Annotated in this window: 95 protein-coding genes and 1 other RNA gene (1 of these 96 only partly in view); 46 read left to right on the forward strand and 50 right to left on the reverse strand. The window is 44.5% G+C overall.

Annotated elements, in window-relative coordinates:
- Together AACV32_RS15480 and AACV32_RS15485 are read left to right on the forward strand one after the other, a co-directional pair.
- Positions 1 to 91, forward strand: the 3' portion of a protein-coding gene (locus AACV32_RS15480) for a peptidoglycan binding protein CsiV (protein WP_047687968.1). The gene continues 680 nt to the left of window position 1, outside the view; only the last 91 of its 771 coding nucleotides appear in the window; its start codon lies beyond the left edge, outside the window; it ends in the stop codon at positions 89 to 91.
- Positions 92 to 500: 409 nt separating this feature from the next.
- Positions 501 to 2570 carry a beta-prism lectin domain-containing protein gene (locus tag AACV32_RS15485; protein ID WP_017045172.1) on the forward strand — a complete coding sequence of 690 codons (2070 nt, stop codon included), beginning with the start codon at positions 501 to 503 and terminating at the stop codon, positions 2568 to 2570.
- A 113-nt stretch (positions 2571 to 2683) separates the two neighbouring features.
- On the opposite strand, the gene AACV32_RS15490 is transcribed toward AACV32_RS15485, so the two are convergent.
- The 7 genes from AACV32_RS15490 to hinT all read right to left on the reverse strand — a co-directional run bounded on the left by AACV32_RS15490 (position 2684) and on the right by hinT (position 8667).
- Positions 2684 to 3973 carry an NAD(P)/FAD-dependent oxidoreductase gene (locus AACV32_RS15490; protein ID WP_026028144.1) on the reverse strand — a complete coding sequence of 430 codons (1290 nt, stop codon included), beginning with the start codon at positions 3971 to 3973 and terminating at the stop codon, positions 2684 to 2686.
- A 353-nt stretch (positions 3974 to 4326) separates the two neighbouring features.
- Positions 4327 to 4869 carry an alpha/beta hydrolase YcfP gene (ycfP, locus tag AACV32_RS15495; RefSeq protein ID WP_013856523.1) on the reverse strand — a complete coding sequence of 181 codons (543 nt, stop codon included), beginning with the start codon at positions 4867 to 4869 and terminating at the stop codon, positions 4327 to 4329.
- Positions 4870 to 4969: 100 nt separating this feature from the next.
- Positions 4970 to 5821 carry a phosphotransferase gene (locus tag AACV32_RS15500; protein WP_038172104.1) on the reverse strand — a complete coding sequence of 284 codons (852 nt, stop codon included), beginning with the start codon at positions 5819 to 5821 and terminating at the stop codon, positions 4970 to 4972.
- Positions 5822 to 5855: 34 nt separating this feature from the next.
- Entirely contained in the window at positions 5856 to 6446 is a 591-nt protein-coding gene (lpoB, locus tag AACV32_RS15505) for a penicillin-binding protein activator LpoB (protein WP_013856521.1), read from the reverse strand.
- Between the two features lie 22 nt (positions 6447 to 6468).
- Positions 6469 to 6858 carry a YcfL family protein gene (locus AACV32_RS15510; RefSeq protein WP_013856520.1) on the reverse strand — a complete coding sequence of 130 codons (390 nt, stop codon included), beginning with the start codon at positions 6856 to 6858 and terminating at the stop codon, positions 6469 to 6471.
- A complete protein-coding gene (locus tag AACV32_RS15515; RefSeq protein ID WP_170895406.1) occupies positions 6858 to 8249 on the reverse strand; it encodes a COG3014 family protein in 1392 nt (463 codons plus the stop codon). The genes AACV32_RS15510 and AACV32_RS15515 overlap by 1 nt, the downstream gene beginning before the upstream one ends.
- Before the next feature lie 67 nt (positions 8250 to 8316).
- Positions 8317 to 8667: a purine nucleoside phosphoramidase gene (gene hinT, locus AACV32_RS15520; protein ID WP_026027183.1), complete on the reverse strand. Its 351-nt coding sequence runs from the start codon at positions 8665 to 8667 to the stop codon at positions 8317 to 8319.
- A 355-nt stretch (positions 8668 to 9022) separates the two neighbouring features.
- Here hinT and AACV32_RS15525 point away from each other — a divergent pair, with 355 nt between their 5' ends.
- Positions 9023 to 11014: a methyl-accepting chemotaxis protein gene (locus AACV32_RS15525; protein ID WP_026027184.1), complete on the forward strand. Its 1992-nt coding sequence runs from the start codon at positions 9023 to 9025 to the stop codon at positions 11012 to 11014.
- A 176-nt stretch (positions 11015 to 11190) separates the two neighbouring features.
- Entirely contained in the window at positions 11191 to 12351 is a 1161-nt protein-coding gene (locus tag AACV32_RS15530) for a DUF1887 family protein (protein WP_170895405.1), read from the forward strand.
- A 52-nt stretch (positions 12352 to 12403) separates the two neighbouring features.
- Here AACV32_RS15530 and fadR read toward each other — a convergent pair whose 3' ends face one another.
- Entirely contained in the window at positions 12404 to 13243 is an 840-nt protein-coding gene (fadR, locus tag AACV32_RS15535; RefSeq protein ID WP_010319711.1) for a fatty acid metabolism transcriptional regulator FadR, read from the reverse strand.
- 655 nt (positions 13244 to 13898) lie between these two features.
- On the opposite strand from fadR, the gene nhaB reads away from it, so the two are divergent.
- Together nhaB and dsbB are read left to right on the forward strand one after the other, a co-directional pair.
- Positions 13899 to 15488, forward strand: coding sequence for a Na(+)/H(+) antiporter NhaB (gene nhaB, locus AACV32_RS15540; RefSeq protein WP_013856514.1), 1590 nt, complete (start codon positions 13899 to 13901; stop codon positions 15486 to 15488).
- A 75-nt stretch (positions 15489 to 15563) separates the two neighbouring features.
- Complete coding sequence (dsbB, locus tag AACV32_RS15545) at positions 15564 to 16103, forward strand: disulfide bond formation protein DsbB (protein ID WP_212752746.1); 540 nt, start codon at positions 15564 to 15566, stop codon at positions 16101 to 16103.
- A 61-nt stretch (positions 16104 to 16164) separates the two neighbouring features.
- Here the strand turns inward: dsbB and bioD are convergent, their stop codons facing one another.
- The 4 genes from bioD to bioB are packed head-to-tail and all read right to left on the reverse strand — an operon-like array spanning position 16165 to position 19841.
- On the reverse strand, positions 16165 to 16851 hold the full coding sequence (gene bioD, locus AACV32_RS15550; protein ID WP_038148451.1) for a dethiobiotin synthase: 687 nt from the start codon (positions 16849 to 16851) through the stop codon (positions 16165 to 16167).
- Positions 16848 to 17651, reverse strand: coding sequence for a malonyl-ACP O-methyltransferase BioC (bioC, locus tag AACV32_RS15555; RefSeq protein ID WP_170895403.1), 804 nt, complete (start codon positions 17649 to 17651; stop codon positions 16848 to 16850). Before bioC ends, bioD begins: the two co-directional genes overlap by 4 nt.
- Before the next feature lie 2 nt (positions 17652 to 17653).
- Entirely contained in the window at positions 17654 to 18817 is a 1164-nt protein-coding gene (bioF, locus tag AACV32_RS15560) for an 8-amino-7-oxononanoate synthase (protein WP_170895402.1), read from the reverse strand.
- The gene (gene bioB, locus AACV32_RS15565; protein ID WP_170895401.1) at positions 18789 to 19841 is read right to left on the reverse strand and encodes a biotin synthase BioB; all 1053 of its coding nucleotides are present in this window, start codon (positions 19839 to 19841) and stop codon (positions 18789 to 18791) included. Before bioB ends, bioF begins: the two co-directional genes overlap by 29 nt.
- Before the next feature lie 134 nt (positions 19842 to 19975).
- Here bioB and bioA point away from each other — a divergent pair, with 134 nt between their 5' ends.
- Positions 19976 to 21265 carry an adenosylmethionine--8-amino-7-oxononanoate transaminase gene (bioA, locus tag AACV32_RS15570; protein ID WP_170895400.1) on the forward strand — a complete coding sequence of 430 codons (1290 nt, stop codon included), beginning with the start codon at positions 19976 to 19978 and terminating at the stop codon, positions 21263 to 21265.
- 79 nt (positions 21266 to 21344) lie between these two features.
- Here bioA and serS read toward each other — a convergent pair whose 3' ends face one another.
- The 4 genes from serS to AACV32_RS15590 form a co-directional block, all read right to left on the reverse strand.
- Positions 21345 to 22652 carry a serine--tRNA ligase gene (serS, locus tag AACV32_RS15575; RefSeq protein ID WP_013856507.1) on the reverse strand — a complete coding sequence of 436 codons (1308 nt, stop codon included), beginning with the start codon at positions 22650 to 22652 and terminating at the stop codon, positions 21345 to 21347.
- A gap of 102 nt (positions 22653 to 22754) precedes the next feature.
- Positions 22755 to 24104: a replication-associated recombination protein A gene (locus tag AACV32_RS15580; protein WP_170895438.1), complete on the reverse strand. Its 1350-nt coding sequence runs from the start codon at positions 24102 to 24104 to the stop codon at positions 22755 to 22757.
- Between the two features lie 30 nt (positions 24105 to 24134).
- Positions 24135 to 24737, reverse strand: coding sequence for an outer membrane lipoprotein chaperone LolA (gene lolA / locus AACV32_RS15585; RefSeq protein WP_170895399.1), 603 nt, complete (start codon positions 24735 to 24737; stop codon positions 24135 to 24137).
- 190 nt (positions 24738 to 24927) lie between these two features.
- Positions 24928 to 25584 (reverse strand): YecA family protein, encoded by a 657-nt coding sequence (locus AACV32_RS15590; RefSeq protein WP_170895398.1) that lies wholly within the window; start codon positions 25582 to 25584, stop codon positions 24928 to 24930.
- A 62-nt stretch (positions 25585 to 25646) separates the two neighbouring features.
- Between AACV32_RS15590 and dusC the strand changes: the two genes are divergently transcribed.
- The gene (dusC, locus tag AACV32_RS15595) at positions 25647 to 26603 is read left to right on the forward strand and encodes a tRNA dihydrouridine(16) synthase DusC (protein ID WP_212752747.1); all 957 of its coding nucleotides are present in this window, start codon (positions 25647 to 25649) and stop codon (positions 26601 to 26603) included.
- Between the two features lie 101 nt (positions 26604 to 26704).
- On the opposite strand, the gene AACV32_RS15600 is transcribed toward dusC, so the two are convergent.
- The 4 genes from AACV32_RS15600 to yfbV form a co-directional block, all read right to left on the reverse strand.
- Complete coding sequence (locus AACV32_RS15600; RefSeq protein ID WP_010319725.1) at positions 26705 to 27499, reverse strand: ABC transporter ATP-binding protein; 795 nt, start codon at positions 27497 to 27499, stop codon at positions 26705 to 26707.
- A complete protein-coding gene (locus tag AACV32_RS15605) occupies positions 27496 to 28440 on the reverse strand; it encodes an ABC transporter permease (RefSeq protein ID WP_017050406.1) in 945 nt (314 codons plus the stop codon). The genes AACV32_RS15600 and AACV32_RS15605 overlap by 4 nt, the downstream gene beginning before the upstream one ends.
- Positions 28441 to 28499: 59 nt before the next feature.
- Positions 28500 to 29465, reverse strand: coding sequence for an ABC transporter substrate-binding protein (locus AACV32_RS15610; RefSeq protein ID WP_013856501.1), 966 nt, complete (start codon positions 29463 to 29465; stop codon positions 28500 to 28502).
- A 358-nt stretch (positions 29466 to 29823) separates the two neighbouring features.
- Positions 29824 to 30276 (reverse strand): terminus macrodomain insulation protein YfbV, encoded by a 453-nt coding sequence (yfbV, locus tag AACV32_RS15615; RefSeq protein ID WP_017045157.1) that lies wholly within the window; start codon positions 30274 to 30276, stop codon positions 29824 to 29826.
- A gap of 348 nt (positions 30277 to 30624) precedes the next feature.
- On the opposite strand from yfbV, the gene AACV32_RS15620 reads away from it, so the two are divergent.
- The gene (locus AACV32_RS15620; protein ID WP_013856499.1) at positions 30625 to 31821 is read left to right on the forward strand and encodes an acetate kinase; all 1197 of its coding nucleotides are present in this window, start codon (positions 30625 to 30627) and stop codon (positions 31819 to 31821) included.
- Between the two features lie 172 nt (positions 31822 to 31993).
- A complete protein-coding gene (gene pta / locus AACV32_RS15625; RefSeq protein WP_013856498.1) occupies positions 31994 to 34138 on the forward strand; it encodes a phosphate acetyltransferase in 2145 nt (714 codons plus the stop codon).
- A gap of 79 nt (positions 34139 to 34217) precedes the next feature.
- Here the strand turns inward: pta and AACV32_RS15630 are convergent, their stop codons facing one another.
- The 10 genes from AACV32_RS15630 to AACV32_RS15675 form a co-directional block, all read right to left on the reverse strand.
- Entirely contained in the window at positions 34218 to 35168 is a 951-nt protein-coding gene (locus tag AACV32_RS15630) for a glutathione S-transferase family protein (protein ID WP_026028686.1), read from the reverse strand.
- A 180-nt stretch (positions 35169 to 35348) separates the two neighbouring features.
- Entirely contained in the window at positions 35349 to 36341 is a 993-nt protein-coding gene (gene oppF / locus AACV32_RS15635; RefSeq protein ID WP_010319732.1) for a murein tripeptide/oligopeptide ABC transporter ATP binding protein OppF, read from the reverse strand.
- Positions 36338 to 37309 (reverse strand): ABC transporter ATP-binding protein, encoded by a 972-nt coding sequence (locus AACV32_RS15640; protein ID WP_010319733.1) that lies wholly within the window; start codon positions 37307 to 37309, stop codon positions 36338 to 36340. Before AACV32_RS15640 ends, oppF begins: the two co-directional genes overlap by 4 nt.
- A 22-nt stretch (positions 37310 to 37331) precedes the next feature.
- On the reverse strand, positions 37332 to 38234 hold the full coding sequence (gene oppC / locus AACV32_RS15645) for an oligopeptide ABC transporter permease OppC (protein ID WP_026028150.1): 903 nt from the start codon (positions 38232 to 38234) through the stop codon (positions 37332 to 37334).
- Positions 38235 to 38249: 15 nt separating this feature from the next.
- Entirely contained in the window at positions 38250 to 39170 is a 921-nt protein-coding gene (gene oppB / locus AACV32_RS15650) for an oligopeptide ABC transporter permease OppB (protein ID WP_013856495.1), read from the reverse strand.
- Positions 39171 to 39288: 118 nt separating this feature from the next.
- A complete protein-coding gene (locus AACV32_RS15655) occupies positions 39289 to 40920 on the reverse strand; it encodes an ABC transporter substrate-binding protein (protein WP_026028687.1) in 1632 nt (543 codons plus the stop codon).
- 522 nt (positions 40921 to 41442) lie between these two features.
- Positions 41443 to 43221 carry an EAL domain-containing protein gene (locus AACV32_RS15660; protein WP_017048098.1) on the reverse strand — a complete coding sequence of 593 codons (1779 nt, stop codon included), beginning with the start codon at positions 43219 to 43221 and terminating at the stop codon, positions 41443 to 41445.
- Entirely contained in the window at positions 43218 to 46784 is a 3567-nt protein-coding gene (locus AACV32_RS15665; protein ID WP_170895437.1) for an ATP-binding protein, read from the reverse strand. Before AACV32_RS15665 ends, AACV32_RS15660 begins: the two co-directional genes overlap by 4 nt.
- A 206-nt stretch (positions 46785 to 46990) precedes the next feature.
- Entirely contained in the window at positions 46991 to 48235 is a 1245-nt protein-coding gene (locus AACV32_RS15670) for an NAD(P)/FAD-dependent oxidoreductase (RefSeq protein ID WP_170895396.1), read from the reverse strand.
- A 23-nt stretch (positions 48236 to 48258) separates the two neighbouring features.
- Positions 48259 to 49365, reverse strand: a complete 1107-nt coding sequence (locus tag AACV32_RS15675) for a class I SAM-dependent methyltransferase (protein ID WP_017045151.1) — start codon at positions 49363 to 49365, stop codon at positions 48259 to 48261.
- A gap of 115 nt (positions 49366 to 49480) precedes the next feature.
- On the opposite strand from AACV32_RS15675, the gene AACV32_RS15680 reads away from it, so the two are divergent.
- The 20 genes from AACV32_RS15680 (at position 49481) to AACV32_RS15775 (ending at position 68644) form a co-directional block, all read left to right on the forward strand.
- Positions 49481 to 50218, forward strand: coding sequence for a beta-ketoacyl synthase chain length factor (locus AACV32_RS15680; protein WP_081244995.1), 738 nt, complete (start codon positions 49481 to 49483; stop codon positions 50216 to 50218).
- Positions 50212 to 50985, forward strand: a complete 774-nt coding sequence (locus AACV32_RS15685) for a lysophospholipid acyltransferase family protein (protein WP_026028155.1) — start codon at positions 50212 to 50214, stop codon at positions 50983 to 50985. The genes AACV32_RS15680 and AACV32_RS15685 overlap by 7 nt, the downstream gene beginning before the upstream one ends.
- Positions 50986 to 51175: 190 nt before the next feature.
- Positions 51176 to 51436 (forward strand): phosphopantetheine-binding protein, encoded by a 261-nt coding sequence (locus AACV32_RS15690; protein WP_013856487.1) that lies wholly within the window; start codon positions 51176 to 51178, stop codon positions 51434 to 51436.
- A gap of 15 nt (positions 51437 to 51451) precedes the next feature.
- Positions 51452 to 51709: an acyl carrier protein gene (locus AACV32_RS15695; RefSeq protein ID WP_013856486.1), complete on the forward strand. Its 258-nt coding sequence runs from the start codon at positions 51452 to 51454 to the stop codon at positions 51707 to 51709.
- Positions 51709 to 52266, forward strand: a complete 558-nt coding sequence (locus AACV32_RS15700) for a septation protein IspZ (protein ID WP_017050412.1) — start codon at positions 51709 to 51711, stop codon at positions 52264 to 52266. The genes AACV32_RS15695 and AACV32_RS15700 overlap by 1 nt, the downstream gene beginning before the upstream one ends.
- 7 nt (positions 52267 to 52273) lie before the next feature.
- Complete coding sequence (locus AACV32_RS15705) at positions 52274 to 53659, forward strand: AMP-binding protein (protein ID WP_170895395.1); 1386 nt, start codon at positions 52274 to 52276, stop codon at positions 53657 to 53659.
- 22 nt (positions 53660 to 53681) lie between these two features.
- Positions 53682 to 54050, forward strand: a complete 369-nt coding sequence (locus AACV32_RS15710) for an ApeI family dehydratase (protein ID WP_017045145.1) — start codon at positions 53682 to 53684, stop codon at positions 54048 to 54050.
- Positions 54034 to 55764 carry a glycosyltransferase family 2 protein gene (locus tag AACV32_RS15715; protein ID WP_170895394.1) on the forward strand — a complete coding sequence of 577 codons (1731 nt, stop codon included), beginning with the start codon at positions 54034 to 54036 and terminating at the stop codon, positions 55762 to 55764. The genes AACV32_RS15710 and AACV32_RS15715 overlap by 17 nt, the downstream gene beginning before the upstream one ends.
- Positions 55745 to 57289 carry an HAL/PAL/TAL family ammonia-lyase gene (locus AACV32_RS15720; protein WP_170895393.1) on the forward strand — a complete coding sequence of 515 codons (1545 nt, stop codon included), beginning with the start codon at positions 55745 to 55747 and terminating at the stop codon, positions 57287 to 57289. The genes AACV32_RS15715 and AACV32_RS15720 overlap by 20 nt, the downstream gene beginning before the upstream one ends.
- A gap of 8 nt (positions 57290 to 57297) precedes the next feature.
- Positions 57298 to 57738 (forward strand): acyl-CoA thioesterase, encoded by a 441-nt coding sequence (locus AACV32_RS15725; protein ID WP_017050416.1) that lies wholly within the window; start codon positions 57298 to 57300, stop codon positions 57736 to 57738.
- Positions 57735 to 58346, forward strand: coding sequence for a LolA family protein (locus AACV32_RS15730; protein WP_017045141.1), 612 nt, complete (start codon positions 57735 to 57737; stop codon positions 58344 to 58346). Before AACV32_RS15725 ends, AACV32_RS15730 begins: the two co-directional genes overlap by 4 nt.
- Complete coding sequence (locus tag AACV32_RS15735; protein WP_170895392.1) at positions 58318 to 60666, forward strand: MMPL family transporter; 2349 nt, start codon at positions 58318 to 58320, stop codon at positions 60664 to 60666. The genes AACV32_RS15730 and AACV32_RS15735 overlap by 29 nt, the downstream gene beginning before the upstream one ends.
- Complete coding sequence (locus AACV32_RS15740) at positions 60663 to 61283, forward strand: DUF3261 domain-containing protein (RefSeq protein WP_170895391.1); 621 nt, start codon at positions 60663 to 60665, stop codon at positions 61281 to 61283. The genes AACV32_RS15735 and AACV32_RS15740 overlap by 4 nt, the downstream gene beginning before the upstream one ends.
- Positions 61284 to 61292: 9 nt before the next feature.
- Positions 61293 to 62528 (forward strand): beta-ketoacyl-[acyl-carrier-protein] synthase family protein, encoded by a 1236-nt coding sequence (locus AACV32_RS15745; RefSeq protein WP_170895390.1) that lies wholly within the window; start codon positions 61293 to 61295, stop codon positions 62526 to 62528.
- Positions 62506 to 62970 (forward strand): hotdog family protein, encoded by a 465-nt coding sequence (locus tag AACV32_RS15750; protein ID WP_013856475.1) that lies wholly within the window; start codon positions 62506 to 62508, stop codon positions 62968 to 62970. Before AACV32_RS15745 ends, AACV32_RS15750 begins: the two co-directional genes overlap by 23 nt.
- The gene (locus AACV32_RS15755) at positions 62967 to 63692 is read left to right on the forward strand and encodes a 3-ketoacyl-ACP reductase FabG2 (RefSeq protein WP_017045136.1); all 726 of its coding nucleotides are present in this window, start codon (positions 62967 to 62969) and stop codon (positions 63690 to 63692) included. The genes AACV32_RS15750 and AACV32_RS15755 overlap by 4 nt, the downstream gene beginning before the upstream one ends.
- Positions 63689 to 64918: a beta-ketoacyl-ACP synthase gene (locus tag AACV32_RS15760; RefSeq protein ID WP_170895389.1), complete on the forward strand. Its 1230-nt coding sequence runs from the start codon at positions 63689 to 63691 to the stop codon at positions 64916 to 64918. Before AACV32_RS15755 ends, AACV32_RS15760 begins: the two co-directional genes overlap by 4 nt.
- A 263-nt stretch (positions 64919 to 65181) precedes the next feature.
- A complete protein-coding gene (ompV, locus tag AACV32_RS15765) occupies positions 65182 to 65955 on the forward strand; it encodes an outer membrane protein OmpV (RefSeq protein WP_013856472.1) in 774 nt (257 codons plus the stop codon).
- 378 nt (positions 65956 to 66333) lie between these two features.
- Positions 66334 to 66564, forward strand: coding sequence for a hypothetical protein (locus AACV32_RS15770; RefSeq protein ID WP_170895388.1), 231 nt, complete (start codon positions 66334 to 66336; stop codon positions 66562 to 66564).
- Between the two features lie 469 nt (positions 66565 to 67033).
- On the forward strand, positions 67034 to 68644 hold the full coding sequence (locus AACV32_RS15775; RefSeq protein ID WP_170895387.1) for an AAA family ATPase: 1611 nt from the start codon (positions 67034 to 67036) through the stop codon (positions 68642 to 68644).
- A gap of 385 nt (positions 68645 to 69029) precedes the next feature.
- Here AACV32_RS15775 and AACV32_RS15780 read toward each other — a convergent pair whose 3' ends face one another.
- The 3 genes from AACV32_RS15780 to AACV32_RS15790 form a co-directional block, all read right to left on the reverse strand.
- Entirely contained in the window at positions 69030 to 69893 is an 864-nt protein-coding gene (locus AACV32_RS15780) for a DMT family transporter (RefSeq protein ID WP_170895386.1), read from the reverse strand.
- A 159-nt stretch (positions 69894 to 70052) separates the two neighbouring features.
- Complete coding sequence (locus tag AACV32_RS15785; protein ID WP_170895385.1) at positions 70053 to 70661, reverse strand: bifunctional 4-hydroxy-2-oxoglutarate aldolase/2-dehydro-3-deoxy-phosphogluconate aldolase; 609 nt, start codon at positions 70659 to 70661, stop codon at positions 70053 to 70055.
- A 26-nt stretch (positions 70662 to 70687) separates the two neighbouring features.
- Positions 70688 to 72064, reverse strand: coding sequence for a GntP family permease (locus AACV32_RS15790; protein ID WP_170895384.1), 1377 nt, complete (start codon positions 72062 to 72064; stop codon positions 70688 to 70690).
- A 160-nt stretch (positions 72065 to 72224) separates the two neighbouring features.
- Between AACV32_RS15790 and AACV32_RS15795 the strand changes: the two genes are divergently transcribed.
- A complete protein-coding gene (locus AACV32_RS15795; RefSeq protein ID WP_170895383.1) occupies positions 72225 to 72758 on the forward strand; it encodes a gluconokinase in 534 nt (177 codons plus the stop codon).
- On the forward strand, positions 72755 to 74566 hold the full coding sequence (gene edd, locus AACV32_RS15800; protein ID WP_170895382.1) for a phosphogluconate dehydratase: 1812 nt from the start codon (positions 72755 to 72757) through the stop codon (positions 74564 to 74566). Before AACV32_RS15795 ends, edd begins: the two co-directional genes overlap by 4 nt.
- 70 nt (positions 74567 to 74636) lie before the next feature.
- Here the strand turns inward: edd and AACV32_RS15805 are convergent, their stop codons facing one another.
- Positions 74637 to 75644, reverse strand: coding sequence for a substrate-binding domain-containing protein (locus tag AACV32_RS15805; RefSeq protein WP_026027817.1), 1008 nt, complete (start codon positions 75642 to 75644; stop codon positions 74637 to 74639).
- 321 nt (positions 75645 to 75965) lie between these two features.
- Here AACV32_RS15805 and AACV32_RS15810 point away from each other — a divergent pair, with 321 nt between their 5' ends.
- Positions 75966 to 76454 (forward strand): hypothetical protein, encoded by a 489-nt coding sequence (locus tag AACV32_RS15810; RefSeq protein WP_167372382.1) that lies wholly within the window; start codon positions 75966 to 75968, stop codon positions 76452 to 76454.
- Between the two features lie 69 nt (positions 76455 to 76523).
- Here the strand turns inward: AACV32_RS15810 and AACV32_RS15815 are convergent, their stop codons facing one another.
- On the reverse strand, positions 76524 to 77090 hold the full coding sequence (locus tag AACV32_RS15815) for a phosphoribosyl-AMP cyclohydrolase (protein ID WP_094128911.1): 567 nt from the start codon (positions 77088 to 77090) through the stop codon (positions 76524 to 76526).
- Between the two features lie 176 nt (positions 77091 to 77266).
- Here AACV32_RS15815 and AACV32_RS15820 point away from each other — a divergent pair, with 176 nt between their 5' ends.
- From AACV32_RS15820 to AACV32_RS15840, 5 genes are all read left to right on the forward strand, one after another.
- Positions 77267 to 78862: a sensor histidine kinase gene (locus AACV32_RS15820; RefSeq protein WP_170895381.1), complete on the forward strand. Its 1596-nt coding sequence runs from the start codon at positions 77267 to 77269 to the stop codon at positions 78860 to 78862.
- On the forward strand, positions 78859 to 79542 hold the full coding sequence (locus tag AACV32_RS15825; protein ID WP_170895380.1) for a response regulator transcription factor: 684 nt from the start codon (positions 78859 to 78861) through the stop codon (positions 79540 to 79542). Before AACV32_RS15820 ends, AACV32_RS15825 begins: the two co-directional genes overlap by 4 nt.
- A gap of 358 nt (positions 79543 to 79900) precedes the next feature.
- Positions 79901 to 83722 carry a PAS domain-containing hybrid sensor histidine kinase/response regulator gene (locus tag AACV32_RS15830; RefSeq protein ID WP_170895379.1) on the forward strand — a complete coding sequence of 1274 codons (3822 nt, stop codon included), beginning with the start codon at positions 79901 to 79903 and terminating at the stop codon, positions 83720 to 83722.
- On the forward strand, positions 83712 to 84656 hold the full coding sequence (locus tag AACV32_RS15835) for a diguanylate cyclase domain-containing protein (RefSeq protein ID WP_170895378.1): 945 nt from the start codon (positions 83712 to 83714) through the stop codon (positions 84654 to 84656). Before AACV32_RS15830 ends, AACV32_RS15835 begins: the two co-directional genes overlap by 11 nt.
- Before the next feature lie 347 nt (positions 84657 to 85003).
- Positions 85004 to 86662, forward strand: coding sequence for a putative transporter (locus tag AACV32_RS15840; RefSeq protein WP_026027818.1), 1659 nt, complete (start codon positions 85004 to 85006; stop codon positions 86660 to 86662).
- Positions 86663 to 86769: 107 nt separating this feature from the next.
- On the opposite strand, the gene AACV32_RS15845 is transcribed toward AACV32_RS15840, so the two are convergent.
- Positions 86770 to 87354 (reverse strand): LysE family translocator, encoded by a 585-nt coding sequence (locus AACV32_RS15845; RefSeq protein WP_013856459.1) that lies wholly within the window; start codon positions 87352 to 87354, stop codon positions 86770 to 86772.
- Positions 87355 to 87459: 105 nt separating this feature from the next.
- Between AACV32_RS15845 and AACV32_RS15850 the strand changes: the two genes are divergently transcribed.
- Both AACV32_RS15850 and AACV32_RS15855 read left to right on the forward strand, forming a co-directional pair.
- On the forward strand, positions 87460 to 87903 hold the full coding sequence (locus AACV32_RS15850) for an Lrp/AsnC family transcriptional regulator (RefSeq protein ID WP_017050939.1): 444 nt from the start codon (positions 87460 to 87462) through the stop codon (positions 87901 to 87903).
- 163 nt (positions 87904 to 88066) lie between these two features.
- The gene (locus AACV32_RS15855; protein WP_170895377.1) at positions 88067 to 89704 is read left to right on the forward strand and encodes a phosphoethanolamine transferase; all 1638 of its coding nucleotides are present in this window, start codon (positions 88067 to 88069) and stop codon (positions 89702 to 89704) included.
- 29 nt (positions 89705 to 89733) lie between these two features.
- On the opposite strand, the gene AACV32_RS15860 is transcribed toward AACV32_RS15855, so the two are convergent.
- From AACV32_RS15860 to AACV32_RS15890, 7 genes are read right to left on the reverse strand one after another with little or no spacing between them, the layout of a single operon-like run.
- The gene (locus AACV32_RS15860; protein ID WP_017047058.1) at positions 89734 to 91146 is read right to left on the reverse strand and encodes an ATP-binding protein; all 1413 of its coding nucleotides are present in this window, start codon (positions 91144 to 91146) and stop codon (positions 89734 to 89736) included.
- Positions 91136 to 91792: a response regulator gene (locus AACV32_RS15865; RefSeq protein ID WP_013856454.1), complete on the reverse strand. Its 657-nt coding sequence runs from the start codon at positions 91790 to 91792 to the stop codon at positions 91136 to 91138. Before AACV32_RS15865 ends, AACV32_RS15860 begins: the two co-directional genes overlap by 11 nt.
- A 3-nt stretch (positions 91793 to 91795) precedes the next feature.
- A complete protein-coding gene (locus tag AACV32_RS15870) occupies positions 91796 to 92425 on the reverse strand; it encodes a tetratricopeptide repeat protein (RefSeq protein WP_170895376.1) in 630 nt (209 codons plus the stop codon).
- A 27-nt stretch (positions 92426 to 92452) separates the two neighbouring features.
- A complete protein-coding gene (locus AACV32_RS15875) occupies positions 92453 to 93250 on the reverse strand; it encodes an SDR family oxidoreductase (protein WP_170895375.1) in 798 nt (265 codons plus the stop codon).
- Complete coding sequence (locus AACV32_RS15880; RefSeq protein WP_017047062.1) at positions 93240 to 93974, reverse strand: TenA family transcriptional regulator; 735 nt, start codon at positions 93972 to 93974, stop codon at positions 93240 to 93242. Before AACV32_RS15880 ends, AACV32_RS15875 begins: the two co-directional genes overlap by 11 nt.
- A gap of 1 nt (position 93975) precedes the next feature.
- Complete coding sequence (locus AACV32_RS15885; protein ID WP_170895374.1) at positions 93976 to 95475, reverse strand: AMP-binding protein; 1500 nt, start codon at positions 95473 to 95475, stop codon at positions 93976 to 93978.
- 10 nt (positions 95476 to 95485) lie between these two features.
- On the reverse strand, positions 95486 to 96094 hold the full coding sequence (locus AACV32_RS15890) for a thermostable hemolysin (RefSeq protein ID WP_371319555.1): 609 nt from the start codon (positions 96092 to 96094) through the stop codon (positions 95486 to 95488).
- A gap of 377 nt (positions 96095 to 96471) precedes the next feature.
- Here AACV32_RS15890 and AACV32_RS15895 point away from each other — a divergent pair, with 377 nt between their 5' ends.
- Positions 96472 to 96957 (forward strand): VOC family protein, encoded by a 486-nt coding sequence (locus AACV32_RS15895; RefSeq protein WP_170895372.1) that lies wholly within the window; start codon positions 96472 to 96474, stop codon positions 96955 to 96957.
- A gap of 127 nt (positions 96958 to 97084) precedes the next feature.
- On the opposite strand, the gene AACV32_RS15900 is transcribed toward AACV32_RS15895, so the two are convergent.
- The 4 genes from AACV32_RS15900 to AACV32_RS15915 form a co-directional block, all read right to left on the reverse strand.
- Positions 97085 to 97984, reverse strand: coding sequence for a LysR family transcriptional regulator (locus AACV32_RS15900; RefSeq protein ID WP_017045111.1), 900 nt, complete (start codon positions 97982 to 97984; stop codon positions 97085 to 97087).
- A gap of 177 nt (positions 97985 to 98161) precedes the next feature.
- Positions 98162 to 98258: signal recognition particle sRNA small type (gene ffs / locus AACV32_RS15905), an RNA gene on the reverse strand.
- Positions 98259 to 98431: 173 nt separating this feature from the next.
- The gene (locus tag AACV32_RS15910; RefSeq protein ID WP_170895371.1) at positions 98432 to 100498 is read right to left on the reverse strand and encodes a GGDEF domain-containing protein; all 2067 of its coding nucleotides are present in this window, start codon (positions 100496 to 100498) and stop codon (positions 98432 to 98434) included.
- Between the two features lie 83 nt (positions 100499 to 100581).
- Positions 100582 to 101325, reverse strand: coding sequence for a hypothetical protein (locus AACV32_RS15915; protein ID WP_017049084.1), 744 nt, complete (start codon positions 101323 to 101325; stop codon positions 100582 to 100584).
- 69 nt (positions 101326 to 101394) lie between these two features.
- On the opposite strand from AACV32_RS15915, the gene AACV32_RS15920 reads away from it, so the two are divergent.
- Positions 101395 to 101697, forward strand: a complete 303-nt coding sequence (locus tag AACV32_RS15920) for an MGMT family protein (protein ID WP_010319991.1) — start codon at positions 101395 to 101397, stop codon at positions 101695 to 101697.
- A 115-nt stretch (positions 101698 to 101812) separates the two neighbouring features.
- On the opposite strand, the gene AACV32_RS15925 is transcribed toward AACV32_RS15920, so the two are convergent.
- The gene (locus AACV32_RS15925) at positions 101813 to 102244 is read right to left on the reverse strand and encodes a YbaY family lipoprotein (protein WP_026028389.1); all 432 of its coding nucleotides are present in this window, start codon (positions 102242 to 102244) and stop codon (positions 101813 to 101815) included.
- Positions 102245 to 102390: 146 nt separating this feature from the next.
- Between AACV32_RS15925 and tesB the strand changes: the two genes are divergently transcribed.
- Complete coding sequence (tesB, locus tag AACV32_RS15930; protein ID WP_017045284.1) at positions 102391 to 103251, forward strand: acyl-CoA thioesterase II; 861 nt, start codon at positions 102391 to 102393, stop codon at positions 103249 to 103251.
- A 19-nt stretch (positions 103252 to 103270) separates the two neighbouring features.
- Here tesB and AACV32_RS15935 read toward each other — a convergent pair whose 3' ends face one another.
- On the reverse strand, positions 103271 to 103732 hold the full coding sequence (locus AACV32_RS15935; protein WP_170895370.1) for an Lrp/AsnC family transcriptional regulator: 462 nt from the start codon (positions 103730 to 103732) through the stop codon (positions 103271 to 103273).
- A gap of 119 nt (positions 103733 to 103851) precedes the next feature.
- On the opposite strand from AACV32_RS15935, the gene AACV32_RS15940 reads away from it, so the two are divergent.
- The gene (locus tag AACV32_RS15940; protein WP_013856440.1) at positions 103852 to 104919 is read left to right on the forward strand and encodes a PLP-dependent cysteine synthase family protein; all 1068 of its coding nucleotides are present in this window, start codon (positions 103852 to 103854) and stop codon (positions 104917 to 104919) included.
- 57 nt (positions 104920 to 104976) lie between these two features.
- Here the strand turns inward: AACV32_RS15940 and AACV32_RS15945 are convergent, their stop codons facing one another.
- Complete coding sequence (locus tag AACV32_RS15945) at positions 104977 to 105846, reverse strand: Tim44 domain-containing protein (protein ID WP_013856439.1); 870 nt, start codon at positions 105844 to 105846, stop codon at positions 104977 to 104979.
- Between the two features lie 178 nt (positions 105847 to 106024).
- Here AACV32_RS15945 and AACV32_RS15950 point away from each other — a divergent pair, with 178 nt between their 5' ends.
- Both AACV32_RS15950 and AACV32_RS15955 read left to right on the forward strand, forming a co-directional pair.
- Positions 106025 to 106621, forward strand: coding sequence for a TetR/AcrR family transcriptional regulator (locus AACV32_RS15950; RefSeq protein ID WP_013856438.1), 597 nt, complete (start codon positions 106025 to 106027; stop codon positions 106619 to 106621).
- A gap of 9 nt (positions 106622 to 106630) precedes the next feature.
- Positions 106631 to 108502 (forward strand): MFS transporter, encoded by a 1872-nt coding sequence (locus AACV32_RS15955; RefSeq protein ID WP_017049086.1) that lies wholly within the window; start codon positions 106631 to 106633, stop codon positions 108500 to 108502.
- Positions 108503 to 108866 lie beyond the last annotated feature (364 nt).

A 108866-nucleotide genomic window follows, 5' to 3' on the forward strand; every position in this document is an offset into this window, starting at 1 on the left:
CCAAAAACGCCGTATGCGCAGCAACGAAACCCACTATCTAGACCATCCATTAATGGGAATGATCATTCAAGTTCGCCGCGTTGCAGAATAAAGCCTAACAAAGCGCCCTGTCTGGGCGTTTTTTCTTTTATTCATCTCTCATACAGTTTAGCTCACTGATTTAATATCCTTACCGGTTAGAGCTATTCTGTTGTTAACTATTCTTATTAAAACCAATAACACAACCCTCCTACAGACCGTTCCAATGGTTTGGGTACGTGATCTTCTAAAAGTTAAACTGACAATGTATTTCATTAGTGAGTGTTTCATTTTTAAGACCTCTCATTTATGAGAGCCATGTAAGATTGAATCCCTCTTATTAAGTCTTGATAATCTCCCCATCTCGTGTTGTGCCATGTTCGACTCATTTACCGTAATACCTATCGTTGAAGTAGAGCACAGGTTAACAACATCAATTTAAATCGGAATTTACACAAACATACTGAGAGAGATGTTACCTAATGACTTCTAAATTTTCGTTATGTGCGGTCGGGCTACTGTCAATAGGCAGTATCACAGCAAGTAACATTGCAATCGCATCAAGCCCTAGTGAGATAAACACCCAATTAAAATGGTCTTGGCAAGGCAGTTCATTTAAACCTGAGTCTAACCAAGTGATGGCGGCACCTATCGTTGCTCAGTTAAATGATGATAATGGTGATGGAAAAATCGACGAGAATGATATCGCTGATATTATCGTTATTACTTTTGAAGGTAATAAATATACGCAAGGTGGATTAGTTAGGGCGCTAAGTGGTATCGATGGTTCTGAGCTTTGGTCGTATGATAATGGTGGCATTATAGCCGATGCTCGCTATTCTCCTGCAGTTGCAGATCTTGATGGTAATGGTGTAGTTGAAATTGTGACAACGAGCACAATCAGCCCTTACATCAATATATTAGATAATGAAGGTCAGATAAAAAAACAAATCCTGAAGAGTGCTTCAGGATGGCGCTCGGTTGGCGCAATTTCACTATCTGATTTAAACAATGATGGTTCAATTGATATTCTCTCTGCCGATGGTGTTTATAATTACGATACTGGTTTGCTATTTAGTTTAGAGTGGGCTCCATCACCGATCAGTTTTGATGCGGATGGCGATGGTATCCAAGAAGTATTTTCAAACGGCGCTCTTTATAAAAGCGATGGCTCATTTACTTGGCAATATCAAGCGAATGATACGGTTTGGTTTTCTTCCGTTGCCAACTTAGATAGCGACAATAAACCAGAAATTGTGGTATCAGTTCCGGCCTCGAAAGGCTCTGCACAAAATAGTAGCTTTGCCGTATTAGAGCATGACGGCTCAGTAAAATGGGAGGTTAATAACCTTGAAAACCCAGGCGGTGGTGTACAAGCTATCTCTAATTTCCTTGGTAATGCAGCAACTAACTCTACCAATGAAATAGCTAAGTCCCCTGTTTATGGATATACCCATTTACATCACAGCCATCCAGTTAAAATAGCAGATGACAACCAACTTAAAATCCGCTCAGGAGATCTGATTGACGCTATTGGATCAACAGCAAGTAATATGGTGGGTGGTCAAGGCGGTTCACTGCATACTATTGATGCAAGCAAAGTCCGCTCTGTCGATGTAACCTACGGCAAATATAAAACGTGGTGGACATATGGCGTACTCGAGATGGAATTCACTCTCAATGATGGTTCGAAAATAACGTTAGGTTCAAAAGACTCAGCCTTTAAATACCCAGCATTAGAGTGGCGAACCAAAGAAGTTCCATATCTTGGATTGGAGTGGAGAACAAAACAAGTTTCTTACTGGTTCTTTGGCTGGCATACCAAAACAGTTTCTTACCTAGCTCCTGTTTGGAAAACTAAAACGATTCCTTATGCTGTTCCTGTCATGAAGAGCAAAGCAACCACTGAACGATACACAGTCCCAAGCAATACCCAACTGGTAGGCTTAAATGTTTGGAGCAAACCAAAACCTATCTTTACCTTCAAAAAACACGTTAATGCAGTTCAGTTTGTTGTTGGGGAAAGCATTAATGATAATTACCTAAACACTGGTATTGTCTATGCAGGTTATCATGCTGTTGATATGTATAATGCACAAGGTAGCAAAGTTTGGTCTGTAGCAAATGATGACTATAACAGCGGTAAAATTGGTGTCTCGGCTTACGATTTCACTGGTGATGGCATTGATGAAGTTATCGTACAAGATCTTCTGAGAGTCCGTATTCTTGATGGGCGCACAGGAGCAGTATTAGCAACGATTGCTAACTCGTCGAACACCTTGTGGGAATATCCTGTTGTGGCGGATCTCGAAGGCAACAACAATGCATCGCTTATTGTGGTCGCAAATGATTATGCAAAAGAAAGCGCAATCAACCACGGCGTCTACGTTTATGAATCAGCCGATGCTGATAAACCATGGGAAAATGCAACGAGAATTTGGAACCAACATTCGTTCCATTTCTCAAACATTAACCAAGATGGCTCAGTACCAACCAATGCTCAGCCTAGTTGGCTAACACATAACACTTATCGCTCAAGTACCATTAAATAACTTGAATTTGATATAACCACCACTATCGCCCAAGGCGGTGGTGGTGGGATGACAAAAAAAGCCTCGCCTTTTAACAAAGGCGAGGCTTTTTTATGGCCAGTACGCTGGGAATATTAGTGAAGCTTTAAGTTTGGACGCAACACACGATTAATACGGCCAACTAACATCATCAACCCTGTTTTGAACATACCGTGCAGCGCCATTTGGTGCATGCGATACAAAGAAATGTACACGACTCGCGCAATACGACCTTCAACCATCATCGAGCCTTTGGTTAAATTACCCATTAAGCTACCAACGGTAGAAAAACGACTTAATGAAACCAACGAACCGTGATCTTTATAAACATACGGTTTGAGCTCACGCCCGTTAAGCTTAGCAACAATATTCTTGAACGCTTGGCTTGCCATTTGGTGCGCTGCTTGTGCACGAGGTGGCACAAATGAACCATCGGCTTGTGTACATTGTGCTAAATCACCGATCACAAAAATATCGTCATCTCTTGTGGTTTGTAAGGTGTTTTTTACCACTAACTGATTAATGCGGTTTGTTTCCAAACCAGCAATCTCTTTCATAAAATCCGGTGCTTTGATGCCAGCAGCCCACACCATGATCTGAGCGGGAATCTTTTCGCCATCTTTAGTTGTTAGGCCATCCTTATCCGCTCGCGTGACCATAGTCGCAGTACGAACGTTGACACCTAATTTCGTTAATTCGCTATGCGCAGCACTAGAAATGCGAGGTGGAAGAGCGGGTAGAATACGCTCACCCGCTTCCACAAGGTTGACATTCAGTTTGCTTGAATCAAGATCGCCAAAACCATAAGTCCGCAGCTCTTTTACTGCATTATGTAGCTCTGCAGATAATTCAACACCCGTTGCACCTGCGCCAACAATCGCAATATCAACTGTACCGTTACCATTTTTCGCATGAAGTTTTAGAAACTCATTATTCATTTCAGTACGAAAACGATTTGCCTGTTCAGGGCTATCAAGGAAGATACAATGCTCACGAACTCCTGGAGTATTGAAGTCGTTAGACGTTGAACCGATTGCCAACACCAAAATGTCATATTCAAGCTCACGACTTGGCATTAACAATTCACCATGCTCATCTTGCAATTCACTAAGAACAATCACTTTGCGTTCACGATCGATATCAGCAAGACTACCCATTTGGAAATCAAAACGATGATTTTTTGCGTGAGCGCGATAGCTTAGCGCATCCACTCCTTCATCTAATGAACCCGTTGCCACTTCATGCAATAACGGTTTCCATAAGTGGCTTGCTTTACGATCTACTAATGTGATTTCTGCGCGATTTTTACGGCCAAGAGTGCGACCAAGTTTAGTCGCGAGCTCTAAACCACCCGCGCCACCACCGACTACGATAATTCGTGTCACAACAATAATCCTCAAAAAGAAATAAACATGATTCAGCGTGAAATCTCACACTGAAGGAATTCTCAGTAATGCGCTTGCTTCAGATAAATCTTGTTCAGCAAATGAAGCTATCTTCGCAGCACGTTTCATTAGGATAAATGCATGTAACTACACACAAATTAGGCAAATTTAAGACTTGCTCTCAATTTTTTTTGATATTTATCAAAATATTTATAATTTAATCATTATATAGAGCAAAACTCATGGTGCAACCAAAGAATTCCTCTATTTCACTACGAGATATAGGGGGGTGGGCCATAAAAAAACGACTCACAATTGTGAGTCGTTCAGTCGAAACTATGATGCACGGATGCTTAATTTGATTCTTTAAATGCCTTCATCGCTTGCAAATGCTGTGAGATTTTCTTGAACTTATGGTTCTGGGTTTCATCCCAAATGATATCGTAGTAGTTTTCGAGCTCTGCTGCTGTTTTGCTGTTGTCATGAATTTCATCTTCTTTAGATAAAATCACTAAACAGCGTCCTTTATTTTTTACCCTGTATTGCTCAACACACTTAGTCGCAATATCTTCATACTCTTCAGGGCGATCGATGCGTCCAGTCATGTTTGTCTCCGGATGCAAGTTAGGATTAAACACCACTTGCTTAATTCCGCATAAAAATCCAATCCGCTCAGACCAGAAGCCGCCGAGGCCTACGCCACAAATAATCGGATGTGGGTCATCAGACAGCTCAATCACTTTATGCACTTCTTTTAGAAGATGCTGCATATCGTGTTTTGGGTGCTGTGTACTGTAGTTAATAAAACGGACATCGCTGTCAATAAATTGCAATTGCAGTACTTTTTCATGGTTTCCTGGGCTTGTTGAATCAAAACCGTGCAGATAAATAATCATAATAACTCCCCACTCCTTGAGGTTTTTAATCTACCACGAAGATTATGGTTTCAAAGACTTTAACCTTAATTTACTGCAACAAAACGACGAAACAGTGATCCTAGCTACATAATGTGCGTTTTAGATGTTCGGCTTGTTGACGATAATAGTCATCACCCCATAATTGATGTGCTAACAAATACCATAACATGGCCATCATTGTTGCTCTTGGATGCCAAGCCACCACTCCTTCGACCCAATCATCGACCCCCACAATCTCACGCAATTGACAATAACGGTAGACCGCCTCTAATGGTTTTTCTTCTGCAACATCAATGCTTAAAGCCAGGTCGAGTCGGGGGTCGGCAATTGAGGCGTATTCCCAATCAATCACGCGGTTACCTTCATCGGTTTTAACCATATTGTAGCCAGCCAAATCAAAGTGACACAAAGTCTGACCAACATCAGCAAGGTTAGGTGCGGTGCGCCAACGTTGATATAAAGCCGACAAGTCCTCACTTTTATACTCAGCTTTGAGCTGTAGCCAATAATGATCAACCCGAGCGATAAAACTGAAAGGGGCAACTGGGATGCGTGCTGTACTGAGATTATGGATCTTTATCTGTGTTTTTAATAGAGAATCGAAAGGTAAACCACCAGTAAGGGATTGGCCATCAATCCATTCAACCAATAATCCTTGATCATTAATGGAAAGTGGCTTGGGGCCTAAGTGAGAAGATTCGATAGCAGAGAGAATTTGATATTCTTGAAAACGCGAAATGGAAAAGGCTTGAGTGATCGGCGTATTAGGCCGCCAAACAAAGCTGCGTTCCTCCGTGACAATTTTCCAACATCGGTTTGTTAACCCCCCTGTCAGCGTTTGTGCGTAATCAGGGGGAGCAGAGAAGAATCCTTCTAGCGACGTTAAGGTACGATCAAGCTGACAAGCTTCACGCCAAGACATTCTCGCCATAAGGACCTCTTCTCTCAATTACTCGATTTTGTGATTAAAAACCGAGTAAACTTTTTGACTGCTGTTTACGAATTTCGGTTTCATCTGCCCATTCAATAAGGCCGCTTTGAAGATCCATTAAACGCATCGTCATTTTGTAATATACATCTTTATCACTGCTTGCGTTTTTCACAATACTCGACAAGTTGCCATACAGCATATATTGTGCGCCAACCATTTTGCCAAACTGAATGGCGGTACTTTGGTTGACCAACTCATCATTATTTTGGAAATTGAGCTGTTCGCGCACGGCTTCAACACGATCCATGTCGACGAAGCGGAACTTACCTGAATTCAACATCTTAGTACTGATGGTGTCAGTGATAGATTCAGTATCAATGTGCTCACTGGTTTTATTTTTGATTCGCTCAACAAACACGATAGGACGAGAATCACGGGTAATCGCTGCTACCGAACCTGACATCATCATGCTATCAACCATTTCCCCCGCGATTTTTTGTAAATCTGTTGAACCAAAATCAACTGTCGTCGTTTCAACGGATTGTGCATCTCCGTAGCTGACTTTATTTGAACAGCCGCCCAAAATGACAGCGAGCCCTAGCAATGCGATAATACTTTTGTTCATATTGGTTCCTTACTTTCCCAATTTAATTATTTGACCCACGGATCTGTACGCGAAACTGTTTTCCATTTGGATTGACAGAAATCTCCGACAACGACACCGTCTCCATCCCACTGATGATCTTTTGTTTCCAAGGACTTTGTCTGTTATTGACTTCAAGCCCATCATCGTCATACCAAGAAAAACGGTACTCGATAATTTGGTCACCTTGGTAATGACTCACTAAACGCACAAGTCCCCTCGTATGACCATCCACTTGGTTAGTTGCAATGTCTTCAACAACCAAGCGATTACCTAATACATTGTCGCCAAATAGCACTTTTTGCGAAGCGCCATCAACTCTTAATCCTGCGGTATTTTCAGCACATCCAATCAATGAGAATGTGACTAACAGTCCCAATATCCACTTTTTCATTACAATCTTCCTAGTTGTTTATGCCAGATGGTTGAATGACGTCCCTGACGAGAAACCCACACCAAAGTGGTGCCTTTTTCCGGTACAGAAAACTGATATTCTTGCTCTCCCACCCTTATCTGTTGCTCGCCTGCATTGACTTGCAGACTGGCCGTTTGCACCAGCCCTGGCAGCGTTAGCCAACTGCGCGTATCGGGCTGCTCTGTCAGCAGATTCCAAACGTTGAAGACTAAATTACCAACATTGTCATCTTTGGCCGCTTCTTTGCGCAATTGATCTTTCGCCAGCACTCTCAACACTTGCCTTATTACTATAGAGGGCATTTTCTCAGACAAGTTTCGACTTGCCATTAAATTCACATCCGTCAGAAAATGAGAAGTGAGTACTTTGTCATTCATCTTCAGTGATGAAAATGATTCAACGGGTGTATTAGGGTAATAAGGTAAGGCGAGAGAATACAATGCACCATTTCCTCTGCTGTCATACAAGGGTAAAGATTGACGCCAGCTATCTAAGGCTTTCACCACACTCTGCTCTTCTATTATAAGCACACGACCTTGAGAAGCAGTCAGTGAATGAGATTTCCCGTAGCGTTTCTCTAATTGGATTAGGTCTTCTCTCATCCCTAATCGTTTCGCAACGCGTAATGTCCCCTCTATAACCTCAATATTATCGGGAGTGACTGCCAAAGCGCGTCGATAGTCGACATAGGCACTGTTAACATCACCAGAGGCTTCATAAAGCAAAGCAGAAAGGTAAAAAAGGTAACCATTCTGCACCGCCTGCAAAGCTTTTCCTGCATCAGGGTAGTTTGCTAGTACGCTGCCTAAGTTTGGTGTCACACCTTGTGATTTTAGCTCTTTTTGCGCCTTTTCAAGTTCCGCTTCTCTAGCCTGCCTTGCTTGCTCTTGTACCTGATTCGCTCGCCGAACTTCAACCAGAGCTCCATCCAAATCATTCTGTTGTAAATAATTCAAACCGAGATAAAGATGTAAAAAACCAAGTTCATAATCCGCAGGAACGTATTCCATCAAGTTATCATTCACAGCCAACGCACCGACACTTGTCGCCGTATCACTTAGTGAAATCAATGCCTTATCTTGTTGAATTTTAACCGCAGAATCACTCAATTCGAAACTACGCTTACTGTCTACATAATTCTGGTTAAGAAAATGGACTCGCCCTTTTTCCAGATTGTCTAGAATGTCACCCGCGACAAATTCCGCAAGTTCATTCTCCGCATCTTGATACTGCCCAGATTTAACTGACTGATAGACAGCGCCATTTTGAGCGCTGTAATGACTAAACAAGTTCCCCGCAGAAAAATTAGCACAGGCATTGAGAAAAAAAGGCGATAAAAAAACCGTAATATGTCGCACGTAACGCTTCACTCAATACTCCATATTTAACTCTAATCGTATCAATCGAGCGCCCAATAGTGGCTGAGCGACCCATGCATTAGCTCATCAAAAGCGGACCCAACGGACGACCGCCAACCAAGTGCATATGAATGTGGTAAACCTCTTGGCCACCATGAGCGTTACAATTCACTATCAAGCGATAGCCATCTTGTGCAATACCTTCTTGTTGAGCGATTTTTTTTGCCACTGTAAACATACGTCCCATAGCCGCTTCATGCTCAGGTTCAACATCGTTGGTCGTCGGAATAAACGCATTGGGAATGATAAGAATATGGCTAGGCGCTCTAGGGTTAATGTCCCGAAAGGCGGTAACTAAATCATCTTGATAGAGGATATCTGCAGGAATTTCTTTACGGATAATTTTGCTAAAAATGGTTTCTTCAGCCATGAAATACTCCACTAGTAAATAGGCCTACGCAGTCACATCAAAGTACATTAGATCGAGATAAGTGGTTCAAGGCTAATACCTAAGTGGCCCACGACAACCGATAGAACCGATAGAACCGACACTAATTTGACCTTAATGCTACTGAATATAATAGGTGTGTAGTTGGATTTGAGTATGCGTGAACCCTGTCAAAAGCTCAATAAAAAACACCGTACGCGTAGCATAAATGACAGAACACTAATATAAAAAATGCGTTTTGCCAGGCCCGTCATAAAATGTACGTCTCACATTCAATACAATACTCATTATTTTGTTATTTTTTAAAACAAAACACTATTTTTCTAGGGAGAGGATTATGAAGGGTTCAGTGATTAGGCGAATGTACGCTGGTTTCACACTGATCATCATCATGTTTGCAGTAACGACCGCCATTATGATGGGAGGAATGAATCAAATTCATTCTAATTTCGAAAGTGTATCAACCACCGCCTTACCGCTCGTTTCTTTGTCAAACAAAACAAGTGTTCAACTGCTTTCTGCCGATAAATCTTTTAAGGACTTTTTGACGACACAAAACCAAGATCGCATGAATGTGATGCGTTCAGAATTTGCTAAAGCAAAACAAGATTTTGCTGACGTGCTAAACCAGCTCCAACAAGCAAGTGCAATGAACCCCTCTCTTGAAGAGCGGATAAGCCAACTTAAACAGATGGAACTCCGCTACTTTTCAGAAGCAGAACAAGCCATGAATAATTATCAGGCGATGTTTGAGGCGCAAGCTCAAGTGCAAAAATCAACTCGTGAATTTCAAAGACTTCATGCCGATTTAAGCACAGGAATGAAAGATTTTGTCGATGGGCAAAATAGTATTTCAGTTAAAGTCATGGCGAAAAGTTATTTCATTAAATTGAAAGATGCGGAATTAATCACTTCAGACGCTTTGGCCAGTTCGGATGTCGCCTTTGTTGACAAGGCCGTCACCATGAATAAAAAAGCGGTCACGCACCTCAACTACGCTTACCGAGGCTTATCGACCCAATTACCTGAACTGAAAAAAACCTTTGACGATCTCGTCCAAAAATTCTCTCAAGATATTGGGCAAAAGGGTGGTGTGCTTGATCAACACAATAGTTACTTACTAGCGAAAACAGCCCTTTATGAAAACATTGCGAATTTGGCTATCGAGGTCGATAAAGCAATGACGATTTTAGACTCTTTTAACGATACTGCGACCGACGGTTTAAATGCCTCTCTGCGAGAAGCCGGGGAAGTCTATAAGCAAGGAGTTATTAAAGCGATCGTGATTGGTATTGCGGTTGTGCTAGTGGCTACGGGTATTGGTTACCACATTGCGCAAAGTGTTCGTGAGCCGTTAAATCGTATACTCAAAACGCTAGAAGGGCTGACAAAAGGAGATATGACACAACGCATTGAAATTCGTTACAACAACGAGTTTAGTCGCTTAAGTGGCCACATCAATTCGCTAGCAGATAATTTGCACCATATTTTGGTGCAGTTGAATGATGCTTCTGAAAATTTAACCAACACAGCTAACCATAACCAAACCACCTCTTCAAAAGCACAGTCACAGCTCAGCACCCAACGTGAGCAAACCGCGAGCGTGGCAACCGCAATGACAGAAATGGCTCATTCAGTACAAGAAGTAGCGCAAAGTGCTCAAAGTTCGCTAGAGATGGTGCAGAAAGTTGAATCGGCTTCTGAATCGGGCCGTAAAATTATGAGTGACAATATCACTACTATTAATCAATTGGAGACTCGCTTAAATCAATCGGTTGATGCTGTCGGTGAACTGCAAAAAATGAGCAGCCAAATTGGTTCTATCTTGGATGTGATTCGTAATATTGCAGAACAAACTAACTTATTGGCGCTCAATGCCGCGATTGAAGCTGCTCGTGCTGGAGAGCAAGGGCGCGGGTTTGCAGTCGTAGCTGACGAAGTTCGTGTTTTGGCAAAACGCACAACGGATTCGACGTCTGAAATTGAAAGTATGATCAGCAACTTGCAATCCAGCTCATCTTCTGCCAGTACTGTTATTGAAAGCTGCATGACTGATATGGAACTTTCTGTCGAACAAGCATCAACGGCGAATAGCGCAATGGAAGAGATCCAAGCGTTAATTCTAGAAATCAGTCAGATGAGTACTCATATTACACAGGCGGCCGCCGAGCAAAGTGAAACAACTGGTGACATTGCACGCAGTATCGAGGATATTAATTTAATCGCAGATGGTAGCTATCAAGCCATGTCTCAAATTGCACAGGCAAGCGCCAACCTAACTCAGCTTGCTAATCAGCAGAATGAATTAGTCCATCGTTTTACATTATGAGTGACCGTTAACAAACCCAACCCCATTTGTAAGTTGCATGTAAATTATGTCTCAAGGGCGGCTTTTAATCTAAAGTCGCCCTTGTTTTTTTGATGCCACATCGTTATATGATAACTATCGGCTTGCGCATTATTATCTACCTCCTACTCTTTGCAAGCCAAACATGAGGATGATCTATGGCTGTTCATGTTGGCATTATCGACCAAGACCCTATTCGCTTGGTTACTCCCCTGCTTGATAATCGAACGGTAAGTTCGCACATTGTCTTCATCGGTGATCAAGACCAAAAATCAATGTATTTACGTTTACACTCGGTATTGAGTCAGCGCGACATCACTTCTGAGTTTTTTGAAATCCCATCGGGTTCCAATACCTCAGCAATCAAACAAGCTATTCAGTTTTTAGCGGAAGATTTGAAAACCAGATACGACGAAGTCAAGCTGAACGCAAGTTGTGGTTTGAGACATCGTTTATTATCCGTTTATGAGGTGTTCCGTAGCTATCAATGGCCTATTTTTGTCGTCGAACCGAACAGTGATCAGTTGTGTTGGCTTTATCCCGATGGTCAAAATAATACCCAAGTGCAAGACCACATTACCATTTCAGACTACTTAACCATTTTTGGCGCACGGGGTGAATTTAGTGAGCATCATATTCCGCCACAACTTGACCAAAAACTTTACGAACTCGGCGAGCGCTGGGCAAGTAATGCATTAGAACTTGGTCCTGGTTTAGCCACATTAAACTATTTAGCGACGACGTGCCGCAAAGAGCAGCGGCTAGATGTTGCACTTTCAGAAAAACAACAAGGCTATCGTGAACTTCATATTCTGTTGACCGATCTGGTCGAAGCACAAATCGCCACCTATCAAAATGGCATTTTAACCTTCGCCAACGAAGATGCGCGCCGATTTTCCAATGGAGAATGGTTAGAAACATTAGTGCACAGTACAATAAGGCAGATCCAAGATGATATGCCAACCATTCAAGATCGCTCTTTGAATGTTCAAGTCTACCGTCAATTAGGTGAGCGAGAAGTCAGAAATGAACTCGATGTCGCTACAGTGGTGAATAACAAACTGCATATTATTGAATGTAAAACGAAAGGTATGCGTGATGACGGCGATGATACGCTTTATAAGCTAGAATCATTACGTGATTTGCTTGGTGGCCTACAAGCTCGCGCTATGCTCGTGAGCTTTCGCCCACTCCGCCATAATGACATTACTCGTGCAGAAGATTTAGGGTTGGCCTTAATCGGCCCAGATGAACTGAAAGATTTAAAATTACATTTAGCCGCTTGGTTTAAAGATGCGGGTGGTAACGAAGATATCTAACCTACAAAAAAGCCCGTTTCATACGGGCTTTTTTTACAGTAAAACGAATTTTCTAATGATCATCTTCTGTAAAATTTGTCGGTAACGTTGTTTTCATTTGATTCCATATGTGAGCGCTGTCAATACCGTAATGACGGATCACAATCGGCAACTGCTCACGATTGCCACTTTCACATACTGCTAATAATTCACGGTAAAACTGCAAGGCTAACTCGCGTGCTTCTGGATTAGAGAAATAATAGCTGCCAACTCGGTCATATAATTTCTTTAGCCCATTAAAAATCAAACCATAAATTTGGTTTCCTGAGTGAAACGCTAAACGCTGAAATAACATGTAATCGTAAAAGTTAAAGGTTTTCGCAATCAATATTTGCTGACGTTTATATTCGTCTTTTTCACCATCATCTTTAATATGCTGCTGGATTTTCTGTGCATAAGGAGATAACTCCATAAAAGAATCCCAAGATTTAGCACTTAATAGTGCTTCACAGCTTTCGATAACATTAGTAATAGTGCGTTCGGCAGGCTCTTTGTTCACTTTAAATGCATAACGCATAAATATGGGGCTAATATTTGTCCGAGCCGCAAGTAAGTCTTCCACAATACTGGTGGCATTTTCAGCATCGAGCGTCATTAATGTATCTAATATGTGTAAACCGGAAGTTTCCATAAATTGGTTTACTTTTGTTGGCTTACCATGCTGTATAGTCAACCAACCATCACGGGCTAAGCGTTGTAATACTTCTCGAAGCGTTGTACGTGTTACACCAATTAATTCTGAAAGTTCGCGCTCTGCAGGTAAGATAGAACCCGGTGCAAAGCGACCATTCCAAATGCTCTCAATTATGTATTTTTCAGCAAAACCTGCTGGGCTTTTTGCCTTAATGACCATTAAGTACTTATCCAGTTTTCTATTTATTTGGGTCGAATGGGACTCATCATACCACTAGTTGAACGTTATCGGAAACAAACCATCCGCGAAGTTATCACAAACAAAATAGAGCTTAAACTCTAATTTATTCATCTCGTTTATGAACAATACCGAGTCAATGAAATAGTATTTTTTAGCAGTTCTTCAAAAGGAAGAACACATAAGAGTAGAAAAAATAAAGAGATATAACTCACATTAATAAACTTAAAATAATCAATTTAAGCTTGCAAAATTCGCTCTTTTTAGTCATTTAGATGCCTATTACCTTAACTCCACTTCAAAATACGGCTCGGCGTGAATTTTTCACAACTCTTATGCTATGCTTACCCAACTTTGATCGCGTTTTTGACCAAAATATCGGTAAGTGTTTTATCAATAACCTGATTATTATTGACTAAAAAAGCTTGCGGAGTAGAGTGACGGTCGAAGTAAGGATTGCTTGTCTCACTCAAGGAGTGTCTTGGTAAAACCATAATCCCTAAACGGTTTGTTGTTTCACTAGAACATTGCCGATAGATACTGTTTTCGTGTTTAACACGTTCTATTTGGCCACTTCACATAATGAATTAAAGATAAGCTGACAGCGTCTATCATCTCAACAGTAAGAGAACTACCCATGCCGATGTCCCTCGGAAGCGCTTTTCTCAAGAACTTTCTTGGTAAAGCCCCTGACTGGTACAAAGTTGCCATTATTGCTTTTCTCATTATCAACCCGATTGTTTTCTTTTTGGTCGACCCATTTATTGCTGGTTGGCTACTTGTGGTTGAATTCATTTTCACCCTAGCGATGGCGCTTAAATGCTATCCCCTGCAACCTGGTGGATTACTGGCTATCGAAGCTATCGCCATTGGGATGACCAGTGCAGAGCAAGTAAAACATGAGCTTGTGAATAACATCGAAGTTCTGCTGCTACTGGTGTTTATGGTGGCTGGTATCTATTTCATGAAACAGCTATTGCTGTTCATCTTCACCAAAATACTACTTGGTATTCGTTCAAAAGCGATGCTTTCGGTCGCCTTTTGCATTACAGCTGCTTTCCTGTCTGCATTTTTGGATGCTTTAACAGTTATTGCCGTGGTCATCAGTGTCGCCGTTGGGTTTTACTCGATTTATCACAAAGTGGCATCGGGACAAGGGACAAGCTCCGCTCATGACCATACTCAAGATGAGCATATCTCAGAACTAACACGTGATGACCTAGAAAACTATCGTGCGTTTTTGCGCTCACTACTGATGCATGCTGGCGTAGGTACCGCTTTAGGCGGGGTGATGACCATGGTTGGTGAACCACAAAACTTGATCATCGCCGATCAAGCAGGTTGGTTTTTTGGCGAGTTTATCATCCGTATGTCTCCGGTAACCGTACCTGTTTTTCTCTGTGGTATTTTGACCTGTGTATTGGTTGAAAAGCTGAAGCTATTTGGTTACGGCGCAGAATTACCCGCTAACGTTCGTCAAATTCTGGTCGATTTTGACACGGCTGAGCGCAAAAATCGAACCAATCAAGACGTCGCAAAACTTTGGATCCAAGGCGCTATTGCTGTCTGGCTGATTGTTGGATTGGCACTGCACTTAGCGGCAGTGGGATTGATTGGTCTTTCAGTTATTATTTTGGCGACAGCATTTACTGGTGTGATAGAAGAACATTCGCTAGGCAAAGCATTTGAAGAAGCCCTACCCTTTACGGCGCTGCTGGCGGTATTCTTCTCCATCGTAGCCGTAATTATCGATCAACAACTCTTTAAACCAGTTATCGATGCTGTGTTGAATGTTGAAGATAAAGGGGCTCAGCTTGCTCTCTTCTATGTGGCTAACGGGCTTTTGTCGATGGTTTCGGATAACGTTTTCGTTGGCACTGTCTATATTAATGAAGTCAAAACAGCGCTACTAGAAGGTGTTATCACGCGTGACCAATTCGATTTATTGGCTGTCGCGATTAACACAGGTACGAACTTACCTTCAGTAGCAACACCAAACGGTCAAGCCGCTTTCTTATTCTTATTAACATCAGCACTTGCACCATTGATCCGCCTTTCTTATGGCAAAATGGTCATCATGGCTCTGCCCTACACGATTGTATTGGCATTAGTTGGCCTGTTTGGCATTGTCTTCTTAGTTGAACCCATGACTGCGCATTTTTATGACTTAGGGTGGATTACGCACCATTCAGCCAAAGCAGTTCAAGCCATCTCTGCCGGGCACTAAAATATTCGGTTGATAATGAAACTTATCTAAGTTAAAAAGCTCTGAACTATCAGGGCTTTTTATTCTTTACAGGTATTGAATGTGACTTTTTTTTCTACTCTGAAACTGTTCTCTCAATCGAGAAAATCTTGGTTTTTATTACTTCTTTTTGTGGTTTTTTTTGAGGCTTGTGCGCTTTTTTTTCAGCACATCATGATGCTCGCACCGTGTGTGATGTGCATTTATGAACGTGTGGCGATGCTAGGAATTGGCGGAGCAGCTCTGCTTGGCTTAATCGCACCCAATAATCCGATTGTTCGTTGGATTGGACTCGTTGCTTGGGGAGCCAGTGCTTATAAAGGTTTGACCTTAGCTCTGCAACATGTGGATTACCAATTCAACCCTTCTCCTTTTGCCACTTGTGATTTATTTGTCACTTTCCCCAGCTGGGCACCACTCAATCAATGGGCACCTTGGATGTTCGAAGCTTACGGTGACTGTTCGAAAGTGGTATGGCAATTTTTAACGCTTTCCATGCCACAGTGGCTAGTGGTCATCTATGCTGCTAGCTTGCTGGTGCTCGCTTTTGTTGTTTTAGCTCAGTTCGCGAAAACCCCCGTCAATAAGCTGCGGTAATAACCTGCTTGATCAAAAAAGGCATCTCGCTAAGAGATGCCTTTTGGCTGATTCACATCGCTTACTCTGACGCAAGCAGCGGATCAACATTAATATACTTACCAATTTGTTGCCGTTTTACCGTTGGCACATAGGGTATTTCACCAAGCTTAGGCGCTGGAATGCGCGATTCCAACATTGCAATAATTTCAGCGTAATGCTCAGTTCCTGGGTTCACTCGGTTGGCTACCCAGCCAACAATCTTCAACCCGTCGGCAATAATACTTTCCGCTGTTAAAATTGCATGGCTTAAGCAACCTAGTTTAATTCCTACCACTAAGACCACTGGTAGTTGTTCTTGTTTAACCCAAGTAGACAAGCAGTCCGTATCGGAGATCGGAACGCGCCAACCACCAGCACCTTCGATCAACACAATGTCAGCATTCGCTTTATGCTTAGCTAATTTGCTACTGAGCACGCCATAATCAATCTCGACATGTTCATGTTTTGCGGCGATATGTGGTGATGTAGGGAGCGCTAAAGAATATGGATTCACATCACCATAGGGCATCTCTTTGGTTGCCGCTTTCATCAGATGTAATGCATCTGAGTTGCGTAAGCCAAATTCCGTTTTTTCGCTACCAGCGGCAACGGGTTTGTAGCCAATAGTCACCAAATCCTTGGCGGCTAATGCTTGTAGAATCGCTTTTGAAGCGACCGTTTTTCCAACGTCGGTGTCCGTACCCGCAATAAAAAATGCATCAATCATCGATGTATAACCCCTAAACAAACCTGATAAGTTGCAGGTAGAAGACCTTGATGGTTTTGAAATGCTTGGTATGCCTGCTCAACTTGCAGTAGAGCCTTGCGGCTTGTTAACCCGTGTGAGCGTCCACTTACGTGATTTGCACCAATCCCTTTAAGATCTCTCATCAAGGAAAAGGCTTTGTCATACCAAACTGTGATCGAAGGCAAGTCTAGTTGATGGTGGTAACAGTGAGATTGCGCTAACGCAATTTTTACCTGATTGAGTGTGATGAAATCATTGACGTGTTGATGTGTATCAATTTTTGTCCACGCTTGTTTCAGTTCAAACAGCGAACCGTCCAATAATGTCGAAAAATAAGCCATCCCTTGTGGTTTCAATACACGGTGAATTTGTCGCAGTGGTAGAACAAGGTCATCACACCACTGCAGCGCTAAGCTAGAAAAAACGTAATCAAAAGAGGCGTTGGCGAAAGGAAGCGCCTCAGCATCGGCTTGATAATAGGTGACGCCAACATCACCACAACGTATTTTAGCTTGTACTAGCATCTCACTAGAGAGGTCAGCACATACCACATACGCCCCTCTACGCCGCAGTTGCTCTGAAAAATAGCCCGTACCACAACCAAGATCGAGCACTCTTTTCCCTACTAGATTGCGCGGCATTTTGTCCAATAAACGTTGCCCTACGTCACGTTGAAAAGCGGCATGTACATCATAATGCTTTGCCGCGCGGCTAAAAGAGTGGGCAATGGCGGCTTTGTCATGCAGCGTATTTATCTCTATGGCATGAGTTTGTGACATATTCAGCCCTCCTCTAGCGCACGTTGCAGTTGTGTGGTTAGTTGCTCTATGTCAGCAATAGTGTGGTTGGCGGTTAGAGTGATACGCAATCGGGCACGGCCTTGAGCCACCGTTGGTGGGCGAATCGCGGTCAACCAACACCCGCTATGTCGCAATTGATCGGCGATATTCAATGCTGTTTGCGCCTCACCAACAAGGTAGGGTTTGATTGGCGTTAGCGTTTCAACATAGCCATCAAAACCTTGCATGGATTCAGCGTAATAAGCTTGCAGTTCAGTCAGTTTTTCTCTGCGCCACGGCTGCTGAGTGACCATTGAAATAGCATGAGTTACTGCATAAGCTTGCGCTGGCGGCATGGCTGTAGAATAGACGTGGTGACGAGCAAACTGCGTAAGAAAGTCACCCACCTCTTGATTGCATAAGATAGCTGCACCCGATAACCCTAAGGCTTTGCCAAAGGTCACCACCAAGAGCTGTGGTTTTATTCCTGCCGCACTGCAACTGCCGGCCCCACCCTCGCCCAAAACACCTATGCCGTGTGCATCATCGACTGCCAACCACGCTTCACCTTGCACTGCATCCGTGATTTCGCACAGCGGTGCACAATCACCATCCATGCTAAAGACCCCTTCAGTCACCACTAATGTATGACTATCGCTGTTAAGCTGTTGCTTAAGATGAGTGACATCGTTGTGCCGAAAACGCTTCATACTGGCTGCGCAAAGCATTCCTGCTTCCATCAAAGAGGCGTGGTTAAGTTTATCTTGCAGTAGCAAATCGTCTTTATTGAGCAGGCTAAACAACAGTGCCTGATTGGCACTAAAACCCGAGCCAAACAAAATAGCTCGCTCATAACCTAGCCACTCACACAAGTTAGCTTCAAGGTTGCGATGGGCTGAGCTAAAGCCTGTGACCAAAGGAGATGCACCACTACCGCAACCATACATACTCAGCCCTTGCTGCCAAGCGGCAATCAATTCTGAGTCGTGCGCAAGGCCAAGGTAATCGTTACTGGAAAAGTTAAGATACTGGCGGCCATCTTTGCACAATCGAACCTGGTTGCCCCCCTCAAGCTCGATAAGAGAGCGAGAAAGCCCAAGATCGCGACGAGCACTGAGCGCCGCTGAAATACGTGAATTAAACGCTGGCATCGTAGAAAAGATCATCTTTATTAGGACGAGCTGCCACCCGTTTTACGACACGCTCAAGCAGCTCACTTTCTGCAATTTCATCCGGTTTTTGGCTCACTTGTTGGCTATTGATACCCAGTTTTTTAAACAACTGCATATCGCTATCTTCATCAGGATTAGGAGTCGTTAGCAGCTTGCAACCGTAGAAAATGGAGTTTGCACCTGCCATAAAGCACAGCGCTTGCATCTGCTCATTCATATTTTCACGTCCAGCCGATAAACGCACCGCCGATTGTGGCATCATGATCCGAGCAACGGCAATCAGACGAATAAAATCAAACGCTTCGACATCTTCGGCTTGCTCTAACGGTGTGCCTTTCACTTTGACCAGCATATTAATCGGTACACTTTCAGGATGGGTTGGTAAGTTCGCTAATTCCACCAACAGGCCAGCGCGGTCATTAGCGCTCTCTCCCATACCGATAATTCCCCCAGAGCAGATCTTCATTCCTGCATCGCGCACGTGCGATAAGGTATCAAGGCGATCTTGATAGGTTCGGGTGGTGATAATGTTGCCATAGTATTCAGGTGAGGTATCTAAGTTGTGGTTGTAGTAATCAAGCCCTGCACTGGCCAACTCGCTTGCTTGATCAGGCGTTAGCATGCCCAACGTCATACACGTTTCCAAGCCCATCTCTTTCACGCCACTGATCATCTCTTTCAAGAGAGGCATATCACGCGCTTTCGGGTTTTTCCACGCCGCTCCCATACAAAAGCGGGTCGAGCCAGAGCGCTTCGCTTTTTGCGCCGCGTCTAACACCCGCTCGACTTCCATCAACCGTTCTTTATCAACATCAGTCCGGTAATGCGCACTCTGCGGGCAATATTTACAATCTTCAGGACACGCCCCCGTCTTAATAGAAAGTAACGTACTGACCTGAACATAATTTTTGGGATGGTATTGACGATGTACTTGCTGCGCTTCAAACAGTAGATCCATAAACGGCTTTTCGACCAGTGCGTTCACCTCAGCAACGGTCCAGTTATGACGAACTTCCACATCTCTTCCTTATTCAGTTTTATTATTTTGTTGCTTGGCTAGTCTACTGACAAGCGATAAACTGTCAACAAACAAAGAAAACATAAGTTTACGTTTGATTGATCTTTAAACAAACCCAGCAATATGGACTGATCATGGATTTACTCTTCGACCGCCAACATATCTGGCATCCCTACACTTCAACGCTGACGCCATTGACTTGTTATCCCGTCACTCACGCTCAAGGTGTCCATCTTTATTTGGAAGATGGGCGACGCTTGATTGATGGAATGTCCTCTTGGTGGGCAACTATTCATGGTTATAACCATCCACACCTTAATTACGCTGCGCATCAGCAAATTGATAAAATGTCACACGTGATGTTTGGCGGTATCACACATCAACCCGCCATTACGCTTTGTAAAAAATTACTGGCATTAGCGCCAAGCAATCTTGAGCACGTATTTTTAGCCGATTCTGGCTCTGTCGCCGTGGAGGTCAGCTTAAAAATGGCGCTGCAATACTGGCATGCAAAAGGTCAACCACGAGCGAAATTTCTCACCTTACGTCATGGCTATCACGGCGATACGTTTGCCGCAATGTCAGTCACTGACCCAGATAACTCGATGCATTCGCTCTACAAAGGTTTTTTGCCGCAGCATATTTTTGCCGATTCGCCAACTTGCGGTTTTTGGGATGAGTGGGATGAACGCGATCTCGATGATTTTCGAGATAAAATAATGCACGATCATCAAGAGCTTGCGGCGGTGATTTTAGAACCAATTGTGCAGGGTGCTGGCGGTATGCGTATCTATCATCCTCTGTTTTTAAAAGGCGTGCGTGCACTTTGCGATCAATATGGTTTGCTACTGATTGCCGATGAGATTGCAACTGGGTTTGGCCGTACTGGAAAGCTCTTCGCCTGCGAGCACGCTAATATCGCGCCTGATATTTTATGTGTCGGCAAGGCCTTAACGGGTGGCTATATGACGCTTTCAGCCACACTGGCGACCAAGCAAGTCGCCGATACGGTTTGTGCTGGCGAAGCGGGCTGCTTTATGCATGGGCCAACCTTTATGGCTAACCCATTGGCGTGCGCTGTCGCCTGCGCCAGCTTAGAGCTCATCGAACAGGGCGATTGGCAACAGCAAACCCAGCGTATTGAAGCGCAATTTGCTCATTTACTGCCCATGCTTAACCGTTTTGAGATGGTAAAAGAGACGCGCTGGCTGGGCGCTATCGGCGTGATTGAAACGCATCGCCCTGTCAATATGGAAGTCATTCAAGCGCTATTTGTTGAGCAAGGGGTCTGGATCCGTCCTTTTGGCTGTTTAATCTATGTGATGCCACCGTTTATTAGCCAAGTAGATGACATTGAAAAACTGATCAACGCTGTAGTGGTGGCATTGCAAAATTCGCAATGCTTTCAAATCGATGGGGCTTAAATAGAACCGACACATACTATTGATGCATAAAAAAACCGACTCGCAAGTCGGTTTTTTTACTGTGTTTAACGCATGATGATTAACCGATGTGCGTTGCGCCACCCATGTATGGTTGCAGTACGCTAGGAACGGCAATACGGCCATCAGCTTGTTGGTTGTTTTCCAAAATGGCTACCATAGTACGGCCCACAGCAAGGCCTGAACCGTTCAGCGTATGCACAAGCTCAGGTTTATTACCGCCTTTGCGACGGAAACGGGCTTGCATACGACGCGCTTGGAAATCCCACATGTTTGAGCAAGAGGAGATCTCACGGTATGTGCCTTGCGCAGGAACCCACACTTCTAGATCGTAAGTTTTGCGAGAGCCAAAGCCCATGTCACCTGCACACAACACGACTTTACGGTACGGCAATTCAAGCAATTTCAGCACTTTTTCCGCATGACCGGTTAACTCTTCCAGCGCCGCCATTGAATCTTCTGGGCGCGTAATCTGAACCAATTCGACTTTATCAAATTGGTGCATACGGATAAGACCACGTGTATCGCGACCATACGATCCCGCCTCAGAACGGAAACAAGGTGTATGAGCCGTCATTTTCAGTGGCAGATCGGCTTCGTCAGAAATGGTGTCACGCACCAAGTTCGTTACCGGTACTTCAGCCGTTGGGATAAGAGACAGTTTACGTGGCTCTTCATCATTCACTTTTTCAGTTAGTGGCTCAGTATGGAATAGGTCTTGACCAAATTTAGGTAGCTGACCGGTACCAAACAGGCTGTCAGCGTTGACAAGATAAGGGACATACATTTCTGTATAACCATGTTCTTGTGTGTGCAAGTCCAGCATGAACTGAGCAATCGCACGGTGCAGACGAGCAAATTGGCCTTTCATCACGATAAAGCGAGCGCCAGTAATTTTAGTCGCACTAGCAAAATCTAAACCACCGGCCATTTCACCAAGATCAACGTGATCTCTGAGCTCAAAATCGTAAGTTTTGGGTTCGCCCCAACGAGAAACTTCTACGTTGTCATTTTCATCTTTACCATCAGGAACCGATTCATCTGGTACGTTGGGTACAGACATAGTAATCGCATCCAATTGTGCTTGGATGTCATTCAACTGCGCTTTTTTCGCGTCTAAGTCACTGCCTAGAGAGCCGATTTGTAGCTTGACTGCTTCTGCGCCCGCTTTGTCGCCGGCGGCCATTTTTTGGCCAATTTCTTTGGAGATGGAGTTGCGCGAGGATTGTAAATTTTCAACTTCTACTTGAATGGACTTACGTTGTTCTTCAAGTTGACGAATTGTCTCAACGTCGAGTTTGAAACCGCGACGCGCTAATTTTGCAGCTGTTTCATCCAGCTCAGTGCGAAGTAATTTAGAATCCAGCATTGCTAATCCTATGCTTTTAGTTATGAAAAACGCGCCTGCATCCCTTTCTAATAAGAGCGACGCGTAGAGAAAATTGAACCCGACAAAGATAACGAAAAGAGACTATTTTTCATAGCGCTTTTGTGGGCTTTTTGCATCTAAACTAGCCAAGTAATCTAACTTTTCACCAATTTTGGTTTCTAAACCTCGATTTGTTGGCTGGTAGTAGCGTGTATCGCTCATTTCAGGCGGCAAATAACTTTCGCCAGCCGCGTAAGCTCCCGGTTCATCGTGGGCATAGCGATATTGTGCTCCATAACCAAGATCTTTCATCAAACTGGTTGGTGCATTACGCAAATGAGGCGGCACCTCATACTCTGGCAAATTATGCGCATCAGCTAAGGCTTGCTTCCACGCGCTATACACGGCATTACTTTTGGGCGCGCACGCTAAATAGACAATCGCTTGTGCAATAGCACGTTCACCTTCCGCAGGACCAACGCGGGTAAAACAGTCCCAAGCGGCGAGCGCCACCTGCATGCCTCTTGGGTCGGCGTTGCCGACATCTTCCGAAGCTATCGCCAATAAACGGCGAGCGATATAAAGTGGATCGCAGCCTGCTGCGATCATTCTGGCCGACCAATACAGCGCCGCATCGGGATTGGAACCTCGAATCGATTTATGCACCGCAGAGATAAGGTCGTACCAAATATCGCCTTTATTATCAAAGCGCGACACTTTTTCGCCTGCCACTTCAGCCAACAGTTTGAGCGTAATGAGCTTTTCACCTTGCGCATTTTCTTCGGCCATGTCGTACAGCAGCTCAAGATAATTGAGTGACATGCGCGCATCACCATTGACCAATTCAGCCAAACGTTCGAGCACGTTATCCATAAACTGCGCTGCGACTTTACCTAAACCGCGATCGGCATCGTTGATTGCTTGATTGAGCGCCAGCAAAATTTCATCGCTAGCCAGCGAGGTTAATTTGTACACCCGAGCACGAGATAGCAAAGCGTTGTTGAGTTCAAAAGAGGGATTCTCTGTCGTGGCACCCATGAAAGTCACAGTGCCATCTTCAATGTGTGGCAAAAAGGCATCTTGTTGAGATTTATTAAAACGATGCACTTCGTCTACAAACAAAATAGTACGTCGACCCGCCATTTTATTTTCGCGCGCTTTTTCAATGGCAGCACGGATCTCTTTAACGCCAGAAGTCACCGCAGAAACACGTTCAACCTCTGCATTGGCGTAATTCGCCGCCACTTCAGCCAAGGTCGTTTTACCCGTACCGGGCGGCCCCCACAAGATCATCGAATGAATATGACCAGCCTCTAATGCACGCCGCAAGGGTTTACCCACACCTAAAATGTGCTGCTGGCCAATATACTGCTCAACCGTCTGAGGGCGCATTCTCGCGGCCAACGGACGGAAATCTTCATCACCCGAAAAATCTAAGCTGTAGTTACCCACACTATAGTTACTCACGCCTTAGTCCCTATCTCAATTACGTTGATCATCAACCTCGACACCTTGCGGGATCTGGAACGTGAAACGCGCTTTAGCGGCCGGTGTTAGTTGTACATCGCTAAACGTAAACAGACTCTTCTGCCCATCTTGTTCAATCACGTTAAAACCTTTCACGATCCCTTTCTCATCAATCGCTATCTGAAACTGCCCTTGGTTTGAATCTACCGCGGTTGGCGTTAGGGTGAAATCATCACCGTTTTGTGCAACCTTGTAGTGATCCCAATCACTGGTGCGATTACGAGTCAGCAACACAAAAGGAGTTTGTTCCGTCGCTTGTTCTTGATTATAAATACTCACTTGTTCGATAAATGGACTGTAATACCACAAGGTTTTACCATCAGACACCAGTAAGTTTTCATCAGGAGCGGTCGTTTGCCAACGGAAAAGGCTTGGCCGAACAATATCAACTTTCCCCTGACCTTCCATCACAATATCACCTTCAGGGCTGATCACTTGCTGGGCAAAGGTAGCGCTAAAACCAGCGTTCAGCGCGAGGCGTTGGCTCAACTCGTCTTTTGGCGCAGCCAAAACAGCGACAGAAAAACTACACAGCAACAGGGCTAACACTCTTTTCATGATTACCACACTCCATGGATAACAATTTTTTGTCTATAACGTTTTCTATAACGTTTATTGATAAGGCCCTCTTCTCTTAAGAAGCATTCACTTATCAGAACAACTTATTTATCAGAATAACTCGTTTATAAGGGCTTATTTGCTTGGGTTTGTCAGCGTTTTGTTGAGATTAAACCTCAGGCGGCGTACTTTACTGGCCACAGCACTGTTTGAATTTTTTGCCACTGGCGCACGGACAAGGATCATTGCGTCCAATTTCTTTAAATGGGTTAACCCGCTGCGTTTTCATGCCGAGCATTAATTCATCAGCCATTAACGCCACTTCAGTGATCATGACATCCAACTGCTCAGCAAAATCACTCAAACTGGGTGGTGTTGCAAAACCCGCTTCGCTCATCTGCTGCTGTGTTTGTGTTTCATCGATGGCTAACATGAAGGTGGTCAACAAAGCTTGCAGCATGCGCAGGCTGCCATCACCAATTGGAGTCTCTAACCATTGCGGTTCAACGACTGGCCAGACGCTCATAAACCCTTCAGCAAAATCAGCCCACTGAGTCGCATTATCTAGCAAGGCTAACGCCGAATATTCGCTACGTTTGAGCAAGTTATATTGCAGATTAATTTGCGCCATCACCGCTGGTTCAAGTGCTTTGACTTGCTCCCCCACTAAAGGTTCTAACCAAGTTGTGGGTTCTAACGGCTTAGTGGCGAAATTGGATGCCAAAATAGCCCCTTCAAAAAAATGAGCGGATTGAGGAGCTGATTGAGGAAGAGAGAGCAATAAGTAGGTCATGAAAATCTGTACAGTTAAAATGGTTGACCAGGGATTATATACCAACTCTTGCATTTAGTGACTTTTGATTCGGTAACCACTACAATCTCGCCTCGAATTTTTAAGGCGAAATGATGATGCGTGTAATTTTGGGCCCAATGGAGGGTGTGCTAGACCACTTGATGCGTGAACTGCTCACCCAGATGAATGATTACGATCTGTGCGTGACTGAATTTGTGCGTGTCGTTGACCAATTATTGCCTGACCACGTTTTTTATCGCCTTTGTCCTGAACTGAAAACAGGCTCAAAAACACAAGCAGGTGTTCCCGTGCACGTTCAACTGCTCGGCCAAGAGCCACATTGGATGGCAGAAAATGCCGCACGAGTTGCTGAATTAGGCGCGCACGGCATTGACTTGAATTTTGGTTGCCCAGCGAAAACGGTCAACAAACACAAAGGCGGTGCGGCGCTGTTACAACATCCGGAATTGATTTATCAAGTGGTAAAATCATGCCGAGATGCGGTACCGAAAGCGATCTCTGTTTCGGCTAAAATCCGCTTAGGTTGGGAAGACCCTAACGACTGCTTTGAAATTGTCGATGCGATTGAACAAGCTGGAGCAAACGATCTCACAGTTCATGCCCGAACAAAAGCGGGCGGTTATCGCGCCAGTGAAATTAAGTGGGATTACATTAATCAGATACGCCAGAAGACGTCTCTGCCTCTGATCGCTAATGGCGAAATTTGGAACTATGACGATGGTCAAGCCTGTATTAAAGCAACGGGCGTAGAGTCATTGATGGTTTGTCGAGGCGCATTCAACGTTCCCAATTTAGGCAATGTGGTGAAACATAACCATAAAGTGATGCCTTGGCATGAAGTGGTTGATCTGCTCCTGCGCTATTCGCAATTTGAAATTAGAGGCGATAAAGGCTTTTACTATCCCAACCGAGTCAAGCAATGGTTTACCTACTTGCGTCAAGAATATCCTCAAGCTAACGAGCTATTTCGCGAAATCAGGACCTTCACCAAATCGGAACCTATCGTGGAGCACATTCAGCGTTACCGTGATCGGTTACAAAACACGTTGTGATGCGTTTTCTTCAGGCTTTCTCAACCTCACGCCGAGAAAGCCTGTTGCTGCTTAGTCAACCACTGTGTTAACTAACCCTCTGTGGTAACGAAGTAAAACAATTAACTGAGTAGAAGGCTATCATCTGCCAGCTCTTCGCCTCGAACTTTCGAAAACATTTCTAGTAGATCAGGCACTTTCATATTGGCACGCTGCTCACCAGACACATCAAGAACAATTTCACCTTGGTGAAGCATCACAGTGCGATCACCACACGCTAAGGCATCTTTCATCGAGTGCGTTACCATCATCACCGTCAAGTTAAATTCTTTGACGATTGTTTTGGTCAAATCAATGATAAAGGCCGCCATTCTAGGGTCCAGAGCCGCAGTGTGCTCATCAAGCAGTAACAATTTACTGTCAGATAAAGTTGCCATCACTAAGCTAACCGCTTGACGCTGCCCACCAGACAGTAGGCCGATGTTATCGCCTAAGCGATCTTCTAATCCCAAACCAAGGATAGCGATTCGCTCTTGAAACAACTTGCGACGTGATGAAGAAAGTGACAGCCCCCACCCTCGGCGCTTGCCGCGCATGTAGGCTAAAGCCATATTCTCTTCAATGGTTAAATCGCCACATGTACCGGCAAGTGGGTCTTGGAACACGCGAGCGCATAAACGTGCACGCTGATCCACGCTCTGGCGCGTGACATCGACTTCATCGATGAGCACTTTGCCTGCCATCATGGGCGTTTCGCCCGTTACAGCGCCTAATAAGGTCGATTTCCCTGCACCATTTGAGCCAATCACAGTTAAAAATTGATGTTCAGGTACTTCGAGGTGAACACCTCTTAACGCTCTATTTTCTAAAATTGTGCCAGGGTTAAACGTGACTTGAATATCTTCTAAACGAATCATAATGTTTCTCCTGACGCTTTATCCTGCTTAGCAACAACCGACTTCTGAGCAGGAGAATTACCCTTTTTTGCTTTGAAGTTCCTTTTCATTTTTGGCGCAATCAGTGCAATGGCCACCAGCACAGCAGTAACTAAGTTGAGATCAGACGCCTGCAAACCGAACATGCCCGAGCTCAAAGCAAAGGCGACCGCTAAACGGTACAGCACTGAACCGACGATGACCGCCAGCACTGCAACCCAGATCCGGCGACCAGGGATCAACGTCTGCCCCAAGATCACAGCAGCAAGGCCAACGACAATCGTCCCTACGCCCGAAGTTACATCAGCAAAACTGTTGGTTTGCGCAAACAGTGCCCCAGCAAAACCGACAAAACCATTCGATAACGCAAGAGCAAAATAGGTATAAAACGAGGTGCTTCCGCCTTGTGCTCTCACCATGCGGGCATTAACGCCCGTAGCACGCAGTCCAAGTCCAAAGTCACTGTTTAATAATCGCACCACAAACCAGGCCGACATCAAGACTAATACACCCACGACCAGCGGGCGAATGTAAACCGAGTCACCCATGGCTTCAAAGGGCGTAAGAATGGTCTCCTCCCCAAGCAGAGCAATATTGGGGCGTCCCATAATACGAATATTGATGGAGAAGGCGGCAATCATGGTGAGAATCGACGCCAATAGATGCAAAATACCGCAGCGAACCGCAAGAAATGCAGTCACCCAACCGGTAAAGGCACCCGCAAGTATTGCCATTCCTGTAGCGACCCAAGGGTTAATACCTGCCACAATCGCCGTTGCGGCCACCGCAGCGCCCATCGGGAAGCTGCCGTCAACGCTTAAATCGGGGAAATCAAGGACACGGAAAGTGAGGTAAACACCCAATGCCACTAATCCGTACAGCAGCCCTATCTCTAGAGCGCCAAAAAAAGCAAAAGCAGACATAACAACTCCTTTCTCTGCTTAAACAGAGCTAAAACCTTCGCTCTAGCTCTGAATGGTCTTTATTTTACGCTCGTAGCACGATCAAGTACTGACTGAGGAATCGTTACGCCCAGTTTTTCCGCTGCGGTTTTGTTGATCATTAAATCAGACCCTTTGGCCACTTTAACATCCAGTTTACCCGGTGCTTGGCCTTCCAAGATAGCGACAACATAGTCCGCGGTTTGTACGCCAATTTGGTAATAATCAAAGCCAAGGCTAGCAATCGCTCCGCGTTCAACATAAGAGGTTGCTGCACCAAATACTGGGGTCTTAGCTTGGTTTGCCGAAACAATCATCCCTTCAATCGCACTGGCGACGGTATTATCAATCAAGGCATAGATAATGTCTGATTTTGAGGCAATCGCCTGTGTCGCAGTTTGTACGTCTGCGCTTTTTAAGGCTGTCGCTTCAATAAGTTTAATGCCATGTTTTTGAGTGCTCGATTTAAGCAGTTCCATCAAGCTCACTGCATTAGCCTCACCGGGGTTATACACTACGCCGATAGATTTCACGTTTGGCATGATCTCTTTGATCAGCTCAACGTGCTGTTCAACTGGCGATAGATCAGAAAGCCCGGTCACGTTCTTACCCGGTTGCTCAAGTTTTTTCACCAATTTAGCACCGACAGGATCGGTCACCGCCGTGAACACGACAGGAATAGTTTTGGTTGCAGAGACGAGCGCTTGCGCCGTGGGGGTTGCGATGCCGACTAACACATCAGGATTTTCCCCGACAAATTGGCGCGCAATTTGAACAGCAATCGCTGGGTTGCCTTGCGCGGTTTTAAAATCAAAATCTAGATTTTTGCCTTGTTCATAACCTTTTGCTTTTAAACCATCAAGTAAACCTTGTCTGGTTGCGTCTAAAGCTGGGTGCTCAACAATTTGCGATACGGCGACTTTCGCTGTTTTGGCCATGATGCTTGTGGAAGAGAGTAATACTGCTCCTGCAAAAACGGCGGTAACAATGGCTTTGCCTGCTTTCATCTTAACTCCTTGATTTAAGCATTATACCCTTCCTACTTAAAGCGGTAGCAGTGCTAGCAAATGCGCTCATCCCGTTAAACACAGTTAACCTGTGCCACATTAGGATTCATCCCATTGCAGATTGCTTACAACTTCATATTGTTTGGGTATACATGTTGGATGTTGTGTTTTTAATATTTTTATGTACGCGCACTGAGCGTCGCTGACAACATTATTACCAGTAACTCAGGCTAAAGGGAAGTGAGGTTTAACAGTAAAGTAACAAAAAGAGAGATAAGAATAAGGCGAAAGTTGAATAACAAAGAGGAGTTCACTGCGGAAGCCCTCTTTGCCTTTTATTCACATGATAATTGGGTGACTAGAACCAGCGTTCTAACGCGGCTTCATCTAACTGCCGGAATGCTCGGTTGAGGATAGCAGCCAGCTCTTTGTATCTCGGCTTCGCTTTGATTGGCTCTAAAGCAAAACCAGTATCGACAATCTTCTGGTACAGCTCTCGGTACCACCCAGCAAGCGAAGGTGGAAGTTGGGTATTGGCGCGATTTCCCAGCCACCACATACCTTGTAGCGGTAAGCTTATGGCAAAAAGTGCCACTACCACTGCTTGGGGCATCGCCTGTGTATTTTCAAAAACCATCTGTGTCAATACACTGATTGCGGCGATAGCTGGCATAGCCTTCACGCCAAAACGCGTGGCTTTAATGATCCGTTGCTCAGGAAAAATGAGGCCTAGCTCTTTGCGCACAGGCCAAACATCCATATATTTCTGACCATCTTTCAGGCTGTGAACGATTCCAACTTTGTTATTCATAGCGCGCCCTCACTCTCGATGCTGCCCATTTAACTAAAAAATAGTTTAATGATTCAACTAATCTAGTAAAAAATTGATAGAAGTTAATATTATTTCAATTTTTTTTTGTTATATTGGCCCATTATCGCTATTCTTTGCGAGCCCTCAATCTCATTGTTGCCGTTATTTACAATTTAGGCAACTCCGAGATGAAATCTGCAAGGAATGCATCGACGACTTTACGTTAAAAGCCCCGTCTCATTATACGGAAATTCAAGTTTTATTGACCAAGATTAGTAGCGCTCCACAACGGTTCTACTATTCTTGTGAATGATTTTTATCCTAACCGATTATTACAGGTAGTCACACATGTCTAAGCTAGTTTTAGTTTTAAACTGCGGTAGTTCTTCTCTTAAATTTGCTGTTGTCGATGCAGAAACAGGTGCTGAGCACCTATCAGGTCTTGCTGAATGTCTTCACCTTCCTGAAGCACGCATCAAGTGGAAACTTGACGGTAAACACGAAGCGCAACTAGGCGAAGGTGCAGCGCACGAAGAAGCACTCGCGTTTATGGTTGAAACTATTCTTGCTTCTAAGCCAGAGCTTAAAGCTAACCTTGGCGCTATCGGTCACCGTATCGTACACGGTGGTGAGCAGTTCACTCAATCTGCACTTATCTCTGATGATGTACTGAAAGGTATTCAAGACGCTGCAACCTTTGCACCGCTTCATAACCCAGCACACATCATCGGTATCGAAGCCGCTAAGAAAAACTTCCCTGAGCTTCAAAACGTAGCTGTGTTTGATACTGCGTTCCATCAAACTATGCCTGAAGAGTCTTTCCTATACGCTCTTCCCTACAATCTATACAAAGAGCATGGTATCCGTCGTTATGGCATGCATGGTACTTCACACTTATTCATCACTCGTGAAGTTGCAGGCCTACTCAACAAGCCAGTTGAAGAAGTTAACATCATCAACTGTCACCTAGGCAATGGTGCTTCTGTTTGTGCGATCAAAAACGGCCAATCAGTTGATACTTCAATGGGCCTAACGCCGCTTGAAGGTTTGGTGATGGGCACACGTTGTGGTGACATCGACCCTGCAATCATCTTCCACCTGCACGATGCACTGGGTTACTCTGTTGATCAAATCAACACTATGCTAACCAAAGAGTCTGGCCTACAAGGCTTAACTCAAGTGACTTCGGATTGCCGTTTTGTTGAAGATAACTACGGTGAGAAAGAAGAAGCGACTCGTGCAATGGACGTGTTCTGCCACCGCCTAGCAAAATACGTGGCTGGCTACACAGCAAGCCTTGACGGTCGCCTAGACGCTATCGTCTTCACTGGTGGTATCGGTGAGAACTCAGGCCCTATCCGTGAAATGGTACTAAACCGTTTGGCTATCTTCGGTATCGAAGTCGACAGCGCAGCAAACCTAAAAGCACGTTTTGGCGGCGAAGGTGTGATCACAACGGCAAACAGCCGTATTCCAGCTATGGTTATCTCGACCAATGAAGAGCTAGTGATTGCTGAAGATACTGCTCGTCTGGCAGGTCTTTAATTGACTTTCTGGCTAACTCTCTGAGTTAGCCAGTTTTTTACCGGGGCTCAACCCTTAGTTTCTAGCGATTTAGGTCAGCAGGCTTATTTCCGAAGAAGGTCATGTTGGGCTTTGTTCCTTTTTCAATCTAGTTTCGGTTAGATTGATTTCAATAGTTTGAGGTACTCTACTCATGTCCCGTACTATTATGCTTATCCCTATCAGCGCTGGTGTTGGTCTTACCAGCGTGAGCATGGGTGTCCTTCGCGCCATGGAGCGTAAAGGTGTTAGCGTTTCTTTTTATAAGCCTATTGCACAACCTCGCTCGGGTGGCGATCAACCTGATCTCACTTCAACGATTATCGGTCGCAACAGCGACATCAGCATTGCAGAACCGATGATGATGTCAGCGGCAGAAACGTTGATCGGTAGCGAAAAGATGGATGTGTTGCTTGAAACCGTCGTTGAGCGTTACAACCACATCAATAAAGATTCTGAAGTAACGCTGATTGAAGGCCTTGTGCCAACACGCAAACACCCATTCGCGAACCAAGTGAACGCAGAAATTGCCAAAACACTGGGCGCAGAAATTGTGTTTGTCGCGACACCGGGAACAGACAACCCAACTCAGTTGAAAGAGCGTATTGAAGTTGCGTGCTCAAACTTTGGTGGAACAAAAAATAAAAACATTTCAGGTGTTATTATCAACAAGCTTAATGCCCCTGTTGATGAAGCAGGCCGCACTCGCCCTGACTTATCAGAAATTTTTGATGATGCAGATAGCGCGAAACAAGCCAATTTAGAAGTGATGCAGATCTTCAACACCAGCCCAATTCGTGTGTTAGGTTGTGTGCCTTGGAGTATCGACCTTATCGCGACTCGTGCTATTGATATGGCCAAACACCTGAAAGCTGAAATCATTAATGAAGGTGAAATTAAGTCTCGCCGTATTAAGAGCATCACTTTCTGTGCGCGTTCTTTGCCACACATGATTGAGCACTTTAAGCCAGGGTCACTCTTAGTGACATCGGCCGATCGTCCTGACGTGATTGTTGCCGCCTCTCTGGCCGCAATGAATGGCGTTGAAATTGGTGCGGTACTGCTGACTGGCGGTTACGATATGCCACAAGAGATTGTGAACCTATGTAAACCAGCCTTTGAAAGCGGACTGCCTATTTTTAAAGCGCAAGGTAACACTTGGCAAACGTCACTCAACCTGCAAAGCTTTAGCCTAGAAGTTCCAGCTGACGATAAAGAACGTATCGAGTTCATCAGCGATCATGTTGCTAGCCACATCGATGGCCCTTGGATTAATTCGCTCACTGAGGGCACGCAAGGTATTCGTCGCCTTAGCCCGCCAGCATTCCGTTACCAGTTAACTGAGTATGCTCGTCGTGCAGGTAAACGTATTGTGCTTCCTGAAGGGGATGAACCACGCACAGTGAAAGCGGCCTCTATTTGTGCTGAGCGCGGTATTGCGACTTGTGTTCTACTTGGTAACCCTGATGAAATCCGCCGCGTTGCTGCGCAGCAAGGTGTTGAGTTAGGTGCTGGCGTTGAAATTATCGATGCTGACTCAGTGCGCGAAAACTACGTTGCTCGCTTGGTTGAGCTGCGTGGTTCAAAAGGCATGACAGAAGTTGTGGCTCGTGAAAAACTGCAAGATTCAGTATTCCTTGGCACAATGATGCTTGAAGCGGATGAAGTTGACGGTTTGGTTTCTGGTGCGGTTCATACCACAGCCAACACCATTGTTCCTCCATTCCAAATCATTAAGACCGCGCCAAATGCCTCGATTGTATCCTCTATCTTCTTCATGCTATTGCCTGATCAAGTGTTGGTATACGGCGACTGCGCCATCAACCCAGATCCAAATGCTGAACAGCTTGCTGAAATTGCGATTCAATCGGCCGATTCTGCGGCGGCATTCGGCATTGACCCGCGCGTGGCGATGATTTCCTACTCGACGGGTGAATCAGGTAAAGGTGCTGATGTAGATAAAGTGCGTGAAGCGACGCGCATTGCTCAAGAGAAACGTCCAGATCTTATTATCGACGGTCCTCTACAATACGATGCTGCAATCATGGAAAACGTGGCGGCTTCTAAAGCACCAAACTCTCCAGTCGCTGGTAAAGCAACGGTATTTGTCTTCCCTGACCTAAACACAGGTAATACAACTTACAAAGCGGTACAACGCTCAGCAGACCTTGTTTCTATCGGTCCAATGCTGCAAGGCATGCGTAAACCAGTAAACGATTTGTCTCGCGGTGCGTTGGTTGACGATATTGTTTACACAATCGCGTTGACGGCGATTCAAGCAAGCCAAGAAACAAAATAAAATTCTTAGCTTAACTTGCTGATTAAAAGGCTCTTATGTATCACATAAGAGCCTTTTTTATAGCACACTTCCACCCTCGTTATAACCCAATAAAGCCGCGCTCATGGGGCGTATCAAGATCAAGATCCGGCCCCTTAGGTACCACTTGCGTTGGGTTAATGCCGATATGGCTGAAATAATAGTGGCGTTTGATGTGGTAAAAATCGGTCGTTTCTTTGATTCCGTCAATTTGGTACAGCTCTTTTAAGTAACCGCTTAAGTTCTCATAATCGGCGATCCGCTGTTTATTGCATTTAAAATGCCCGACGTAAACAGCGTCAAAACGGATAAGTGTAGTGAATAAACGCCAATCCGCCTCGGTGATCTGGTTACCGATCAAGTAACGATGCGTTGCTAGATGGTTGTTGACCTTATCTAACGCAGTGAAAAGTGCATCATAAGCATCGTCATAGGCCTCTTGCGTGGTCGCAAACCCACATCGATAGACGCCATTATTAATATTGGGGTAGATATACGCATTCCATTCATCGATAGCTTTGCTGAGTGCTTGCGGATAGTAGTCTTGCTGGTTACCCGTTAACTCATTAAATGCACTGTTAAACATGCGAATAATCTCAGAAGATTCATTGCTAACAATAGTATTGGTCTTCTTATCCCACAGCACAGGTACAGTTACTCGCCCTGAATAATCTACCTTTGCTTTGGTGTAGATTTGGTGGAGTTTGGTATAGCCGAACAGAGGTTCAGGAATACCAAAAGACCAGCCTTCACTTAGCATGTCAGGACAAACGACCGTAACATCAATGTGTTCGGTGAGTGATTTGAGTTGGCGAAAAATCAATGTACGGTGAGCCCAAGGGCATGCCAAAGAGACATACAAATGATAACGGCCCGATTCTGGTTGAAATCGTGCATCTGGCTGGCTGTCGACCCAGTGTCTGAATCCTGCGTCTTCGCGTACAAAATGCCCAGCGCTGCTTTTGGTGTCATACCAAACATCGTGCCAGACGCCTTCAACTAATTTTCCCATGATCTCCACTCCTCATTCCGATGACTTTTTTATTATAAGTAGGATAGAAAATGGTAAAACCGGAGGAAGTTGTCCTTGTTATTCAGAAATGTTGAACAGTGCGATTTACCCCGCTAAGCGCACAGATAAAAAAAGCGCGACCCAGAAATTCGTCGCGCTTAAGCCTGTCACAGGCTAAATTTAGAGCTCGACATGCAAACAAGACACAGCATGTTCATCACTACCTTTAATCTGCGGTTTTTGCTGTGCGCAAATTTCCGTCGCTTGAGGACAGCGGGTACGGAAAACACATCCAGAAGGCGGGTTGATTGGCGAGGGTAAATCCCCTTCTAGCATCTGAATTTTCTTAGCACGCTCCAGTTTTGGATCTGGAATTGGCACAGCCGACATCAAAGCTTTGGTGTAAGGGTGTGATGGATTCGCAAACAACGCCTCCGAGGTGCCAAGCTCGACCGCATTGCCTAAATACATCACGAGTACACGATCAGAGATGTGTTTCACTACCGATAAATCATGGGCAATAAAAACCAAACTTAAACCAAGCTCATTTTGCAGCTCTTTGAGCAGGTTAACCACCTGCGCTTGGATTGAAACATCCAAAGCAGAAACTGGCTCATCACAGATGATCATTTTCGGTTTTAAAATGAGCGCACGGGCAATACCAATACGTTGACACTGACCACCAGAGAATTCATGGGGATAGCGGTTAATGACGTTCGGCAATAAACCGACTTTTGTCATCATCTCTTTTACACGGTCCTTTACTTCTTGCTTCGAAAGTTCTGGATAAAAGGTTTGAAGTGGCTCTGCAATAATATCGCCAACCGACATTCTTGGGTTCAATGACGCCAGTGGGTCTTGGAAAATCATCTGAATTTGCTTACGGGTTTTGCGACGCTCAACCTCATGCATTTTCGTCAAATCATTTCCTAGCCACACCACTTCACCCTCGGTGGCTTCGACTAAACCAATGATCGCTCGCGCAAAAGTAGACTTTCCGCAACCTGATTCGCCTACTACACCGAGAGTTTCACCCTCATATAGGCGCACATTAACGCCATCTACGGCTTTTAGGTTGGATGGTTTAGACCACGGCCACGCGGATTTAGAGGCAATGTTGAAGTGAACTTTGAGGTTCTTTACATCCAGTAATAATGGTTTTTGTTCGCTCATTTAACCCAAGCCTCCCAATCAGAAAAACAGGCACGTTGGCGACCATCGGCAAATGGCAATAAAATAGGTGCTTCACGTTTACAGCGTTCTGTCACTCGGTGGCAGCGCTCTTGATAAGGGCAACCCGGTGGCAATCGTAGCAAGTTAGGTGGGTTTCCAGGAATTGTTGGTAATATTTCACCTTCCGTATCCAAACGAGGAATGGCTTTTAATAAACCTTCAGCGTAAGGGTGACTCGGGTTGTAGAAAATTTCATCCACAGAGCCATATTCCATCGTACGCCCAGCATACATTACCAATACTTTGTCACATGAACCCGCAACCACACCCAGATCATGGGTGATCATGATAATAGCGGTATTGAATTCGCTTTTGAGTTCATTCAACAAATCCATAATTTGGGCTTGCACCGTTACGTCCAATGCGGTGGTGGGCTCATCGGCAATCAGTAACTTAGGCCGGCATAACAACGCCATTGCAATCATAACGCGTTGACGCATACCGCCAGAAAACTCATGCGGATACATGGTAATTCGCTTACGCGCTTCGGGGATTTTAACCGCCTCTAGCATACGTACCGACTCTTCAAATGCAGCCGACTTGCTCATTCCTTTGTGCAGCATCAGCACTTCCATCAACTGCTCGCTGACCTTCATATAAGGATTCAGTGACGTCATTGGATCTTGGAAGATCATCGCAATTTGTTCAGCGCGCACTTTGTTCAAGGCTTTTTCTGGCAAATTGAGGATCTCTTTCCCTTCAAATTTTGCGCTACCCGTGATAATACCATTTTTGGCAAGTAGGCCCATAATAGCGAACACGGTTTGCGATTTACCAGAGCCAGACTCCCCTACGATACCGAGGGTTTCGCCTTGCTCCAGTGAAAAAGTTAAATCGTTGACAGCGGTAACAATACCATCTTGAGTGGTAAATTCGACCCGCAGATCTTTGACATCTAATAAGCTCATTATTGCTTCCTTAATCTTTTAATTATCGGTCTTTAGGATCAAGCGCATCGCGCAGACCATCACCGACATAGTTAAAGCAAAACAGGGTGACCACCATGAACGCGGCTGGGAAAGCAAGTTGCCAAATAGCGACTTCCATTGTTTGTGAACCTTCTTGTAGAAGTGCTCCCCAGCTTGTCATCGGCTCTTGAACACCAAGACCAAGGAAAGATAAAAATGACTCTGTCAAAATCATACTTGGGATCAACAGCGTCGAATAGACCGCTACAATACCCAACACGTTTGGCACAATATGACGTGTAATAATTTTCCAGTTGCTGACGCCACACACATGCGCCGCTTCAATAAACTCTTTGCTGCGTAGGCTCAAGGTTTGGCCACGCACAATTCGCGCCATATCAAGCCATGCAATTGCACCGATAGCGACGAAGATAAGTACGATATTGCGGCCAAAAAACGTGACCAACACAATAACAAGGAACATGAAAGGAACAGCGTATAGAATCTCCAAAATACGCATCATAATGCGGTCTACTTTACCGCCAATGAAGCCCGACGCCGCACCATAAAGTGTGCCGATCAGAACAGCAACCAACGCGCCCATTACGCCAACCATCAGCGAAATTCGCCCACCAACTAAGGTACGCACATACAAATCACGCCCAAGGCTATCGGTGCCGAACCAATGATCCGCATTGGGCCCAACGTGCATTGAATACCAGTCCGTATTGTCATAGGTATACGGGGCCATCATCGGTAGTACGATCACCGCAAGGGTCATCATCGTCAAAATACACAAACTGACCATTGCCGCTCTGTTACGCATAAAGCGAATTCGCGCATCTTGCCATAAGCTGCGGCCAGCTATTTCTAAGTTTTCAGAAAACTTCTCAACCGCGGCTAGGTTTTCTCTTTTCGTTAACATAACCATACGTCCCTGTTAGTAGCGAATTTTCGGGTCAATGACCGCAAGCAAAATATCAACAATGGCGTTGAAAAGAATAAATAGGAAACCAATTAAAATGGTTACACCCATCACCAATGAGTAATCGCGGTTAAATGCAGCGTTAACAAACAGCTTACCGATACCCGGTAGACCGAAAATCGTTTCAATCACCACAGACCCCGTAATAATACCGACAAACGCAGGCCCCATGTACGATACAACAGGCAGTAAAGCAGGCTTCAAAGCATGGTTAACAACGATATAGGGATAACTCAATCCTTTCGCGCGTGCCGTGCGAATAAAGTTACTGTTGAGTGTTTCTATCATTGAGCCACGGGTGATACGGGCAAAGGTGGCAATATAGAGCATCGACATACCCAGCACTGGCAGTACTAAATATTGGAAACTTCCATCTAACCAACCACCAGCTGGGAATATTTTCCAATGCAAGGAGAAGAGATAAATTAAAGCTGGGGCGAGAACAAACGACGGCATCACCACGCCAATCATTGCCGTCGACATGATGGTGTAGTCAATCCAAGTGTTGTGTTTTAGTGCGGCAATCGTACCGATGGAAACACCCGCGATAACAGTAAAAATAAAAGCGATAAAGCCGACTTTTGCCGAGACAGGCAAGGCAACGGCGATCAATTCATTCACCGTATAATCTTGGTATTTGAATGATGGGCCAAAATCACCTTGCAAAATATTGGTCAAGTAGGTGAAGTATTGCTCAGAGACGGGTTTGTCTAAGCCATATTTGGCCTCAATGTTGGCCATCACTTCCGGTGGTAAAGGACGTTCGCTTGAGAATGGGTTACCAGGAGCGAAACGCATGAGAAAGAAAGATACTGTGATCAACACCAACATGGTTGGTATCGCTTCCAATATCCTTTTTGCGATGAATTTAAGCATAAACTCACTCTTTCAGTCTGTGACAATGAAAATTAGAAAGACGCTGCATGTAAATTACTATCTGAAGATAGCTACATGCAGTGTCTAAGTCGTTATATTTTTATCAGCGTAAGTGGACTTACTTTGCTGTGATATAAAGATCTTTTGAGTAGATCTTCTCTTCCGCGTTATTCATCGGGAAGCCGCCTACATTAGGAGATAATAAACGAGATTTAACATACTGATAGATAGGGGCAATCGGCATATCTTTGGTTAATAGTTTTTCAGCATCCAGATATAGCTTAGTGCGCTCCTCTTCAGAGGTTGATTTTAACGCTTTATCAATAATTGCATCGTATTCAGCGCTTTGGTAGTGCAAACCACCCGTGGTGTTATTGCTCACCATTAAGGTTAGGAATGAAGACGCTTCATTATAGTCACCACACCAACCAGCACGTGCCACTTCAAAGTTACCTTGATCTTTAGAATCTAGATAGGTTTTCCACTCTTGGTTCTCTAATACGACATTAATACCGAGCGTTTTTTTCCACATAGAACCCAATGCTACAGCGATTTTCTTGTGGTTTTCCGATGTATTGTAGAGGAGGCTGAATTTCAGAGGGTTGTCTTTATTAAAGCCCGCTTCAGCCAACAATTTTGCCGCTTCTGCATCGCGCTCTTTTTGCGTCATCTTGCCGTATGCTGGCATTTGAGGATTAAAGCCTGCCGTAATTTCAGGTGTTAAGAAATAAGCTGGTTTTTGGCCTTGACCTAAAATCGCATCACTTACAATGTTACGGTCGATAGCGTAAGAAATCGCTTTACGTACGCGAACGTCGTCAAATGGTGCCTTTTTGGTATTGAACAGATAGTAATAAGTACACAAGTTACCCTGAATCGATACTGATTCCGGGTGTTCTTTCTTCAGACGCTTGAAGTGCTCGGTGGGTAATTCATAAGAGATATCGATTTCGCCTGCTAGGAAACGGTTCATTTCTGATACTTGGTTTTCTATGGGCAAGAAGGTGACTTTGTTAATGACTGTTTTGTCATTGTCCCAATATTGCTCGTTACGCTTTAGTACTAAACGCTCATTGACAACCCATTGATCAACAACGTAGGCACCGTTACCAACAAAATGCTCAGGCTTGGTCCATTGGTCACCAAACTTTTCTACGGTTGCTTTATGAACGGGTTTCACGGTTGTGTGGCCCATCATCATGACGAAATAAGGCACAGCATCTTCAAGCTCAACAACGAGTGTGTGGTCATCTTTAGCTTTAACGCCAAGCTCACTTTTGTCTTTCGTTCCTGCCACAATATCTTTTGCATTCTTCATCTTAGTATATTCCATATACCAAGAATAAGGAGAAGCCGTTACAGGATCGACTGCACGTTGGAAGCTGAAAACAAAATCACCAGCCGTGACAGGATCACCATTTGACCATTTTGCATTTTTGCGCAAATGGAAAATGAATGTTTTGTTGTCTGCCGTTTCCCAACTTTCTGCAACCCCAGGAATGGTTTTACCATCTGCGTCTTGGTTCACAAGCCCTTCCAATAAGTCACGAATTACATGCGACTCAGGAACACCTTGGGATTTGTGAGGATCGAGTGTGGCGACTTCAGTACCGTTACCACGAACGATTTCCTGAACTTTGGCCAATTTGGTGCCGGCTGGAACATCAGCCGCGATAGAAAAAGTAGAAGTGGCAGCCACTGCCATACCCGCCCCTAGAAGAAGGGCTTGGGTGATTTTATTTTTATACATGCATAAACTCCAAGTTTTTATTTTTGCATCCATGACTTCCTTGAGAGCTCTCTAGCATCGCTAGAACTTTAGATTTATTTAGCGCAAAAACTAAGCAGAAAAATCTAAAAACTCCTAAGGATAGCGGCACACATTAGCAACCATTGAAGTAATTTGCCATAAAATCGTAGCAAAAAAATGCATAATTCCATGGTTTACCTAATGGAATAGATAAATAGCCCAACAATTAACTCAAACTCAGTGAATTAAAGTTACCAAGCGCTATCTGGTCAGACCATAGTGCTAAATCATCTAGTGTTGAGTATATTTTCAGCACGTTTCACTGGAAAATCAGCCTTTTTTTAACATCTTAGTTACGTTAGATCTAACTTAAAGGGATAATCCTGCCATCTGAAAATAAAATCCGTGAAGAGTGTCACTAAAATCGATTAACAATAAATTAACAACGTGTTGATTGGTAATAATAAATAAACACTTTCCCCGAAAAGTGTAATTAAATGCTTACGAAAATCGACATTCAGTTTAAGCGATGCTCAAACTGGCACTAAGATGATCGAGCTCAATGTAACGAATCAGCTCCATGGCCGAACGAATGCCCAATTTACTTTGAATTCTCGCTTTGTAAGTACTGACTGTCTTCTGATTAATATCCAGTTGATTAGCTATCTGCTTATTGGTCAAACCTTGAATCAACAAATTTGCCACACTCAACTCTCTGCTGGATAGTCTTTCATTGAGTCGAAAACTAGGTTGAAAATTAACTGTTCGCCCAACCTCCCCCATTATGCTCTGAATGGTGTCAGTCAATGCAGCTGATTTCACAATGTGGCGCGCATGTGCAAGTTCTGCAGATATTGCTTCATGATATTCATTGAGAAAAATAAGTCTTCCCTTAAAATTCATCGATTCAATATGCTGATGCAACTGCAAACTAGCGTCTTTACTGCAGTAGCTATCCACAACCACTAAATTAAAAGGTAAATCACGCAATCTCTTTACAGCGCAAGCGAGATCACTGGCAACGACCACCTGCGTAACGCGTTTTTCTCTCATCAACATTTTTCTTAGGGCATTAGCGCTAGTCGAATTTTCTCCAACTAATAAGCAATACACACCATCTTCAATACTTTGATGGCTTAACTGCTTGCTGATATTTTTGCTATACAGTTCAGCGAGATCGCCAATCGGCATCGGCATCGCCGAATAATAACCTTGGCAAGTATCCACGCCTAAATGACGTAAATATTGCCAAGTATCTTCGTCCTCCACACCTTCGACAACACAATGCAAGCCTAAGGATTGCGCTAGCAATAAGCACATGTTGGTGAGTTGCTGGTTTTTATAATTGGTGGAGAGATCACGGACAAAGCTTTGATCTACTTTAAGTTCTGTAAAGGGTAATTTCGAGAGCTGACTTAGAGAGGCGTAGCCTGTGCCAAAATCATCAATGGATAAACCAACACCATGCATTCTTAAACGCGCAAGATTAGCCAGTGATGCTGTCGTACCGTTATAGACATGATCTTCCGTCAGCTCGAGCGTGAGTTTATCAGTGGGAAACGCGTATTTGTGACAGAGAGTAAGAATGGGGTCACAGATCAGCTGTTGTAAATTACTCTGGGAGATATTGATTGATAACTGGAGATCGGCTGACAAACTGCCTAAAGCCGATAATGCTTTATCCAAAACAATTAAAAACAGCTTATCCATCAAATTCAGCTCTTCAATAAGAGGCAGAAAATGCGCAGGGCTTAATACACCATGAACTGGGTGATCGAGTCGGACAAGTGCCTCGACTCCAACCATGGCACCCGTTTTAAAATCAAACTGAGGTTGATAGTAATTGAATAACCAATCTTCGCTGAATGCTGTTTCTATCTCTTTGTACCCTAATGAGATAGGCGTAATGCTTGCGGCCTGTTGTTCACACTTCACATGAAACGCATGAATCACGGTTTCAAGTTGCTCAATAGAATAGGGTTTTCGCAAAACATCGACAAAATTAAAGCTCGCTAAACAGCACATGTTATAAGTAAGGTCTAACACGGCATCGTCAACAGCACTCAATATAATAATTCCGAGTGAAGGATGTTTATCCCCAAGCATCGACAAAAGCGTAACTCCGTCCATTTCCGGCATATGAATATCACAAAAAACCAGCGATATCTCTTTGCGCAAGCATAAAGCCAACGCTTGGTGTCCATTTGCTGCAATATCGACGTTATTCAACCCAAGCTGTCTGAGTTTCAGTTTCAAACTCGTGGCTTGAATTCGATCATCTTCGACAATCAAAATGTTCATTCGTCATCTACTCGTTGCTGTTTATCTAACCATTCTTGTGCTTGTGTAATCACGATTTTCATTTCCATTATCAGTCGTTGTTTTGCAGATACAACAGCTTGTGGTTCTAATTCGCGCTCCAAGCTAACCGCAAGATTCGCGAGATAATCCAGTTGAAGCGCTCCGGCAGAGCCTTTAACACGATGGGCTATCATTTTGTAATCAGAATCATGCTTTTCGAGTCTATCGACCTCGGCCGCTAAAGATTCTGCCACAACAGAAGCAATTTCACTTTTTTCACCCGGTAAAAAGCTCTCAAGCCAGCTTTTTGAGTCAGCATTTACTAAAGGATACATAGAAAGATAACCACTCAACATAGTATACAGCGACGCCAACGAGTAGGGTTTATACAACACGTGTTCCATACCAGACTGGTGAGCCTTCTCTGCGATCAACCGTGAGTCTTCTGCCGTACAACCGATAACCACCTTATATCTCTCTTGCGGAATATGATTTTTAACAAATATTGCTAAAGCGAAACCATCCATTTTAGGCATATGGCAGTCCGTTAGTAGTAAATCAAACTGGCTGTCTTCGTTTTGTAAAAGATGGCATGCCTCTTCTCCATCACCAACAATGGTTGCTTGCACACCAAGTTCATGTAGCTGTTTTTTTAATAACAAACGGTTAATAGCGTCATCATCAACCACCAAAACATGCCCACAAAGTTTCATTTTTTTCGGTTGAACCAGCACTTGTTCACTATCTTTTATCTTATCAATAAGAAGGTCAGGATAGAGATGTTTTTTGGTCATTATCGCGTCAAAATCGACCAAGGATACACCACCTTGACTCACCGAAACTTGCCAACACTTCAACCACTCGATAATGCGTTCGTTAGTGCAACGGTAGTTACGTTGACTCAACGGTTCAGATAGCGGCTCACCACAAATGGGAAGCACTATTGTTACTTGAGTCCCCTCATTCAGCGTACTGGAAACTGTAATATGACCATCCATTAGATTGACTAAATTCGATACTATTGACATACCAAGCCCAGTACCGCCATATTGGCGAGTAATGGTTTTATCCGCTTGCATAAATGGCTTAAATAACGAATCCAAGTGCGCTTCATTCATTCCGCACCCCGTATCTTTTACGGCAAAGACTATCTGTTCTTCCGTCAATTCAACGTGGATGGAAACCGTACCTGCCGTAGTGAATTTAACAGCATTGGCTAATACATTGGTAAGAACCTGATTTAAGCGTAATGCATCAAACTTTGCGTAAATAATAGCTGTCGGCACCCAATCAACAACGAACTCAACGCCTTTCAACTTAGCACTCGCTTCAAAGCTTCTAATAGTGGGACATAACTCTTCTAAAATATTATGCTGGCGTATATCTAATTGTAATTGCTGAGCTTCCATTTTTGAAAAATCTAAAATCTCATGGACATGGTGCTTAATTCTCTCGGCAGAACGAATTGCATTCGTCAATAACAAACGGCTCTCATCGTTTTTAATTCGAGTTGATAAAATCTCCATCAACCCTAGCATGGCCGCAATTGGCGTTCTAAGCTCATGACTCATTACAGCTAAAAAATGATTCCTCGCATCTACAGCTTCTAGTGCCTTATTATTAGAATCACGTAATGCCAATTCTGAGAGCTTGAGTTCTGTGATATCACTGCAAACGGTCAAGTAATGAGTATCCCCACTCTTGGGATGCGCAATCGATTCATGATTAATGACATAATATTTCTCATCAATCTGATAGTGTTTATTCGACAGATCGACAGATCCGATGCCAGTACATATGAGGCAATTCACATCATCACTAATTAGAGAAGCCTTGCTACATTGCTTATATGAACGGTTAGATAACACTACTTTCCCATTCACATCTGAAATGAAGATCATGCTGGGTATTTTATCGAGCAAATCTGTCAGCCATTGCACTTGAACTTCTGAAAGTTTTGAACTGATTTGACTGTATTTTAAGGAACTTTTTAACTTATAAAATATAATTATTCCAAATAATAATAAAAACAAAAAAATACACATTGCAATCAAAGAATAGATTATAACTTGCTGCTTATCATAACCATAATTCACATTCACTTTCTTATGGAGTGATTTTAGTGCATTAATCTCAGACTCAGTTACCATAGTTAAAGATCGGCTGAGCATTTCAGACAATATCGACTCATCCTTTCGAAAGACCATGCCGATATTAATAGAGTAACCTTCATTATCTATTGCGGGAAGTATCAAGAACTTATCACCAAGATATGCCATTTGCTGATTTATAATATCTTGATTCATTAAGGCATGGGTTATCTTACCTGATTTTAAATCTAGAATAACCTTTTTAAGATCTCTATAAACTTTAACTTTTTTATTATCTTCATAGATTTTTAAGTGGCTATATAAGTAACCAGTACGATCTAATATCGCTAATTTTTTCTGTTGAAAAGGCTTTTTAGTGACCACATAACCAAATTGCAAATTAGTGTAAGATGGGGTCGCTATAAAATCACGATTATCGATATCATCGACATTTAATGAAGGCAATAAATCAACTTCATTATCGATAAGCATCTGTCTAATATCTCTGCCATTGGCCGGTACATACTGAAATTTAAGGAAGCTTTTTGACTCAATGAGCTTGAGTAAATCATGGACATATCCTTTCACCTGATTATCACCCTCATCACAATAAGAGAGTGGATATACATCTTCTTCTATGGTGTATCTGACAATTTGATTGCTATTTTCTTGACTTAATAATTTTAGGCTGTCTTTATTATTCAAAAAATAAATATTAGTCGAGTCTATCTTATTAGCTGTATTTCCAGTTGCTTCAGCAAGAATGAGTTTATCAAAAATGTTTTTTAATTCATTATTTCCCATCGGCAAAATAATTCTATTTATTTCGACACCTAATCGACCATCTGCAATAATCTCACCGTCATATCCAGAATTAGGGCTGATATAATGATTGAGTGATATATAGTTGGTTATCGTTGCATCGGCTAAACCTTGCTTCATCATTTCTGCTGATTCTAAGAAACTTTGTGCTAGTAATATGTGTGGGTAATGGCTCTGCTCTAATGTTTCACAATAAGATGAACCTTGTACGCAAACCCATTTCAAATGACTCATATCTTGCTGATTTAATTTTTTGTCCCTTAGCCAAATCACTCGTAGGTTATTATAGAGTGGCAAGGTAAATAAAATATTTTTTTCTCTCTCTTTTGTTTTGCTAAAACCAATAGCAAAATCCACATCACCACCATGCACAGCAGCAACAAGATCAGTTATCGATTGATAGCTACGATATTCAATTTTGACATCAAGCTCTTTTCCTATTCCTACCGCATAATCATGTTGAATACCGATTGTATTCTCAATGCCGCCCCAATAAGGTAGCCAAGGTTCAGACAATACACCCATTACAATGACTTTTTTTGTTTTTAAATAGGTACGTTCCGAATCTGATAAATAATCGGCGGCATAAACAGTATTAAAAAGTAAGTTAATTGCTAAAATTAACAGCAAGTAGATACGTAACAAATTCATTCTCGTGATATTGATTCCAATATCCAACTAGTTTAACGATCCTGCTCGTCATTGCCAAGAACAGGGCATCAGAACAAAATTGATTAAAATACATATTTATCAACACGTTAATGCGATGTAGGAATAATCTTACAGGAGAATAAACCCATAAAATTAGAATGTGAGATGCACATCCGCACCAAAACATAATTTCGGTGCGGATATTATTAATGAGATGAAGTACGAATAATTTCAGCTAAACTTGATAAGCGTCGTTGGTGCTCAGCAACATAAGGATTACTACGATCCCAAGCATATCCTGCAAGAATAGAGCAAATCATCTGCTTTATTCTTGAGTTGGGCGTTTGGTAAAAAATCACCTCTTGTAACATGCCGTTGTACCAACCTTCCACATAAGTACGGAACGTATCCACTCCGACCATTAATGGCTGAGAATACTCTTGCTGCCAATCTACACTTTCGTTTTTTAGTTGGCGTACAACGCAAGACACGGCTAACTGAGCCGATTTCATGGCTATCGTTACACCTGATGAAAACACCGGGTCTAAAAATTCACCAGCATTGCCTAATAACGCATAATTTACCGTGGCCAACTGCTTAACATTTGCAGAATAGCCGCCTAGCTCACCAGCAGGATTAGGATATTCGGACTTCGAAAGCAGTTCTGCCAGCTCAGGCATTTCATTCACCAACTGCTGGATCGCCGCAATTTTATCACTTGGATAGCCGTCAAAAAACGACGGTTCACCGACAACACCTAATGAACATGTGCCGTTAGAAAAAGGAATGAGCCAATACCATACGTCAGGATTACGCGGATGGACGGAGATCAGTATCTTGTTTCGGTCGTAGTCTGGTTGTTCAGGGGAGATATGATCAATGATATGGGTAAAGATGGCTTTTCTCGGAGGTAAACACGATGGCTCTTCCAAGTCGAGTAACTTAGGCAATACTCGCCCAAAGCCACTGGCATCCAGCACGAAGTCGGCTTCAATTTGATACGTTATACCGTGTTGATCCGTCACCAATAATTGTGATTTATTCTCTTCAAATTCGATATTCGTCAGTTGATGTTGATAACGAATTTCAACCCCTTGCTTAACAGCAGAATCCGCTAATACTTTATCAAATTGACTGCGCTGTACCTGAAAAGTGGTTCCCGGCCCATTCGAATATTTGTCGGTAAAATCAAACTGAGCGTACACACCATTTTTTCGAAAGGCAGCACCATTTTTATATTGAAAACCCGCACGCATAACATCAGGTAACATTCCCGCCGCTTCTATCACTTCCATACAAGCAGGTAATAAGCTTTCGCCAATAGAAAAGCGTGGGAAAAGTGCTTTTTCGATAACCAACACGCGTATGTTTTGCGCATGGAGTAATGCCGCGGCAGTCGAACCCGAAGGGCCCGCACCAATGATAACAACTTGAGTTATCTCTTTATTCATGAATTGACTCGCATCGATTTTAATTAAGCTTGGGCTTTTAGCTCTAACAAGGTGTGGCCAAGGCCAATATTGTCGGTTCGTTTGATCACCTGTAATCCTGCTGCTTGAACGATTTCTAAGAAATCTTCGCTGCGATAGAAGCGACTATTACCATTTGCAAGGCAGGTAAAATACAAAGAGGTGGCATTGAGGCTATAAGAAGCCGCATCGTACTTCTGTGAATCCCAGAACAGTTCCAAAATATAAACCGTCGAATATGCAGAAAGATTGGCGCGAACGCGTTTTAAAATACTCAAAATTTCCATTGGCGAAAAACAGTCTAAAAACTGGCTCATCCACCACACGTCCGCATTTTTTGGTAACGGTTGTTCTTTATCGAGCATGTTGGCTGGAAAAGGATGAATACGCTGCGTAAAACCTTGTTGCTGCGCGTTAGCCATCGCCATTTCCAACTGTTGTGGCAGATCCACAATCGTCACTTCAACGTCTGAATCATAGTGACAACATTGCAGTGCCCATTTACCCGTATTGCCACCAATATCGACCAAATGTTTCGGTTTTTTACGAAATACTTCTTTCAGCAAAATAGGAAAAGAACGATCGGAATAGAAGTGATCGAATTTGAACCAACTCTCTTTAGCTTGCTGGGGCAAACGCGATAAACCTTGGTAGATGGTATCCCAATCGCCGAGTTCTTTCAGACCAGCAGGCTTGCCTTCGGTGATCGATTCGGTTAAGTGCATCATGGCGGCATAACAAACGTCTGCCGTGAAATCCATATTGGCTTGCGTCATCCCATCATGCAGCAAAAAAATGCCTAGATTAGCCAATGAATAATTCGGTTTATCCCATAAAACAATGTGGGCACTGATGGCCATATCGAGTAATACTTTAACGCCATACTCTGACACGCTCGTTTCTTGAGCAATTTGTTCTGCGTTTAAACCTTTTTCGCCAGCATTATCTAATGCAGCCAGTATGCCTAAGTCACGTAATGTACGCGCCGTATGAAAAACGATGGGGGCAAAAGATAATTTTTGAGCTTCGGTTTTTGCCTCTAAAGCGTTATAAGGATCTATTTTTTGATTTAACACATTAAAACCTAACTTTAATTTGTGAACAATATCCAAACACTTAATCTAAGTTCGAGTCAATTCTTAAAAATCAATATTTAAGTCAAGGATACAAACGTTTATAGTTGCGAAGAATAATCTTGTGCCATAGTATTTAACCCTATCAAAAACAATGCAATATCTTATGTCAAATCAACAGCAAATAATCACGTTAAATATTGATACTTGGGTTGCAAATTCTGCAGGCTTATCTCACCCTTCTGATTGGCAAAATTGGGCGAGAGAAGAGATATGGCCTGACGATAATACGCTCAACACAGACCATATTCCTCCAATGATGCGCCGCAGAATGAGTAGTTTGAGCAAATTAGCCGTGCAGACTGCACTGACTGCCATAGAATCACAACATATTGATTACATGGTATTTTCATGTCGTCATGGCGAACTTCATCGTAGCGTTGAAATCGTGAAGTCAATATTAACTGGCGAAGAAGCCTCACCAATGGCATTTTCACAATCTGTTCATAATACAGCGGCAGGCCTAGCAACCATCGCTTCAAAACAACCGATCCCGTTAACCTCGATTGCAGCAGCACAAAACACATTTCAAAGTGCCATATTAGAAGCTTGGCTCTATTTAAATGGGCACCCTAGTCACAAAGTGCTGTTGGTTGATTTTGATGAGCCATTACCTAGCGACTACCAACAATACGAAGAGTGGCAATTTCAAGGCTATGCCTTAGGGTTAACCCTGTCTCACGGTTCAGATTTTACACTCTCTATGCAGACATCTGATACCAAGCCACAACAGCCGCAAGCATTGTCGTTTCTTCACCACTATTTATCAGAAAAATCTGAATGGATCATTGAGGGCTCGCAAAGCGCTTGGAAATGGCAACGAAAATGTTAGAGTTCAACCGCTACTGGCGTATTGCTGCTACAGGTTTTTGTTTTTTTATATTTGGTTTAGGCGGATTAACGCTGAGTTTTATTATTATCCCACTGATTGCATTATTTTCATCGCAAACAGATCGTCGAGAATATAAAGTTCAAAAATCAATCCAAAACTCATTCAATATATTTTGTAAGTTGATGAAATTAACAGGTGCCATCGACTATAAAATAACCAACGCTGAACTATTAAAACAGGATAAAAGCTGCCTTATTATCGCCAATCATCCAAGCTTAATTGATTATGTTCTCATTGCATCACAACTTCATCAGTGCGATTGCTTGGTTAAGTCAGCTATCTGGGCCAACCCTTTTATGAAACGGATTGTTCAAGCCGCAGGTTATATCCCAAATGAAACACCTGATGATTTGTTAAATGTGTGCGAGGAACGCATGAGTCGCGGAAACGTATTATTGATTTTCCCTGAAGGCACGCGAACCACACCCGGCGTTAAACCCAAATTGCAGCGCGGTGCGGCGCAAATCGCAATCCGAACTCAAAGAGACTTACGCATCGTACATATTACCGTTTCTCCGAGTTTTCTCACAAAAGAGCAAAAGTGGTACCAAGTTCCTAAAACCAAACCCTTTTTCCATGTGGAGATAAAGGGTAAAGTTGCCGTCACACCTTTTATTGAAGGTGCTGATAACCCCACCACTGCAGCACGACGTTTAAATCGCCACCTTGCAGAGGTGATTTTCCCCCAAAACAATAACCAGAAATGACAAAACTATTGAAGTTATCGACCCATAACGTCAAGTTGCAGCGAAGCGGAAAGTGAGTAAGTCCCCATCCGTATAGATAACGATATGATTGGGGTGAGCGAACGTAGCCAACACCGCTGCAACTTTAAGTGGGGAAGTGTATATCAAGGTTTTGTTCAAAACGGCTAGAACATTATATAAGTAGGTTGAAGTGGAATTACTACACACAGAAATAAAACAGCTCATTATCGACGCACTAAATCTTGAAGATATCTCAGTTAACGATATCGAAACTGACGCACCACTTTTTGGTGATGGGTTAGGTTTAGATTCTATCGATGCTTTAGAGCTCGGTTTGGCCATTAAAAAGAAGTATAATATCGTCATTGACGCTGATGACTCCAATACTCGCCAACACTTTGCATCAGTGGCAAACTTAGCAAATTATATTTCATCTCAAACTAGCCACTAATAAATAGATAGCGTTATGACAGAAGTAAACCAACAACAAGTATTTGATCAAGTTAAAGAAGCTCTCGTTGAACTATTTGAAATTGATGAAGCCGATATTCAACCAGACGCTCACCTTTATCAAGATCTCGATCTCGACAGTATTGATGCTGTAGATCTTGTCGTTCACTTACAAAAAGTGACTGGCAAAAAAATCAAGCCTGAAGAGTTTAAAACCGTTCGCACCGTCAATGATGTGGTGGAATCGGTTATTGAACTTGTTAAGGAAAGCTAATGCGGCGATTGCTGACGATTTTGTCTGCAATCGTCCTGCTTACCTACCCACTCGCGGTCTACTTCGGGATTAATCAGTTTGGTTTGCAAGCTATAGGGGGTTTCTTAGCCGCTATTTTTGCTTTAAGAATTCTTTCTGGTTGGCAAGCCAAACTTCAAGAACTGAAGCAACTGGCTTGGATTAGTGGGTTCGTTGGTATCACTTTGGTGACTTTGGGGATGCTCTTTCAGCAGCATGGTTGGCTACTGTTTTACCCTGTTGTGGTTAATGTATGTCTTTTGGCTCTTTTTGCCTTGAGCCTAACGCAACCGCAAACAGTGATTGAACGGCTGGCGAGGCTGCAAGAGCCTGAACTTCCTCAAAGTGGCATTGAGTACACACGCACGGTCACTAAAGTGTGGTGCCTCTACTTCATCATGAATGGAGCCATCGCACTTTATACCTGCTTCCAATCTATCGAGATCTGGACGTTGTATAACGGATTGATCAGTTATCTCCTTGCTGGCAGCCTCTTTGTAACGGAATGGCTAGTAAGGCAAAGGATTCGCAAAGGCTAGGTACGCTATGACTTTCGGCACCCCCGATTTTTGCTCGCTTGCAACGTTACTCTCCTCACCAAAAAACGATTCGCATTGTGTTGCTTTTGACCTCAATAACACCATTAACTGGGCAAACTTTGTCGCCGATGTCAGCCAACTAAGCCGGCAATTAGCGTCGCGAAATGAACATCATATTGCACTGTGTGCTGGCGATAGCTATCGGTTCTCAGTCGGTTTTTTCGCCGTCTGTTACACGCAAAAATCATTAATTCTGCCCGGTAATTATCAACCTGCGGCACTGGCAGAACTGAGCCAACACTTTGAGTTGTTGCTGTGTGATGAGGCAATAACAATACCCAATTCTACGCCAACTCTCTCTCTTAACCATTTAGCGCTACCCAACGACATGCGCGATGAAACCGTTTGTTTTGCACCACTTTCATTAGAGACACAAACCGTGACGCTGTTTACGTCAGGCTCCAGCGGTCAGCCTAAGGCTATCATCAAAACACTGCGGCAGCTTGGAGCTGAAATTGCCATTTTAGAGCAGCTTTGGGGCGAACAGCTCATTGGTACAAAAGTGGAAAGTACAGTTTCTCATCAACATATTTATGGGCTGCTATTTCGTGTGTTATGGCCACTGTGTGCAGGGCGAGCATTTGCCCGCCACAACTTGGAATTTCCAGAACAAGTGACCGCACATGCGCATCCGGACACTGTGCTGATTAGTAGCCCTGCGCTATTGAAACGCTTATCACAAGAGCATCAGCCAAGCCCAATGCGCACACTGTTTTCTTCCGGTGGCCCGCTTCCCTACTCTGCTTCTTGTCACGCAAAAACCCTGTTTGGGCAACGACCTATCGAAGTGTATGGCAGTACGGAAACTGGCGGCATCGCTTTTCGGCAACAGCACAGTGCAACGCAGCAATGGCAGCTTTTTCCTACTGTTGAAGCAAGACTTAACAGCGAGCACTGCTTAGCCTTGCGCTCTGCACATATTGATCCAAATCATTGGTATCAAACAGCCGATGAATGTGAGCTTTCCGACCAGCGGCACTTTACCTTGAAAGGTCGCACCGATCGCATCATCAAAATCGAAGAAAAACGGATCTCACTGGTTGAAGTGGAACAGCGTATTGAACAACTGCCGTGGATCAGTGAAACAGCCGTGTTACCACAACAAGACGGTGAACGTTTGATCTTAATCTCAGCGATTGTACTGTCAGCCAGCGGCACTGAAAAATTAGCTCAGCTTGGAAAGGGGAAGTTCTGGCTGTTGCTGCGCTCTGAACTGCGCCAATGGTTAGAACCTATTGCTGTACCTCGACGCTTTAGAGTGGTAAAAGAGATCCCTCTCAACAGCCAAGGTAAGCGCCTTGTTGCTGAACTAGAAACACTATTCCAACCATAAAAATAACGAAGCCCAATAGATTATGGCCAAAAGAACACCCACATTATTATGTGCTGAAACTCAGCCTCACACGGTGAATTTGACGCTGCGCGTTGACGCCGACATTATTGATTTTTCAGGACACTTTGCACATTTTCCATTGCTGCCAGGCGTTACCCAAATCGATTGGGCACTGCGCTATGCACGAGAATACTTATCTGTACCCACAAGCTTTCAAGGTATGGAAGTGATCAAATTCCAAGAACCTATCTTGCCAGATATGACCGTTCAACTGGCATTAAGTTGGGATGAGGAAAAACAGAAACTCGCGTTTAGTTATAGTTCACAGCGTGAGGGTTTAAACATCATTCACTCATCAGGAAAAATGAAGTTGGGTGAAATCTGTGGCTGATTATCAAGCTTGTTTTTTAATTCCGTGCTACAACCACGGCAGCACAGTAGCAGAAGTTGTCTCATCACTCAGCGCATTTGAACTTCCCATTTTACTGGTTGATGATGGCAGCAATCAGCAAACAAAACAGGCGTTGAGCAACGTCGCCCAGCAAACACATGTTCACCTAATTACCCTAGAACAAAACCAAGGAAAAGGTGGCGCGGTAATGGCTGGCATTCGCCAAGCGCAGCAGTTGGGGTTTAGCCACGTCATCCAAATTGATGCCGATGGCCAACATGATTTACAAGCGCTGCCTAAATTACTGGCCGCGTCAAAGCAACATCCAAACCACCTAATTTCTGGTCAGCCGATTTACGATGACAGCGTACCCAAAGCACGTTTATATGGCCGTTACGCAACGCATATTTGGGTTTGGATTGAAACGCTATCCTTTACGATCAAAGACAGTATGTGTGGTTTTCGCGCGTATCCTGTAGACCTCACCGTTGAGGTGCTCAATAACCATAAGATCGGCACGCGCATGGATTTCGACATCGAAATCTTAGTTCGCATGTATTGGCACGGGGTCGATATCGATTTTGTGGAAACTCGCGTCATTTATCCTGAAGGAGGCGTCTCTCATTTCGATGCACTATGGGATAACGTCAAAATCAGTTGGATGCACAGCAAATTATTTTTTGGCATGTTACCGCGTATTCCTCAACTGCTGAAACGCAACCAAAGCAGGCACAACAAAAGTGGTGCAGAGCCAAACCAGCACTGGTCAAAGCGTCAAGAACGAGGAACGGTTCTGGGTATTAAAGCGTTACTGGCGGTATATAGCCTACTCGGGCGGCCAATTTTTAACCTGATGCTGAAACTTGTAATGGGCTATTACTACCTTACCGGAAAACAAGCTCGCCAAGCCTCTGAACAATATTTACAGCACTTACAAAGTTACGCAAACCGTCGCCAAATCACGCTGCCAAATCATCTCTCTAGCTATAACCATCTGCTCTCTTTTGGCCACACTATGCTGGATAAATTGGCGGCATGGAAAGGCGATTTTTCGGTAAAAAATTTGACCATTCATGGTCAAGAATCGTTCCAAACTTTAGCAGAACGAAAACAAGGTGTGCTTCTTTTAGGATCTCACCTTGGAAATATTGAACTGTGCCGCGCTCTGGGACGTCGGCATTCTCATATTAAGATCAATGCGTTAGTCTTCACCGAGCACGCCGAACGCTTCAATGCGGTAATGAAAGCGATCAATCCCAACTCAGAACTGAACCTCATTCAAGTGAGCCGTTTGGGCCCCGATACCGCTATTTTGCTTCAACAGAAAATAGAGCAAGGAGAATGGGTGGTGATCGTCGGAGATAGAACGTCCACCAGCAAAGAGACCCGAGCCGTATGGGCCGATTTTTTAGGCCAACCCGCACCGTTTCCACAAGGCCCTTTTATGTTGGCCTCGGTGTTGAAAGCTCCCGTCTACCTTTTGTTTGGCTTAAGAGATGAACGTTCTAAAACTCCACATTTTAACGTCTATTTCGAGCACTTTAGCGACAACATAGATTTACCGAGAAAAGAGCGACAAGCGGCGCTAGCGCAGGTAGTACAACGCTACGCTGATCGGCTGGAACATTACACACTGCAAGCTCCACTGCAGTGGTATAACTTTTTCAACTTTTGGACTCTAAGTAAACAGCAGCATGATGATTCAGACAGATAACCGCATAACTTTTGGCGTCGATCGCCTCACCATTGAAGATGTTGTCGCGATTTCGCAAGGCGCGCAGGCCAACCTCAATTCTTCAGCGGAATTCACCGCTAAAATTGATCGCGGCGTCGCTTTTCTAGAACGACTTTTAAAAGAAGAAGGCGTGATTTACGGCGTAACCACCGGCTATGGTGATTCATGTACCGTTGCCATTCCGCCGAATCTAGTAGACCAATTACCACTGCATTTGACTCGCTTTCACGGCTGTGGCTTAGGCGAGGTATTAAGCCATCAGCAATCTCGCGCAGTATTAGCAACACGCTTGTGTTCACTAGCGCAAGGTGTCTCTGGTGTGAGCCATGAACTGCTTAACCAAATCGTCACCTTGATCAACCACGATATCGCCCCTCGTATTCCACAAGAAGGTTCGGTCGGGGCAAGCGGCGATTTAACGCCACTCTCCTACCTCGCGGCCACACTGATTGGTGAGCGCGACGTGCTTTATAAAGGTGAGATGCGCCCAACTCAAGATGTGTTTAACGAACTGGGTATTCGCCCGATCAAGCTAAAACCAAAAGAGGGATTAGCGCTGATGAACGGCACATCAGTCATGACTGCTTTGGCCTGTTTAGCCTATAAACGCGCCGAGTATTTAACTCAACTCTGCACCAAAATTACCGCCATGGTGTCTGTCGGTATTCAGGGTAACGACTTCCATTTTGATGCCGCACTATTTGCCGTCAAGCCGCATCCTGGTCAGCAACAAATCGCAGCATGGCTACGCGATGACTTACAAGCAGAACGCCCACCTCGCAACAGTGATCGCCTGCAAGATCGCTATTCATTGCGCTGCGCACCCCATGTGATTGGCACCGTACAAGATGCACTGCCGTGGCTACGTCAACTGATTGAAAATGAGCTCAACAGTGCCAACGACAACCCCATCATCGATGGCGATAATGAACGCGTACTGCACGGCGGTCATTTTTACGGCGGCCACATTGCCATGGCAATGGATACCTTAAAAACACAGGTTGCTAACCTAGCCGATTTGCTCGATCGCCAAATGGCGCAATTGATGGATTACAAATTCAACAACGGTTTGCCGTTTAACTTAACTGGCGCAGAAGGCGAAAGAAAACCGATCAACCACGGCTTTAAAGCCGTGCAGATTGGTATTTCATCGTGGACGGCCGAAGCCTTGAAACATACCATGCCTGCCAGCGTTTTTTCACGTTCGACTGAGTGTCACAACCAAGACAAAGTCAGCATGGGAACCATCGCCGCGCGTGATTGTCTACGTGTGCTTGAACTGACAGAACAAGTGGCGGCCGCCTCGCTGCTAGCAGCGACCCAAGCAATAGAATTGCGCAAACGTCATCATGAGCTGGATGAGCAACACATGAGTCACAATATCAAGCAGATGCGCTTAGCCGTGTTACAAGAGTTTGATTTTGTGGTGGAAGATCGTCCGCTAGAACATGATTTGCGCCACTTTATTAGCCGCATTCAACAACGCCACTGGACACTTTACTAGGAAGCGCGATGAGCGATGTACTTCATCCATTGGAAAGTGAGGTGACTTTAGTCACCTCGTTTCAAGATGCCGACCCAATGGGCGTTATCTACCACGGCAATTATTTTCGTTTTTTTGAAGAAGCACGCCGCGTGCTGATGGAAAAAATTGATTACAGCTATCACGCGATGACTCAGTCGGGCTACCTATGGCCGGTGATTGATACCCACGTGAAGTACGTGAAAGCGATCCCGTTCAACCATACGATTCGAGTCAAAGCGACCTTGACAGAATGGGAAAATCGCTTGCGTGTTGACTACATGATTTTTGATAGCCAGACCGGGCAACGAATGTGTAAAGCGCACACCACTCAAGTAGCGGTTCGCATCGACACGCAAGAGATGTGTTTCGCTTCCCCAACGCTATTTACCGACAAAGTGCAGCACTGGCATACCTACGGGAAATTATGATGCGCCGTTTTCTATGGCTAACTTTAGCTCTATTCTCGCCCCTACTCTGGGCACAAGTGACCGACCTCGCTTCACTGCAAGCGCAGTTGGCGAAACACCAGATCGTACGCGGAGAGTTTACTCAACTCCGCCATATTGAGATGTTCGAACAGCCACTGTCGTCAGCCGGGAAATTCTTGCTTGATAAACAAAATGGCTTACTTTGGCAACAATACTCACCATTTCCAGTTAATTTGGTGCTAACTCAAGACAAGCTTCGCCAAACTTTTGCTAACCAACCACCACAGGTGATTACCGAAAAAGAGAACCCAATGGCGTTTTATTTCAGCCATCTCTTTTTGTCGGTATTTCATGGTGACACGCAGCAATTGAATGAACAATTTACGATGACGCTGCACAGCGAAGATGGCCAGTGGCAGTTAAATTTAACGCCGAGAAATGCGCCACTGAGCTCGGTGTTTACCTCGATAACATTAACGGGGCGAGATGACATTGATGGTTTGATCCTGCAAGAAGTGCGAGGCGACAAAACCGAGATTCAGTTTACTAACCAAAACCACCAGCCAGAGCGTTTAACCCATGCTGAGCAAGCACAGTTTAACTTCTAAATCGAACCAGCTGGCATTGTTCTGGTTGGCTTTTGTGACCCTTTGTCTTGGCTTACTACTCAAGCAGTGGGTCTTTTCAGCAGCATCACCGATCGAGACAGATATCCTTAAGCTACTGCCGGTCAACCAGCAAAGTGTGCTCGCCGAGCAAGCGTTTGAAAAAGTCACTGCCAGTATGAGCGATAAGGTGGTCTTTATTGTCACTGCGCCCAATGAGGCTGACCGACTCAAATCCGTTACAGCGCTAGAAAGCGAGCTCAAGCAGAGTGGCTATTTCAAGGATGTGGTTGGGAAAATCGATGACACTCAACAGAGCGCTTGGGCCAGTTACTACTTTCAACATCGAGCACAACTGCTCACCAGCGAGCAACGCAATCAGCTCAGTCAACATCCCGAACAACAAGTGCAAACCGTGGTGCAAGCCCTATATAACCCTTTTTCTGGGGTAACAGGGCAAGAGCTCCGTCATGACCCTTTTCTGCTATTTCGCGACTACTTAGAACAACTTAGCCAGCTATCGTCTCATTTTCGTTTGCAAGATGGATACTTAACCCGCGAGTATCAAGGCCAAAAATACGTGCTGATCACCGCGCAGCTCAACGACTCACCATACAGTTTCAAAGCGCAACAAGTGGTGCCCGATATTGCTCAATGGCAACAACGCATCAAGCAACAATTTAGTGCGGACATTTATCACACTGGTGTTTTATTTTACGCCGATTTTGGTACTCAAAGTGCCAAGTCAGAAATCAGCACTATTGGCCTTTTCTCATTACTCGGAATTGTGCTGTTGGTGATGCTGGTTTTTCGCAGTGCCATGCCTTTACTGTTGGCACTGCTCTCGGTATCCGTTGGGTTAGTGATTGCCATGGTGATCACCACCGCGTTTTTTGGTCAGATCCATCTGTTTAGCTTAGTGTTTGGGGCCAGCCTGATTGGCGTTTCAATCGACTACGCCTTTCACTACCTGACCGATCGCCTTGCCGCAAATGAACAATGGGACAGCGTGCAAGGACTAAAGCATATTCTGACTGCCATTACCTTAGGGTTAATCACCAGTTTAATTGGCTATCTCGGTCTACTGGTCGCCCCTTTCCCCGGCTTACAACAGCTAGCGCTATTTTCCGCCTTAGGTCTCGTTGCCGCTTACGCGACGGTCGTGGCTTGGTATCCGATTTTGGCCAAAAAACCAAGTCCATCGAGAACGCTTCCCGGCATCACTTATTGGTCCTTATGGTTTGCGCTTTGGCAAAAGCCATGGGTTAAATGGGGCCTACCCACGGCGTTATTGATCATCAGCAGTCTTGCCCTGACGCAAGTGCACTACAACGATGACATTCGACAATTACAAGCCATGCCTAGCGACTTGAAACAGCAAGAGCTGCAAATCAGCGCCTTGACTGGTATTCAATCATCACAGCAAATGTTGGTCGTCAGTGCCAACGATGATGAAGCATTAATGCAGCAGTTAGAAAAATTAGATACGCAATTTTCACAATGGCAACAACAAGGCGTACTTTCTGGCTACCAAAGTTTAAGCCAAAACATCTGCTCGCTTAAGCGTCAGCAAGAAAACTACGCACTGGTTGAAGCACTGTACGCAAACCAAGGCGCAGCACTGGCTCACACGCTGAAACTATCTTCGGCTCCTAAACTGGAAGCGTCATTTTTGCCCATGACACTGGCGCATTATTTAGCCCATGATGTTTCCCAGCCGCTGCGCTTTCTTTATTTAGGTGAAGTTGAGCAAAAAGTGGCGGCGGTAGTGCTGTTGAAAGAGGTTCACCAAGCAGCAGTAATTAAGCAGTTTGCGGCGCAAAATAGCGACTACGCCTATTTGAATAAAACCGAAGAGATCTCAACCCTGTTTGGGCAGTATCGCCTTAAAGTGATGGAGTTAATTGCGCTGGCTCTTACCTTGATCAGCGCTCTCACTATTTGGCGCTACGGCGTGAAACACAGTATTCGCATTATGTTACCTTCGCTGATTGCTTGCATCGCTGGGTTAGCCGTCACCGTCGCAACAGGCTCTACGCTCAATTTATTCAATCTATTAGCGCTGGTATTAGTGATAGGTATCGGTATTGATTACACGCTCTTTTTTGCCGAACAAGCCCGCAGTCACAGTACCTTGCTTGCCATAACCCTTTCGGCACTAACGACTTTGCTCTCGTTTGGTCTGCTTGCTCTTAGCCAAACTCACGCCATCCACAGTTTTGGTTTGACGGTACTGAGCGGCATTTTCGTGGCTTGGTTGCTTTCACCAATGGCGATCAAATCACAACCTGCCGCCATGAAAGCGCATGAGGAAAAACTATGATGATGAGAATACGCCGTGCGCTGCCCTTGCTGTTACTGATGCTGTCTGGCTGCTCTTTAGTGCCAAACCAAGCCTCCACGCAGGTAGAAATTAGCCCCAACACATTCGTTACTCTGCCCAAACCTGCGCAACTTGGGTATCAAGTCACGGCAAGTCAGTTGATCAGCGCCCATTGGCAAGATGATAACGGCCAGCATAACCAACAGCTTCCGGTCCAGTTGCAGGTCACCGATGACAAGATTGTGCTGGCAGGGTTTTCATCTTGGGGAACGAGGATTTTATCGCTCAATTATCAGCAAGATACTGTTGAGACCAGCGTACTCAATGGCTTGGAAAACACCTTGCCGAAGCCCGAACAGATACTCTTTAACCTGATGATCACGCTCTGGCCGCGAAATGCTTGGGAAGCCCCGTTAAATAAGGTAAAGTGGCAAATCATTGATGATGAGAATAGACGAACACTCATCAATGAACTGGGTGAAACAGTGATTGTTATTGATTATCAACATCCCTTCTCGATGAAGGGCGATATTCGCTTCCACAATCAATTATTGAATTACACCATTACGATTAAAACACTCAGTGCCCAGCACCCTTTGCCGCCCACACAACCGTAGATAGCTATCATGAACTCATCCACGACTTCTCCTATTGATTCTCGCTCACCTATTTATGTCCAAGACTGCGGTTTTCACTGCGCGATGGGGAGTGACTCGTCGCACATTCACCAAAGTTTAGCGCAGGGCTATTGCGATAACATGGTGGTTGACCGCACGTCACTCAACACTGGCACCCCAACCATTGTAGGCCGAGTGAGTGAACCGCTACCAGAAATCCCAGCGCATTTAAGTGCGTTCAATACGCGTAACAACCAACTGGCTCTTTCTGCACTGCAACAGATTGAACCGAGCGTCCGCCACGCGATTGCCACCTATGGTGCAGATCGCATCGCAGTGGTGGTTGGCACGAGCACATCCGGCATTGCTGATGGCGAAATCGCACTCGCCCACAAGTTAGAGCAGGGCGAATTCCCAAGCGACTACCACTACTACAAACAGGAATTAGGCAATTGCAGTGATTTTATCGCTCGCTATTTTGCAATAAGCGGCCCCTGCTACGCCATTTCGACCGCCTGTTCGTCCAGTGGCCGCGTCTTTATCACCGCCAAAAGAATGCTTAATGCTGGATTGGTTGATGCGGTGATTGTCGGTGGTGCCGACACTTTGTGCCGCTTAACACTCAATGGTTTTAACGGTTTAGAAGCGCTGTCTCAACGTTTGTGTAAACCGTTTGATGCACAGCGAGATGGCATCAACATTGGTGAATCTGCCGCTTTTATGCTGCTGGGTAAAACGCCGTCTCAGCAACACGCTCACGCCATTGCGCTATTGGGTGCTGGCGACAGTTCCGATGCACACCATATTTCTGCGCCCCACCCAGATGGAAACGGTGCAGAACAAGCGATGCGTAACGCGCTGCAAGATGCCAAATTAACCGCCAGTGATATCGGCTATATCAACGCTCACGGCACCGCAACACCGCTCAATGACAGCATGGAAAGTAAAGCGATTTCCCGCGTTTTTGGCCAGCACGTTGCGGTGAGTTCAACCAAACCACTCACTGGACACACGCTCGGCGCGGCCAGTGCAACCGAAGCCGCCATTGCTTGGCACATACTGCAATACCAATTGCCTTTGCCCATTCAGCGCTGTGCTAACAAAGCGCCAGACATCGATATTACGCTAGTGGAAACCACTCAATATTTAGAAAACAAGGCCATTTTAAGCAACTCCTTTGCTTTTGGTGGCAACAATATTAGCCTCATTTTTGGTTACGTTAATGACAAAGCTTCCTGCAATTGATCAACTGCTGCCTCATCAAGCGCCGATGATTTTGATTGACCGCGCGCTTGAGGTACAGAGCGAATCTATCCACTGCCAAGTGGATATTGAATCGCACCACCTGTTTTTTGACCCGGCGACACAAAGCATACCGGCCTATGTCGGTATCGAGTTTATGGCACAAGCCATTGCCGCGTGGTCTGGGTATCACTCACTTGTCCAAGGCATTCAACCGCCGATTGGCTTTCTGCTCGGCAGTCGCCGTTATCGAGCGCTGTGCGATGCATTCCTGAAAGGGCAAACGCTCGATATCTACGCTGAACAGCTAATGCAAGACAATGGCATGGCTGTGTTTAAGACAAGAATCGAGCACCAACACCAGCTTTTGGCCGAATGCCAATTAAATGTGTATGTGCCATCAGAACAAAAATTAGAAGAAATGAAAATGAGGAGTCAAGCATGACCCGACACGTATTAGTGACTGGTGCGAGTAAAGGCATAGGCAAAGCGATTGCGATTGCGCTCGCCAAAGATGGTTTTGCCATCGCTGTCCATTACATGGGCGACCAGCAAGGTGCCCTGCAAACACTCGCGACCATCGAGCAAAACGGTGGTTCAGGCCGATTGATTCAATTTGACATCAGCAACCGAGCTCAGTGTCGCGAAGTATTAGAAGCCGATATTGCTCTACATGGCGCTTATTACGGCGTGGTCAATAACGCGGGCATTACTCGTGACACGGCGTTTCCCGCCATGACAGAACAAGAATGGGATGGTGTAATTCACACCAATTTAGACAGCTTTTATAACGTCCTCCACCCTTGTGTGATGCCAATGGTGCAAAAACGCCAAGGTGGGCGCATTGTAACTTTAGCATCGGTGTCGGGCATCACAGGCAACCGGGGTCAAACCAATTACAGCGCCGCCAAAGCTGGCGTGATTGGCGCGACCAAATCGCTCGCGCTTGAACTGGCTAAGCGCAAAATCACCGTCAACTGTGTTGCTCCAGGTTTAATCGATACAGGCATGGTGGATGAGCACGTCAAAGAACACGCACTGCCACAAGTTCCTTTACGCCGCATGGGTGAACCCGAAGAAGTCGCAGGCCTTGTGAGCTATTTAATGTCTGATATTGCTGCTTATGTCACTCGCCAAGTTATCTCGGTTAATGGAGGCTTAGTATGACCCGTCGCGTTGTCGTTACAGGCATGTCCGGCGTGACTGCTTTGGGTAATGACTGGGCCAGTATTGAGCCAAAACTCAGAGCTTGTGAAAATGCCACTCAATATATACCTTCCTATGAGCAGTATGAGGGTTTAAACACTAAACTCGCCGCGCCAATAATGGGTTTTACACTACCTAGCCACTACAAACGTAAACAAGTCCGAGGTATGGGCCGTGTCTCACAACTGGCGACCGTTGCCACCGAAAATGCGCTGCTGCAAGCGGGCTTAATTGGTCATGAAGTGCTGACGAACGGCCAAACCGGTATCGCTTATGGTTCATCAACAGGCAGTACCGATGCCATCGGTGCGTTTGGTGTCATGCTCAACGAAAAAACCACTCGAGCCATTACCGCCACCACTTATGTGCAAATGATGCCTCACACTGCCGCGGTGAACGTAGGTCTATTTTTCGGGCTCAAAGGCCGCGTCATTCCAACCAGTAGCGCCTGCACGTCTGGTAGCCAAGCCATCGGTTACGCGTACGAAGCGATCAAACACGGCTACCAAACCGTAATGGTGGCGGGCGGTGGTGAAGAGCTCTGCCCTACCGAATCGGCCGTATTTGATACCTTATTTGCCACTAGCCTCAAAAACGACCAGCCAAAAACCACCCCCCGCCCGTATGATACTCAGCGTGATGGTTTAGTGATTGGTGAAGGTGCAGGAACTTTAGTGCTTGAAGAGTATGAACACGCCATCGCACGCGGTGCCGTCATTCACGCAGAAATCATCGGTTTTGCCAGCAACTGCGATGCCGCCCATGTCACTCAACCACAAATGGACACCATGCAAATCTGCATGGAGATGGCGCTGCGTGATGCCAAGTTAAGTGCAGATAAAATTGACTATGTTTCGGCTCACGGCACGGCGACCGACCGGGGTGATATAGCCGAAAGTCACGCCACCGCAAACGCGTTGGGTAAAGTGCCGATCAGCTCGTTGAAAAGTTATTTTGGTCACACATTGGGCGCATGTGGCGCGGTTGAAGCTTGGTTAGGTTTAGAAATGATGCGCAGCGGTTGGTTTAATCCAACCCTTAACCTAGATAACATCGACCCGCAATGTGGCGATCTTGATTACATTACAGGCACAGGGCGTGAGCTGGATGTGCAATACCTAATGAGCAATAACTTTGCTTTTGGTGGCATCAACACCTCGATTATTTTTAAGAAATTCAGCGAATAATCCCATAAAAAGCCGTTGCCCACACAACGGCTTTTTTTACTACGTTGAGTTACAGGCAGTTGGTAAGTAATTTCATCTCTATGAGCATAGACAGGATATGTGATTCGGATAAACGAACGTAGCCAACCACTGCAACGAGTAAGGCAAGAATAAGCCGCTTTGACAAAAGTCAGACATAACCATACAAGCTATTGATATTATCCTCTCTATCGATTTTGTACAGTGTTCACATCCAAACATAAGCCCTTAAATGGAAGAACATAATGAAAAAGATCGCACTATTTATTACAGCATCGCTTATCGCGGGCAACACTTTAGCTGCCCAAACGTACATTCGTAACGGCAATATCTATACTCATGAAGGTCAATGGGTTGCGGAAGTGGGTGCTTTTGGCAGCACTGACCTACTCAAGGATCAAGACAAGTCTTACAGCGCTTTGCTGAACTTTGGCTACCACGGTGAAGATTTGAATGCAGACCTCACCGGTATTAACTACCGCTTCTTTGGTAACACAGGGGATGTCGTTAATCTAGGTACTTACCTGACGGGCAGCGGCGTTACTTATGACCAAGATTCGGCAAACAGCGTTAAAGGAATGGATAAGCGTAAAGCCACGATTGATCTAGGTTTAAATGCTGATATCGCACTAGGTAACGGTACCGTATCGACCTACTTCCAACATGATATTCTCAAAGAAAACAAAGGCTACAAAACTGGCGTTAACTACTTCCATGTCATCGATTTAGGTGCTGTTGATTTGGTACCTTTTGCGGGCATTAGTTACCAGAGTTCGGATTACAACAACTACTATTTCGGTGTGAAAGACAAAGAAGCGACCGCACAGCGTAAAGCTTACCATGCAGGTGGCGACTTCTCTTACAACCTAGGTTACAAACTGGCTTACCCAATTAATGACCGTTGGGAAATCACCCAAACCAGTTCTTACACCCGTTTAAGCTCTGATGTCGCCAATTCGCCAATCGTAGAAAGCGCAAACCAATGGCTCGTTGGCGCAACCGTCGCTTACCACTTTTAAGCTGTACCGCCCTCAGGCAGGAGCCGTATCCCCTGCCTGATTTTTCTACTTGAACTGCCCTTCTCGATCAAAATAACGTTGATATGAACCCACGCATTGATTCTCTATGAATCTTGCCTTTTACATGTCTGAGTTTTCCATGCCTAAGGTAATTCATGGAGTACAAATCTACGATTCCATGAAACTCATTTCTGCCCCAAAACTGTTTAGTTCTAGAATCTTGACTCGATACTGTTGTTATTAGTTGACCTACTTTGGCTAATGGTAAAATATGTGCCTAGTTTATTATGGAGTGTTAGGTATCGGAAACCGTAATGCCCTCACACCATGCTCCAACATCTGAAAAATTAACCAAAGAAAGCTCATTAAGGTATAGCCATGAATAAGAAACCAGCTCAAAGCAAAAAACCTGGAGACCTAGATGTTAACGGTCATCCAATCCCAAGATATATCATCCATGGTGGGCCAGAACTTGCCAAACAACTGAACCTTCCAGCCTCAGAGTGTCAGTTCTTCGATGAGCCACCGCATTCAGAAGAACATCGCAAGAATCGAAAAGCGATGTGGGCACGCTGGATAAAAGCTGGAGCCGAGCACATTTACCCTTAGACAGCACTCGGTACGCCGCAATAGAGGCTTTGCTACTAAGCAAAATTTACGTTAAGCATCACAAATATTAAGGCGATGATAGTTATCCGAGTTCAAATTTAACTAATAACTTTCAAGAGTTTTCTCAGCGGGCACCTTTCTAAATCAAAAGTGCCCCCAAAAGAGTTAACTCGTTGTCTGTGGTGCAGTCCAACGCAGACTTTCTCGCCTACAAATTTTCATCCGTTTAACTCAAATGTTGCCATTCTTTGTAATGCCTAAAAGCTGGGCAGATATACAGTTATATTGAAATCAAGACGATTTTTATCTCAACTTCGTGCGCGTTTTCACATTCCGATATGAATAAATGTTCTTAAAATCACGCAATTATAAAACCTATGTGTTAGATAATAGGTTTGGGAAACGCGCATGCGTAATAATAAAATGTTAGCGCTCAAAAAGTGGCCAGAATCTATAGATTGAGGAATCAATGAGAATAAAAAAATTGCAATTGAAGAATGGTTACAAGAGATTCTTTGATTTGACGATCGATTTGGGCGATGAGCCTAAGCGTATAGTCGCATTGGTTGGCCCCAATGGTTGTGGTAAGAGTAGCGTTTTAGATGGGATGCTTTTTCATAATAATGCTTATAACCATATTGGGAACAAAGGTGGTAAGAATCACGAATACCACTCAATGAATAAAACACCAAACTATAACTATCAAAATGTAAGCATCGAGTTTTCTGAAGGAAGCTTTCAAAAAATACGAGAAGAAAGAGCCAAAATCGGCAAAGAAAATACAATTTTTTCATTTCGAAGCCCTTATAGATATAATAGCAGTTTAAAAGTTACCCAATCGCAAGCAACTAGCGAAATTAGATTAAATAATTATGGGGCCTCTTCGGCATCTGATCTCGATGACAAAATGGAGGAGAACTATCGTCGTCTGTATATAAAATTCAATAAGTACTTGCATGAGACAGACTGCAAACCTAGTGAGGCTAGGGCGAAAATAATTGGCGATTTGAACTCATCAATATCTAAATGTCTTGATTTGGAGATCTGTAGTATAGGTGACATTGAAGCATCAGAAGGCACTCTTTATTTTCAAAAGAAGGATCATCCAAATAGATTTGAATTTAATGTTCTTTCGTCTGGAGAGAAAGAAGTCGTTGATATTCTTCTGGATCTATATTTAAGAAAAGATGAATATTGCGATGCGATATTTTTATTAGATGAGCCAGAGTTACACATTAATACATCCATACAAAAAAACCTTTTGATAGAGATTAATCGGTTAGTTGGGGAAAACTGTCAGATATGGATAACAACACACAGTATTGGTTTTCTAAGAACACTCCAAGATGACTTAAGAGATTATTGTCAAGTTATTCAGTTTAAAAGTGAGTATGAATTGGCATCTAAACCATATACGTTAAAACCATTGAAGGGGGCTAGAGCTAGCTGGAAGGAAATCTTTTCTATTGCGCTAGATGATTTAGCTAACTTAGTGTGTCCAAAACGAATAGTTTATTGTGAAGGGCGGGATAGTCCAGGTAGAAATGGTTCCGAAAGAGGCTTGGATGCTAACGTATTTAACAATGTATTTTCAGAGAGCCATCATGACACGCTGTTTGTATCCAGCGGTGGAAATACGGAGCTTGATCAAAGAAGCGATATTGCGATTGCCATATTAAGCAAAGTTTTTTCTGACTTAGAAATACTGGTTTTAAAAGATAGAGATATGGCATCTGGTAGAGACACTAACGAGAATGATCGGCAAGTATATCTCCAAAACAATCCCGACAATCACAGAGTTCTAAAAAGGTGGGAAATCGAAAACTATCTGTATGACAAGGAGGTCTTGTTTAATTACTGCAAGCAAAACGGCTTAGCTTTTGATGAAGTTTCATATGACCAATTTGTAACTGACATCGTTAATCAGAATCTTAAAGATGCCACAGGAAGGATAAAGAATTTCTGCCAAATCACATCTAGCATCAACGCGGAAAAGTTTAAGTTAACTCTTTCTGAGTATATGACATCGGACATGGCTGTATACAAGGAGTTAGTTTCATGTGTCTTCGAGCGCGGATAGTGACGGCGCTAACAAGTCAAAGCACTCGGACACAGCAAAGCTGCGCCGGTGTTTGAAGTGTTAGCCCATAGAAATTTTCATCCGAAAATGACGAGTTAGAGTTAAGGCTTTAACTCGGAATTGTCCAATTATGCTCTAGAGCGGAAGCTGACAACTGTTCTGTTCCTCCCCCTTTCAGGGGGAGGTTAGGAGGGGGTTAAAGAGCGTCAGCAACAAAACCTCCCCTTCAAGAAGAGGGAATCAGTTTGTCCAAAAACGATAATCAAACGTGATGGCCCTACGCTATCAACGTGCGTAATGTCTGTTTTCTTCCTTAAAAGGTAAAGGAACTCAATGCGTCTTAGAGCTCTCTAGCAACTTAATTTCGCTTCACGCTTTGGCTCTTTTAACGATGACGAAAATGGCCCATTCGATAAAAGAGAAGCGAACAGAGCAGCAAGCCGCAGCCGAAAATCTTATTCGCTGGCATCGATTCATCATAAATCAGCACGCTCAGAACCAGTGTCCAGATTGGCTCAAGCAGCATTAATATCGCCGCATTGGTGGGGTTGGCGTGCTTTTGACCTATGGTTTGCATCAAATACCGCAAACTGGTGGCGAGTAATACGCTCAGAGCAAGCCACTTCCACGTCATCAAACTTATTTGATCTGGCCATGACTCAAACAGTAAAGAGAGTAATACCCCAAGGCAGCCGCCAACAAACAGTTGTAATGTAGTGAGCAACATCGGCGGCAGATTAGCCGAAAAACGACTGTTAAAGTTAAAATGCAATGCCAGGCTAAAGGCAGCAGCCATAAACCACAGCTGGCTAGTCGCGACGACCCACTCCCCGTTCCACGACAGTAAAAAAAGCCCAATCAGTGCAATGGGTAGCGACAACCAAAATGCGCGCGCCGGTTTAGTGCCAAACAGCGGCCATGCTAATAACGGAACAAACAGCATAGAGAGGCTCATGATGAATGCGCCCTCGCCTAGCGTGTCGCTAATGGAAATCGCGAGGATCCAGCAAAAAATCGAGCCACCTAGCAACACGCCCACACTCATCGATTTTAAACAATCGTGCAGTGAAGCTTGGCGCAGCGCTTTAAGACAAAATGGCAGTAGGCACAGCGACGCTAAAAGAAAACGCACGCCAATAAAGCCAAAAGGCGGTAGGCCTTGAATGGCTTGTTTGGAAAACACCCAGCCCGCAGCGGCCAATAAGGTCGTGATAACTAAAATTAATTCTGCGCGTCGGTTTGCGTACATAGCTTGGCTTATCGTGAAATGAGTAGGAGAACAATTGTAACGAGATTTTTGATCGCGCGTTACTCTCGATTACTTTTATCGTTAATGGTCGGAGGTGCGCACGGAATAAAAAGACGGCCTACCGAAGCAAGCCGTTGTTCTTAAAGAAAATAGAAAGGGTTATAGCGCTTTCACCAATTCCGCAATGCCCTGCCAATCACCTTTATCCATCAGATCTGTCGGTACCATCCACGTACCACCACACGCCACTACGGATTTAATCGACAAATAGTCTTGAACGTTACTTGGGCTAACGCCACCTGTTGGCATGAAATTGACCGGATAAACGGCCGTCAATGCTTTGAGCATCGCCACGCCACCTGAAGGCTCGGCTGGGAAGAATTTCAATGTGCGCAAACCCATTTCCATCGCTTGCTCAACCAAACTTGGGTTGTTGACGCCCGGAACAATTGCCACATGACGCTGTTGGCAATATCTCACCGTGGTTGGGTTAAAACCGGGGCTGACTACAAAATCCACGCCCGCCTCAATGGCTTGATCTACTTGCGCCGTAGTCAGTACTGTCCCTGCGCCAATCAGCATCTCTGGGTAGGCGGAACGCATCAAACGAATCGATTCTGCAGCCGCTTCTGTTCTAAAGGTCACTTCCGCGCATGGCAACCCATTTTCAACCAATACTTTGGCCAAAGGGACCGCTTGGCTAGCATCATTAATCGCAATCACAGGGACGATTTTGATTTCTTTCAATCGTTGTTCAAGAGTTTTCATTTCATAACCTTATAGTAAAACGCTTTTTATAATAAGAAACTTAGGACAGCGACAATCACAAACGCGATGCTACCAAGCAGTGTTTCCATCACAGTCCAAGTTTTGAGTGTGGTTTTCTCATCCATTTCCATCAAGCGAGAAACCAGCCAGAAGCCTGAGTCATTAAAGTGAGATAGTACCGTTGCACCACCAGCAATCGCAATCACGATAAAACATAAATCCAACTCACTCAAACCCGTGGTTTGTGCCACAATTGGCGCAATCAAAGCGGCGGTGGTGGTTAATGCAACGGTGGCAGAGCCTTGCGCTACACGTAAGCAAGTTGCGATAACAAACGCCGCGACTATGATAGGCATGCCTGTATCGGATAACACGTCGGCCAATGCTTGGCCAATGCCACTGGCGCGCAACACACCACCAAACATGCCGCCCGCACCTGTCACAAGAATTACCGCACATATAGGCGCTAACGAGTCACTGCACAGTTTTTCCAGCTTGTTCATTCCAAAATCTTTGGCAAACACAAGTAAACAAGTTAGCAGAGTCAGCAACAGTGCCACAGGGGTTTTACCCAACATGCGTAAGAATTCAACCAATGGCGCTTTACCGTCAATCACGCCTGCTACCGCAAGGGTATTAAGACCTGTATCCATAAAAATGAGCAGCACTGGCATCACTAAAATCGCTAATACCGTGGCAAATTTTGGCAATTTATTTTCATCAATAATTTGCTCGGTATTAAAAAACGCTTTGGAGAGTGGAATATCAAATTTCTTACCCGCATACAGGCCAAAGAGGTAAGCGCCAAAATACCAAGTAGGAATCGCGACCAAGATACCAACAATCAGCAGCAGACCAAGATCAGCACCTAAAAGATCTGAAGCCGCAACTGGCCCAGGATGAGGCGGCACAAAGGCATGCATCACGGCAAAAGCACCGGCTGAAGGCAGCGCGTATTTCAATGGTGAGCCACCAAAGCGCTTCGCTACATTAAAGATGATCGGCATCATCACGATCAATCCCGCATCAAAGAAGATGGGAAAACCAAACAATAATGAAGCAATACCCAGTGCAAACGGCGCTTTTTCTTCACCAAAGCGGCCTATCAAGGTATCGGCCAGCACTTTAGCACCGCCCGTCACTTCTAAAATTTTGCCAATCATCGCACCTAAGCCGACCAGCAAAGCAACAGACGCTAGGGTTCCACCAAAACCAGACATCATGGTTGGAACCACTTTTTCCGCCGCAACGCCGGTGGCAATTGCAGTGCCAAGGCTGACTAAGGTTAATGAAGCGAAGGCGTGTATCTTCAACTTCATGATTAAAATCAGTAGTGCTGCAATCGCACATCCCGCGATTGCTAATAGGTAAGCAGGGTTACTGCTTTGAGTCATCAATTCCATGTTCTTCACCTTATATCACGTATTGTTTTGTTTGTGTTTCAGTTCACAAATCTCTAAGTTACGGGTAACATGTTACCGATAACATGGATAAGATAAAGTCATATTTCCAAGTGAATTTAAAAAATGAGATCCAGCTCAGAATACCACTCAAGGAGTCCGTATGACTGGTAGTAGCATTATTGTAATGGGCGTATGCGCCTGCGGAAAAAGCACTGTAGGCGCGAAACTGGCCCAGAAATTAGGGGCGAAATTCATCGACGGTGACGACCTTCATCCAAAAGCCAATATTCTCAAAATGGCAGGCGGAGAGCCGCTAAATGATGACGATCGCAAACCTTGGTTAGAGCGCATCCGTGACGCGGCTTTTAGCTTAGAGAGTAAAAATGAGCACGGCGTGATTGTTTGCTCTGCGTTGAAAAAAACCTACCGCGATCAAATCCGTGACGGTAACCAAAATGTGACCTTTCTCTTTCTCGATGGCAGTTTTGATTTAATCATGAAGCGCATGCAAGCGCGTAAAGGCCACTTTATGAAAGCGAACATGGTGGAAAGCCAGTTCAATACGTTAGAGCGCCCCGACAACGAAGTGAAAGTCGCTATCGTTGATATCGATACGGAGATTGATGAGGTTGTAGAGCGCGCCCTAGTGGCATTGCGCGAGCTCACTTTAGATGGTCAAAAGGTGTCAGCATGAGTACAGCCTTAAACCCAACCATCACAGCCGTCACCGAACGAATTATTCAGCGTAGCCGTACTTTGCGTGATGAGTTTCTCAACCGCGCCAAGGCACAGCAGCACAGTGGCAAGGGTAAAGCATCACTCTCTTGTGGTAATTTGGCTCACGCCGTCGCCGCCTCTTGCTCTCAAGAAAAAGCGCACATTCTCGATTTAACGCGTTCTAACTTAGCCATTATCACAGCATACAACGACATGCTTAGCGCGCACCAAGTGTATAAAGATTACCCTGAGCAAATCAAAAAAGTGCTCGCCCCATTTGGCCACACGGCTCAAGTTGCTGGCGGCGTTCCTGCGATGTGTGATGGCGTAACGCAAGGCCAAGCAGGCATGGATATGTCGTTGTTCTCACGCGATTTGATTGCACAAGCCACGGCATTTTCACTCAGCCACAATATGTTTGATGGCACATTACTGCTCGGTATTTGCGATAAAATTGCGCCCGGACAACTGATGGGCGCGCTGGCGTTTGCGCACCTACCAACGGCTTTTATTCCCGCAGGGCCAATGTCCACTGGCATTACTAATGATGAGAAAGTCGATGTTCGCCAAAAACACGCGGCAGGTTTGGTTGATGATAGCGCGCTGCTGAATATGGAGTGCGCTTCGTATCACTCCCCGGGCACTTGCACTTTCTACGGCACCGCCAATACCAACCAATTAGTGTTTGAGGCGATGGGTTTAATGCTGGCAGGGTCAGCGTTTGTCGCTCCCTTTTCCCCACTGCGCCTTGCATTGACGCAACATGCCGCAATCCGCCTTGCCGCCATGAGCGATGGCACGGCGCATTTCCGTCCACTTTATGAGGTGGTAACCGAAAAAAGCGTAGTCAATGGCCTAGTGGCTTTGCTCGCCTCTGGTGGCAGTTCAAACCATACCATTCATTTACTGGCTGTCGCTCGCGCGGCGGGTATTGTGCTGACTTGGCAAGATATCAGTGATCTGTCTGACGTCGTTCCTCTTGTGGTGAATGTTTACCCCAATGGTTCGGCGGATATCAATGAATTTGAGCTCGCAGGGGGCGTACCCATGTTGATGACGCGTCTGCATCAAGCGCAGTTACTTCACAGCGACGTAAAACCCGTGTTTGGTGAATTTGCAGATCAACTAAAATCACCGCAATTAGTGGGCCATACGTTAGAGTGGCAAGCCTGTACTCAAACTAAAAACCCCAAGGTAATCGCCCTGCCTGATAAGGTATTTCAGCGCTCTGGTGGCATTAAAGTGTTATCGGGTAACCTTGGGCAAGCAGTGATCAAAGTCTCTGCCGTGGCTGAGCAACATCGCATTGTTGAAGCGCCCGCCAAAGTGTTCGCTTGCCAACATCAGGTTGAGCAGGCGTATCAACGCGGCGAGCTCAATCAAGATTGCGTGGTTGTAGTCCGCTTCAATGGGCCAGCAGCCAATGGCATGCCTGAGCTGCATAAGTTAATGCCTATTTTGGGCAACTTACAAAAAGCAGGCTATCGGGTTGCGTTAGTAACCGATGGTCGTTTGTCCGGCGCTTCTGGTAAAATACCAGCGGCTATTCACGTCTCACCGGAAGCATTAAGAGGCGGCGCAATTGCGCTTATTGAAGAGGGAGATAGGATCCGCGTCGATGCGGTGACAGGCCGATTAGAGAACTTAACGCCAACCGAAGGCCGTGATATCGCCACTTGTGATACTGAGCTCACACAGCAAACTTGGGGGCGCGATCTGTTTAAAGTGTGCCGAGATAATGTCTCTGCCGCCAATCAAGGGGCTTCGTTCCTCTACCCTAATTGATACAACATGAGTTTGATGTAGCCATTGAAGTGACAAACCCAACCACTTCAATGGCTGAATAACAAGCTGACTACAGGCTCTCACCATCGGTGACACTAAAGCCTAAGTCGAACACTTTCTGCTCAATCACTTCACCCGCCAGTGCGGACAATAATAGCTCAGCGCTTTTCTTGCCAATCTCAAACCGAGGCGTTTCTACGCTGGTTAGCTTTGGTGAAATCGCTTGACCTATATCGAGCGCGTTATACCCCACGATTGCAATATCTTGAGGAATCTTCAACCCTCGATGTGCACACTTCATCATGGCACCAATTGCAATGTCATCATTAGTACAGAAGATGCCGTTAATCTCTGGCCTCTCTTCTAGGGCTTGTTCGAGTAAATCACCGCCGAGAGTAAAACTTGAATGCTCTTGAGTTAGGATATGAACTGCGGTTAAGCCTGCATCTTGCATTGCACGATCATAGCCATTCATCCGCAACTGCGTTCGAGTATCAAGACGCGCACCGAGATAGGCAATATGCTGTTTGCCACTATCAATCATCTGCGTCACCACATGATACGAGGCCTGTTCGTGATCCAACCCCACCGCCATATTGATCGGCTTGTCTGGCAGCTCCATCGTTTCAACCACTGGCACACCCGCCGCTTTTAGCATTTGAATGGTACGTTCGGAGTGGTGCGTTTCGGTCAAAATAAGACCATCGACTTGATACGACAGCAACGAGGCAATTTTCTCCTCCTCTTCTTGCACGTTATAACCAAAGTGGGCAATAAGTGTATCGTAACCTCTTGCTTTGGTTACCGACTCAATCCCTTGAACTAAATTGGCAAACACTTGATTTGACAAGGAAGGCAGAAGAATACCAATCGCCTTACTTGACGATTTCGACAACATCGCCGGGGCGCGATTTTGTATATAACCTAATTCTTCAATCACTGCGGCAATTTTTTCTTGGGTTGCCAATGCGACCGAATTGGGGTCGCGTAAAAAACGGGAAACGGTCATTTTCGTCACCCCCACGCGGTCTGCGATATCTTGCAGGGTAGGCCTAGTTTTACGTTGCATACTGCTCATTTTTATTCTGTTTTCCAACTGAATGTTACCGTAACATTAAACCTCATGACGACTGTGCATTTCAATCTTTATATCACCTCGCTAAGCTCATACACACAGAGGCAATGGCGTAATTTGTGTGACCAACTCGCACAATTATCAACAAACTCATTAATAATCCCTAAAATGGACTTGCTTTCTTGCCTCCTCACCCCAAAAAGAGAGTAATGTGAGGCAGAAGCTCTCCTTTTCATGGATCTTTGATTCATCGCAAGGCGCTTTTCCCCCTGCCAGATTAATTAATAGCTTCTGATTTTGAAGCTGCATTCTAAGGAAATAATAATGTCTGATACACCCACTACCGTTGAATATACCGTTGAAACCCTAAAGCCTGTTGTTGAATCTTCCGGTTCTATTTGGGGTTATGTGGCGGGCGGTGTCGTGCTTGCAGTCGTTCTTGGTTACTTTGCTTTTAAAAAGCTCAACAAACCAGCCTTTGTCATTAAGCAAATGCGTAAACGTAACCGCAAAGAGATGAAAAAACATGGTGTGGAAAGTGCCGAAGCGATGGTCGATCTCGATCTTCTACTCGATGCAGTACAAGAGTACGCCACCCAACAAGCAATGAGTGGCACAGCTATGGTGCAGTTATTAGCGCCGTTAAATGACGCCAATAAAATGAAATCCGCAGGAGATTTCTATCATTCAATGGCCTACATTGCCAAAAGCATCAATAACCCGACGCTGGCTAAAACATTACAGAACAAATCAAAACAGGTTCGTTCAAGCTCGCCACTGATGGCTGGCCTGCTCAAGCGTGCTGGCGTTTAACTGGCACAACAGAAAGGTCTGCGATGTGGGTGTATTACCATCACCCACATCTAAAAGCTTTCCCCTCAATTAAGGTTGAAAAGGCAGTGATGAATGGTGCAGAACAATTCGCAGTTGGCCCTGTTCATCTTTCTTAAATGCCCAGCTTTTATCCACCACGGTTTGCTTTCCTTTATTGTCGATGAGCTTAACGTGCCCCATGGTTAAGGCCACATCACCGTTGATGTAGACTGCTGCGTTATCAAAGCTATACTCCTTCCAACCTTTTAGTGCAAAGCCAGAATCTTGTGGGTATTGCTTATCACTGCCGACAAAATAAGATAGCGCTCCGTCTACTTCTGTGCGAAAGGTTTGCTCCCCACTGGCAAGCGTAGGTTTGAAAAGCACCGCACCTTGTTGATAGCCATACGCTTGGTCTAACACTTGCTGTGCCAATTTCTTCGCTTCAGCATGACCTTTTTGTTCATAAGTCTGGCTGATCTTGATTAACGCTTCTCCCCAAGCTTGCTGGGCATCAAGCACCTCTTGGTGGTTAATGTTGTTATTAACTAATACGTTAGAAGCTTGAGCGGATAGCGGTAACAACCCGCAGAGTAATAATGCTGAAATAGAAATTCTTTTATGTGTACGTTGCATGATGAAGGCCTTATCTAATTATCTAGTTGATGGGAGTAATGTGGTTGATGGGAGTAATTTACGGCCTCTCGATGAACCTAAACCATGCGCTTAGATTAACTTCAGATGAATATTCTTTACCCAATACCAACGGATCGCTTACTCTGCTCACCTATTGAATTTATGCGGCGATCATTATGTTTCGTTATCAATTATCTCTCGTACTGGCTCTGTTGCTCACCCTAATCTTAGCCCAAGCTGGCACCGCTTTATGGTCAAATAACGTCGCTAATGAGCACATTCAGCGCGGACAGATCTCCAATCAAATCTTGCAAAGCTTTATGCAGTTGAGCACGGAAAAACAGCAGTTGAAAATTTGGCTTGCCGAGTATTTATTGACGAAAGATGGCAGCACGCTCAAACGAGACATGCGCTTTTCAAAGATTGAAGATTTGCTCAGCGAGCTCTATTTGCTAACCGAGCAAGCACAACAACACGGTATCACCAACCAAGACTTTGCCGAGATCACTCAGCAAATCAAAGTCATTTCTCTCTTTGAAACTAACTTTGGACGATTAAAAACAGCGCTTCGATCCTGGGAAATCGCAAAAATCACAGACAATAATGATCGCTGGCTTTTACTCAGTGACACCTTTGATAAAGTGGATAATACCGACCTACGCCAGCTGCTGAATCAAGCTATTTCTCTACAGAAACAACGTACTGCACGCTATGAAGCCGCAGCGATGAAATCATTATCTGATGTAGAAAATGTCATTGTAACCTTATCATTACTAGGGGTAGTCTTTGGCTTGCTACTCGGAGGCTGGTTACTGCGCACCTTATCCAAACCGTTAGCGGAACTGCTAAAAAGCACTTCAGCTTTAGAACAAGGCTATCTTAACCATCGAGTATCGGTCAGCGGGCCAAGTGAGCTCAGAACCCTAGCGCAGCATTTTAATTACATGGCACAAAGCCTTGAAAATGCGCAGCAAAAAGAGATCGCTTCGCGTCAACTCATTGAGCGAGAAGTTACTGCACGCACCCAAGAACTCGCCAATGCACTCGAAACATTGGAGCAAGCTAAACGCCAGCAGAAAGAGTTTTTTGCGAACGTCAGCCATGAATTGCGTACTCCCGCAACGGCCATTTTAGGAGAAGCGCAAATTACCCTTCGCAGTCGTCAAAATAGTGATGAAGAGTATCGACAAACGCTACAGCGTATCAATGAATCGGCAACCCACCTTTCCTATCGGATCGACGATTTATTGTTGCTGATCCGTCAAGATGAAAAGCTGTTCCAACCGGCTCTTAGCCCTATCACCTTAGAGAGTCTATGGCAGTCGGTGACGAGACAAGCCACCCTTTTAACTCACGCGCATCAAGTGCAACTTGAATGTCTTCACCCACAACAGGCAAACTGGCAAGCTCGGATCTTTCATACTGATTTAGATAAGCTACTGATGACCGTACGAATTATCGTCGATAATGCATTGCGCTATGATCCACATCACCAGCCTATTACGCTCACTCTGCTAGTTGAGCCCCAGCAATTTCATCTTCAATTGCAAGATCACGGTATTGGTATTGACCAAGAGGACCTCGCACAGATTTTCCAACGCTATTTTCGGTCCGAAAACGGCAAACGCTATCGCCCTGATGGCTTAGGGATTGGTTTAACGCTGGCTTATAACATTGTGCAGCAGCAACACGGAACCATCGCATTCCAAAGCCAACTGGCTCAAGGCACAACCGTTACACTTACCTTTGAACTGGAAGAGGAAGAATCATGAGAATTCTTTTAATTGAAGATGATGCCAGAATTGCCAACTTTATTGAGCGAGGGCTCAAAGCAGAAGGTCACCACATTCAGCGACTAAATGATGGGCAATACGCACTTGAAACACTCATAAGCGGCGAGCCCGATATTTTAATTTTAGATCGAATGCTTCCGCACACCGATGGATTAACTCTTTGTCAGCAAATACGTGAAGCCGGTATTGATGTGCGAATTTTGATGCTTTCTGCACTGAGCGAAGTTGAAGAACGGGTTCGGGGCCTACGCATTGGTGCGGATGATTATCTGGCAAAACCTTTTCATTTTGAAGAGTTACTGGCTCGCCTAGATGCGCTGCAACGTCGACATTCTGACTCTGCGCCAATGCCCACTCTACACATTGCAGACTTAACGCTCTGCTTATCAACCATGGCCGTAACACGGGCAGGGCAAGCCATTGAGTTAACCGCCAAAGAACTCTCCATATTAGAGCTATTGATGCATAAACCCGGTCATATTTTTAGCCGAGAACGGATTCTTGCTAATGTTTGGGGTCTCCATCAAGATCCCCTAACCAACGTAGTCGATGTGTATATGCGTCGTCTACGCAAAAAAATTGATGACCCTTTCTCATCAGCACTGATTAAAACTAAACGCGGTATGGGCTATTTTCTCGATAAAAATAGTGGTGAGTAACGCACAGGAAATGGATAATTTAACCCTTATCTAACAAAACAATCCGTTATCTAGAAAATTTAATATTCGTTCCGGTACACAAATTTGCATATCTATACCCAAACAACTTGGAGTTGCAGGTAGGCGGCAAGTGAGTGAGTCCCCATGAGCATAGGCAAACTATGTGATTGGGGTGAACGAACGTAGCCAACACCGCTGCAGCTTCAAGTAGGAAGGGTATATAGTGGATAGGGAATTGGCGCGTCTACGGCATTTCTATCCAATTAGAAATATCCTGCTAAAGTTGTTATAGGTATCTTAAAAAACATAAAAACAAGTGATAATACGATAAAAAGCATGTAATTAGCAGGGAAAGGTAATGGATCTATCAAAAGAAAAACAACCCAGAGCCACTTTGAAATTAAATAAAACCATCTTAAACGCACTTTGGCTGCCTTTGCTTATTCTTGTCTTTGGTTTATTTGCCGCAAGTCACTTTAATCAAATGCATAAAACGGAGCGAATTGAACATATACGGCATGACTTATCTTCACGATTACAGCAGATTAGTAATGGGGTAGCAGAAAAGGTTACGCTATATCAATACGGGATACGTGGCTTTAGAGGCGCGGTGATGACAGCTGGAGTCGATGCATTTGATTATGACCAGATGTTTCGCTATACCCAGACCCGTGACTATCCAAAAGAGTTTCCGGGAGCTCGTGGCTTTGGATTCATCCGTTTTGTTGAACCGGAGCAAAAAGAAGCCTTCATCGAACAAGCTCGTCGCGATAGACCCGATAAAACCTTCAATATTCGCTCGCTTTCAGAGCATAATAGCAGCTTGTTTGTTATCCAATACATTGAGCCCGAAGACCACAATAAACAGGCGATCGGCTTAGATATTGGTTCAGAGGCAATGCGTCGAGCTGCCGCCTTAGAGGCTGCCAAAAGTAACGCTGTACGCCTTACCGCTCCTATTACTCTCGTGCAAGCCCATAAAAAAACACAGCAAGGCTTTCTGATGCTAATGCCAGTGTACAACACAAATAAAATAGCGGATTCATCTTCTATAGAAGAGCGATTAAGTAAGCTGAGAGGCTGGAGCTATTCCGCTATTTTGATAGATGAAGTATTAAGTGTTGTGGCTGGCCTCAATGACGAGGTTATTCTAACCATCAGTGATATCAATGACGATAATTCAAAGCATTTTTTCACCCGCGGCTTAATTCAAGATAAGACCTCTTATCAAGTAACTCAAACTATTGATTTGTTTGGGCGTCAATGGGAACTCAATCTGATTGCTACCAACAAGTTTATTGAATCTCTACCATTAGATGCTTACAACCAAACTTATCAAGAGATCTTAACGGCCACATTATTGCTTATGTTGACTGTTTTTATCATTCAAATGATGCGTTCTCGTCGAGATCAGTTAGCCAAACACAAAATAGAGATCGCTCAAGCAAGGGAAGCCGTACTGACAGAAACCAATCTTCAACTAGAAAAATTGGTCAACCAAAGAACAGAGGAGATTTCGCAAGCGAATGCTCTACAGCGCAGCATTTTGAGCAGTGCTGGTTACGCTATTATCGCGACGGATCTAGATGGATTAATCACTATATTTAACCCCTCTGCAGAAAAACTGATCGGTTACAGTGCCAGTGAACTGGTGGGGAAAAAAACACCGGCGATATTTCACCTATCTGAAGAGGTAGCTCGACGAGCAAAAGATCTATCGTTAGAACTAGGAGAAACTGTAGAAGTCGGGTTTGATGCTTTTGTCGCTAAAGCAAAATTAGGCAAATCCGATATTAATCATTGGACTTACATCAGTAAAAACGGCCAACACATTCCGGTTAAACTTTATGTCGGTGGATTAATAGATGACTACGGTCAGTTAGTCGGCTTCTTAGGTATTGCTTATGACTTAACGGAACAGCTACAAAAAGAGAAAGAACTCGCGGAAGCCAAAGAGCAAGCGGAGTACGCAAACCGAGCTAAGTCTGATTTTTTGGCGAATATGAGCCATGAAATTCGAACCCCAATGAACGCTATTTTGGGGTTATTACAGATGACTCTCAATACCGATTTAAGTAGCCAGCAGATCGACTACTTAAGTAAAACACAAAGTGCAGCCAAGTCTCTACTCGTTCTTTTAAACGATATTTTAGACTTTTCTAAAGTGGAAGCAGGAAAGCTTGAATTAGAGCAATCTTCATTTTCACTTCCAGATCTGTTACAAGAAACGGGGATACTACTGTCGTCAAGCCTTCAAGAGAAAGCCATCGAGATCATTTATGATGTTGCGCCTGATGTTCCAACCATCTTGATCGGCGACAGCCTACGCTTACGACAGATATTATTAAATTTAGCCGGTAATGCCATTAAATTTACTGATGCAGGTGAAATAAAAATATCCATAGGAACACAGAAAATATCAGAAAATAATTGCACCTTGCTTTTTAAAGTGTCAGACACTGGCATTGGGATGACCCAAGAACAGAAAGCAATTATCTTTAATGGATTTAGCCAGGCTGAGTCGTCAATTAGCCGAAAGTATGGCGGTACAGGATTAGGTTTATCGATCGTAAAACGGCTAGTGAGCCTGATGCAAGGTGACATTAGCGTAACCAGCCAACTTGGTAAGGGGAGTGAATTTGCGTTCACCATTACATTAAACTTCGCGCCTGTTTGTAATGACATTTACTCGCATCTTACACAGGGTTTAAACATATTAGTGGTAGAAGATAATGAAACCGCACGTTTAATTCTTCAAGACATACTCCAAAAACTAGGCTGCCAAGTGTTTGCTGCGCCCAACGCCGATGAAGCTTTAGCACAACTACACAACTTAGCTCAACAAAACGAAGTGATTGATCTCGCATTTGTTGACTGGAAACTTCCTGATATGGATGGCTTGGCTCTTACTCGATCCATCAAAAACCAGAAAAATCTCAAAAAAATACCTTTAGTCATCATGATTACGGCTTTTGGCCTAGAAATTCTCGACAAACATTTAGAAGACACCCATGAACTTTTAGAAACCGTGCTGATAAAGCCAGTAACGCCAGAGCTAATCAAACAAACCATTATCAATGTACTGCAAAGTAAAGATGCAGTATTTGCAGAAACATTCCATCGAATAAATTCAAACGATAGCTTATCTGGTATCAGCATATTGCTGGTTGAAGATAATCCGACCAATCGCTTGGTCGCAACCGAATTACTCAGCGAACGTGGCGCAACAATTATCGAAGCTGAGGACGGCTTTAAAGCACTAGATATACTGCAAAATCAGCAGTTTTCCCTAGTACTGATGGATATTCAAATGCCCGGTATGGATGGTTATGAAACGACTCGTAAGATCCGACAAGAGATGAAGTTTCATCAACTTCCAATATTAGCAATGACAGCTAATGCTCGCCCTGAAGATAAAGCCACCTGTTTAGCTGCAGGTATGAATGACCATATTGCGAAACCTTTCGAGATCAATGATGTGGTTAAAAAAATTCAACACTTCGTAACTCAAAAAACGCTCCCAGCAAAACACCAAGTGGTAGCTCCCCATAATCAAAAAATATCGACACCAGCTCAAGAATATGCAGACAAACATGGTATTAAACTCAATCAAGCGATAAATCGAATCGGCGATTTATCCGTTTATCTAAAAGTAATCAATCAATTTGTCATTGATATGCAAGATGCTATATCACAACTGCAATCTACTGAAATTGCCACTGATGTCGCATTGCGTATCTACCACAGTTTAAAAAGTGGTTCAGAAAGCTGTGGACTTACACAATTGTCGGAAAAGTTAGCAAAAGCTGAGCTCGAATGTTCAATAGCAACCACAGAGATGATGAGAAGAAATAGTAGCTTATTGGCTGACGTACTATTTGCCCAATCACAACTCAGATCATTGATGAATTTACTCAGAAACGAGCAACTAACGACTACAACACCAGTTGCCATGGATAAAGCAATATTTAGAGAAAAACTGCTCATGCTCGGGAGATGTTTCAACACTTCAAATATGGAAGCGACGACATTATTTGAAGAAATCTCAGCACAATTAAATATGATTGATGAAGAGTTAACAAAACAACTTGCAGAACAAGTACAAAGTTTGGCGTTTGAACAAGCAACTGCAATACTAAAAGAAATCATGAAAAACAAAGAGTTTTCCGATGCTATCTAATTACGGTTTACTAAACTTCAACAAGAAAACTGACTTCACGGTACTCATCGTTGATGATCAGCCGACTAATATTCAGCTCATATATCAATTATTGAAAGATGACTATCAGATATTGATGGCGACATCTGGAACGCAAGCCATCAACGTTTGCAAAGAAAGTCAGCCCGATTTGGTGCTACTCGATGTCATCATGCCAGAAATGGATGGCTTACAAACCTGCCGCTTGATCAAAAATGACCCTACGATCGCTGATATACCTGTTATTTTTATTACCGGATTAACCGCCCAAGAAGACCAAGATGCATGTTGGGAAGCAGGCGGTGTTGATTTTCTAAAAAAACAATTTAATATCAATACGTTAAAAAACAGAATCAAGGCTCATTTAACCCTAAAGCACCAAGCAGACCTACTGAGATCATTGGCATATTTAGACGGCCTTACCGGTCTTAATAATCGCCGCTATTTCGATCAACACTTAAAGTCTCACTTAGCGCAAGCTTACCGAAAAAAACAGCCTCTCTCGTTATTGCTGATCGATATTGATTATTTTAAACAATACAACGACACATTTGGCCACCTTGAAGGTGATGATTGTTTAAAAAAAGTCGCCACTACTTTGCACCAATGTTGTCGAAGACCAACCGACATCGCTGCACGGTATGGTGGTGAAGAATTCGCCATGATTCTTCCTGAGACGGACCAAGAAGGTATTTGGTACGTTGCTAACCTTGTTCAAGATAAAATCAAAACACTGTGTATAGACCACCCAGCGGCTGAAAACGGTTTTTTAACCATCAGCATTGGAGGCGCAGTCGACTTAGAAGGTTCCCATTCACCAGAGCAGTTAATTAAATTGGCTGACAACATGCTCTATCAAGCGAAAAACACCGGACGAAACCAAACGAATATCACTAGTGAAAAGAGTACAGACTAGACAAACCAACACTTTCTTAACATAAGAAAAGATAAGGCTAGCTTTTTGGGAAGTGTGATTTTATTAACTCTTATCTAACAATTACTTATCTGAGAAATTTAATATTCGTTCCGGTGCACAAATTTGCATACCTATAGTTAACATTTGTAGTCCATTACAGTATTACTGGTCATAAGTTCAGGGCAACCACAAAACGACATCGAGAGTTCATTTCACTAGGTGACTTCTCAATGCCGTATTTGAACCCTCCAGCTGTAGACATAACCACTAACTGAGTTCTTACGCCTACCCCTGCCGTTCATTAAGCTTGCCCACCAGCCGTTTTTTAATTGTTCAGGAGACTCATCATGAGTGACATTGCACTTTCTATCAGCATTCTCTCGCTGGTAGCTGTGCTGGGTTTGTGGATAGGGAATTGGCGCGTCTACGGTGTTGGTTTAGGGATCGGTGGGGTGCTGTTTGGCGGCATTCTCGTCGGCCACTTTACAGGCATGTGGGGTGTGGTTCTTGACTACAATACGTTGCATTTTATTCAAGAGTTCGGCCTTATCCTATTTGTGTACACCATTGGTATACAAGTCGGACCCGGTTTTTTCTCTTCACTTCGAAGCTCAGGACTAAAACTCAACGCCTTTGCCGCACTGATTGTGTTGCTGGGCTGTGTGGTGACGGTCGCGCTTTACTATCTGTTTGATGTGCCTTTACCCGTTATTCTTGGTGTATTCTCCGGTGCAGTCACCAATACGCCATCATTAGGTGCGGGGCAACAAATCCTGACTGAGTTAGGTGGCCAAGAGAACATGCTTGACCTGACGGGTATGGGTTATGCGATTGCTTACCCCTTTGGCATATGCGGTATTTTGCTTACCATGTGGCTGCTCAGAATTGCCTTTCGTGTCAGTGTTGACGCTGAAGCCGAAGAGTTTGAGATCCACAACGGCCACAAAAAAGAGAGCTTGCACACCATTAACGTTGCGATTAAAAACCCCAACTTAAATGGCCTGCTCTTAAAAGACATTCCCGCGCTCAGTGATGGCGATATTGTGTGCTCGCGCCTTAAACGTGGTGAACACCTTTCAGTACCCAAACCCGATTCACGAGTTGAAGTGAATGATTTGCTTCATCTGGTCGGCGATAAAAAAGCGTTAGAAAAAGCACGCTTGGTGATTGGCGAAGAGGTTGATGCATCACTTTCGACACGCGGCACGGAGCTGCGAGTACAGCGCTTAGTCGTCACCAACGAGATTGTGCTTGGTAAAAAGCTGCGCGATCTGGATTTAAAAGAGAAATACGACGTCGTAGTTTCGCGTTTAAACCGTGCCGGGGTTGAGCTTATCCCAACCAGTCAATCTACCTTGCAGTTTGGCGACATTCTCAATTTAGTCGGGCGTCAAGAAGCGATTGAAGCGGTCAGTGGCATGGTCGGCAACGCGCACCAAAAATTACAGCATGTGCAGATGCTACCAGTCTTCGTTGGGATTGGACTTGGGGTATTACTCGGATCTATTCCGTTTTATCTACCGGGATTCCCCGCCGCCATTAAGCTCGGCTTGGCTGGAGGACCGCTGATTGTCGCACTGGTTTTGGCGCGTATCGGCAGCATTGGCAAAATGTATTGGTTTATGCCGCCCAGCGCGAACCTTGCTCTACGAGAAATTGGTATTGTGCTGTTTTTAGCCGTGGTCGGGTTAAAATCTGGGGGCAATTTTGTTGAAACCTTAGTGCAAGGCGATGGCGTCAGTTGGATGGGCTACGGCATGTTGATCACGGGTATTCCATTGATCACTGTCGGAATACTGGCTCGTGTTTTAGGCCATATTAACTATCTCACCATCTGTGGCATGCTAGCAGGTTCGATGACCGATCCACCTGCTCTTGCTTTTGCGAATGCGCTGCACGAAAGCAGTGGCGCTTCTGCATTGGCATACGCCACTGTCTATCCGTTAGTAATGTGCCTACGCATACTCTCACCGCAAATATTGGCGTTAATTTTATGGGCAATATAGCGAACGGTTAATATCAGGCAAGCTAGATAAACAAAGTGGGTCGCTCAGTACCCACTTTCTTTTGCTGCGTTGATAATGCTCCCACACAGCAACGTCTCACCGAATCCCTACAGCATAGGAACAACGGACAGTAGCAACAACGCGCCCATCGCGCCGTTAAACCAGCGGACATAACTTGGGTGATTCATCCAGTGGCTCAACTGTTTACCCGCCGCAGTCCAAACACTGACCGACGGAATGTTCACCAAAGCAAACACCAATGAAATCAGCATTAACTGCGCCCAACTCGCACTTTGGTTAAATACACTCACCGCAGTCAGCGCCATCGACCAACCTTTAGGGTTGACCCATTGAAACAGTACAGCCGAAACAAATGACATCGGTTGATACTGCTTCTCTCCCTGCGAAGGGTTACTCAGCGCAATTTTTATCGCCAAATAGACCAAATAAATGGTGCAGGCAATTTGCAAGCCTTGTTGCAACATAGGATAACGATGGAATAAACCCGTTAACCCAACACCAACCAATAGCACCATAATGCTAAAACCAAACGTTACACCAAGCATGTGCGGAATAGTGCGCATAAAGCCCACATTCGCACCGGATGTCATCAGCATGATGTTGTTTGGACCCGGTGAAAAGGTCGAAACAAAAGCAAAAGCCACCAGTGGCCACCATTGTGTGTAATCCATCTTCTTTCTCTATTTAATAATGATGAACAAATAATAATGGTATCGACTGGCAATATTGTGCTTATATTGGCCAATATCACCAATATTGAGCAATAAAAAGCAACCATGGACAGATTTGACGAGAGAATATTGCAAGAGCTACAACTTGATGGCCGAGTCTCGAATGTAGAACTAGCTGAACGCATCGGCTTATCGCCCTCCGCCACGTTGCGCCGTGTGCAGGATCTCGAGCGTAAGCAGATCATTAAAGGCTATCGAGCGGTCTTAAATAAAACCCAACTTGATGTCGGGTTTGTCGCTTATGTGGCAATTGGCTTAAACAGCCATACGAAAAAAGCGCAGCTCAGTTTCGAAGAACATGTGCGCTACGCCAAGGAGGTGGTCGAATGCCACAACATTACCGGGATGAACGAATATTTGCTGCGTGTCGAAACCAAAGATCTCAGCGCTTATAAACGTTTTCACGCCGATGTGCTTGGTGAGTGCTTAACGGTGAAATCGATCACCACCATGGTGGTCATGGACTCTCCTAAAGACGAACGGCAATAGTGTGATACTCCATCACTTTTAACGCTCAACAAAGCACGAAGAAATTACCAACCAAGCGCAATAAGACGCATATCACATATTACCCAACTCATTAAGTTTCTTAAGTCTTTATTAAGAAAAGTTCTTTATAGTTATCATAACGTTTATAGTAGAACCGCATGTTATGGAACCCACAATGAAAAATCCTCGCTTCTCATACGCAAGTATTACCTTGTTGCTTGCTCTCTATTTCAGCTTGGTACTCAACATCCCTATTTATGCCAAATTGGCACAGATTTTTTCGGCTGCTGAGCAGTTCAATTGGGGGTTTGCGTTCTCAATACCGATTTTTTTCTTTTTGGCGCTGAACGTTATTTTCCAATTGTTTTCGTGGCCTTATTTTCTAAAACCTTTTTTTGCGGTCTTACTCATCCTTTCTGCTGTGGTGAGTTATGCGAGTTACAATTACGGCACGATTGTCGACCGAGACATGTTGATCAATGTCGTTGAAACCAATAGCAGTGAGGCAGGCTCTTATGTCAGTCTCTATTCCATTGTCTGGATCTCAGCGTTGGGCATCCTCCCTACCGTTCTATTACTGCTTTCGCCACTTAAAGTAGAAAAATCCATTTCCCGCTTTTTAGGCTATAAAGCGCTATCAATATTGCTCTCTTTACTCGGCATCATCATTATTGCGGCGCTGTATTATCAGAACTATTCGTCGGTTGGACGCAACAATAGTTACCTCAAGAAAATGATCATCCCCACTCACTTTGTCTATAGCGCTTATGGTCTTGTGAAAGACCGTTATTTTACCGAGCCCGTGGTGTATCAAATTATCGGCGCTGATGCGCAGCAGCAACCGAAAACTACCCATAGCCGTGATGCAGAAAAACCAACCTTAGTCTTATTTGTGCTAGGAGAAACGGCTCGCGCACAAAATTACCAATACTACGGCTACACACGTGATACCAATGCTTATACCGCGCCTTATCAGCCTATATTTTTCAGTGATGTCGCCTCTTGTGGTACTGCAACAGCGGTCTCTGTACCTTGTTTATTTTCCAATATGGATCGTCATAATTTTGATCGTACCAAAGCGGATAACCAAGACAACGTCCTCGATATCTTGCAGCGCGCAGGCGTCGACCTCTTATGGAAAGAAAATGATGGAGGCGATAAAGGCGTCGCGAAAAATATTCCGCAGAAAGAGCTGGATAAAACTGCGCGAGAAGGCCGATGTGACGGCAGCACTTGTTATGACGTCACAATGCTAGACAACTTAGATGAAGAAATTGCCAACCAAACTGGTAACCGAATGATTTTCATGCACATTATTGGAAGTCACGGGCCAACCTACTTTAAGCGCTATCCTAAAGAAATGGCGAAATATCAACCTGATTGCCCAAGAGCGGATATTGAAAATTGCAGCGTTGAGCAGATAGTGAATACTTACGACAACACTATTCGTTACACAGATTTTGTTTTGGCGCAGCTGATTGAAAAGCTAAAATCACTGCAAGCGCAATACAACACCGCATTGATTTATGTCTCCGACCATGGGGAATCGCTGGGAGAAAATGGACTGTTCTTACATGGTATGCCGTACAGCCTAGCACCCGATTATCAAACTCAAGTACCGCTTTTAGTCTGGTTATCTGACGAATTCGCCCGTACGAAAGGCGTGAATCAAACCTGTTTACGTCAAACAGCCACTCAGCCCTATGCTCACAGTAATCTCTTTCACTCTTTACTTGGCATTATGGATGTATCAACCAATGCATACGAGAAAGCGCAAGATATTTTTGCGCCATGCCGCTAAAGAGTGTGGATAAAAACAGAAGAGGCCCGTTAACTTAGATGAAAACAAACCCTGAAGATGTTGCTGTCGTTGTGTCTCGGCAGCAACTCGACGGTGGCATTATGCAGCGCGGCGATATCACGGCAAATCGACATTCCAAGCCCTGCCCCATCGCCTTTTTCACTGTTAGCTCGATAAAAGTTATCAAATATTTTTTCTCGGGCTTCGTTCGTGATGTTGGGGCCGCTATCAGTCACATTCACTTGAATAAACTGATCATCGCCATGCAACGTAATATCAATGTGACTGTGTACGCCAGAATAGCGCATCGCATTATCGATTAAGTTTTTAAACAACACGCCGAGTAATAGCTCGTCGCCTTGAACCGACAAACTCTGCCCTTCAAAGCTCAATTGTTGGTCGTGCTTTAAGGCTAACGGCGCAAGGTCTGCGATAACTTGCTTAATAGAGACTGAGAGATCGACCGTTTGTGATGACAATTCCATAGTGCTTTCGACTTTGGCTAACATCAACAACTGATGAATAAGGCGGTCAGTACGCTCAATACCCTTAAGAATCATGTCCAGATCATATTTCAGTTGCTGCTCATTCTGGCTAAGCATCGCGTTTTCGGCATTTAATCTCAATACCGTCAGTGGCGTTTTAAGTTCATGAGCAGCCATACGCGTAAAGCGCTTCTCTCGCTGCCAAGCCAATTCTAATTGAGCCAACAGTTGGTTGAGTGTCTCTACTAATGGTGAAAGTTCAGTGGTTTGTTCTGTAACGTAAATGCGATCCAACTTGTGGACACTGCGAATGGCAATCGCCGATTTTAGCTCTTGCAGTGGTTTGAAACTTCGGCCAATAAGCATCACCAGCACCAAGATAACGCATGGGATCAGGATCAATTGCGGCAATGCGGTCGACAGTGCAATTTCATTGACCATTTCATCACGAATACTCTGTTTTTCCGCAACGAGAATGTATTCAGAGCCGCGATCAGGATGAGGTTGCGCCAATTGAAAATAACGCCATGTTTGACCATCAATAGTGACACTGCCAAATCCATCATTGCTGGCATTAGTGCTAAAGGCGGGTTGCTGGCTATCAGAGCTGTACATCAACTGACCATCTCGATAAAACTGAAACAGAATGTACCGCTCATAAGGGTGACCATACTGCGTTGCCATCTCCTTGTTGGCTTGCGAAAGACGTTCAATGCTTTGCATCCACTGATCAAACTGTTGATGAAGATCGGCATTGTCTCCTTCTTTTATAGAGACAGAAGTCGCCATCAACAGTAATTTTGCCGATTGACCTAAGCGCGCATCGTAGACTTCTCCAATTTCATGATGTGCCGTAGAAAAACTGAAGTAGAGAGAAATAAGCAGTAAACTACCGCTTAACCATACAGCCGACTGTGTTAAACGACGTTTAATCGAAAAGACTTTTTTATTTTTCAATCATATACCCCACACCACGGATATTTTTGATGACATTTTCTGGCATTTTTTTACGCAAGTTATGAATGTGAACTTCGATAGCGTTGTCACTGCTGCCTTCGTCCCAGCCATGAAGCGCTTGTTGCAATAGCTCTTTGCTCATCACTCGCCCTGCTTGAGTGATCAAACTGGCGAGAATTTTATATTCATTACGCGTCAGTTTAAGGGGTTGCTGACGATATTCAATCTCCTGCTTGGAAAGAGAGAGGCTCAGATCACCAATCGAAATCAGAGCCTCGGCGCTGCCCGAGCTACGACGAATGATAAGCCGTAGACGTGCCAGTAGCTCTTCTAGCGCAAAGGGTTTACCTATATATTCATCGGCTCCACCATCTAACCCTTTGACGCGATCGCTAATATCATCACGCGCCGTTAGGATCATCACAGGCAGCGAATAACCGGCGTTTCTAATGCCACGCAACACCTCAAGACCATCCATATCCGGTAAGGTTAAATCCAAGATCACCGCCGAAAACTGTTCAGTTTTGAGCGCACACGCCACGCCGCCACCTTTTTCTAACCAATCCACCGTATAACCTTGGCGAGTCAACGCCACCTGCATTGACTCGCCCAGTTGTTTGTCATCTTCGACTAATAATAAACGCATACGTTATTTTAAATTCTCCAACAAAAGGGCAATTTCTTGCTGACGCCCAGCATCGGCAATCGCTCTTTGTGGCCTTGCTGGTGCTTGTTGTGCTTGCAACAGGTACTTTCTTGCTTCATCGGTTCTGCCTTGCTCGGCAAGAAAATCACCGTAAAAATAGTTGGCATCAATTCCTGTCGGGTTAATCAGCAGCGCTCTTTGCAGCAACTCTTCCGCTTTAACGTCGTCGCCAAAAGCCACTGGCCAGCCGGGCACTTTGTAATATAAGGTGCCTAAACTTGTAAAAGCCGAGCCATCTAAAGTATTAGGCGCTTGATCGATAACCTCTTCGTACAATAATTTCGCCTCTTTCACTAAAGATAGCGCACCCAACCCACCTTTTACGCCCGCTAATGAGGATTTATTGATGGCAAGCCACACTTTGAGTTCTGGACTGTTACTTGATTTCATCTCTAATGTGTTACGCATAATGACACGTTCAAAACAACGTTCTTGATCATCGCTCGACTTCATTTTGTATTGGCATTTGGCCCAATCAGATTGAACCTGAGCTAAAGGGGTGATCGCAAAAGCGGGTATCGTGCTTACCGCAAAGATGACCAATGCACTGGCCCATTTAAACACAGTTTTCATATGTTGTTCTCCTTGAATTATCACGCTTTAACGGTTCAAAAAGGCAAGAATGGTCGCTTGCTGCTTTTTAATTGCCGACGAAATCACTGCAGGCCATAGTTGATTTAATCGCACCAACACTTTTTCAGGCCAGCCAATCCAGCGAGTTGTTGATTCGCTTTCAAGCATACTAAGCACATGTTGGGCAACAACCTCTGGCTCATCACAGTGGTTGCCTACGGCTTGGTTGAACTGGTTCACCGTGTCATTATTCAGCTCGGTATTGGTCGCTCGCGGCGCTAGGTAAAGTACCTTGATACCCGTCCCCTCAAGCTCACGCTGCATCGCTTCACTAAAACGGTGCAACCCTGCTTTGGTAGCGCAGTACGTGGCATAACCAGGGTAACCAATAGCCCCTAAACTTGAGCCAATATTTAAAATAATCCCCGGTTTATTCAACCAATGTATCGCCGATTGAGTCAGTTGCATCGGAGCAAGTAAATTCAAATGCAGCTCCTGCTGCACTGAAACTGCGGTTCGTCTGGCTAATAAGCGAAACTGGTTAATGCCCGCATTATTGATCACCACACTGATTCGTTTCTGGCCCATAAAAAAGCGCTGAATGAAGGTGTTGATCTGCTCTACTCCTGACTCTGTGCTTAAATCTGCACTCAAAATCAGATGCTTCTCAGGCATGGGTAGCGTTTGCCGAAGTTGCTCGAGTTTTTGACCATCACGAGCCACCAGAACTAGACTGGCTCCTTGCTTAGCAAGCAGCAATGCGATGCGTTGCCCGATACCACCGGAAGCGCCGGTGAGTAAAACATGTCGATGATTAAGATCCATATTGCGACCTTACACCTTGCGAAGCTAAATCTTGCGAACCTGCATGCACCATTGACTCGCAAGGAAGCGGTAGTTCTCGCAGCATCTGCCCATACAGATCAAACACCATGTTTGCAGAGCGGATGATGGCCTCTTGGTCGGATACACACTGAATGTTGTTCATTAACGATTCAAAAAAACGGATGTGCCCTTGGTCAAGTTCACTGTGCGAAGTGAGATAGGTCATCGCCGCATCAGGAAGCGCCAAACGCTGTTTGACTAACCGTGCGATATTCCCACCGACACCCACACTGGTTCCTTCAAGTACCCACACCATGCCAAATAAGCTCAACGGGTTAGCGCGATCAATCTGGTGATAGAGATACGCCACCATGAGTTCGATGGAAGCGCTGACGCGCCCAGCGCCCTCATTATGACGCACTGCATCCACATCACCACCGCACGCTTTAATATCGTTCAAGATCCACTCTTGGTGGCCTTTTTCTTCATCGATGTACTCGGCAATCGCCGTTCGTACCCACTCATATTCATCGCCTAAGCGGCTGCCACATGCCATCAGCAGTGGCACCGTATGTTTGACATGGTGATAAGCTTGAGTGAGAAAACGAATATACATCTCTAGGCTGATCTCTCCTCTTGCGCAGGCATCAAATACCGGAGCTTGCAACATCTGCTGCTGTGCTGGCTCAGTTTGTGTTTTTAAAATATGGAAAAATTTGCTCATTTTAAAGCTCCTCAGCCATTGAATAGAAGGAAGGAATAGAGATAAAAACCGTCTGTGGATTAGTGGTGTGGCGCGCCAAGCGAGCCTCTTGCAATGCGTTTTCAATAGCTAAGCGTTTTGGGCGACCATTAGCGGTCAGCCACTTTTGCCAGCAATGAGTATCGCTCACCAACCAAAGCTGCGTGATGTGTGCGTAATCGGGCAACACGCTATTGAGCTGTTGCACGCGCGTAACGAGATCAGGTAAAGGACTGTCACTGACGGCCGTGAGGCCTGCCTGCCCGTCGCCCACCACCACAAATCGATGGTGTGCAATCAAAGCCAATGCTTGAGATTCAATCCATTCAGGGGCCACGTTACGCCCAAAACTGGTGATGATTAGGTTCTTTTTACGCCCGATGATGGTTAAAAAACCCTCATCATCGATTGTGGCCATATCGCCAGTTGACAACCACTCGTGGCTAAACGGCTCACCTAAATACCCCAAAGCCGTGTTGCCTTTAACTAACAATTCGCCATCTTGTGCCAGCGAAACCTGAAGATGAGACAGCACCTGTCCGCACGACCCCGGCTTATTTTGTTGGGGTGTATTCATACTCACGACCGAAGCACTTTCAGACAAACCATACCCTTCAAAAGCGGGAATGCCGAGCTGGCGAGCTGCGTCAATTAATTGGGGAGCCACTCGCGCCCCGCCCACGGCAACCCAGCGTAAAGGCAGCGCAAGAGCTGGGCTCCGCTTGACGACTTCAATTAATGCCAGCAATAGCGCAGGCGTTAGCACCAAGCTTGACGGCTGAAACTGTTGTAGTGCGAGTGCGAACGTTGCACCACAGAACTGGCTAGAACCAGTCAAACCTACTTCGCTGCCACAGACAACTGTCGATGTCACACCCAGAACCAAAGGAACATACACACCCGTGATGTTTTCTAACAAGGTTGAGAGAGGCAGCATCACGAGGTGACGCTCAACTTGCGCGGACATTTTCTCTGCGATCGCCAGCGTGACCGCTTGCATGTTTTCGTCACTCAAACACACCCCTTTCGGCGTTCCGGTGGACCCAGACGTAAAGGTGATTTTTTGCGTCAAAGGCAACACCTGTGCTGATGGATTCGCCAAATAGACAAAAGCAGGTAGATGACTGAGCGTTGAGAAAGGTTCACCTAGCGTTTGCCAATCACCTAAGCAAACATCCACACCCGATTCATACAGTAGGTGTTCAACCTGGGCCTTACTAAAGAAAGTAGGTACAGGAACGAGCACTATTTTTGCGTGCATGGCCGCAAGGTCGATGATCACCCAATCCAAACTATTTTCAGCTTTTAATGCAATACGCTGAACCTGCCACTGGCACAATGTGCGTGCTGTGGCTTCCACTTTTTCTAAGAGCTGTTGATAGCTCAGCGCTATCTTTTCTTGTTTGGCATTGTGCCCAATGAAGGCAATGCTATCTGGCTTTTGCTGCGCATGTTGATGAAGCGCCGATAAAATTCGGTTCATAGCAAAGGCCTCACGCTTGTTTTTGGTTTAAATGAAATCGGTTGAGCAACGCCAGCCCCTGCGCCAAATTTCCCGCTAAAATTCGAGGGCTGTGTTGGTAATAACTGCCCCAAATTTGGTTGGCGTTAGGAATGCAAGATGCTGACGCTTTCGCGATCAATGTCGGTTGTAAACCAAATCGACGCATCAAAGCATGCAGTGGATCCGTTGCTGTAAAAACGCACCATTCATACCCTAAATCAACCAGCTGTTGCGCGATCAAAGTAAAGTGCAGCGCCGATAAACCACGACCAAAAGAGGCCAGTTGGCCAAATTCAATCAAAGCACTTCGGGATACTCGGCAATCAAAACGCTGCGATAAAATTTCATCGGCAGGTTGGTCAAGGTATTGTTCGAGAAATAGAGGCTCTTGCTGCGCTACGCGAAAACCACATACGGATTTCATTTCGTCATGATCAAGCAAAGCTAAATAAGAAGGCATAAAAGTAATAAGGCGTGCATCAAACGCTTGCTGATAACGCTCGCGCACAAGGTGTATGGCTTCCAACCAGCGAGGATGAGAAGGATCAATTACGGCCAATTGCAGATCAGATGCTGAGCGTATGGTTTTCATCGGCATTTCCTTTTTGCTTACTCTGTAAACAAAAATAACGGACGTAACTTAAGAATCCCTTAATAAGAGATTTTTTCTTCAACTCAATGGATGAGGAGCCGTTGAATATCCGATACCACTTAGCTCACTAACAAATGTGTGGCCAAATCTGAACTGAACGATTTTTCTAAATTAGCCTGTCACGGATTGGCTTAGATACGGAAAATTATCATTTTCTACTATCGCCATTTGTATTGGTTCTAACACGGTGACATCTTGCGTTTCGCTTATAATTATAATTTATCATTTTTATAATTACTGATAATTTTATTTAATTCATCAATCTCCATATACTCCCATCTATCGAAACGAAGCCAAAAAATCAAAGGTATTAGGAGCGAATTATGAAAATGAATCACGTCGGTATTATGGTTGGCGATATGGATAAAGCTGTTGAGTTCTACACTCAGGCTTTAGGTTTAAAAATCGTTATGAATAATACACAAGTTATTGAAGAGCGAGAGTCAGCGATTGGCCGCATGTGTATTGCTGTTTTTGGTGAGGGTTTCAAAGGTTTCAATATTGCACATCTAGTAACAACTGATGGTATTGGCGTTGAACTGTTTGAAATGAAAGAGCGCGAAGAGCGCCACGAAGTAGACTTCTCTCGCCTTGGTATCTTCCACTTCTGTCTACAAACCGACGACTTTGAAGGCGCTATTAAGCGCATTGAACAATATGGCGGTAAAGCGCGTATGGATATCATGCGTTACCACCCAAAAGATGATAACAAGCTCGCTAAAATGGTTTATCTAGAAGACCCATTTGGCAACCTATTTGAGCTTTACTCGCACTCATACGAAGAAACTTATGCCTCTGATTACGAATAGTTGATCTGTGATGCATTAATAAAATTTCAAAGGCTGGTAGCACAACCAGCCCTTTTTGGTTTCTATTGCAAGGTCAGCTATGAAGCTTTAATGCCAATATCATCTGCTTATGTGGAGCTCAATCAAGTCAAACAGCCTTAAAAGAGTGATCAATAACGTCAATGACTTGCTCATAACGCCTAGCAAGAGGTGAGTTAAGTTTGCTAACCAAGTAAACAGGTTCTTGTATGTCTTCGGTAATGTTGAATATTTTTAGCTGCTCTTTATCCGCGAACAAGTTAACGCACCATCGAGGAACCACTGTAAAACCGATCCCTTTAGCTATAGGAACTAATATTTGGTGCACTTGGTTAATATAGCTTTGCGTCGAAACATCCTCCAAATCGACTAGACGAAGCAAATCATTATTCGCTTGATTGACATATGTTTGGAAGTAGTGAGCGAAATCTGGATGACGAACGACTCCCAATTCTATTAACAAGTCATTTATAGGCAAGCTTTCGTCTGCGGACAGTGGCAATACAAGAGCAAGACACTCCGCACCAACAATACGGCTCGCGAAATATTTAGGGTTAGGTTCTTTTGTCACTAGACCTATATCCAGTTTCCCCTGCAATATCTGCTCAAATATACGATGGTTTGGCGTTGCTTCTAACTCAATGGATAAGCCTGGATAGCTCACTTGCAAAGAAAGTAATTGTGAATAAATCAGCCACGCGAAAGTCCCCGAACAGCCTATAGTACAGCGACCACGGAAAGGTTCGTCGTGTGCCAGATTCTGTAATAACTCAAACTCTTCTTCAAAGTGTTTGACAGCATAATCGTAAACTTTCCGCCCATAGATTGTTAACTCAAATTTCTTGTTAAATCTCTTTATCAAAGGATAACCGCAGGCAGCTTCTAGTTTATTTATGTGCTGGCTTACCCCAGGTTGCGTCATATGGAGTAACTCAGCCGTTTTAGTAAAGTGCCCAATATCGACTAATGTTTTAAAAGTGTTTAACCAAATAGGATTGAGCATAGTCATAAACCAATAGTTATTAATAAATCAACTTTCAATAATAATTGATTATAAATGAATCAGCATGTCTTTGGACAAAATGTATGTTTCAGATTGCAATATGATAAAACATTATTGCATTAGCTTTTGAAACGAAGAAATCGGGAGTGTACGGATAAAGTTTGTCAGCGACAAAAAGGGTGGAGGCCCCAGCCACATCCCGGCACACACGTCGCCTGCTGCGGCTGCTCCCTTCCGGGCCTGACCGAGTTCACAAGTTAGTGTTGCGGGAGGACCAGAGCCTCCATTGATTTGTTTTCTTGGCTTGCTAGCCAAAGAGTGCGGCGATTATCAAGCATCATAGTAATGATTGCAAGCCGAAATCCCAATGGATGAAAGCTTTTTGTTTTAAGTGAACACCATTTGAACAAATCTTCTATTTTCTCTTCTACTCAATAAAATAGGTGGACTATTTTAGCTCTTGTTTGAACTTCTGATTATCTTGAGAAGAGGCTTTGTATTATCTCGTTGACCGCTACCGTGGTGCTTACTTTGGTACATGGCAATATCAGTTTGGTGCAATACTTCTTCCATGCTCATGAAATGATCTCTGTAATTCGACACACCAATCGCCACATTGACTTTTATGTTTAAATTTCGAGCAGAATCGCTGTAGGTAAAGGACTCTAACTGCATTAACACAGGCTCAAGCTCCTCATCACTATATTGCCCAATCAGGATAAACTCATCACCCCCGATTCGGTAACTACGACCACGCCAAATAGAGTCGATACGGCTGGCAAGTACTTTTAACACTTCATCCCCCACTTCATGACCATAGTTATCGTTTATCGGCTTAAAGTTATTCACATCTAAATAAATCAAGGTTAGATCGCTGTTTAAGCCTCTCGAATAACGACGATATAAAGCTCGGCGATTACGCAGCTTGGTTAAATTATCGGTAACAGATTGTGAGTGTAGATAGAAAGCGACCACTAACAAGAAGCCAAATACCAACGTAAACAGCCATTGAGTGTGACGTGAAAAAGTTTTCTCGGCCGCTAACGTTGCTCGCCAATTCGGTTGATAATCATAGGTGTTGATGATTTTCTGCGTATCAATCATCTTAATAGCACGAGTAAATAAAGGAGCCAGCGAAGCGCCCATGCTATTTTTGGGAAAGCCCATTGCAATCTCAGACGAGTAAAAACTGCCGATAAATAGATCTTCTTCCAACGGCAATAAGTTATCCGCTTCGCGCAATATTTGGTTAAAGTTAGCACGGTTTAGAACGATGTAATCGACCTCCTTACCGAGCAAGGCTTTGACCAATTCATTTTGAGTTTTATAAACATGTAGCACTTTATTGGGCAGCATTTTTCCTAACAGCTCTTCAAAGAAATCTTCTTTAATCACGCCGATGCGCTCAACAATTAATTCCGATACATTGCTGTAAACATTGTCTTTGTAATTTTCACGTTTGCTCAAGACGGCTTCAGGCTGGTAATACGTGTCACTGAAATAAACGTCGGATTTTCGTTGTTGAGAGACGGTAACTGGTACTAGGATATCAATGCGTTTATTGACCAAATCGGCATACATACTCTCCCACGTTTCGTCTGGCTGGCTGGCCAGTTCGCATTTGAGTAACAGAATGTCACATGCTTTAAAAACAATGTCCGCGTTTATTCCTTTCACTTTACCATCGTGCTGATACTGAGCAAATTGGCTGATGTTCTCCAATTTTACTTTTAACGGTCGCTGCACGTTTAAGCCGCTATCAATGACTGATTGACGCAACGCCTGCTTGCGGATATCAAATTGGTATTTTTGTACTGATTCTCTAAGCAGTTTTTGTACCGACGCTGAGTGTACATATTCTTGAATTTTGTTGAGTAATAAAGTGTTGTGCCCTTTTGGCGTAATAATGGCAACCGGCTGAATAGGCAGTTGGTCATTAAGCAATTGAGCATCGAGCCCTGCCATCAACATCGGCTTTAATTGATTAATCGCGTCTACGACCACATCGACTTCAGCCGTGCTTAAAAGTTCTTTGGCACGCCGAGCACCATCATACTCAATCTGTATAATATGAGGAAAATAAGCGGCAATCAGCTCACCATAAATCGTTCCTTTGGGAACCCCGACCCTCGCCAGATCGGTTAACTGTACGTTGCTGTGGCTAAATGCATAGGTATATTCAATATTGGTAGGACTTGAGAAATCAAAGCGTTGAGCACGCTGTTCGGTGTAAGTCACATTGGCTGCAAAATCGCTCTCCCCTTGTTCGATAGCGGTCAAGATCGCATCAAAGCTGGGGTAATTAACATAGTCAATCTCAAGGCGAAATTGGTAAGCAATGGCATCAAACAAAATACGCGTGACAACATCGTCCGCTTCTGTCGCTACTCGATATGTTTTAGCGTTGATTATGGGAGCACTGATGACGCTGTGTGCCGCCGTTGCTAGCCATAAAAGACCTATTAGCCGAAATGCACGAACCATGACGTTTATATTGTTGTAATGAGAGGTGAGCATCATATACTAATGCTCTATATATGCATAAGAATGAAGTCACAACTTCACCCACAACATGCTCTAATCTACATTCAGTTGTGTTCTGGTCATTCGGTATTCTCTTCGGTGCTCTTGAGTAGATAATCAGTCATCCAAGCAGTAGCCAGTAAACAGATCCAAACCACGAATACTGGGTTTGGTACATCACTTGTGGGCGAGACGACTAAGCTTGCAAAGCCTACCGTTGGAAGTGTCCAGCATAACAAACCATTCCAATTCACTGCGACTGGTTTGGATTGGGTTAAACTTTCCATCGACGCCATAATGCCAGTAATGCTTAACGCAACTAACACCGCATACGAGAAATCGGCCATCCATAGCGGTAGCAGTAACCCTAACGCCCACCAACGGTGCTTATTGGATGGCTTCCAGTGCGCAACCGACCACCAAACAACGATAGCAGAAAGAGTCTGAATAACAGTCAGCCAGCCTGTACCGCCTAATTTCCCAGCCGATTGAGTAACGATGATACCGACTTGCAACGTCAGTACGATCAACGTGCTCACTAAGATAACGCCCATGCTACTGCGTTTAGAAAAGGCCACCGTCAACAAAGGCAGCAGCACCCAAACACTGACAGAAAGAGCGATTGGCTGATAAGATAAAGTGAAACCATAAGCGGTCATTGCAGCCAATAATAACACACCCGCGACGCCCCCTTGCGGTAAAATCCACAGCGCAGGGATCACGATGGCCAGCACGGGGATGTCCCCTTCGCTTAAACCTATGGCTCTTGCACAAACCACAGCCAACACGGTTGTGATTAGAAATTGAAAGGTAGAAAATAGCATGCCCTCTCCTTATACCGTTCCTTGGTAACTATCGAACTAGGACACTGCTAGTATGGACGAATTGTCAGCATGAACCAATTTTTAGCGCAGATTTTTGCAGTTATACATCAAATTCCCGCGGGAAAAGTGACAACCTATGGGGAAATTGCTCGTTTAGCAGGATACCCCGGCTACGCACGCCATGTTGGAAAAGCATTAGGTAACCTACCTAAAAACAGCCGATTACCTTGGTTTCGTGTGATCAACAGCAAAGGAGAGATTTCGCTAAAAGGAGAGGATTTATTACGTCAACGACAAAAATTGATCGCCGAAGGCGTCGAAGTGAACGAGCATGGCAAAATAAAACTTCGATTATACCAGTGGCGCCCCTAAGCCCCTTTCGGTCAAGCGCCTTTCCCGCTTATCTAGCTCGGGAAAGGGCTGTTTTACTATTTCTTGTTTTACTGTTTTTTATAGTATTGCGTCTATTTTATTGCTTCTGTTTTTACTACCGTTTAACACCAACCAAACGCAAATCAACCCGTTTAGTGTTATTATCATCAGTAATCACGGCGTAATTGGTATCCGTAATGAAGCGCAGTTTTCCATCGACTTCGATGCGAGCACTGACGCTGTAACGGTGGCGAGCATCAATTTTTCGGTTGTCGAATGCCAAGTCAAACTCAAGCGGCACTTGCATCCCGTTAGTTTCAAAGCGGTGTTTTGCGATCACTTTAGCGGGTGCATCAGCCAATGAAACATCTTGCAAAGTGATAGTGACAAGCGCCTTATCCGGCAGTGCAATACGCTCACGGTACGAAACCGTACCCATGATCGATTGAATATTGCTCTCGGAAGAGGTTGGTTTTTGCGCTGACTGGCAACCCACAAGCATTAGACCCAAAACAGACGACATAATCAGCAACAGTGCCTTTTTCATAAGGATAAAACCTCAGTTATGGTGTTAGATAGGTGATGATTATAGGTTCGGTTTTATCTGCTGTCATGGTCGTCCATTTGGTATTAACAAGATATTGACTTAGTCAACAATGATAATAATTACATTAAGAATCTCGGTGAGGGTCTATGAGTAAACCATTAAATGAACTATTGGATTTGCTGCAACTGGAAAAGCTAGAAGAAGGTTTATACCGAGGTGAGAGCGAGAACTTAGGTCTGCCACAAGTGTATGGTGGGCAAGTGATTGGCCAAGCACTCTCGGCGGCTCGCTATACGGTTGATTCCGACCGCACTGTTCACTCATTTCATAGCTATTTTCTTTACCCCGGGGATCCTGAAAAACCAATCATTTATGATGTTGAGAATTTAAGGGACGGACGCAGTTTCAGTACCAGACGAGTCAAAGCCATTCAGAATGGTCGGCCGATTTTCTATCTCACCGCTTCTTATCACGGTGAAGCGCCCGGTTTTGAACATCAAAACACCATGCCTGACATCCCTGGTCCTGAAAATTTTGCCTCTGAATCTGAACTGGCAGCCCAGATTGCACACTTATTACCTGAAAAAATAAAAAAGGGTTTTTGTGGCGAAAAAGCGATTGAGATGCGTCCAGTGACCGTAATTAACCCGCTAAAACCACAAAAAGCGGAGCCAAAACAGTACCTGTGGATACGCGCTAATGGTGAGTTGCCAAATAACCAACTCATCCATCAATATTTGCTCGGTTACGCGTCTGATTGGGGGTTTTTAGTCACAGCGTTGCATCCTCATAAAGTCTCTTTGATGACACCTAACTTTCAAGTCGCGACGATTGATCATTCGATTTGGTTCCACCGCCCATTCAAAATGGATGAGTGGTTGCTCTACGCAATAGAAAGCCCTACGGCCAGCAATACCCGTGGTTTAGTGCGTGGCGAGATTTACAACCGCCAAGGAGATTTAGTCGCAACAGCAGTGCAAGAAGGTGTGATGCGCTTCACCAAATAAAAAGACTCGGACGAGCAGGCTATGCCAGAGGCAATTGGGTAGTGTACTTCAATGACTCCATTGCAAAGGTTGAAGTCACGTTATTAATCCCTTTCACGCCATTGACCAGTTTTTTATAAAACTGGTCAAAACACTTCATGTCTTTGACCAACACTTTCATCATGTAATCGTACTCACCCGCCATACGATAGAACTCCATCACCTCAGGGTACTCAGACACAGTCACGACAAAATGGCTGTACCATTCGTGAGAGTGATCGCTGGTCTTAATCAACACAAACGCGGTAAAACTCAAATCTAATTTTTCTGGGTCAAGCAGGGCAACTCGCTGCGCAATCACGCCAGATTCTTCAAGCTTTTTCAATCGCTTCCAGCAAGGTGTGGTGGTTAAGTTCACCGCTTCAGCCAAATCATGTAGCGACAAAGTGCTGTCTTGTTGCAGTAATGAGAGGATCATGCGATCAATTCTATCAAGCTCCATAGCTCCCCCAGAATAAGAGAATAATTTTCTCTAAAACTACAAAATGACAGGCAACATAGCAAAGCTTTTCTCTCACATTAAGGGTAAATTACCCTCACAATAACGATGGAGAGAGAACCATGTGCACCGATCATCAATGGATTAACAACGCAATTCGAAAAATAGAAGCGGACTACCAACGCTCGGCCGATACTCATCTGATCAAGCTCGATTTGCCTTGTGTCGCTGGGGTCGATATTTATCTCAAAGATGAAAGTACGCATCCTACGGGTTCGCTCAAACACCGCCTAGCCCGTTCTCTTTTTCTGTATGCCATCTGTAACGGCTGGGTTGGCCCTGAAACGACTATCATTGAATCTTCATCGGGCAGTACTGCGGTATCAGAAGCTTATTTTGCTCGTTTACTAGGCTTGCCTTTTATTGCTGTAATGCCCAAATGTACTGCACGTAAAAAAATTGAGCAGATTGAGCTTTATGGCGGCCAAGCGCATTTAGTCGATCGCTCTGATCAAATTTATGCCGAATCACACCGCTTAGCTAAAGAACTGAATGGTCATTATATGGACCAGTTCACTTATGCTGAACGTGCGACCGACTGGCGTGGTAATAGCAATATTGCCGACAGTATTTTTAACCAAATGCAAATGGAAGATCACCCCGTTCCGACATGGATTGTAATGAGCCCAGGCACAGGCGGAACCTCAGCAACTATAGGCCGCTTTATTCGCTACCAAAAACACAATACCAAACTGTGCGTCGTCGACCCTGAAAACTCGGTATTTCATGATTATTTCAAAAGCCGAGACCCAAGCTTAACCTTGCAGTGTGGTAGCAAAATTGAAGGAATTGGTCGTCCACGAGTTGAACCGAGTTTTATTCCCGGCGTAGTCGATGAAATGCGCACCGTTGCGGATGCCGCCAGTGTCGCTACGATCTATTGGTTGGAAAAACTACTCGGCCGCAAAGCAGGCCCCTCTACCGGCACCAATCTTTATGGGGTTTTGCAAATTGCCAGTGAGATGAAACAACGAGGTGAAACAGGCTCCATCGTGACGCTGTTATGCGACAGCGGCGAACGTTATTTAGATACCTATTACTGTGCCGATTGGGTGAAAAGCAATATTGGTGATTTAACACCTTATCTTTCAAAATTAGAAGCCTTTGAAACAACGGCTAAATTAGCTTAGTGACCTAGCAAAACGCCCAAGACAAACTTGGGCGTTTTGGATCCATCGTGAAAAGTCTTAGCCTTGAATGCCGACAATCAACCAAGGTGCATTAGGTACGGTTAAATCACGCTCTAAATGCCACACATCATTAATATCTTCTTCAATGCCTTCCACGGAATCGCGGTAGCGGCCAGTAAACTGCAAACTCAACTGCGCTTTACTTGCATCGTAATCGGCGCGAACGACTTCAGCGTCTACGTACATCACATCTGTGTGCTGTTCACCGTTTAGCTTTGCGCGCTCTTGTTTTAAATCTTCAAACAAGCTCGCCGACACATATTCTTCAACAGTTTCAAGTTGGTTATGGTTCCAAGCACCTTGCAAAATACGGTAGTGCTCACGCGCACCATTAATGAAAGCGGCCTTATCAAAACCGGCTGGATAGTTATGTGGGATATCGCTGTGTGCATTCGCTCCAAAACCACCCGTGGCTTGAGGCTGTTGTTCAAAATTGTGCACGTTAGGCTGTTCAAACTCCGTCCGGTTATTCACACCACCAAACGCAGGCTGCTGCCGATTCATGCTACCCTGCTTCGCACCAAGCATACCGCGCATCAGTTTAAAGAGCACAAAAGCAATCAGGCCGAAGATCAGAATATCCATAAACTGGATACCCTCAAACGCGCCGCCAAAGAAAGCCGCTAGTAGACCACCAGCGAGTAAACCACCCAGTAATCCGCCCATCAGACCTTTTTTGGTCGAACCAGCTTTACCTGCTTGATCTTGCTTAATGGTGTCATTTTTTTGAGTCTGCTGTTTGGGAGCTGGAGCCGTTTTATAGCTTTTACCAAACGATTTACCACCGCCAAATTTCTTTGCTTCTGCTATCGGTGTGATCGCAACAGCAACCATCAGCAGTGCTACAAGGGAAAAAAAACGTTTCATGTTTTTCCTTAGGGTTATAATTATTGAGGCTTACTCATCATAACCACTTCGGATAGACAAGAAAACCGTTGCTTCTCGCAGACATGTATCAGAATATTGCAAATTAACCGTCCATAAGTTGACGCTTATACACCACCCCACTAGAATATCGAACGTTGTTCATAATTGATACGTAACCATGGCCAGACGAAACGATCACACCCGAGAAGAACTGATTGCATTGACACTCAAGACCGCGAAGCATTTTCTTCAAAATCACACTTATCACGAGCTTAGCCTGCGTAAAATCGCAACCATGATTGGCTACGTACCTAGCACTTTGGTCAATGTCTTCGGCAGTTACAATCTTTTATTGTTGCATGTGGTAGCTCAAACCTTGGATGAACTCTCTTCGCAAGCGAAAAAAGTAGTAGGCAAGTGTAGCGATCCAAAAGAAGCGTTGTATAAATTGGCCTATTGCTACCACGATTTTGCTCAGTTGCACCCCAATCGCTGGCAACTTATTTTTGAACATAATATGAATGGTGAACTACTTCCCCAGTGGCAAGCAGAGCGCATCGACAACATGACCGCCATGCTTGAAGGTTTATTGACCATCCTTGCTCCACAACACTCGCAACAAGAAGTGCTGCAAGCAAGCCGAGTCCTGTGGTCTGGCGTACATGGTATTACCTTATTAAGCGTAGATGATAAATTTTTCGCCGCCGAACCCATCGATGGTAAAGAGCTGATTGAAAACCTACTCTCAAACTATCTTAATCACTGGGCGCGATAAGGACCATCAATGAGTCAATCTCGATCTTCATTGCTGACTCAGCAACGATTTCTTCCGTATTTCATCACCCAGTTTTTTGGCGCATTTAACGATAACATCTTTAAAAATGTCTTGCTGCTATTGGTCGCGTTTGCTGGAGCGAACGTGTTACCGGTTTCCAGTAATTTATTTATTAACCTTGCCGCAGGGCTATTCATTCTTCCTTTTTTCCTTTTTTCTGCCTCTGCTGGTGTGCTTGCTGACAAGTACGAAAAATCCGCTTTCATTCGTAAAGTGAAATTGGCTGAAATTGGCATCATGTGTCTTGGCGCGATCGGTTTTATGACCGAGAGTTACGCCATTTTACTGTTATTACTGTTTTTGATGGGGACACAATCGGCCTTTTTTGGTCCAGTCAAATACGCTTTATTGCCGCAGCAACTCAAGCCGAATGAATTGGTTCCGGGCAATGCGTTAGTGGAAACAGGCACATTTTTAGCGATTTTATTAGGCACATTGGGGGCTGGGCTCATTGCCTCGATGCCCTACACTAAATACGTGGCTGCTGGCGCGGTGGTGCTATTTGCGTTGTTAGGCTATTTAGCCAGCCGTCATATTCCTAAAGCCCCTGCTTGCGCACCCGATCTCGTTTTTCGCTGGCAGCCCATTAAGCAAACCAAGCAGACCATTGCGATTGCCAAACAAGACCGTACTATTTTCCAATGCGTAATGGCGATCAGTTGGTTCTGGTTTTTAGGTGCCGCCTACTTAACTCAATTTCCAAATTTCACACATCACTATTTATATGGCACAGAGAGCGCCGTTTCTTTTTTGCTAGCACTGTTTTCTGTTGGCATTGCCACTGGCTCATTGACCTGTGACAAATTATCGCATCATAGAATAGAGATCGGTATCGTTCCTATCGGCAGTTTTGGCATTACATTATTTGGCTATTTAATGGCAACCTCCGTGCCAGAAAAATTACCTCAATTTACTGATTTTTATCAATTTATCAGCTACCAATCACTATGGCCGATGTTTCTTTTCTTATTGTTGATTGGCGTCTGCGGTGGCATCTTCATTGTGCCTTTATATGCGCTAATGCAGCAGCGTGCTAAAGTCACTCAACGCGCACAAGTCATTGCCGCTTTAAATATCTACAACTCACTGTTTATGGTGGCGAGTGCACTATTAGGGATTATCTGTTTGAGTTTTCTTGAGCTTACGATCCCTCAGTTCTTCATTATATTAGCTTTGCTTAATGGCTTTGTTGCACTCTATTTATGCTACCAAGTCCCGGTCTTCTTGGTGCGATTTCTAATGTGGATGCTCACGCATACCATGTATCGAGTCAGCCACAAAAATCTTCATCACTTACCTGAAAAGGGCGGAGCACTGCTGGTGTGCAATCATGTTAGCTATATGGATGCACTGTTGCTGAGCGCGGTTTGTCCTCGCTTAATCCGTTTTGTGATGGAAGAGGATTATGCCAATTTGCCGCCACTTCGTCGCTTTTTGAAACGTGCAGGCGTGATACCTATTTCCGCAACGCGTCGCGGTTCTATCCGCCAAGCCTTTAACGATGTAGAACAAGCATTGGCAGAAGGGCATATCGTCTGCATTTTCCCAGAGGGACGGTTAACCGCGGATGGCGAAATCAGCGATTTCATGCGCGGGATGGATATTATTTTAAAACGCAGCTCTGTGCCTGTCATCCCCATGGCATTGAAGGGATTGTGGGGAAGCTATTTTAGCCGTGCCAAAGGGCGTGCCTGCTGTGGGCTACCGACTCGTTTTTGGTCACATATAGAAATTGAAGCTGGCGAGCCCGTCCCACCAAAAGAGGCAACAACACAAGTGATGCAACAAAAAGTCGCCGAACTCAGGGGGGATTGGCGTTAAATTGGGACTCAATATAACGTTCAGCAAAGCTTGCCTTGTGAGAAAAACGGGTAGTATACCTTGCTTTAAAGGCAGGGGGCTTAGCACCTGTAAATTAGCCAATGAATTGCAATGAATTGCAATTCATTGCTATTGTTAGGTATAAATTTGCACTTCTATTTTCGTATCGCTGCGGCACACCTTAACTGATGTTACTTAACATGAATCAAGCAGTGTATTGTGTAAGCCAATCTTCTAGAGAGTGTCCTGAATTCTGTGTAACTGTCTAAACTTAAGCCTTAAAGGCTAAGGATGGACAATATGGATAAGAAAGCACTCGAAGCTTTTGCTCGTGAAGCAGCAAAGTCAATTAAGACAGAATCTG

The sequence above is a fragment of the Vibrio sp. B7 genome (assembly GCF_963888765.1).
Classification (GTDB): domain Bacteria; phylum Pseudomonadota; class Gammaproteobacteria; order Enterobacterales; family Vibrionaceae; genus Vibrio; species Vibrio anguillarum.

Bases quoted from the DNA above. Each gene is read 5' to 3' on its own strand.
- AACV32_RS15940 (WP_013856440.1), top strand. From the start codon at position 103,852: ATGTGCACCGATCATCAATGGATTAACAACGCAATTCGAAAAATAGAA.
- AACV32_RS15530 (WP_170895405.1), top strand. From the start codon at position 11,191: ATGGCTGTTCATGTTGGCATTATCGACCAAGACCCTATTCGCTTGGTT.
- AACV32_RS15745 (WP_170895390.1), top strand. From the start codon at position 61,293: ATGAACTCATCCACGACTTCTCCTATTGATTCTCGCTCACCTATTTAT.
- AACV32_RS15735 (WP_170895392.1), top strand. From the start codon at position 58,318: ATGCTGAGCAAGCACAGTTTAACTTCTAAATCGAACCAGCTGGCATTG.
- AACV32_RS15660 (WP_017048098.1), bottom strand. From the start codon at position 43,221: ATGAACATTTTGATTGTCGAAGATGATCGAATTCAAGCCACGAGTTTG.
- AACV32_RS15780 (WP_170895386.1), bottom strand. From the start codon at position 69,893: ATGTACGCAAACCGACGCGCAGAATTAATTTTAGTTATCACGACCTTA.
- AACV32_RS15655 (WP_026028687.1), bottom strand. From the start codon at position 40,920: ATGTATAAAAATAAAATCACCCAAGCCCTTCTTCTAGGGGCGGGTATG.
- AACV32_RS15640 (WP_010319733.1), bottom strand. From the start codon at position 37,309: ATGAGCTTATTAGATGTCAAAGATCTGCGGGTCGAATTTACCACTCAA.
- AACV32_RS15865 (WP_013856454.1), bottom strand. From the start codon at position 91,792: ATGCGTTTATTATTAGTCGAAGATGACAAACAACTGGGCGAGTCAATG.
- AACV32_RS15510 (WP_013856520.1), bottom strand. From the start codon at position 6,858: ATGAAAAAGTGGATATTGGGACTGTTAGTCACATTCTCATTGATTGGA.
- AACV32_RS15840 (WP_026027818.1), top strand. From the start codon at position 85,004: ATGAGTGACATTGCACTTTCTATCAGCATTCTCTCGCTGGTAGCTGTG.
- AACV32_RS15725 (WP_017050416.1), top strand. From the start codon at position 57,298: ATGAGCGATGTACTTCATCCATTGGAAAGTGAGGTGACTTTAGTCACC.
- AACV32_RS15845 (WP_013856459.1), bottom strand. From the start codon at position 87,354: ATGGATTACACACAATGGTGGCCACTGGTGGCTTTTGCTTTTGTTTCG.
- oppF (WP_010319732.1), bottom strand. From the start codon at position 36,341: ATGAGCGAACAAAAACCATTATTACTGGATGTAAAGAACCTCAAAGTT.
- AACV32_RS15935 (WP_170895370.1), bottom strand. From the start codon at position 103,732: ATGGAGCTTGATAGAATTGATCGCATGATCCTCTCATTACTGCAACAA.
- AACV32_RS15700 (WP_017050412.1), top strand. From the start codon at position 51,709: ATGCGGCGATTGCTGACGATTTTGTCTGCAATCGTCCTGCTTACCTAC.
- AACV32_RS15910 (WP_170895371.1), bottom strand. From the start codon at position 100,498: ATGATGCTCACCTCTCATTACAACAATATAAACGTCATGGTTCGTGCA.
- tesB (WP_017045284.1), top strand. From the start codon at position 102,391: ATGAGTAAACCATTAAATGAACTATTGGATTTGCTGCAACTGGAAAAG.
- AACV32_RS15885 (WP_170895374.1), bottom strand. From the start codon at position 95,475: ATGAACCGAATTTTATCGGCGCTTCATCAACATGCGCAGCAAAAGCCA.
- AACV32_RS15810 (WP_167372382.1), top strand. From the start codon at position 75,966: ATGTCTGATACACCCACTACCGTTGAATATACCGTTGAAACCCTAAAG.
- AACV32_RS15740 (WP_170895391.1), top strand. From the start codon at position 60,663: ATGATGATGAGAATACGCCGTGCGCTGCCCTTGCTGTTACTGATGCTG.
- AACV32_RS15920 (WP_010319991.1), top strand. From the start codon at position 101,395: ATGAACCAATTTTTAGCGCAGATTTTTGCAGTTATACATCAAATTCCC.
- AACV32_RS15665 (WP_170895437.1), bottom strand. From the start codon at position 46,784: ATGAATTTGTTACGTATCTACTTGCTGTTAATTTTAGCAATTAACTTA.
- ycfP (WP_013856523.1), bottom strand. From the start codon at position 4,869: ATGATTATTTATCTGCACGGTTTTGATTCAACAAGCCCAGGAAACCAT.
- hinT (WP_026027183.1), bottom strand. From the start codon at position 8,667: ATGGCTGAAGAAACCATTTTTAGCAAAATTATCCGTAAAGAAATTCCT.
- AACV32_RS15875 (WP_170895375.1), bottom strand. From the start codon at position 93,250: ATGGATCTTAATCATCGACATGTTTTACTCACCGGCGCTTCCGGTGGT.
- yfbV (WP_017045157.1), bottom strand. From the start codon at position 30,276: ATGAATAACAAAGTTGGAATCGTTCACAGCCTGAAAGATGGTCAGAAA.
- oppB (WP_013856495.1), bottom strand. From the start codon at position 39,170: ATGCTTAAATTCATCGCAAAAAGGATATTGGAAGCGATACCAACCATG.
- AACV32_RS15915 (WP_017049084.1), bottom strand. From the start codon at position 101,325: ATGCTATTTTCTACCTTTCAATTTCTAATCACAACCGTGTTGGCTGTG.
- AACV32_RS15950 (WP_013856438.1), top strand. From the start codon at position 106,025: ATGGCCAGACGAAACGATCACACCCGAGAAGAACTGATTGCATTGACA.
- oppC (WP_026028150.1), bottom strand. From the start codon at position 38,234: ATGTTAACGAAAAGAGAAAACCTAGCCGCGGTTGAGAAGTTTTCTGAA.
- AACV32_RS15925 (WP_026028389.1), bottom strand. From the start codon at position 102,244: ATGAAAAAGGCACTGTTGCTGATTATGTCGTCTGTTTTGGGTCTAATG.
- AACV32_RS15695 (WP_013856486.1), top strand. From the start codon at position 51,452: ATGACAGAAGTAAACCAACAACAAGTATTTGATCAAGTTAAAGAAGCT.
- AACV32_RS15755 (WP_017045136.1), top strand. From the start codon at position 62,967: ATGACCCGACACGTATTAGTGACTGGTGCGAGTAAAGGCATAGGCAAA.
- AACV32_RS15775 (WP_170895387.1), top strand. From the start codon at position 67,034: ATGAGAATAAAAAAATTGCAATTGAAGAATGGTTACAAGAGATTCTTT.
- AACV32_RS15620 (WP_013856499.1), top strand. From the start codon at position 30,625: ATGTCTAAGCTAGTTTTAGTTTTAAACTGCGGTAGTTCTTCTCTTAAA.
- AACV32_RS15825 (WP_170895380.1), top strand. From the start codon at position 78,859: ATGAGAATTCTTTTAATTGAAGATGATGCCAGAATTGCCAACTTTATT.
- AACV32_RS15705 (WP_170895395.1), top strand. From the start codon at position 52,274: ATGACTTTCGGCACCCCCGATTTTTGCTCGCTTGCAACGTTACTCTCC.
- fadR (WP_010319711.1), bottom strand. From the start codon at position 13,243: ATGGTCATTAAGGCAAAAAGCCCAGCAGGTTTTGCTGAAAAATACATA.
- dusC (WP_212752747.1), top strand. From the start codon at position 25,647: ATGCGTGTAATTTTGGGCCCAATGGAGGGTGTGCTAGACCACTTGATG.
- AACV32_RS15855 (WP_170895377.1), top strand. From the start codon at position 88,067: ATGGAACCCACAATGAAAAATCCTCGCTTCTCATACGCAAGTATTACC.
- bioF (WP_170895402.1), bottom strand. From the start codon at position 18,817: ATGATCTTTTCTACGATGCCAGCGTTTAATTCACGTATTTCAGCGGCG.
- AACV32_RS15820 (WP_170895381.1), top strand. From the start codon at position 77,267: ATGTTTCGTTATCAATTATCTCTCGTACTGGCTCTGTTGCTCACCCTA.
- AACV32_RS15850 (WP_017050939.1), top strand. From the start codon at position 87,460: ATGGACAGATTTGACGAGAGAATATTGCAAGAGCTACAACTTGATGGC.
- AACV32_RS15790 (WP_170895384.1), bottom strand. From the start codon at position 72,064: ATGGAATTGATGACTCAAAGCAGTAACCCTGCTTACCTATTAGCAATC.
- AACV32_RS15485 (WP_017045172.1), top strand. From the start codon at position 501: ATGACTTCTAAATTTTCGTTATGTGCGGTCGGGCTACTGTCAATAGGC.
- AACV32_RS15955 (WP_017049086.1), top strand. From the start codon at position 106,631: ATGAGTCAATCTCGATCTTCATTGCTGACTCAGCAACGATTTCTTCCG.
- AACV32_RS15785 (WP_170895385.1), bottom strand. From the start codon at position 70,661: ATGAAAACTCTTGAACAACGATTGAAAGAAATCAAAATCGTCCCTGTG.
- pta (WP_013856498.1), top strand. From the start codon at position 31,994: ATGTCCCGTACTATTATGCTTATCCCTATCAGCGCTGGTGTTGGTCTT.
- lpoB (WP_013856521.1), bottom strand. From the start codon at position 6,446: ATGAACAAAAGTATTATCGCATTGCTAGGGCTCGCTGTCATTTTGGGC.
- AACV32_RS15610 (WP_013856501.1), bottom strand. From the start codon at position 29,465: ATGAAAGCAGGCAAAGCCATTGTTACCGCCGTTTTTGCAGGAGCAGTA.
- AACV32_RS15525 (WP_026027184.1), top strand. From the start codon at position 9,023: ATGAAGGGTTCAGTGATTAGGCGAATGTACGCTGGTTTCACACTGATC.
- AACV32_RS15770 (WP_170895388.1), top strand. From the start codon at position 66,334: ATGAATAAGAAACCAGCTCAAAGCAAAAAACCTGGAGACCTAGATGTT.
- AACV32_RS15590 (WP_170895398.1), bottom strand. From the start codon at position 25,584: ATGCAAGAGTTGGTATATAATCCCTGGTCAACCATTTTAACTGTACAG.
- AACV32_RS15670 (WP_170895396.1), bottom strand. From the start codon at position 48,235: ATGAATAAAGAGATAACTCAAGTTGTTATCATTGGTGCGGGCCCTTCG.
- AACV32_RS15500 (WP_038172104.1), bottom strand. From the start codon at position 5,821: ATGGCGAGAATGTCTTGGCGTGAAGCTTGTCAGCTTGATCGTACCTTA.
- AACV32_RS15895 (WP_170895372.1), top strand. From the start codon at position 96,472: ATGAAAATGAATCACGTCGGTATTATGGTTGGCGATATGGATAAAGCT.
- AACV32_RS15805 (WP_026027817.1), bottom strand. From the start codon at position 75,644: ATGAGCAGTATGCAACGTAAAACTAGGCCTACCCTGCAAGATATCGCA.
- AACV32_RS15945 (WP_013856439.1), bottom strand. From the start codon at position 105,846: ATGAAACGTTTTTTTTCCCTTGTAGCACTGCTGATGGTTGCTGTTGCG.
- AACV32_RS15795 (WP_170895383.1), top strand. From the start codon at position 72,225: ATGACTGGTAGTAGCATTATTGTAATGGGCGTATGCGCCTGCGGAAAA.
- AACV32_RS15750 (WP_013856475.1), top strand. From the start codon at position 62,506: ATGACAAAGCTTCCTGCAATTGATCAACTGCTGCCTCATCAAGCGCCG.
- AACV32_RS15835 (WP_170895378.1), top strand. From the start codon at position 83,712: ATGCTATCTAATTACGGTTTACTAAACTTCAACAAGAAAACTGACTTC.
- AACV32_RS15815 (WP_094128911.1), bottom strand. From the start codon at position 77,090: ATGCAACGTACACATAAAAGAATTTCTATTTCAGCATTATTACTCTGC.
- AACV32_RS15600 (WP_010319725.1), bottom strand. From the start codon at position 27,499: ATGATTCGTTTAGAAGATATTCAAGTCACGTTTAACCCTGGCACAATT.
- AACV32_RS15760 (WP_170895389.1), top strand. From the start codon at position 63,689: ATGACCCGTCGCGTTGTCGTTACAGGCATGTCCGGCGTGACTGCTTTG.
- lolA (WP_170895399.1), bottom strand. From the start codon at position 24,737: ATGAAAAGAGTGTTAGCCCTGTTGCTGTGTAGTTTTTCTGTCGCTGTT.
- AACV32_RS15680 (WP_081244995.1), top strand. From the start codon at position 49,481: ATGCAATATCTTATGTCAAATCAACAGCAAATAATCACGTTAAATATT.
- AACV32_RS15870 (WP_170895376.1), bottom strand. From the start codon at position 92,425: ATGAAAACTGTGTTTAAATGGGCCAGTGCATTGGTCATCTTTGCGGTA.
- AACV32_RS15720 (WP_170895393.1), top strand. From the start codon at position 55,745: ATGATGATTCAGACAGATAACCGCATAACTTTTGGCGTCGATCGCCTC.
- AACV32_RS15900 (WP_017045111.1), bottom strand. From the start codon at position 97,984: ATGACTATGCTCAATCCTATTTGGTTAAACACTTTTAAAACATTAGTC.
- bioD (WP_038148451.1), bottom strand. From the start codon at position 16,851: ATGATTGATGCATTTTTTATTGCGGGTACGGACACCGACGTTGGAAAA.
- bioA (WP_170895400.1), top strand. From the start codon at position 19,976: ATGGATTTACTCTTCGACCGCCAACATATCTGGCATCCCTACACTTCA.
- serS (WP_013856507.1), bottom strand. From the start codon at position 22,652: ATGCTGGATTCTAAATTACTTCGCACTGAGCTGGATGAAACAGCTGCA.
- edd (WP_170895382.1), top strand. From the start codon at position 72,755: ATGAGTACAGCCTTAAACCCAACCATCACAGCCGTCACCGAACGAATT.
- AACV32_RS15710 (WP_017045145.1), top strand. From the start codon at position 53,682: ATGGCCAAAAGAACACCCACATTATTATGTGCTGAAACTCAGCCTCAC.
- ompV (WP_013856472.1), top strand. From the start codon at position 65,182: ATGAAAAAGATCGCACTATTTATTACAGCATCGCTTATCGCGGGCAAC.
- AACV32_RS15685 (WP_026028155.1), top strand. From the start codon at position 50,212: ATGTTAGAGTTCAACCGCTACTGGCGTATTGCTGCTACAGGTTTTTGT.
- AACV32_RS15880 (WP_017047062.1), bottom strand. From the start codon at position 93,974: ATGAGCAAATTTTTCCATATTTTAAAAACACAAACTGAGCCAGCACAG.
- bioC (WP_170895403.1), bottom strand. From the start codon at position 17,651: ATGTCACAAACTCATGCCATAGAGATAAATACGCTGCATGACAAAGCC.
- nhaB (WP_013856514.1), top strand. From the start codon at position 13,899: ATGCCGATGTCCCTCGGAAGCGCTTTTCTCAAGAACTTTCTTGGTAAA.
- AACV32_RS15890 (WP_371319555.1), bottom strand. From the start codon at position 96,094: ATGCCGATGAAAACCATACGCTCAGCATCTGATCTGCAATTGGCCGTA.
- AACV32_RS15605 (WP_017050406.1), bottom strand. From the start codon at position 28,440: ATGTCTGCTTTTGCTTTTTTTGGCGCTCTAGAGATAGGGCTGCTGTAC.
- AACV32_RS15630 (WP_026028686.1), bottom strand. From the start codon at position 35,168: ATGGGAAAATTAGTTGAAGGCGTCTGGCACGATGTTTGGTATGACACC.
- AACV32_RS15730 (WP_017045141.1), top strand. From the start codon at position 57,735: ATGATGCGCCGTTTTCTATGGCTAACTTTAGCTCTATTCTCGCCCCTA.
- AACV32_RS15830 (WP_170895379.1), top strand. From the start codon at position 79,901: ATGGATCTATCAAAAGAAAAACAACCCAGAGCCACTTTGAAATTAAAT.